Source organism: Streptomyces coelicoflavus (genome assembly GCF_003112555.1).
Classification (GTDB): domain Bacteria; phylum Actinomycetota; class Actinomycetes; order Streptomycetales; family Streptomycetaceae; genus Streptomyces; species Streptomyces coelicoflavus.
In genome coordinates, this window is the sequence record NZ_BEWB01000019.1 from 1 (window position 1) to 113015 (window position 113015).

The 113015-nt window shown below is 71.7% G+C and carries 99 protein-coding genes and 3 pseudogenes (1 of these 102 running past the window's edge); 47 read left to right on the forward strand and 55 right to left on the reverse strand.

Annotation, left to right across the window (positions count from 1 at the left end):
* The first annotated feature begins 14 nt into the window (after window positions 1-14).
* From Sco07f_RS35415 to Sco07f_RS35450, 8 genes are all read left to right on the forward strand, one after another.
* Window positions 15-662, forward strand: a complete 648-nt coding sequence (locus Sco07f_RS35415; RefSeq protein WP_108990296.1) for an HAD family hydrolase — start codon at window positions 15-17, stop codon at window positions 660-662.
* 97 nt (window positions 663-759) lie between these two features.
* Window positions 760-2001, forward strand: a complete 1242-nt coding sequence (locus Sco07f_RS35420) for an MFS transporter (protein WP_108990297.1) — start codon at window positions 760-762, stop codon at window positions 1999-2001.
* The gene (locus Sco07f_RS35425) at window positions 1952-3124 is read left to right on the forward strand and encodes an acetoin utilization protein AcuC (RefSeq protein ID WP_108990298.1); all 1173 of its coding nucleotides are present in this window, start codon (window positions 1952-1954) and stop codon (window positions 3122-3124) included. The genes Sco07f_RS35420 and Sco07f_RS35425 overlap by 50 nt, the downstream gene beginning before the upstream one ends.
* Window positions 3125-3372: 248 nt before the next feature.
* Window positions 3373-4188: a phosphatase gene (locus tag Sco07f_RS35430; RefSeq protein ID WP_108990299.1), complete on the forward strand. Its 816-nt coding sequence runs from the start codon at window positions 3373-3375 to the stop codon at window positions 4186-4188.
* Window positions 4189-4317: 129 nt separating this feature from the next.
* Complete coding sequence (locus Sco07f_RS35435) at window positions 4318-4530, forward strand: helix-turn-helix domain-containing protein (protein WP_007443703.1); 213 nt, start codon at window positions 4318-4320, stop codon at window positions 4528-4530.
* Window positions 4531-4639: 109 nt separating this feature from the next.
* Window positions 4640-4738 carry a 30S ribosomal protein bS22 gene (locus Sco07f_RS35440; protein WP_003948845.1) on the forward strand — a complete coding sequence of 33 codons (99 nt, stop codon included), beginning with the start codon at window positions 4640-4642 and terminating at the stop codon, window positions 4736-4738.
* Window positions 4739-4948: 210 nt separating this feature from the next.
* The gene (locus Sco07f_RS35445) at window positions 4949-6010 is read left to right on the forward strand and encodes an NAD-dependent epimerase/dehydratase family protein (protein WP_042824821.1); all 1062 of its coding nucleotides are present in this window, start codon (window positions 4949-4951) and stop codon (window positions 6008-6010) included.
* A 14-nt stretch (window positions 6011-6024) separates the two neighbouring features.
* Window positions 6025-7101, forward strand: coding sequence for a lysophospholipid acyltransferase family protein (locus tag Sco07f_RS35450; RefSeq protein ID WP_108990300.1), 1077 nt, complete (start codon window positions 6025-6027; stop codon window positions 7099-7101).
* A 43-nt stretch (window positions 7102-7144) separates the two neighbouring features.
* Here the strand turns inward: Sco07f_RS35450 and Sco07f_RS35455 are convergent, their stop codons facing one another.
* The 3 genes from Sco07f_RS35455 to Sco07f_RS35465 all read right to left on the reverse strand — a co-directional run bounded on the left by Sco07f_RS35455 (window position 7145) and on the right by Sco07f_RS35465 (window position 10689).
* The gene (locus Sco07f_RS35455) at window positions 7145-8389 is read right to left on the reverse strand and encodes a DUF5667 domain-containing protein (RefSeq protein WP_167468321.1); all 1245 of its coding nucleotides are present in this window, start codon (window positions 8387-8389) and stop codon (window positions 7145-7147) included.
* A gap of 234 nt (window positions 8390-8623) precedes the next feature.
* A complete protein-coding gene (locus tag Sco07f_RS35460) occupies window positions 8624-9418 on the reverse strand; it encodes an ECF subfamily RNA polymerase sigma factor, BldN family (protein WP_007443701.1) in 795 nt (264 codons plus the stop codon).
* 335 nt (window positions 9419-9753) lie between these two features.
* The gene (locus tag Sco07f_RS35465; protein ID WP_164140446.1) at window positions 9754-10689 is read right to left on the reverse strand and encodes an HAD family hydrolase; all 936 of its coding nucleotides are present in this window, start codon (window positions 10687-10689) and stop codon (window positions 9754-9756) included.
* Between the two features lie 120 nt (window positions 10690-10809).
* Here Sco07f_RS35465 and Sco07f_RS35470 point away from each other — a divergent pair, with 120 nt between their 5' ends.
* The 5 genes from Sco07f_RS35470 (at window position 10810) to Sco07f_RS35490 (ending at window position 16558) form a co-directional block, all read left to right on the forward strand.
* Window positions 10810-11139, forward strand: a complete 330-nt coding sequence (locus Sco07f_RS35470; protein WP_078581544.1) for a glutaredoxin family protein — start codon at window positions 10810-10812, stop codon at window positions 11137-11139.
* Window positions 11140-11413: 274 nt separating this feature from the next.
* Window positions 11414-12193, forward strand: coding sequence for a redox-sensing transcriptional repressor Rex (locus Sco07f_RS35475; RefSeq protein WP_007389918.1), 780 nt, complete (start codon window positions 11414-11416; stop codon window positions 12191-12193).
* Window positions 12190-13908 (forward strand): glutamyl-tRNA reductase, encoded by a 1719-nt coding sequence (locus Sco07f_RS35480; RefSeq protein ID WP_108990302.1) that lies wholly within the window; start codon window positions 12190-12192, stop codon window positions 13906-13908. The genes Sco07f_RS35475 and Sco07f_RS35480 overlap by 4 nt, the downstream gene beginning before the upstream one ends.
* The gene (gene hemC, locus Sco07f_RS35485) at window positions 13905-14864 is read left to right on the forward strand and encodes a hydroxymethylbilane synthase (RefSeq protein ID WP_007443739.1); all 960 of its coding nucleotides are present in this window, start codon (window positions 13905-13907) and stop codon (window positions 14862-14864) included. The genes Sco07f_RS35480 and hemC overlap by 4 nt, the downstream gene beginning before the upstream one ends.
* Entirely contained in the window at window positions 14861-16558 is a 1698-nt protein-coding gene (locus Sco07f_RS35490) for a bifunctional uroporphyrinogen-III C-methyltransferase/uroporphyrinogen-III synthase (RefSeq protein ID WP_108990303.1), read from the forward strand. Before hemC ends, Sco07f_RS35490 begins: the two co-directional genes overlap by 4 nt.
* Window positions 16559-16740: 182 nt before the next feature.
* Here Sco07f_RS35490 and Sco07f_RS35500 read toward each other — a convergent pair whose 3' ends face one another.
* Both Sco07f_RS35500 and Sco07f_RS35505 read right to left on the reverse strand, forming a co-directional pair.
* Complete coding sequence (locus Sco07f_RS35500) at window positions 16741-17265, reverse strand: SMI1/KNR4 family protein (RefSeq protein ID WP_087789999.1); 525 nt, start codon at window positions 17263-17265, stop codon at window positions 16741-16743.
* Window positions 17262-17969 carry a TetR/AcrR family transcriptional regulator gene (locus tag Sco07f_RS35505; protein ID WP_087789998.1) on the reverse strand — a complete coding sequence of 236 codons (708 nt, stop codon included), beginning with the start codon at window positions 17967-17969 and terminating at the stop codon, window positions 17262-17264. The genes Sco07f_RS35500 and Sco07f_RS35505 overlap by 4 nt, the downstream gene beginning before the upstream one ends.
* A 116-nt stretch (window positions 17970-18085) precedes the next feature.
* Between Sco07f_RS35505 and Sco07f_RS35510 the strand changes: the two genes are divergently transcribed.
* Window positions 18086-19042: an NAD(P)-dependent alcohol dehydrogenase gene (locus Sco07f_RS35510; protein WP_108990305.1), complete on the forward strand. Its 957-nt coding sequence runs from the start codon at window positions 18086-18088 to the stop codon at window positions 19040-19042.
* A 28-nt stretch (window positions 19043-19070) separates the two neighbouring features.
* Here Sco07f_RS35510 and Sco07f_RS35515 read toward each other — a convergent pair whose 3' ends face one another.
* On the reverse strand, window positions 19071-19808 hold the full coding sequence (locus Sco07f_RS35515; RefSeq protein WP_054099350.1) for a dienelactone hydrolase family protein: 738 nt from the start codon (window positions 19806-19808) through the stop codon (window positions 19071-19073).
* Between the two features lie 337 nt (window positions 19809-20145).
* On the opposite strand from Sco07f_RS35515, the gene Sco07f_RS35520 reads away from it, so the two are divergent.
* Complete coding sequence (locus Sco07f_RS35520; RefSeq protein ID WP_007443748.1) at window positions 20146-21060, forward strand: nitroreductase/quinone reductase family protein; 915 nt, start codon at window positions 20146-20148, stop codon at window positions 21058-21060.
* On the opposite strand, the gene Sco07f_RS35525 is transcribed toward Sco07f_RS35520, so the two are convergent.
* Together Sco07f_RS35525 and Sco07f_RS35530 are read right to left on the reverse strand one after the other, a co-directional pair.
* A complete protein-coding gene (locus Sco07f_RS35525) occupies window positions 21057-21467 on the reverse strand; it encodes an SRPBCC family protein (protein WP_087789996.1) in 411 nt (136 codons plus the stop codon). The genes Sco07f_RS35520 and Sco07f_RS35525 overlap by 4 nt on opposite strands.
* 73 nt (window positions 21468-21540) lie before the next feature.
* On the reverse strand, window positions 21541-22008 hold the full coding sequence (locus Sco07f_RS35530; RefSeq protein ID WP_007443736.1) for a MarR family winged helix-turn-helix transcriptional regulator: 468 nt from the start codon (window positions 22006-22008) through the stop codon (window positions 21541-21543).
* Between the two features lie 111 nt (window positions 22009-22119).
* Here Sco07f_RS35530 and hemB point away from each other — a divergent pair, with 111 nt between their 5' ends.
* The gene (hemB, locus tag Sco07f_RS35535; protein WP_007443749.1) at window positions 22120-23112 is read left to right on the forward strand and encodes a porphobilinogen synthase; all 993 of its coding nucleotides are present in this window, start codon (window positions 22120-22122) and stop codon (window positions 23110-23112) included.
* 49 nt (window positions 23113-23161) lie between these two features.
* On the opposite strand, the gene Sco07f_RS35540 is transcribed toward hemB, so the two are convergent.
* A complete protein-coding gene (locus Sco07f_RS35540) occupies window positions 23162-23881 on the reverse strand; it encodes a DUF4232 domain-containing protein (protein ID WP_108990306.1) in 720 nt (239 codons plus the stop codon).
* A gap of 211 nt (window positions 23882-24092) precedes the next feature.
* Between Sco07f_RS35540 and Sco07f_RS35545 the strand changes: the two genes are divergently transcribed.
* From Sco07f_RS35545 to Sco07f_RS35555, 3 genes are all read left to right on the forward strand, one after another.
* On the forward strand, window positions 24093-25559 hold the full coding sequence (locus tag Sco07f_RS35545; RefSeq protein WP_108990307.1) for a helix-turn-helix domain-containing protein: 1467 nt from the start codon (window positions 24093-24095) through the stop codon (window positions 25557-25559).
* A gap of 112 nt (window positions 25560-25671) precedes the next feature.
* Window positions 25672-26574, forward strand: a complete 903-nt coding sequence (locus tag Sco07f_RS35550; protein WP_108990308.1) for an SAM-dependent methyltransferase — start codon at window positions 25672-25674, stop codon at window positions 26572-26574.
* Between the two features lie 89 nt (window positions 26575-26663).
* Window positions 26664-27893, forward strand: a complete 1230-nt coding sequence (locus Sco07f_RS35555) for an aminotransferase-like domain-containing protein (protein ID WP_108990309.1) — start codon at window positions 26664-26666, stop codon at window positions 27891-27893.
* A gap of 30 nt (window positions 27894-27923) precedes the next feature.
* Here the strand turns inward: Sco07f_RS35555 and Sco07f_RS35560 are convergent, their stop codons facing one another.
* Window positions 27924-28187 (reverse strand): hypothetical protein, encoded by a 264-nt coding sequence (locus Sco07f_RS35560; protein ID WP_141653006.1) that lies wholly within the window; start codon window positions 28185-28187, stop codon window positions 27924-27926.
* 90 nt (window positions 28188-28277) lie between these two features.
* Window positions 28278-29516, reverse strand: coding sequence for a 3-deoxy-7-phosphoheptulonate synthase (locus Sco07f_RS35565; protein ID WP_007443722.1), 1239 nt, complete (start codon window positions 29514-29516; stop codon window positions 28278-28280).
* 274 nt (window positions 29517-29790) lie between these two features.
* On the opposite strand from Sco07f_RS35565, the gene Sco07f_RS35570 reads away from it, so the two are divergent.
* Both Sco07f_RS35570 and Sco07f_RS35575 read left to right on the forward strand, forming a co-directional pair.
* Entirely contained in the window at window positions 29791-31305 is a 1515-nt protein-coding gene (locus Sco07f_RS35570) for an anthranilate synthase component I family protein (RefSeq protein ID WP_244942219.1), read from the forward strand.
* On the forward strand, window positions 31302-31937 hold the full coding sequence (locus Sco07f_RS35575) for an anthranilate synthase component II (RefSeq protein WP_007387524.1): 636 nt from the start codon (window positions 31302-31304) through the stop codon (window positions 31935-31937). Before Sco07f_RS35570 ends, Sco07f_RS35575 begins: the two co-directional genes overlap by 4 nt.
* Here Sco07f_RS35575 and pdxR read toward each other — a convergent pair.
* Window positions 31924-33300: a MocR-like pyridoxine biosynthesis transcription factor PdxR gene (pdxR, locus tag Sco07f_RS35580; RefSeq protein ID WP_042821620.1), complete on the reverse strand. Its 1377-nt coding sequence runs from the start codon at window positions 33298-33300 to the stop codon at window positions 31924-31926. The genes Sco07f_RS35575 and pdxR overlap by 14 nt on opposite strands.
* Before the next feature lie 147 nt (window positions 33301-33447).
* Here pdxR and trpD point away from each other — a divergent pair, with 147 nt between their 5' ends.
* A complete protein-coding gene (trpD, locus tag Sco07f_RS35585) occupies window positions 33448-34527 on the forward strand; it encodes an anthranilate phosphoribosyltransferase (protein ID WP_167468322.1) in 1080 nt (359 codons plus the stop codon).
* Between the two features lie 9 nt (window positions 34528-34536).
* Here the strand turns inward: trpD and trpC are convergent, their stop codons facing one another.
* From trpC to Sco07f_RS35635, 10 genes are all read right to left on the reverse strand, one after another.
* Window positions 34537-35340 (reverse strand): indole-3-glycerol phosphate synthase TrpC, encoded by an 804-nt coding sequence (gene trpC, locus Sco07f_RS35590; RefSeq protein WP_007387486.1) that lies wholly within the window; start codon window positions 35338-35340, stop codon window positions 34537-34539.
* Window positions 35337-36968, reverse strand: coding sequence for an FAD-binding oxidoreductase (locus tag Sco07f_RS35595; RefSeq protein WP_108990312.1), 1632 nt, complete (start codon window positions 36966-36968; stop codon window positions 35337-35339). Before Sco07f_RS35595 ends, trpC begins: the two co-directional genes overlap by 4 nt.
* Window positions 36965-37660: a DsbA family oxidoreductase gene (locus tag Sco07f_RS35600; protein ID WP_108990313.1), complete on the reverse strand. Its 696-nt coding sequence runs from the start codon at window positions 37658-37660 to the stop codon at window positions 36965-36967. The genes Sco07f_RS35595 and Sco07f_RS35600 overlap by 4 nt, the downstream gene beginning before the upstream one ends.
* Window positions 37657-38946, reverse strand: a complete 1290-nt coding sequence (locus tag Sco07f_RS35605; protein ID WP_054099361.1) for a flavin-dependent oxidoreductase — start codon at window positions 38944-38946, stop codon at window positions 37657-37659. The genes Sco07f_RS35600 and Sco07f_RS35605 overlap by 4 nt, the downstream gene beginning before the upstream one ends.
* The gene (locus Sco07f_RS35610) at window positions 38943-40076 is read right to left on the reverse strand and encodes a monodechloroaminopyrrolnitrin synthase PrnB family protein (protein ID WP_108990314.1); all 1134 of its coding nucleotides are present in this window, start codon (window positions 40074-40076) and stop codon (window positions 38943-38945) included. The genes Sco07f_RS35605 and Sco07f_RS35610 overlap by 4 nt, the downstream gene beginning before the upstream one ends.
* 141 nt (window positions 40077-40217) lie before the next feature.
* Entirely contained in the window at window positions 40218-41945 is a 1728-nt protein-coding gene (locus tag Sco07f_RS35615) for a beta-ketoacyl [acyl carrier protein] synthase domain-containing protein (RefSeq protein ID WP_108990315.1), read from the reverse strand.
* A gap of 127 nt (window positions 41946-42072) precedes the next feature.
* A complete protein-coding gene (locus Sco07f_RS35620; RefSeq protein WP_108990316.1) occupies window positions 42073-42993 on the reverse strand; it encodes an SDR family oxidoreductase in 921 nt (306 codons plus the stop codon).
* Window positions 42994-43039: 46 nt separating this feature from the next.
* A complete protein-coding gene (locus Sco07f_RS35625) occupies window positions 43040-44470 on the reverse strand; it encodes an MFS transporter (protein WP_108990317.1) in 1431 nt (476 codons plus the stop codon).
* Window positions 44457-45956: a 4-hydroxyphenylacetate 3-hydroxylase family protein gene (locus Sco07f_RS35630; protein ID WP_007387496.1), complete on the reverse strand. Its 1500-nt coding sequence runs from the start codon at window positions 45954-45956 to the stop codon at window positions 44457-44459. Before Sco07f_RS35630 ends, Sco07f_RS35625 begins: the two co-directional genes overlap by 14 nt.
* 76 nt (window positions 45957-46032) lie before the next feature.
* Window positions 46033-47331: an FAD-dependent monooxygenase gene (locus tag Sco07f_RS35635; protein WP_108990318.1), complete on the reverse strand. Its 1299-nt coding sequence runs from the start codon at window positions 47329-47331 to the stop codon at window positions 46033-46035.
* A 126-nt stretch (window positions 47332-47457) separates the two neighbouring features.
* Here Sco07f_RS35635 and Sco07f_RS35640 point away from each other — a divergent pair, with 126 nt between their 5' ends.
* From Sco07f_RS35640 to Sco07f_RS35650, 3 genes are all read left to right on the forward strand, one after another.
* Window positions 47458-48447 (forward strand): AraC family transcriptional regulator, encoded by a 990-nt coding sequence (locus tag Sco07f_RS35640; RefSeq protein ID WP_007387526.1) that lies wholly within the window; start codon window positions 47458-47460, stop codon window positions 48445-48447.
* 59 nt (window positions 48448-48506) lie between these two features.
* Window positions 48507-50591, forward strand: a complete 2085-nt coding sequence (locus tag Sco07f_RS35645; protein ID WP_159107022.1) for a cytochrome b5 domain-containing protein — start codon at window positions 48507-48509, stop codon at window positions 50589-50591.
* A 93-nt stretch (window positions 50592-50684) separates the two neighbouring features.
* Window positions 50685-51524, forward strand: coding sequence for an arylamine N-acetyltransferase family protein (locus Sco07f_RS35650; protein ID WP_087789979.1), 840 nt, complete (start codon window positions 50685-50687; stop codon window positions 51522-51524).
* 6 nt (window positions 51525-51530) lie between these two features.
* Here the strand turns inward: Sco07f_RS35650 and argS are convergent, their stop codons facing one another.
* The gene (gene argS / locus Sco07f_RS35655; RefSeq protein ID WP_007387498.1) at window positions 51531-53294 is read right to left on the reverse strand and encodes an arginine--tRNA ligase; all 1764 of its coding nucleotides are present in this window, start codon (window positions 53292-53294) and stop codon (window positions 51531-51533) included.
* A 153-nt stretch (window positions 53295-53447) separates the two neighbouring features.
* Between argS and lysS the strand changes: the two genes are divergently transcribed.
* Window positions 53448-55211 (forward strand): lysine--tRNA ligase, encoded by a 1764-nt coding sequence (gene lysS, locus Sco07f_RS35660; protein ID WP_042821626.1) that lies wholly within the window; start codon window positions 53448-53450, stop codon window positions 55209-55211.
* A 70-nt stretch (window positions 55212-55281) separates the two neighbouring features.
* On the opposite strand, the gene Sco07f_RS35665 is transcribed toward lysS, so the two are convergent.
* From Sco07f_RS35665 to Sco07f_RS35675, 3 genes are all read right to left on the reverse strand, one after another.
* A complete protein-coding gene (locus Sco07f_RS35665; protein ID WP_054099370.1) occupies window positions 55282-56601 on the reverse strand; it encodes a DUF2637 domain-containing protein in 1320 nt (439 codons plus the stop codon).
* An 88-nt stretch (window positions 56602-56689) separates the two neighbouring features.
* The gene (locus tag Sco07f_RS35670) at window positions 56690-57580 is read right to left on the reverse strand and encodes a DUF3558 family protein (protein WP_063789566.1); all 891 of its coding nucleotides are present in this window, start codon (window positions 57578-57580) and stop codon (window positions 56690-56692) included.
* Between the two features lie 117 nt (window positions 57581-57697).
* Complete coding sequence (locus Sco07f_RS35675) at window positions 57698-58582, reverse strand: hypothetical protein (RefSeq protein WP_054099372.1); 885 nt, start codon at window positions 58580-58582, stop codon at window positions 57698-57700.
* A 217-nt stretch (window positions 58583-58799) separates the two neighbouring features.
* Between Sco07f_RS35675 and Sco07f_RS35680 the strand changes: the two genes are divergently transcribed.
* Complete coding sequence (locus Sco07f_RS35680) at window positions 58800-59993, forward strand: RtcB family protein (protein ID WP_108990320.1); 1194 nt, start codon at window positions 58800-58802, stop codon at window positions 59991-59993.
* Between the two features lie 42 nt (window positions 59994-60035).
* Here the strand turns inward: Sco07f_RS35680 and Sco07f_RS35685 are convergent, their stop codons facing one another.
* The 3 genes from Sco07f_RS35685 to Sco07f_RS35695 form a co-directional block, all read right to left on the reverse strand.
* Complete coding sequence (locus tag Sco07f_RS35685; RefSeq protein ID WP_244942220.1) at window positions 60036-60869, reverse strand: LAGLIDADG family homing endonuclease; 834 nt, start codon at window positions 60867-60869, stop codon at window positions 60036-60038.
* Window positions 60870-61027: 158 nt separating this feature from the next.
* A complete protein-coding gene (locus Sco07f_RS35690) occupies window positions 61028-61807 on the reverse strand; it encodes an SDR family NAD(P)-dependent oxidoreductase (protein ID WP_108990321.1) in 780 nt (259 codons plus the stop codon).
* Window positions 61808-61883: 76 nt separating this feature from the next.
* Window positions 61884-62222: a YnfA family protein gene (locus tag Sco07f_RS35695; RefSeq protein WP_030145264.1), complete on the reverse strand. Its 339-nt coding sequence runs from the start codon at window positions 62220-62222 to the stop codon at window positions 61884-61886.
* Window positions 62223-62340: 118 nt separating this feature from the next.
* Between Sco07f_RS35695 and Sco07f_RS35700 the strand changes: the two genes are divergently transcribed.
* The 5 genes from Sco07f_RS35700 to Sco07f_RS35715 all read left to right on the forward strand — a co-directional run bounded on the left by Sco07f_RS35700 (window position 62341) and on the right by Sco07f_RS35715 (window position 71777).
* Complete coding sequence (locus Sco07f_RS35700; RefSeq protein WP_108990322.1) at window positions 62341-63459, forward strand: LLM class flavin-dependent oxidoreductase; 1119 nt, start codon at window positions 62341-62343, stop codon at window positions 63457-63459.
* Complete coding sequence (locus tag Sco07f_RS35705) at window positions 63456-64142, forward strand: CE1759 family FMN reductase (RefSeq protein WP_108990323.1); 687 nt, start codon at window positions 63456-63458, stop codon at window positions 64140-64142. The genes Sco07f_RS35700 and Sco07f_RS35705 overlap by 4 nt, the downstream gene beginning before the upstream one ends.
* Window positions 64143-64338: 196 nt before the next feature.
* The gene (locus tag Sco07f_RS41155) at window positions 64339-64470 is read left to right on the forward strand and encodes a hypothetical protein (RefSeq protein WP_275407740.1); all 132 of its coding nucleotides are present in this window, start codon (window positions 64339-64341) and stop codon (window positions 64468-64470) included.
* A 154-nt stretch (window positions 64471-64624) separates the two neighbouring features.
* On the forward strand, window positions 64625-66658 hold the full coding sequence (locus Sco07f_RS35710) for a flotillin family protein (protein ID WP_007387534.1): 2034 nt from the start codon (window positions 64625-64627) through the stop codon (window positions 66656-66658).
* 100 nt (window positions 66659-66758) lie between these two features.
* On the forward strand, window positions 66759-71777 hold the full coding sequence (locus Sco07f_RS35715; protein ID WP_244942221.1) for a DNA repair ATPase: 5019 nt from the start codon (window positions 66759-66761) through the stop codon (window positions 71775-71777).
* Window positions 71778-71790: 13 nt separating this feature from the next.
* On the opposite strand, the gene Sco07f_RS41160 is transcribed toward Sco07f_RS35715, so the two are convergent.
* The 3 genes and pseudogenes from Sco07f_RS41160 to Sco07f_RS35730 form a co-directional block, all read right to left on the reverse strand.
* Entirely contained in the window at window positions 71791-72261 is a 471-nt protein-coding gene (locus Sco07f_RS41160) for an ATP-binding protein (protein WP_280524578.1), read from the reverse strand.
* Window positions 72256-72585 (reverse strand): annotated as a pseudogene (locus tag Sco07f_RS41165) (PP2C family protein-serine/threonine phosphatase); the annotation flags it as partial. The gene Sco07f_RS41160 and the pseudogene Sco07f_RS41165, both read right to left, overlap by 6 nt.
* A 102-nt stretch (window positions 72586-72687) precedes the next feature.
* Window positions 72688-73827, reverse strand: coding sequence for a PAS domain-containing protein (locus Sco07f_RS35730; protein WP_244942223.1), 1140 nt, complete (start codon window positions 73825-73827; stop codon window positions 72688-72690).
* 150 nt (window positions 73828-73977) lie between these two features.
* On the opposite strand from Sco07f_RS35730, the gene Sco07f_RS35735 reads away from it, so the two are divergent.
* Window positions 73978-74745, forward strand: a complete 768-nt coding sequence (locus Sco07f_RS35735; protein WP_108990324.1) for a cobalt-precorrin-6A reductase — start codon at window positions 73978-73980, stop codon at window positions 74743-74745.
* Window positions 74746-75118: 373 nt separating this feature from the next.
* Here the strand turns inward: Sco07f_RS35735 and Sco07f_RS35740 are convergent, their stop codons facing one another.
* On the reverse strand, window positions 75119-75775 hold the full coding sequence (locus tag Sco07f_RS35740) for a precorrin-8X methylmutase (protein WP_054099379.1): 657 nt from the start codon (window positions 75773-75775) through the stop codon (window positions 75119-75121).
* 152 nt (window positions 75776-75927) lie between these two features.
* On the opposite strand from Sco07f_RS35740, the gene Sco07f_RS35745 reads away from it, so the two are divergent.
* Window positions 75928-76338: a four-helix bundle copper-binding protein gene (locus Sco07f_RS35745; RefSeq protein WP_087789967.1), complete on the forward strand. Its 411-nt coding sequence runs from the start codon at window positions 75928-75930 to the stop codon at window positions 76336-76338.
* Between the two features lie 30 nt (window positions 76339-76368).
* On the opposite strand, the gene Sco07f_RS35750 is transcribed toward Sco07f_RS35745, so the two are convergent.
* From Sco07f_RS35750 to Sco07f_RS35780, 6 genes and pseudogenes are all read right to left on the reverse strand, one after another.
* A complete protein-coding gene (locus tag Sco07f_RS35750) occupies window positions 76369-76845 on the reverse strand; it encodes a DUF4396 domain-containing protein (protein ID WP_108990325.1) in 477 nt (158 codons plus the stop codon).
* Between the two features lie 52 nt (window positions 76846-76897).
* The gene (locus tag Sco07f_RS35755) at window positions 76898-78136 is read right to left on the reverse strand and encodes a cation:proton antiporter (RefSeq protein ID WP_108990326.1); all 1239 of its coding nucleotides are present in this window, start codon (window positions 78134-78136) and stop codon (window positions 76898-76900) included.
* Between the two features lie 280 nt (window positions 78137-78416).
* Window positions 78417-79064 carry a response regulator gene (locus Sco07f_RS35760; protein WP_087789965.1) on the reverse strand — a complete coding sequence of 216 codons (648 nt, stop codon included), beginning with the start codon at window positions 79062-79064 and terminating at the stop codon, window positions 78417-78419.
* A 2-nt stretch (window positions 79065-79066) separates the two neighbouring features.
* Window positions 79067-80254: a sensor histidine kinase gene (locus Sco07f_RS35765; protein ID WP_108990327.1), complete on the reverse strand. Its 1188-nt coding sequence runs from the start codon at window positions 80252-80254 to the stop codon at window positions 79067-79069.
* Window positions 80255-80304: 50 nt separating this feature from the next.
* Window positions 80305-82514: pseudogene (locus tag Sco07f_RS35770) on the reverse strand (MMPL family transporter).
* Between the two features lie 454 nt (window positions 82515-82968).
* Entirely contained in the window at window positions 82969-83391 is a 423-nt protein-coding gene (locus Sco07f_RS35780) for an arsenate reductase ArsC (protein ID WP_087789963.1), read from the reverse strand.
* Between the two features lie 95 nt (window positions 83392-83486).
* Here Sco07f_RS35780 and Sco07f_RS35785 point away from each other — a divergent pair, with 95 nt between their 5' ends.
* The 3 genes from Sco07f_RS35785 to Sco07f_RS35795 are packed head-to-tail and all read left to right on the forward strand — an operon-like array spanning window position 83487 to window position 85962.
* A complete protein-coding gene (locus Sco07f_RS35785) occupies window positions 83487-83795 on the forward strand; it encodes an ArsR/SmtB family transcription factor (RefSeq protein WP_007387538.1) in 309 nt (102 codons plus the stop codon).
* Complete coding sequence (arsB, locus tag Sco07f_RS35790; RefSeq protein WP_108990328.1) at window positions 83792-84901, forward strand: ACR3 family arsenite efflux transporter; 1110 nt, start codon at window positions 83792-83794, stop codon at window positions 84899-84901. Before Sco07f_RS35785 ends, arsB begins: the two co-directional genes overlap by 4 nt.
* A complete protein-coding gene (locus Sco07f_RS35795; RefSeq protein WP_108990329.1) occupies window positions 84898-85962 on the forward strand; it encodes an ArsO family NAD(P)H-dependent flavin-containing monooxygenase in 1065 nt (354 codons plus the stop codon). Before arsB ends, Sco07f_RS35795 begins: the two co-directional genes overlap by 4 nt.
* 121 nt (window positions 85963-86083) lie before the next feature.
* On the opposite strand, the gene Sco07f_RS35800 is transcribed toward Sco07f_RS35795, so the two are convergent.
* Entirely contained in the window at window positions 86084-86449 is a 366-nt protein-coding gene (locus Sco07f_RS35800) for an ArsR/SmtB family transcription factor (RefSeq protein WP_087789960.1), read from the reverse strand.
* A gap of 84 nt (window positions 86450-86533) precedes the next feature.
* Here Sco07f_RS35800 and Sco07f_RS40275 point away from each other — a divergent pair, with 84 nt between their 5' ends.
* From Sco07f_RS40275 to Sco07f_RS35815, 4 genes are all read left to right on the forward strand, one after another.
* Window positions 86534-86704 (forward strand): hypothetical protein, encoded by a 171-nt coding sequence (locus tag Sco07f_RS40275; protein WP_167468323.1) that lies wholly within the window; start codon window positions 86534-86536, stop codon window positions 86702-86704.
* Between the two features lie 31 nt (window positions 86705-86735).
* A complete protein-coding gene (locus Sco07f_RS35805) occupies window positions 86736-88133 on the forward strand; it encodes an NAD(P)-binding domain-containing protein (RefSeq protein WP_108990330.1) in 1398 nt (465 codons plus the stop codon).
* 184 nt (window positions 88134-88317) lie between these two features.
* Window positions 88318-88653, forward strand: a complete 336-nt coding sequence (locus tag Sco07f_RS35810; protein WP_087789957.1) for an ArsR/SmtB family transcription factor — start codon at window positions 88318-88320, stop codon at window positions 88651-88653.
* A 2-nt stretch (window positions 88654-88655) separates the two neighbouring features.
* Window positions 88656-89405: a cation efflux transmembrane domain-containing protein gene (locus Sco07f_RS35815; RefSeq protein WP_167468324.1), complete on the forward strand. Its 750-nt coding sequence runs from the start codon at window positions 88656-88658 to the stop codon at window positions 89403-89405.
* Window positions 89406-90041: 636 nt separating this feature from the next.
* On the opposite strand, the gene Sco07f_RS35820 is transcribed toward Sco07f_RS35815, so the two are convergent.
* The 14 genes and pseudogenes from Sco07f_RS35820 to Sco07f_RS35890 form a co-directional block, all read right to left on the reverse strand.
* On the reverse strand, window positions 90042-93320 hold the full coding sequence (locus tag Sco07f_RS35820) for an SAV_2336 N-terminal domain-related protein (protein WP_159107023.1): 3279 nt from the start codon (window positions 93318-93320) through the stop codon (window positions 90042-90044).
* A gap of 8 nt (window positions 93321-93328) precedes the next feature.
* On the reverse strand, window positions 93329-94366 hold the full coding sequence (locus Sco07f_RS35825; protein ID WP_108990372.1) for an AAA family ATPase: 1038 nt from the start codon (window positions 94364-94366) through the stop codon (window positions 93329-93331).
* Between the two features lie 49 nt (window positions 94367-94415).
* Entirely contained in the window at window positions 94416-96620 is a 2205-nt protein-coding gene (locus tag Sco07f_RS35830) for a VMAP-C domain-containing protein (protein ID WP_108990332.1), read from the reverse strand.
* A gap of 3 nt (window positions 96621-96623) precedes the next feature.
* Window positions 96624-97028 (reverse strand): CU044_2847 family protein, encoded by a 405-nt coding sequence (locus Sco07f_RS35835; RefSeq protein ID WP_108990373.1) that lies wholly within the window; start codon window positions 97026-97028, stop codon window positions 96624-96626.
* Window positions 97029-97196: 168 nt separating this feature from the next.
* Window positions 97197-97477: pseudogene (locus Sco07f_RS40925) on the reverse strand (cysteine hydrolase family protein); the annotation flags it as partial.
* 689 nt (window positions 97478-98166) lie between these two features.
* Window positions 98167-99297, reverse strand: coding sequence for a hypothetical protein (locus Sco07f_RS35850; RefSeq protein ID WP_108990334.1), 1131 nt, complete (start codon window positions 99295-99297; stop codon window positions 98167-98169).
* Window position 99298: 1 nt separating this feature from the next.
* Window positions 99299-99934, reverse strand: coding sequence for a DUF4365 domain-containing protein (locus Sco07f_RS35855; RefSeq protein ID WP_244942224.1), 636 nt, complete (start codon window positions 99932-99934; stop codon window positions 99299-99301).
* Window positions 99935-100002: 68 nt separating this feature from the next.
* A complete protein-coding gene (locus Sco07f_RS35860; protein ID WP_108990336.1) occupies window positions 100003-101046 on the reverse strand; it encodes a serine hydrolase domain-containing protein in 1044 nt (347 codons plus the stop codon).
* 111 nt (window positions 101047-101157) lie between these two features.
* Window positions 101158-102273, reverse strand: a complete 1116-nt coding sequence (locus Sco07f_RS35865; RefSeq protein ID WP_108990337.1) for a glycosyltransferase family 4 protein — start codon at window positions 102271-102273, stop codon at window positions 101158-101160.
* Window positions 102270-102806 (reverse strand): dCTP deaminase, encoded by a 537-nt coding sequence (locus Sco07f_RS35870; RefSeq protein ID WP_108990338.1) that lies wholly within the window; start codon window positions 102804-102806, stop codon window positions 102270-102272. The genes Sco07f_RS35865 and Sco07f_RS35870 overlap by 4 nt, the downstream gene beginning before the upstream one ends.
* Window positions 102803-103342 (reverse strand): dCTP deaminase, encoded by a 540-nt coding sequence (gene dcd / locus Sco07f_RS35875; RefSeq protein ID WP_108990339.1) that lies wholly within the window; start codon window positions 103340-103342, stop codon window positions 102803-102805. Before dcd ends, Sco07f_RS35870 begins: the two co-directional genes overlap by 4 nt.
* On the reverse strand, window positions 103342-104574 hold the full coding sequence (locus tag Sco07f_RS35880) for a bifunctional UDP-sugar hydrolase/5'-nucleotidase (RefSeq protein WP_108990340.1): 1233 nt from the start codon (window positions 104572-104574) through the stop codon (window positions 103342-103344). The genes dcd and Sco07f_RS35880 overlap by 1 nt, the downstream gene beginning before the upstream one ends.
* Window positions 104571-105887 (reverse strand): carboxyvinyltransferase, encoded by a 1317-nt coding sequence (locus Sco07f_RS35885; RefSeq protein WP_174855468.1) that lies wholly within the window; start codon window positions 105885-105887, stop codon window positions 104571-104573. Before Sco07f_RS35885 ends, Sco07f_RS35880 begins: the two co-directional genes overlap by 4 nt.
* On the reverse strand, window positions 105887-106327 hold the full coding sequence (locus tag Sco07f_RS35890) for an ATP-binding protein (protein ID WP_108990341.1): 441 nt from the start codon (window positions 106325-106327) through the stop codon (window positions 105887-105889). Before Sco07f_RS35890 ends, Sco07f_RS35885 begins: the two co-directional genes overlap by 1 nt.
* Window positions 106328-106503: 176 nt before the next feature.
* Between Sco07f_RS35890 and Sco07f_RS35895 the strand changes: the two genes are divergently transcribed.
* Together Sco07f_RS35895 and Sco07f_RS35900 are read left to right on the forward strand one after the other, a co-directional pair.
* Window positions 106504-107775 (forward strand): helix-turn-helix domain-containing protein, encoded by a 1272-nt coding sequence (locus Sco07f_RS35895; protein WP_174855469.1) that lies wholly within the window; start codon window positions 106504-106506, stop codon window positions 107773-107775.
* A complete protein-coding gene (locus Sco07f_RS35900) occupies window positions 107772-108317 on the forward strand; it encodes a flavoprotein (RefSeq protein WP_108990342.1) in 546 nt (181 codons plus the stop codon). Before Sco07f_RS35895 ends, Sco07f_RS35900 begins: the two co-directional genes overlap by 4 nt.
* A 31-nt stretch (window positions 108318-108348) precedes the next feature.
* Here the strand turns inward: Sco07f_RS35900 and Sco07f_RS35905 are convergent, their stop codons facing one another.
* Complete coding sequence (locus Sco07f_RS35905) at window positions 108349-108786, reverse strand: hypothetical protein (protein ID WP_003974483.1); 438 nt, start codon at window positions 108784-108786, stop codon at window positions 108349-108351.
* A 518-nt stretch (window positions 108787-109304) separates the two neighbouring features.
* On the opposite strand from Sco07f_RS35905, the gene hemL reads away from it, so the two are divergent.
* The 4 genes from hemL to Sco07f_RS35930 form a co-directional block, all read left to right on the forward strand.
* On the forward strand, window positions 109305-110621 hold the full coding sequence (gene hemL / locus Sco07f_RS35915; protein WP_108990344.1) for a glutamate-1-semialdehyde 2,1-aminomutase: 1317 nt from the start codon (window positions 109305-109307) through the stop codon (window positions 110619-110621).
* The gene (locus Sco07f_RS35920) at window positions 110618-111316 is read left to right on the forward strand and encodes a histidine phosphatase family protein (protein ID WP_108990345.1); all 699 of its coding nucleotides are present in this window, start codon (window positions 110618-110620) and stop codon (window positions 111314-111316) included. Before hemL ends, Sco07f_RS35920 begins: the two co-directional genes overlap by 4 nt.
* A gap of 147 nt (window positions 111317-111463) precedes the next feature.
* Window positions 111464-112774 carry a polysaccharide deacetylase family protein gene (locus Sco07f_RS35925; RefSeq protein ID WP_087789956.1) on the forward strand — a complete coding sequence of 437 codons (1311 nt, stop codon included), beginning with the start codon at window positions 111464-111466 and terminating at the stop codon, window positions 112772-112774.
* Window positions 112775-112840: 66 nt separating this feature from the next.
* Window positions 112841-113015, forward strand: the 5' end (the start) of a protein-coding gene (locus tag Sco07f_RS35930; RefSeq protein WP_007387548.1) for a TlpA family protein disulfide reductase. Its footprint extends 527 nt past the window's final position; 175 of the gene's 702 nt are visible here — the first part of the coding sequence; the start codon lies at window positions 112841-112843; its stop codon lies off the right edge, out of view.

A 113015-nucleotide genomic window follows, 5' to 3' on the forward strand; every position in this document is an offset into this window, starting at 1 on the left:
TTTAGGGTCGGTGTATGCGCTACGACCTGGTTATCTTCGACAACGACGGTGTTCTCGTCGACAGCGAGCCGATCTCCAACCGCCTGCTCGCCGGCTATCTCACAGAGCTGGGGCACCCGACGTCCTACGAGGACTCGCTGCGAGACTACATGGGTGGTGCCATGCACCGCGTGCACGACCTCGTACTGGAGCGGACGGGGCGGCGGCTGCCCGAGGACTTCGACGACGTCTTCCACGGGCGGGTGTTCGCCGCCTTCGAGCGGGAGCTGGAGCCCGTTCCGGGCGCCGTCGGTGTGCTGGAGAAGCTCACCGCGGACGGGGTGGCGTACTGCGTGGCGTCCTCCGGGAGCCACGAGCGGATCCGGGTGGGGCACCGTAAGGCCGGGCTCGACCGGTGGTTCGACGACCGGCGAATCTTCAGTTCCCAGGACGTGGGGCGGGGCAAGCCCGCACCGGACCTGTTCCTGCACGCGGCCGGACGGATGGGTGTGGCGCCGGAGCGGTGTGCCGTGATCGAGGACAGCCCGCTCGGCGTACAGGCCGCGGTGGCCGCCGGGATGGACGTGTACGGGTTCACCGCGATGACGCCGGCCGCGAAGCTGGCCGGGGCCACCCGGCTCTTCGCGGACATGGGAGAGCTGGCCGACCTGCTCTCGGGCTGACGACCGTCGTCCCGGTCGTCCCGGCGCTGGAAGCTGAGCAGAATTCATCTTTGGCGGGATCTACCCACGGGTAGGCCGGAGCCCTACGCTCGCCGCCATGACTGATGTGCTGCGGCGCGGCAGGGCCTCGCTCGCGTTCGGCTTCTTCGCCCAGGGGGTCGCCTTCGCGCTGCTGGTGACGCGGATCCCGGCCATCCAGGACCGGTACGGCGTCTCCGACGCACTGCTGCCCGTCTTCCTCGCCGCCGTGCCGATTCTGGCCGGGGTCGGGAGTGTGGTGAGCGAGCGTCTGGTGCGGCGGATGCGGCCCAGCCGGCTGCTGCGCTGGTCCCAGCCGGTGGTGCTCCTGGCGCTGCTCGGCGTGGGAGCCGGGGACCGGGTGGCGGTGCTGGCCGTCGCGCTGGCCGTCTTCGGACTGTCCGTCGGTGCGCTGGACGCGTCGATGAACATGCTCGGGGTGAGTCTGCAACGGGCGTACGGGCGCAGCATCATGCTCGGGTTCCACGCGACGTACAGCCTCGGCGGGATTCTGGGGGCCTCGCTGGCGTGGGTGGGGGCGCACTGGGACCTGGCGCTGTGGGTGTCGTATCTGCCCGTGGTCGTCGTGCTGTTGCCGGCCGCGCTGGTCGGGAGCCGGTGGTACGTCGACGGGGACGGCGGTGGTCCGGCTGAGGCGGCGGTGCAGAAGGGGTCGGGCGGGGCCGGGGTCGGCTTCAAGGTGCTGTTGCCGCTGTGCCTGGTGATGACGTTCGCGTACATCGGGGACTCGACCGTCTCCAACTGGAGCGCGAAGTACCTCCAAGACGTGCTGGGGAGTTCGGAGCAGCTGGCCACCGTTCCGTACAACGTCTACATGGTGACCACGCTGGTGGGCCGGGCCCTCGGGGACCTCGGGGTGCGGCGGTTCGGTGCCGTGGCGGTGGTGCGGGGCGGGGCGGTCGTCGCGGCGGGCGGGTTCGCCGTGGTGGCGTCGGCGCCGGGGGCCTGGGTGGGGATGCTCGGGTTCACGCTGCTGGGGCTCGGGCTGTGTGTGCTGGTGCCGCAGACGTTCGCGGCGGCGGGGCGGCTGGCGGCGGAGCGGGACGGCCGTCCGGGTGCGTCCGACGCGGCGGTGGCGCGGCTCAACGTGTTCAACTACGTCGGTTTCCTGATCGGTTCGCCGCTGGTGGGTGCGCTCGGGGACGCCTGGAGCTACCGCGGGGCGATGCTCGTACCGATGGTGTTGGTGCTGGTGACGGTCGTCTACGCCAGGTCGTTCGGGGATCGGCCGGACCGATACGGTGGCGGGCATGAGCGGCCGCGCACAGCTGATGTGGGACGAGGCAGTAACGGGCTATGACTTCGGTCCCGAGCATCCGATGGACCCGGTCCGGCTCGCCCTGACGCGGAGCCTGGTCGGGGCCCTCGGGCTCGACCGGGAGGTGGAGACCGTCGCGGCGCGGCCGGCCGGGGAGTCGACGCTGCGGCTCGTCCACCGGGAGGACTACATCGACGCGGTGAAGGCGGCGTCGGCGGAGCCGGGCGCGGCCGACGGGTCGTACGGGCTCGGGACGGTGGACGATCCGGCCTTCGCGGGGATGCACGAGGTGTCCGCGCTGATCGCCGGGCAGTCGGTGGGGGCGGCGGAGGCGGTCTGGCGCGGGGACGCGCTGCACGCGGTGAACTTCGCGGGCGGGCTGCACCACGCGATGCCGGGTGCGGCGTCCGGGTTCTGCGTGTACAACGACGCGGCGCTGGCGATCGCGCGGTTGCTGGAGCTGGGGGCCGAGCGGGTCGCGTACGTGGACGTCGACGTGCATCACGGTGACGGGGTGCAGGCGGCGTTCTGGGAGGACCCGCGGGTGCTGACGGTGTCGCTGCACGAGCATCCGCGGACGCTGTTCCCGCAGACCGGGTGGCCGGAGGAGACGGGCGCGGACTGTGCCGAGGGGGCGGCGGTGAACGTCGCGCTGCCGGCCGGGACGGGGGACGCGGGGTGGGTGCGGGCGTTCCACGCGGTGGTGCCGGAGCTGCTCGCGGAGTTCCGGCCGCAGGTGCTGGTGACGCAGCACGGTGCCGACACGCACTTCGAGGATCCGCTGGCGCACCTGGCGGTGTCGCTGGACGCGCAGCGGGCGGTGCAGGTGGCGTGTCATGACTTCGCGCACGAGTACGCCGGGGGGCGGTGGGTGGCTCTCGGGGGTGGCGGCTACGCGGTGGTGGAGGTGGTGCCGAGGTCGTGGGCGCATCTGGTGGGGATCGCGGCGGGGCGGCCGGTGGAGCCGGAGACGGTGATTCCGGAGGGGTGGCGGCAGGAGGTGTACGCGCGGACGCGGCAGCTGGGGCCGATGCGGATGACCGATGGGCGGTGGCCGGTGTCGTGGGCCTCGTGGGAGGCGGGGTACGACCCTGCGGACCGGGTGGATCAGGCGGTGCGGGCGGCTCGGCGGGCGGTGTTTCCGTTGCGGGGGTTGTTGCCGTAGGGGTGGCTTTCCAGTTGCCCGGTGCTGCTGCTGGGCGGGGGTCGGTGCGCGGCCCGGCGTTGCGGGGTGCCGCTGCGCCCACCCGTGCCGCCCCAGCGGCACGATTGCCCGCAGTGACGGCGGCCGGCGACTGCCCGCAGCGGCGGCGGCTGGTGACTGCCCGCAGGTGCGGCGCCGGTTAGGCCGACCGTGCGTAGATTCCCCCGTTTCCTCTTCGTCTCGCGGGGAGACCCGGCAGCATCGGACGGGTGCTGACCCGTGGAGCTCTTCGGGCTCATCTTCTTGATGTCCGGCTGGCCGGGGTGGTGGCGACCTCTCGGGAGGTGAGTCTGCGGAGTTACCGGTTGTTCGCCGCGCGGGATCCCCGGGTGCTGATCGGGATCGACCCGGCAGGGGAGTGGCGGCAGCGGGAGCTGATCGGGCTGATGGCGGAGAGGTGCGGGGTTTCGGCCGATCCGCGTGACACCTCCGGTCAGGACGTGATCGACCCCGACCGGACCCTCGCGGCCCTGGACGCCTTCGCCGGCCGGCTCGCGGCGGCCGCCGAACGGCGGGCCCCGGTGCTGTTCGGCACCGGGCACCCGCATCGACTGCTCGGTTTCTACGTCGCCTTGGCCGAGGCGCTGTCGGCGGCGGGATGTGCTGTCCTCACCCCTGCGCAGGGTCGCTCTGTCGACATAACGACCCGGTTCGGTCTACGCACGTACAACCTCGACTACGTTCGCGGAGTCGCGTTGGTGCGGGAGCCCGCCGCCGGGCGCGCCGGTGGTGAGCCCGGCGCACACACCCACTCGCCGCTGCCGGTTCGTACGGCGCTGGCGGCCGCTGCCGAGGCCGGCGGGCCGCTGCCCGAGTTGGTGATCGGGGATCACGGGTGGGTCTGCGGGGCAGGTCAGCTGGGGTTCGAGGCGATCGGCCCGGCGGACACGGACGATCCCGCGCTCTTCGTGGGGGAGGCCGAGGGGGCCGTGTCCGTCGCCGTTCCACTTGATGACGCTGTGCGGTCCGAGTACTACCGACCGCTTACCCGCTACGTACTCAATCGGGCGTGTCTGTCACGTTAGGGATGTGAGGGGTGCACCTCTTCCCCACTCGCATCACCCGCCCCTACATTGGGGAGTGAGCACGCAGCGACGAAGAGTCACCGGAAGGGGAAGCCGGTGGCCGTCGAGTGCGGAAGGTGCAGGTGTGTCATGGCTGCAGCTGGCGAAAGGCCTCTGAACGAGGTTCAGTTCCTTACCGTGGCGGAGGTCGCCGCGGTGATGCGCGTGTCCAAGATGACCGTGTACCGGTTGGTGCACAGCGGTCATCTGCCCGCGATCCGGGTGGGACGGTCGTTCCGCGTCCCGGAGCAAGCGGTTCACGAGTACCTCCGCGAGAGCTACGTGGGGGTGGAAACGGCCTGACGGACCTCGATTACGACCTCAGCGCTCGGACCGGTAGGCTGGCCCCTCGTAGGTCGTGTGGGCCCATGGCGCTCACCAACCGAGTGATGAGAAGTGAGCGAGGATAGTCGTGGGCTCTGTTATCAAGAAGCGGCGCAAGCGGATGGCCAAGAAGAAGCACCGCAAGCTGCTGAAGCGCACGCGCGTTCAGCGTCGCAACAAGAAGTAGGCGACGCCGCGCCGTCGGCGTGGTCTGTGGCCCCCCACCGCATCCGGTGGGGGGCCACAGTCGTACGGTCGCCGGTTCGGCCGTCTCCGCCGGCCGTCCCTTTTTCGTCATCCGCCGTGTCCGTCGGTCATCACCGCGCAACACCTACCGGCTAAGTTGGCCGGAGCAGGGCTGGCACAGGCTGGAGCAGGCGGAAGGAAGGCGCTGATCTTGGGCAAGGTCGTGCTCGTGACCGGAGTGGCCCGGCAACTGGGCGGCCGGTTCGTCCGGCGCGTCCAGCGTGATCCCGACGTGGAGCGGGTCGTCGGTGTGGACGCCGTCGCGCCCGAGCACCATCTGGGCGGCGCGGACTTCGTCCAGGCGGACATCCGGCAGTCGGCCATCGGCCGGGTGCTCGCCGAGACGCGGGCGGACACGGTCGTCCACCTCGACGTGACGGGGACGCCGCTGGGCAGCGGCAGCCGCACGTCGGTGAAGGAGACCAACGTCATCGGCACGATGCAGCTGCTCGGCGCGTGCCAGAAGTCGCCGACGGTGCGGCGGCTGGTGGTGAAGTCCAGCACGAACGTCTACGGCTCGGCGCCGCGCGATCCGGCCGTCTGCACCGAGACCACCGCGCCCAAGTCCCTGCCCAGCGGCGGCTTCGCCAAGGACGCGGTCGAGGTCGAGGGGTACGTGCGGGGCTTCGCGCGCCGCCGGCCGGACGTGTCGGTGACCGTGCTGCGGTTCGCCAACATCCTCGGTCCGGCCGCGGACACGCCGCTCGCCTCCTACCTCGGACTGCCGGTGCTGCCGACGGTGTTCGGCTACGACCCGCGGCTGCAGTTCGTGCACGAGGACGACGTGATCGAGGTGCTGCGGGTCTGCTCGCACGAGCCGCGGCGGGGCACGCTGAACAGCGGGACCTTCAACATCGCCGGTGACGGGGTGCTGCTGCTCTCCCAGTGCTCGCGGCGGCTCGGCCGACCCACGGTGCCGTTGATGCTGCCCGCGGTCACCTGGGCGGGGTCGCTCGTGCGTACGCTGGGGATGACGGACTTCTCCCCCGAGCAGATCCGGCTGCTCACCCACGGTCGGGTGGTGGACACCACGCAGATGCGGGAGACGCTGGGCTTCCGGCCGGCGTACTCGACGGCCGGGGCGTTCGCGGACTTCGCGCGCGGCCGGGGTGCCGGTCTGCTGCCGCCCGAGGCCCTCGCGGGGGCCGTCGACCGGATCGCGGAGCTGTCCCGGCGGGGCAGCGGCCACCTCCCGACGCAGAGCGCCAACTGAGGAGCGCAGCAACGATGGCGGACGCCAAGGTCATTCCGTTCGACGACGACCGTTCGCGGGGGAACCGGCGCAGGGCGAAGGCGGAGTCGGCGCCGGCGGGCGAGGTGCAGCCGCTGCCGCTGCGGGGGGCCGCCGCGCGCGAGGACGACAGCGGGGACGACCCCGTGACGCCGCCCGCGGCGTCCGGAGGGCAGGCGCCGGTGCGCTCGTTGGCGGGGGACGACGGCGGCGGTGAGGACGGTGCCGGGGACGGCAGCCTGGAGCGGCGTGTCGCGGCCGGTCTGTCCTTCCTGCGCCGCCGCCTCACCGGGGACTACGAGGTCGACGACTTCGGCTTCGACGCCGAGCTGACCGACCAGGTGCTGATGTCCCTGCTGCGCCCGGTGTACGAGAAGTACTTCCGGGTCGAGGTGAAGGGCGTGGAGAACATTCCCGCCGAGGGCGGCGCGCTGATCGTCGCCAACCACTCCGGGACGCTGCCGCTGGACGGGCTGATGATGCAGGTCGCCGTACACGACCACCATCCGGCCGACCGGCATCTGCGGCTGCTGGCGGCGGACCTGGTGTTCGTGCTGCCGGTGGTCAACGAGCTGGCGCGCAAGCTCGGGCACACGCTGGCCTGCGCCGAGGACGCCGAACGGCTGCTCGCCCAGGGCGAGCTGGTCGGGGTGATGCCGGAGGGCTTCAAGGGCATCGGGAAGCCGTTCGGGGAGCGCTACAAGCTCCAGCGGTTCGGGCGGGGCGGCTTCGTGTCCACGGCTCTGCGGCAGGGGGCGCCGATCGTTCCGTGCTCGATCGTCGGGGCCGAGGAGATCTACCCGATGATCGGCAACTCCAAGACGCTGGCGCGGCTGCTGGGCTTCCCGTACTTCCCGCTCACGCCGACCTTCCCGTGGCTGGGGCCGCTGGGCGCCGTGCCGTTGCCGACGAAGTGGACCATCCAGTTCGGCGAGCCGATCCCGACGGACGGCTACGCGCCGGAGGCGGCCGAGGACCCGGTCCTGATGTTCAACCTGACCGACCAGGTGAGAGAGCAGATTCAGCACACGCTCTACAAACTGCTGGTGCAGCGGAGGTCGGTGTTCTTCTGAGGCCGGGACGGGGCGCCCCTGGTGACGGGGCGCCCCACCGTGATCAGTCCGCGTCCTCCGCCTCGATGCCCAGGCCGGGCAGGAGGCCCGGGAGCAGGGGCGGGAGGGTGACCTCCGGCTCGGCGGGCGGGGTGTTTCCGCCCGCGGGCGGGGAAGCGGTGCCGCTGTCGTCCTTGGGCGGGTCGAGCAGCCCACCGGTGCCGCCGCCGAGCAGCCCGTCGTTCTCGTCGCCGGAGTCGGCGGACTCGCTGGGCCGGCCGGACTGGGAACGCCCGCGCTCGGACGTGCCGTCGTCACCGGTGCGCGGTGCCGACGAGTGACCGGAGCCGGGGGTGTCGGTGGTCGTCGAGCCGGAACCGCCCGGCCGGCCGCCGCTCCCGCCGTCGTCCTGGGTCTGCGACGGCGGCAGCATGGACTCCAGCGGGGCCACGTCGTCGTCTATGGCGGCGAACACCGACGACACCTGCTCACTGACGTCCCCGAGCTGCACGGGCAGTCGCTCGCGCAATGCTCCCCAGGTCTCCCGGTGGGACTGGGAGAAGGCCGAGAGGGCCTGCATGGGGGCGAGCGAGTCGGGGTCGTGGGCGTAGGCCGCGCTGAGCAGGCGGTGGCCCTCGGAGGCGTCGTGCCGCATGCCGGACAGGGCGCGCCGGACCTCGCCGAGGGACTCGTGGTCGAGGGGACCGCTGCGGCCGCGCTCCATCAGCCGGCGTGCCTCGCTCAGCCGGGTCGAGGCGAGGTCCAGGTAGGCGCGGCCCCGCTCGTCGTTGCCGTCGGCGAGGCCGAGGCGGAAGTCCTCTATGCCGCGCTTGAGGCCGTAGAGCGAGTCGCCGGGCAGGGCGTCCGAACTGGCGGCGGCGACTCCGCCGAAGGCCCCCGCGGCCACGCTCACGCTCAGTCCGCCGGCGGTGAGGCCCTTGGCCAGCCGCGAGCGGGGCCGGAACCTGCTCAGCGGGGCCGCGCGATGGGTGCCGCGCGCCCGGCGCTGCTCCGGTACCGATGTGTCCGCCGCCCCGCCGCCCGCGGTGCCCTCTTGCAGCATGGCCTCGAAGGCGGCCACGAGCTGGGCCCGCTGGACGACCTTGACCTCGGGATCCAGCTCGGGCCGGGGCAGCGTCGCCAGACCGCGCGCGAGGGCCGTCAGACGGCCCTGCTCGGTCGGTTCCGCGGTGGCCCCGGCGGTCGCCGGTCCTCCGGACTGCTCGGCCGCCGCCCCGGGATCGGACTGCTCCTCCAGAGCCTGGGCGAAGGCGTTCGCCCGCCGGTGTGCCGATACGTTCGCGATCACTGGCGGCACCTCCTCTCGTCATCACGGTCGACTCCCCAGGGGGTCCTGAGGGTTGCACGCCCTGATCGAAACCATCCGATCGGGTGATCGGAGTCGGCCAGGGAGTGACCACAGGGAGCCTGCATCCCGCACAACGAGCGGCGCGGCACTTGGGTTACGGACGGCGGATGATCGGACCGCGGACTCAACACGCTCTCACCGATGGTGACTTGGCAGATACGGATAGTGGGCGCCTCAGCGGGCGTCGTCCGGGAGCAGCCGGGCGAGGGTGCGCACGGCCCGGTACTGGAGCGTCTTGATGGCGCCCTCGTTCTTGCCCATGACGCGGGCGGTCTCGGCGACCGAGAGGCCCTGGAGGAAGCGCAGGGTCACGCACTCCTGCTGCTGGGGGTTGAGCCGCCGTACCGCCTCCAGCAGGGCGGCGTTCGAGAGCGATTCGAGGACGGAGTCCTCGGGGGAGCGCTCGACCTCGTTGGCGTCGAGCATCTCGCCGGTGGTGACCTCGAGGCGGAAGCGGCTGGACTTGAAGTGGTCGGCGACCAGGTTGCGGGCGATGGTCACGAGCCAGGCGCCGAAGTCGCGGCCCTGCCAGGTGAAGGTGCCGATGCGCCGCAGGGCCCGCAGGAAGGTCTCGCTGGTGAGGTCCTCGGCGGTGGCCTTGCCGCCCACGCGGTAGTAGATGTAGCGGTACACGGTGTCGCTGTACTGGTCGTAGAGCCGGCCGAAGGCGTCGGCCTCGCCGGCCTGGGCCCGCTCGACCAGCTCCATCATGCGGGCGCTGTCGCTGTCCGCGGCGGGGCGGCGGTGGGTGGTGGCGGCGGCCCCGGACGAGGACGACCGCGCTCGTCTGCCGACGGCGGCGCTTCCTTCGGCCAGTGCGTAGCACGGACCGGCGGGCACGGCGGCCGCGGCGAGGGCGGGGACGGCATACGCGGTGGGGACGAAGCCGCGCAACAGGTCTTGGGCTGATTTGACCGTTGCGCGCAGCGTAGCCAGGCCCGAGGCGTCAACCCCGACGTGTGGGTACACGGGACTCCCAGAGGCAGGACTTCCATCACGTGCAGTACGGAACCATTCACCCGTCGTAGCGAAGGTGGGGTACCGGAATGCGTCTGAGGAGAATAACGCTTCGTGCAGGCACTGCTACGCCCAGTTGCTCAAATCATCGATTACGTCGCTTCCGTGCCCGATTGACGCCCGGTCGGCTGCCGCAGAGTGATCGGTAATTGACCGAAACGGTTCGAAATCCGTGTGACTACAGAGCGTGTTGTGGTCGATGTGCGCAAGGGGGACTGGAGAGCCCGTCCCGCGGGTACGTCATCCCGATTGGGCCGACGGCACGGGACGGCAGGGGCGACGGCGCGTCAACGGCGACGGCGGTGCAGCGCGATGGCCGCCGCGGTGCCGCCCGCCACGGCGCCGACGCCCGCGGCCGCCGGGATGCCGACCTTGGCCGCCTTGCGGCCGGTGCGGTAGTCGCGCAGCCGCCACTCCAGCTCGCGGGCGTGCTTGCGCAGCTTGGAGTCGGGGTTGATCGCGTACGGGTGCCCGACCAGCGACAGCATCGGGATGTCGTTGTGGGAGTCGCTGTAGGCGGCGCAGCGGGACAGGTCCAGGGCCTCGGCCGCGGCCAGCGCCCGGACCGCCTCGGCCTTCGCGGGGCCGTGCAGCGGTTCGCCGACCAGCTTGCCCGTGTAGACGCCGCCGATCGACTCGGCGACCGTGCCGAGCGCACCGGTCAGGCCCAGGCGGCGGGCGATCACCTGGGCGATCTCCACCGGGGCCGCCGTGACCAGCCAGACCTTCTGCCCGGCGTCCAGGTGGGCCTGGGCGAGGGCGCGGGTGCCGGGCCAGATCCGCTCGGCCATGTACTCGTCGTAGATCTCCTCGCCGATCGTCTCCAGCTCGGAGACGCGGTGGCCCTTGACGATGGAGAGCGCGGAGTCGCGGGCGTCCTGCATGTGCTCGGGGTCCTCGAACCCGGCCAGCCGGAACCACGCCTGCTGCCAGGCGAAGCGGGCGAGGTCGCGGGTCTCGAAGAACTTCCGCTTGTACAGGCCCCGGCCGAAGTGGAAGATCGCGGCGCCCTGCATGACGGTGTTGTCGAGGTCGAAGAAGGCGGCGGCCCGGTCGTCGCCGTGCACCGGGAACTCCGGCTCCGCGGTGCCGGAGCCGGTGTCCTGAGGGGTCTCGGCGGCCTCCGCGGACTTGCGCGCCGCCTCCGCCGAGGCCTCGCCTGCCAACACGCTCCGCGCCGTGGCGGAGCGCCTACGGGGAGTGAGCCATCGAAGAGCGGCCATGCCCGTGAGCATAGCCAGTTTGTTCGGATGCTTCGGAGCCGAGAGGTTTGCGGACCGTGAACTCCGGGCGACCTCGCCGCCGGACGGCCGCCCGGCGCGGGGGTGCCCGTGCGCGCGAGAATGGCCGGCATGAGCCCCCTCTTCCGCCGGAAGCCCGCGCAGCCCCAGCCTTCCCAGGCTCCCCAGCCCTCTGAGCACTCCGAGAACCATCTCGTCACCCTCATCCGCAAACCCGGCTGTCATCTGTGTGATGACGCACAGCTCGTCGTCGAGAAGGTCTGCGCCGAACTCGGTGTCCCCTGGGAGGGGAAGGACATCACCGAGGACCGCCAACTCCACGACCAGTACTGGGAGCAGATTCCGGTCGTGCTGGTCGACGGACGGCAGCACACCTTCTGGCGTGTGAACGAGGAACGGCTGCGCAAGGCACTGACCGATCAGTACAAGTAGTCCGTATGGTCGCTTAGGATCGATGGCGACCAGGTCTCGGGGGCGTTGATCGTGAGGAGTGTGTGCGGCTTTGCCCCCGATGAGTGAGGGACGAGGGTCTGTACGCGCCGGTTCCCGTACCGTGCGCCTGGGGCGCGTGACCCCGGTCACGTTGGCCGGGCAAATCGGACACCATCTTTGTGCACGCGTTCACAAAGACATAGCCTGCATTCGACGGGGCGGTCATGTAGGGACGTATGACCGCCTACAGCCCCGCTCTACCCGCAGGAGCACCGTGGCAACTGGCCGAGCACACCGACCGGCGACCCGCAGCCGAGGGATTCCCGAGGCCACCGTCGCCAGGCTTCCGCTGTACCTCCGCGCACTGACGGCGCTCTCCGAGCGCTCGGTGCCCACGGTCTCGTCCGAGGAGCTGGCGGCCGCCGCGGGGGTCAACTCCGCGAAGCTGCGCAAGGACTTCTCCTACCTGGGCTCCTACGGGACGCGCGGTGTCGGCTACGACGTCGAGTATCTCGTCTACCAGATCTCGCGCGAACTCGGCCTCACCCAGGACTGGCCGGTTGTGATCGTAGGAATCGGCAACCTCGGCGCCGCCCTCGCCAACTACGGCGGGTTCGCCTCCCGCGGTTTCCGGGTCGCCGCGCTCATCGACGCCGATCCGGGGATGGCCGGAAAGCCCGTGGCAGGCATTCCGGTGCAGCACACCGACGAGCTGGAGAAGATCATCCAGGACGACGGTGTCTCGATCGGTGTGATCGCGACCCCCGCCGGTGCCGCCCAGCAGGTCTGCGACCGTCTCGTGGCCGCCGGTGTCACCTCCATCCTCAACTTCGCGCCGACCGTGCTGAACGTCCCCGAGGGCGTCGACGTGCGCAAGGTCGACCTCTCCATCGAGCTGCAGATCCTCGCCTTCCACGAGCAGCGCAAGGCGGGCGAGGACGCCGCGGGCGACGCCGGCGTCGTACCGCCCGTCGCCGCCCGCAAGCAGCAGCACTCCACCGGCTCCGCCGACCAGGGACCCGACGGGGACGTACCCGCCGTGATGCCGGCATGAGCCTCCTCGTCGTCGGGCTGAGCCACCGCAGCGCGCCGGTCAGCGTGCTGGAGCGGGCGTCCCTGAACGCGGACGCGCAGCTCAAGCTGCTCCAGGACACGGTCGCCGCCGAACCGGCCGCCGAGGCCGCGGTCCTGGCCACCTGCAACCGCATCGAGCTGTACGCCGACGTGGACAAGTTCCACGCCGGTGTCGCCGAGCTGTCCACGCTGCTCGCCCAGCACAGCGGCGTCGGCCTGGAGGAGCTCACTCCCCACCTCTACGTGCACTACGAGGACCGGGCCGTCCACCACCTGTTCTCGGTGGCCTGCGGACTCGACTCGATGGTGGTGGGCGAGGGCCAGATCCTCGGCCAGATAAAGGACTCCCTGGCCCGCGCCCAGGACCTGCACAGCGCCGGACGGCTGCTGAACGACCTGTTCCAGCAGGCGCTGCGGGTCGGCAAGCGCGCCCACCACGAGACCGGCATCGACCGCGCCGGACAGTCCCTGGTCACCTTCGGCCTGGAGCAGCTGTCCGCCGGGGCCGACGTCCAGAAGTGGGCGCGGGGCAAGAAGGCCCTGGTGATCGGCGCCGGTTCGATGTCCTCGCTGGCCGCCGCGACGCTGGCGCGGTCCGGGGTCGCCGAGATCGTGGTCGCCAACCGCACCTTCGAGCGCGCCGAGCGCCTCGCGCAGATCCTCTCCGAGGGCGACGACACGGACGTGGTGGCCCGCGCGGTACCGATGGACGCGGTGCCGGGCGAGCTGACACGTGCCGACGTGGCCGTCTCCTGCACGGGCGCGACCGGCCTGGTCCTCACGGCGGACGCGGTGGCGGCGGCGGTGGAGGGCCGTACCGGCGCTCCCGCCGGGGCCACCTCCGTCGGCGTACGGGAGGCGGACGAGCGGCGGGCCGCGGAAACGCCACTGCCGAACGCCGGTGCCGGCGCCGACGACAACTGCCCGCTGGACCTGTCCTCCGTCCCCTCCGGCTTCTCCGTCATGGGCGAGGCCGCCGTGGCCGGCATGGACGCGGCGACGCTGGAGCAGCACGGGGCCTGGGCCGCGGGCGGTACCGCGGTGGACCGGCCCCGCGAGACGGGCCGGCCGGGACCGGAGGCGGACGCCGAGCTGATCGGCGCGCTCGCCGCGACCGCGACGCGCGTCGGCCGCATCCCCGAGCGCCGCCGCCCGGAGCCGGTCGCCGAGGTGCCGCGCCCGGAGCCCGTGCTCTTCCTCCTCGACCTGGCGATGCCGCGCGACGTCGACGCCGCCGTGCACCGGCTGGCGGGCGTACGCCTGGTGGACATCGAGTCGCTCGCGGACGCCTCCGCCGACGCGCCGATGGCCGCCGACGTCGACATGGTCCGCCGGATCGTCGCCGACGAGGTCGCGGCCTTCGGCGCCGCCCAGCGCGCCGCGCACATCACGCCCACCGTGGTCGCGCTGCGCAGCATGGCCGCGGACGTCGTGGCCGGCGAGATCGCCCGCCTGGAAGGGCGGCTGCCGGGGCTCGACGACAAGCACCGCGCCGAGATCACCCAGACCGTCAAGCGTGTGGTCGACAAGCTGCTGCACGCGCCGACGGTGCGGGTCAAGCAGCTCGCCGCGGAACCCGGCGGCGCCGGGTACGCGGACGCGCTGCGCACCTTGTTCGACCTCGACCAGGAGACGGTGGCCTCCGTCTCCCGCGCCGAGAACAGCACCACTGAGAAGAACCGAGGGCCGGCATGACTGAGAAGGCACTGAGGCTGGGGACCAGGCGCAGCAAGCTCGCCATGGCGCAGTCCGGGCAGGTGGCGGACGCCGTGAGCCAGGTGACCGGTCGGCCCGTTGAGCTGGTCGAGATCACCACGTACGGCGACACGTCGCGCGAGCACCTGGCGCAGATCGGCGGCACGGGCGTGTTCGTCGCCGCGCTGCGCGACGCACTGCTGCGGGGTGAGGTGGACTTCGCGGTTCACTCGCTCAAGGACCTCCCCACCGCGCAGCACGAGGGCCTGGTCGTGGCCGCCGTGCCGGTGCGTGAGGACCCGCGGGACGTGGTCGTCGCCCGGGACGCGCGCAAGCTGACCGACCTGCCGCGCGGTGCGCGCATCGGTACGGGGGCGCCGCGCCGCATGGCGCAGCTGAACGCGTACGCCCGCACCCACGGCATGGAGATCGAGACGGTCCCGATCCGGGGCAACGTCGACACGCGCATCGGATACGTCCGCAGCGGTGAGCTGGACGCGGTCGTGCTGGCCGCCGCCGGGCTGAACCGGGTGGGACGCATCGACGAGGTGACCGACTTCCTGTCGGTCGACACGGTTTTGCCGGCCCCCGGCCAGGGGGCACTGGCGGTCGAATGTCCCGCGGACAACGCGGACCTGATCGCCGCGCTCGCCGAGCTCGACGACCCGTTCACGCGGGTCGCCGTAACGGCCGAGCGGTCACTGCTCGCCGCCCTGGAGGCCGGCTGCAGCGCACCCGTCGGGGCGCTGGCCGACCTTCTGGCCGACGGGCAGACTGTCAAGGAAATGCGCCTGCGCGGCGTCGTCGGCACGACCGACGGCTCGACGCTGGTGCAGCTGTCCACCACCGGTCCCGTGCCCCAGACGCACGAGGCGGCGATGGCACTCGGTCGCGACATGGCCACCGAGATGCTCGCCCAGGGCGCGGCCGGTCTGATGGGGGAGCGAGCACATTGAGCCCCACCGCCTTTCCCGCCGGTCCGGAACACGGGCACGTCACCTTCCTCGGTGCCGGACCCGGAGATCCGGGACTGCTGACTCTGCGCGCCGTGGAGGCGCTGACCCACGCGGACGTCCTCGTCGCCGAGCACGAGGTGCTCGACGTCGTACGGACGCACGCGAGGCAGGGTGTGTCGGAGGTGCACACGGATGCCGATCCGTCGGATCCGGGCACAGGCACGCCACAGCTGACGGTTGTTGACGGTGCGTCAACGGCCGTCGGTGTCCCCGCTGTGCGGGATGCCGCACATCTTGTCATGGAGGCCGCGCGGGGCGGCAGGCGGGTCGTGCGTGCGGTGACCGGTGACCCCGGGCTCGACGCGTACGCCGCCGAGGAGATGCTGGCCTGCGCCGCGGCCGGGGTGCCCTTCGAGGTCGTCCCCGGCATCGCGAACGCCGTCGGCGTACCCGCGTACGCCGGTGTGCCGCTGCGGGACGCGGAGGGCGCGGACGTGCGCTTCCTGGACGCCCGTACGGCGTCGGACCGCTGCTGGACCGAGGTGGGCGCCTCCGACGGCACGGTGGTCGTGTCGACGACGCTCGACTCGGTCGCCGCGGCGGCCGGCGAGCTGGTGTCGGCGGGCCGCAAGCCGGACACCCCGCTGACGGTGACGATCGCCGGTACGACGACGCGGCAGCGCACCTGGACGGCGACGCTCGGCACGGTCGCCCAGACCCTGAAGCAGGCGAAGGTGCTGCCGTCCCCGGACGGCGGCCGCCCGGTGATAGCCGTGGTCGGCGAGCGCAGCGCATCCGCCCGGCGCGACCAGCTCTCGTGGTTCGAGTCCAAGCCGCTGTTCGGCTGGAAGGTCCTCGTCCCGCGCACGAAGGAGCAGGCGGCGTCGCTCTCCGACCAGCTTCGGTCCTACGGCGCGGTCCCGCACGAGGTGCCGACCATCGCCGTCGAACCGCCGCGCACCCCGCAGCAGATGGAGCGGGCGGTCAAGGGCCTGGTCACGGGCCGCTACGAGTGGATCGCGTTCACGTCGGTCAACGCGGTGAAGGCGGTCCGCGAGAAGTTCGAGGAGTACGGCCTGGACGCCCGCGCCTTCGCCGGCATCAAGGTCGCGGCGGTCGGCGAGCAGACGGCCAACGCCCTCATCGCCTTCGGCGTGAAGCCGGACCTGGTGCCGAGCGGCGAGCAGTCGGCCGCCGGTCTCCTGGAGGACTGGCCGCCCTACGACCCGGTCTTCGACCCGATCGACCGCGTCTTCCTCCCTCGCGCCGACATCGCCACGGAGACCCTGGTCGCCGGTCTGATCGAGTTGGGCTGGGAGGTCGACGACGTCACCGCGTACCGCACGGTGCGCGCCTCGCCGCCCCCGGCCACGACCCGGGAGGCCATCAAGGGCGGCGGCTTCGACGCGGTGCTCTTCACCTCGTCGTCCACGGTCCGCAACCTGGTCGGCATCGCGGGCAAGCCGCACAACGTCACGGTGATCGCCTGCATCGGCCCGGCGACGGCCAAGACGGCGGAGGAACACGGCCTGCGCGTCGACGTCATGTCCCCCGAGCCGTCCGTCACCAAGCTGGCGGAGGCCCTGGCCGACTTCGGCCTGCGGCGCCGGGCGGCGGCCCTGGAGGCCGGGGATCCGGTGACCCGGCCGAGCGAACGGCGGCCGGGGTCGCGGAGACGGCGGTCCTCGACCTGAGGTGTATGCGGGGCGTCCCTGGTTTCAGGGGCGCCCCGTTGTCGTTCCCAGGGACGCCGTCCAGGCGGCGGGGGTGAGGGACAGCCGGGGGCCGGTGGGGTTGTCGGAGCCGCGGACGGGTGTCGGCGAAGCCGGGCGGGCGGCCTGAACCGCTGGTTGGACGGCCGCGCCCGGGACGCCGCTCACCGGCAGCGGCCCCAGAGCTCCTCTGCGAAGGCCGGGAAGGCGGCGCGGGCCTCCTTGACGATGTCCGCGGCCGGGCGGCGTGGGGTGGTGGCGTGGCGTTCGGCGAGGGCGGTGAGTGCCGGGTCGGGGCGTGACACGGGGCCGAAGAGGACCGCCTCTGCCGGGCCGGTGCCGTCGGCCAGCAACCACAGGAAGTCGGACAGGTTCCCGGCGACCACGTCGCATTCGCCCTCCGACCCCACGAACACCACGGGCTGCTCGGTGAGAGGGCGGCCGGGGCGTCCGTGCCAGAGGGCCGCGAGGCCGCCGCTGCCGTCCTGGCCGAACACGCGGTAGGCGGAGCCGTCGGCTTCGGGGTTTCCCGTCCACTGGCGCAGCCAGTGCGTGGTCTCCTCGGCGGAGTCGAAGGCCGCGTAGGGCTCGAAGTCGATGCCGTCGCCGTCGGCGTAGTCGAACTCGAAACGGGCCACGTCGGCCAGGGCGGGGGGAAGGCGGCAGTCGTCACCGGGTGTCTCGCTCATGGGCGCACAGTAGACGGCTGCGCCGACAACGGCCGGTGCAGCCCGCTCAGGTCCAGTGCCGGGGCGGGTGGCAGGGGGGCCGGACGGGGCGGCGGGTCGGCCTGGAAGGACTGGAAGAGGTAGGTCAGGAGGCGGTGGGCGGCGGGGACGGCGGTTTCGGGGGGCTGGGAGGCCAGGCCGCTCACGGCCAGCAGGAGCAGGGGGATGTCGGCGGGGGAGAAGTCCTCGCGGAGCCGGCCGGCGTCGCGGGCGCGCCGGACCAGGTGGGTCAGGCGCTCCTCGGCGCAGGCGCGCTCCCGGTCGTAGTCCAGGGACGCCGGGAAACCGGCCATGAACACCGTCTCGAAGCCGCGGTCGGTGACCAGCGTGGTGCACACCTTGCGCAGGAGCGTGTACAGGCCGTGTCCCGGGTCGGGGTCGGCCAGGGCCTCCTCGAACGCGGTCGCGCACACGGCGAGCTGGTCGTCGAAGGCGGCGGTGACGAGGGCGGACCGGGTGGGGAAGCGGCGGTAGAGGGTGGCCACGCCGACGCCGGCCCGGCGGGCGACCGCGCTCATCGGGGCGTCCACGCCTTGGGCGGCGAAGACCTCGCGCGCGGCCTCCAGGACCCGTTCGCGGTTGCGGCGGGCGTCGGCGCGCAGAGCGTCCGGCGGTGGGGTTCCGGGGGTGTGCTCCGGGGGGTTGTGAGAGGGCTGGGCAGGCATGTTTCTCACTTCCGAGGTAAGTGGAGGGGGTCGTCCACTTATGGGTCTAGCGTGAGATTAGCAGCGGAGGCGGGCCTCGTCTCCGTGCTTTCCGAACGCGAAGTGGATGTTGGGTCATGGGTGAGATGAAGGCGGTCCTCTTCGACCGTTTCGGGCCTCCGGAGGTGCTCTACGTCGGGCGGCGGCCGGTGCCGGCCATCGGGCCCGACGAGGTGCTGGTGCGTGTGCGTGCCGCCGCGGTCAACGGGGGCGACCTGCACGACCGGACGGGGAAGGTGCGCCTGGTGACCGGGCGGACCTTTCCCAAGGGGTGCGGCCTCGACTTCGCGGGGGAGGTGGCCGAGGTCGGGGCCTCGGTGCGCGGGGTCCGGGAGGGCCAGCGGGTGTGGGGGCTGCTGGGGCGCCGGACCGGCAGCATGGCCGAGTACGTCGCCGTCAGCCCGCGGCGGATCGCGCCCGCACCGGAGAACCTCACGCCGGAGGAGGCCGTCTCGCTGCTCGCGGGCGCGACCACGGCGGTGACCGCGCTGCGCGACAAGGCCGCCCTCCAGCCCGGTGAGCGGCTGCTCGTGCGGGGCGGGAGCGGCGGCGTGGGCAGTGTCGCCGTGCAGGTGGGAAAGGTGCTCGGGGCGCGTGTCGTCGCGCTCGCGGGCGGGCGGAACCTCGACTTCGTGCGGGGGCTGGGCGCCGAGGAGGCGCTGGACCACCGGACGACCGCGCTGTCCGCGCTCGGCCGCTTCGACGTCGTCCTCGACACCGTCGGCACCGAGCAGGCCCGGGTACGGCGGTTGCTGGCGCCGGGCGGGCGCATGGTCGCCGTCGCCGCCGACCTCGACCGGCCGCTCGCGTGGCTGGGTACCGTGCTCGGTTCCGCCGTCCACGGCAAGGGGCGCATCCGCTTCTTCAGCGGCAACCCCGACGGCGCACTGCTCGCCGAGGCCGCCCGGCTCGCCGAGCGCGGTGACATCGTCCCCGTCGTCGACACCGTCCATCCGCTCGACGGGGTCGCCGACGCCCAACGCGCCCTGGCGGCCGGTGGCGTGCGGGGCAAGCACGTCGTGCGGGTCGCATAGGGGGCTGGTGCCGGCACGCCCACCCGGGTCATGCCCCCGGATCCTCCGTCACGGGCAGGCACTCGCCGAGCAGGTCGACGACGTCGCGCCAGGCGCGCTGCGCGTGTCGTGGGTGGTGGCCGACGCCGGGGACCGTGGGATGGTCGACCGGCGGGTGGTGGAAGGCGTGCAAGGCGCCGCCGTAGACCGTGAGGCGCCAGTCGACGCCCGCGGCCTGCATCTCGGCGGTGAACGCGTCCCGTTGCGCGGGCGGCATGATCGGGTCTTCGGACCCGACCCCGGCCCACACCGGGCAGCGGATGCGCGCCGCCTCGCCCGGCCGGCCCGTGGTCAGTGCGTTGACCGTCCCGATCGCGCGCAGGCCGACGCCCTCACGCCCGAGTTCCAGCGCGATGGCGCCCCCGGTGCCGTAACCGACAGCGGCGATCCGGTCGGGGTCGGTCCGCGGTTCGGCGCACAGCACGTCGAGCGCCGCACGGCCGATGCCCCGCATCCGGTCGGCATCAGCGAGCAGCGGCATGCAACGGGCCAGCATCTCCTCGGGATCACCCAGATAGCGCCCGCCGTGAAGGTCGAAGGCCAGCGCTACGTATCCCAGCTCGGCGAGAGCATCGGCCCGGCGGCGTTCGACGTCGCTGAGCCCCATGCCCTCCGGTCCGAGCAGCACCGCGGGCCGGCGGCCGGCACCGGCCGGGAGCGCGAGGTGCCCGATCATCGTCAAACCGTCGGCCGGGTACTCGACCGTACGCGTCGTGGTCGTCGTCATGAGACTGGACCGTAGCGATCATGGATCCCGGTCCGGCCGGTGTTCTGCCGCCGGCAGAGCGGCGCGGGTGCCGTGCGTTGACAGTCCGGCGGGCCGGTGCGTGTAATGACGGTGGTGCCGCGTGGCGCCGGTCAAAGAGCAGTGGGCCGGCCGGCGACCGGGCGAGCGCCCTTCATGCAAGGGGTCCGTGATGCGTTCATACTCCGCGCCCTGATTCCGAGTCGCCCGACGCGGCGTTTCCGCGCGTCGGCTCTCGTGCTCGTCCCTCGTTCCCCGCACGCCGCGGCACGTGTCGTCGCCGTCGCCGTGGCCTGCCGTTCCGGAGAAACAGAAACGTATGCCCACATCGTTCCACCAGTCCGTCATCGACGAGTTCCGCGCCAACGGGGGGAAGGTCGGCGGTCCCTTCGCAGGCGGTGACCTGCTGCTGCTGACCACCACCGGCGCCAGATCGGGCGCCTCGCGGACCACTCCGCTCGGGTACGTCCGCCACCACGACCGCCTTCTCGTCGTCGGGTCCAATCTCGGCGGCCCCCGGCATCCCGGCTGGTACCACAACCTGCTCGCCCACCCCGTGGTCCGGGTGGAGGTGGGCACCGAGAGCTTCGAGGCGCTGGCGGTGCCTGCCGAGGGTGCCCGGCGCGAGGAACTGTTCGCGCACGTGGTGCGGGCCTCGCCCGGCTACGGCGACTACCAGGCCCGTACCGCTCGGCTGCTGCCGGTCGTGGTGCTGGAGCGGGCCGAGCCCGAGGAGTGGGAAGGGCGGCCCCGGGAAGTGCGTACCCTCGCCGACAAGGTGCTGGAGGTGCACACCTGGCTGCGGGGGCAGGTGCGGCAGGTGCGGGCCGAGACCGAGGCGTACTTCGCTGCGCCGGGGGCGGACGGAGCGCCGCCGAGCCTCGGGTTGCAGATCCGGCAGCGGTGCCTGGCGTTCTGCCAGGCACTGGAGTTCCACCATGTGAGCGAGGACGGGCACCTGTTTCCGGGGATCGCCCGGCACCACCCCCATCTGACCGACGTCTTCGACCGGCTCGCCGACGAGCACCGCACGGTCGCCCGCGTCCAGGGGGAGCTGGCCGCCCTGCTGGACGGTCTCGCCATCGCCGATCCGGCGTGTTTCCGGGCCGAGTTGGACGAGATGTCCGCGCAGCTCAACGCGCATCTCGACTACGAGGAGGAGGTGTTGCTGCCGCTGCTGGCCGACGTGCCGTGGCCCCCGGCCGGGGCGACCGGGCCGGCGGCCACGCCTTAGGCGGACTCCAGCAGTTCCTTGAGCCGGGCCAGGTCGGCGGTGACCATGGCGGCGTCACGCTCGAAGTCGGCGTCGGTCGTCCCGGGCTGCCGGCGGAGGGTGAACACGACCTCGCTCCCGGTGTCGTCGGCGATGACGCGGACCGGGTTGCAGACGGTCTCCCCGGAGGGGAGCGTGACGTGGTGGTCGAGTACGCCCAGGTCGTTGCGCGGGGTGAAGGCGACCTTGACCCGGCCCAGGGGGGAGGAGTCCGCGATCCATTCGCCCGCGACCTTCTCGATGGTTCCGCCGAGGCCGTGGGCCCACGCGGGCAGGTTGGCCGGGTCCGAGGCGTAGGCGTAGACGTCGGTCGCGGTGCGGTCGATGTGGATGCCGAGGTGGCGGGACTCCGTGCCGGTGCTGTTCATGGCAGCGACGGTAGCGGGGCGCCGTCGCCGCTCTCTTGAACGAATCGGACATCGCGTGTCCGCCCGGCGCCCCCTAGTGGTGCCAGGCGCGGCCGCCCGTGTTGTGGATGACGCGCTGGAGCACCTTCATCGTGGTCAGGTACTCCTCGTCGGAGATTCCGGCGTGGCGTTCCGTCCACAGGTCGTCCTGGAGGGCGGCGGCCTTCTCGAAGAACGCCCGGCCCTCCGGGGTCAGGGAGAGGCGGCCGTCCGAGGTCTCCGCGTCCTGCACGATCCAGCCCGCCGTGACCGTCGCGTCGATCTCCGACTCCATCGCCTCCGGGCCCGTGTCGAGGTAGTTCCGCAGGAGCTCGGAGACCTCGGCGCGGGTCTTCGGGGTGTCCGCGCGGGCCACCTGGGCGAGGACCCACCACTGGGGCTGGGTCGTGCCGAGTTCGGCGAGGGCCGCCCGGGTGCGGGTGACGACGGCCTTGTACGCCGCCCAGGTCCAGTAACCGATGGGCTGGCGGACGAGTTCCGTGTCGGTGTGTGAGTAGTCCATGGCGTCGAACGTAGAAGCTGAAGTTTGGTTGAGGTCAAACGTTGCCCGGGCCGGACCGGGCCGACTCCCCGTCGGCAAAGGCACGGGTGGGACGGGCGTAGCGTGGGTGGTATGACGACGTACGGATCCTTTCCCGGCGCCCGGCCCCGGCGGCTGCGGACCACCCCCGTGATGCGTCGGATGGTCGCCGAGACCCGGCTGCACCCCGCCGACTTCATCCTCCCCGCCTTCGTCCGCGAGGGCGTGAGCGAGCCGGTGCCGATCGCGGCGATGCCCGGGGTCGTGCAGCACACGCGGGACACGCTCAGGAAGGCGGCCGCCGAGGCGGTCGAGGCCGGGGTCTCCGGGATCATGCTCTTCGGGGTGCCGGAGGACGGGAAGAAGGACGCCGCGGGGACGGCGGGGACGGATCCCGACGGGATCCTCCAGGTCGCGCTGCGGGACGTACGGGCCGAGGTGGGGGACGAGCTGCTCGTCATGTCCGACCTCTGTCTCGACGAGTTCACCGATCACGGGCACTGCGGGGTCCTCGACGACCAGGGGCGGGTCGACAACGACGCCACCCTCGAGCGGTACGCCGAGATGGCGCAGGTCCAGGCCGACGCGGGCGCCCACGTCGTCGGGCCCAGCGGAATGATGGACGGGCAGATCGGGGTCATCCGCGATGCCCTCGACCAGATCGGGCGGGAGGACGTCGCGATCCTGGCGTACACCGCCAAGTACGCCTCCGCCTTCTACGGGCCCTTCCGCGAGGCCGTCGGCTCCTCGCTCAAGGGCGACCGCAAGACCTACCAGCAGGACGCCGCCAACGCGCGGGACGCGATGCGCGAGCTGGCGCTGGACCTGGAGGAGGGCGCCGACATGGTGATGGTCAAGCCGGCCGGTCCCTACCTCGACATCCTCGCCAAGGTCGCCGAGGCCTCGGACGTGCCCGTCGCCGCCTACCAGATCTCCGGCGAGTACTCGATGATCGAGGCCGCCGCCGAGAAGGGCTGGATCGACCGCGACCGGGCCATCCTGGAGAGCCTCACCGGGATCAAGCGGGCGGGTGCGCGCAACATCCTGACGTACTGGGCGACCGAGGTCGCCCGCACGCTGCGCTGAGCGACCTGTGCCGGCCCTTCCGGCAGGACGTGCGGGTGCGCTCACCCCTTCAGTACTCGAGGGCGTTCGACGCGCTCGTCTGCCAGTAGGTGACCGTGAGCGCGGTGTCGACGTACACGCCGCCGGAGGGCAGCTTGACCCGGGCGATGGAGCCGTCCTGGAAGGGGACGGTGAGGGTGGTCGTCTCGTAGCCGTTCTCGCCGCTGCCGTCACCTGACGACAGGCGGACGCCGGCGTAGCCGGACTCGCCGGGGGCCAGCGTCGTCAGCGACTGCGGCTTGCTGGACTCCGCGACCGGCGGCACCGCCTGGGCCTCGCCGAACCGCGCCGCCGGGTACGGCGGCAGCGCGCAGGTCTTCGAGCCGGTGTTGGTGGCGGTCAGCAGCAGGTGGTTGATCGGGCGGGGCGCGTTCGCCGCGGTGATCCGTACGTCGGAGGCGGAGCACTTCCCGGGGAGGTCCGAGTCGGAACCGGAACCGGAACCGGAGCCCGAGCCGGACGCGTTGTCGTTTCCGGCGGAGCCCGTCGAGCCCGTCGAGCCCGTGGAGCCCGTCGAACCTGTCGAGGCCTTGTCGCCCTTCGTGCCGCCCGCCGGCCCGGTGTCGTTGCCGTCCGCCGACGCGGAGGCGGGGGCGGAGGCGGAGGCGGAGGGGTCGGGTGCCGGGGAGCCCGTGAGCTCGTCGCCCTCGCAGGCCGTCAGGGAGAGCGCGGCCAGCGCGACCGTGGTGGCGGCGAAGAGGCGGGTACGGGTGATGCGGCGTGCGGACATGGAAGTTCTCCTTCGGAAGTGGGAGTCGGGGCGAGCCGCTCGACCGTTCACCGGGAGCGGCTGCTTTGATGACCACAGCTTGCGGCCGTGCTCGTCCCGGCCGCCAGCACCGGGGGAACATGCGGGACGCTGGGACGCCGGGAACGCTCTGACCTGCGGGAACAATGTCCTTCTGGGATGCGGTACGGGGATGCGAGAAGTGGGAGGAACGGTGGCGGGGGACGACTTCGCGGGACTGCTTCGGGAGCTGAAGGAGCGGTCCGGACTCAGCTACGGGGCACTCGGCAAGCGGCTGCACATGAGCGGCTCGACCCTGCACCGGTACGTCAGCGGGGAGGTGGTGCCGGTCGAGTTCGCGCCCGTCGAACGCTTCGCCCGCGTGTGCCGGGCGACGCCCGCGGAACTGCTCGAACTCCATCGCCGCTGGATCCGCGCGGACGCGCTGCGCGGCGTGAAGAAGGAGGAGACCGAGGGCGGCGGTGAGGCTCCCGAGGACGTCGGGGGTGCGGAGGGCGCGAAGGGCGCCGAGGGCGTCAGCGGCGCCGAGGACGTCAGGAGTGCGGACGGCGCGGAGGGCTCCCAGGGTGCCGAGGGCGCCGATGAGTCCAACGGCGCCGATGAGTCCGACGGCGCCGAGAGTCCGGCGGCCCCGGACAACGCCCCGGCCGCCCCGCCGGTTTCCGCGGTGTCCCCCGCCCCGTCCGCGCCCGCGCCCGAGGCCCGGATCGTGTCGGACGCCGAGCCCGTCCGCGACGCGCCCGCCCCGTCCCGCCGCCGCGTCCCGCGCGCCGCGCTCTACGCCGCGGCCGGCGTCGTCGCCGTCAGTGCCGCCGTGGCGCTCGTGGCGAACCTCGTGTCGTCCCCGGACTCCACCGCCGGGAGCCGCGGTCCCGCCGGGGCCGTCGCGCCGTCCTCCGTGTCGCTGTCCGCGTCCGCCACCGCATCGGCGTCCCCGCGTACGAGCGCGTCCGTGTCGTCCTCCCCGTCCGTCTCGGTCTCCGCCTCCCCGTCCGGGCCGCCGTCCGCGTCACCGTCGCGGCCGGGTGCCGCCGCGCCGGACCGTCAGGCGCCGCCCACCGGGACCCCGTTCACCGTGTCGACCAACCCCTACTACTGGTACCTGCCCTGCGACCACGCCTTCCTGGTCGACCGCAGCCCGGAGAACGTGCCGAAGCCGCCGCCGCAGCAGGGCGCCGTCGGCTGGGCCGTCCCCCTCAAGGCGGTCTCCGCGAACCACCAGGAGGCCGTCCTCACCGTGCAGGGCACCGGCCCCGAGACGGTGATCCTGGAGGACCTGCACGTCCGGGTGGTGAGCAGCGGGCCGGCGCTGGACTGGAACCAGTACGTGATGGGCAACGGCTGCGGCGGCCAGGTGGACACCACGTCCTTCGACGTCTCGCTCGACCTGGGCACCCCGACGGCGACGCCCATCGGGGGACAGCGGGACTTCCCGTACAGCGTCAGCGAGTCCGACGCGGAGGTCTTCCACGTCACCGCGCACACCAGCGAGCACGACGTCAGCTGGTACCTGGAACTGGAGTGGTCCAGCGGCGGACGGCACGGCATCACGCGCGTCGACGACCACGGCAAGCCGTTCCGCACCAGCGCCTCCCGGGACGCCTCCCCCTACGCCTACCCGCTCGGCGGTAAGGGCTGGGAGGCGGTCGAGGGCGGCTGAGGGGGAGAGGGTGCGCCGGACTGGTGCCAAGTCGGCGCGTCGGCCGGGTTGTTGGACGTAGTTTGAGCTTCTGGTTCGCTTCGTCAGGTGACAATCGAAAGGTGGGACGCCCGTGTCCGGTGACGCCCTCAGCCAGGACCCCGCGGAGCTGCGGCGGAGGATCGACAGCAGCAAGGCGCATCCGGCGCGCGTCTACGACGTCTTCCTCGGCGGCAAGGACCACTACCCCGCCGACCTCGACGCGGCGGCCGCCGGGCTCGCCGCCAACCCGCGCGGGTACCTCGACGTACGGCACAACCGCGACTTCCTGCGGCGCGCGGTGACCGCGCTCGCCCGCGAGGACGGCATCCGGCAGTTCCTCGACATCGGGACCGGGCTGCCGACCGCCGAGAACGTGCACCAGATCGCCCAGCGCATCGCCCCCGAGTCGCGGGTCGTCTACGTCGACAACGACCCGGTCGTCCTCGCCCACGCCCGCGCCCTGCTCACCAGCAGCCCCGAGGGACGTACGGACTACATCGACGCCGATCTCAAGAGTCCGGCGCGGATCCTCGAACAGGCCGCGCGGACCCTCGACTTCGACCGGCCCGTGGCGCTCTGCCTCGTCGCCGTCCTGCACTTCGTGGAGGACGGGGAGGCCTACCCGATCGTCCGCGAACTGGTCGACGCGCTGCCCGCCGGGAGCAGGCTCGTGCTCAGCCACCTCACGGAGGACCTCAACCCGGAGAGCATCCGCGCGGTCCAGCGGACGTACACCGAGCGGGGCTTCACCTTCGTGCTGCGCTCCCGCGACGACGTCGGGCGCTTCTTCACCGAGTCCGGTCTCGAGCTCGCCGGGCCGGGGGTCGTGCCGGCGCACCACTGGCGTCCGGACCACGCGGCGCCGGTGCCGGAGCAGCCGGAGGAGTCGTACCTCGCCGGCCTCGACGACATCGAGAAGGTCCGGTACAAGGACATCAACGACGTCACGGACGCCGACATCAACGTGTACGGCGGGCTGGGCGCCAAGGGCTGACACCCGGCGGCCGCGTCACGCGAGTCGCACGGGTGTCCGGATCGCGGAAAGGCGCCTGTAGACGGCACGTACTTCTTTACGCTGCGCGCATGACCGTGACCGAGAACGCGCCCGCCGCAACCGCCACCGTGACCGCTTCACCGCCGCCGCTGGCCGCGCGGGCCCGCTCGATCGGGGGTTCGCCCGTACGGGACATCCTCGCCGTCACCGCCCGCCCCGAGGTGATCAACTTCGCGGGCGGGCTGCCGGCCCCCGAACTGTTCGACGCCGACGGCATCGCCGCCGCCTACCGGGACGTCCTCGCCGAGACGCCCGCACGGGCCCTCCAGTACTCCACGACCGAGGGCGAGCCCACGCTGCGGGCCGCGCTCGCCGCCCGCACCTCGGCACGCGGACTGGCCACCGGCGCCGACGACCTCCTCGTCACCACCGGCTCCCAGCAGGCGCTGTCGCTGCTCGCCACCGCGCTGCTCGAACCCGGCGACACCGTCCTCGTCGAGCGCCCCTGCTACCTGGCCGCGCTCCAGGCCTTCGGCCTCGCGGGCGCCCGGGTGGTGGCCGTGCCCGGGGACGAGGACGGGATGGACCCCGGGGCACTGGAGGAGCTGGTGGTGCGCGAGCGCCCCAAACTGCTCTACACGGTCCCCACCTTCTCCAACCCCACCGGCCGCACCCTGCCCGCCGCCCGCCGCGCCGCCGTCGCCGAGGTCGCCGGACGGTGCGGCCTGTGGATCGTCGAGGACGACCCGTACGGCGAACTGCGCTTCGAGGGTGAGCGGGTGCCGTGGATCGCCTCCTACGAGGGCGCCCGCGACCGGACGGTGCTGCTGGGCTCCTTCTCCAAGGTCATGGCGCCCGGCCTGCGCCTGGGCTGGCTGCGGGCGCCCGACGGGCTGCGCCGGGCCTGCGCGGTCGCCAAGCAGGCCGCCGACCTGCACACCCCCACCGTCAACCAGCTCGCCGCCGCCCGCTACCTCGCCGACCGGGACCTGGACGCCCACGTCGCCCGCGTCGCCGCCGCCTACGGCGCACGCCGGGACGCCATGCTCGCGGGCCTGGCGGACGCCCTCCCGGCCGGGTCGGCGTGGACCCGTCCCGAGGGCGGCATGTTCCTGTGGGCCCGGTTGCCGGACGGGTACGACACCACCGCCCTGCTCCCCGAAGTGGTCCGGCACGACGTGGCGTACGTCCCCGGCGCCCCCTTCCACGCCGGTGAGCCCGACCGCGCCACGCTGCGGCTCTGCTTCGTGACGCAGACGCCGGACGAGATCGCGGAGGGGCTGCGGCGGCTCGGGGACGGGCTGCGGACCGCGCGCTAGACCGACACCGGCCGGGTCACTCCGGCCGGGTCACTCCCTGGCCGTCGCGACCGTCACCGCCCGGACCCGCAGCGCCACCCGGCCGGGCAGGGCGGTCGCGACGAGGGTGAGGAGACCGGCCCCGGCGAGTCCCGCCTCCGATCGTCTCCTGGCCTGCGCGCCGACCATGCCGAAAGTGGTGCTGTCACCCAGTACCTGGTCGGGGCTCCGGCCCCACTGGAGCGTTGTCGCACCGCGGAGGTCGGAGCGCGGGCGCTGATCGAGGCTGCCATGGACGCGCGTCGCCTCGGCCACGGTCCGGCCCTGCCGCTGGCTTTCCCTGAAGCGGCCTCCGACAGCCAGGTGGGCAGGGGACATCCCCGCCCACCGAGGTTTGCCCGGCGGTCAGGCGCCCCGGTACAGCTCGGCCACGCGGGAGGCGAGGTCGAGTGCCTGGCGCCGGTTCAGCCGGGGGTCGCAGGCGGTGGTGTAGCGCTGCGGGAGGTCGTCGGTGTGCACCGGGTCGGCCCCGCCGACGCATTCCGTGACGTCCTCGCCGGTGAGTTCCAGGTGGATGCCTCCCGGGTGGGTGCCCAGCGCGCGGTGCACCTCGACGAAGCCGCGGATCTCGTCCAGGATCACGTCGAAACCGCGCGTCTTGTGGCCGCTGGGGGCGGTGAAGGTGTTGCCGTGCATGGGGTCGGTGACCCAGCCGACCGCGGCGCCCTCGGCGAGGGCCTTCTCGACCAGTGCGGGCAGGACGTCCCTGATCCGGTCGGCTCCGGCACGTACGACGAAGGTGAGGCGGCCGGCCTCCCGGTCGGGGTCGAGGCGTTCGATGTAGCGCAGGACCTCGTCGGTCTCCGTCGTCGGGCCGAGCTTGACGGCGACCGGGTTGCGGATCCCCGCCAGGAAGTCGAGGTGCGCGCCCTCGGGGGCGCGGGTGCGCTCGCCGACCCACAGGAGGTGGCCGCTGGTCCCGTACCGGGCTCCGGTCGTGTCGTCGGTGCGGGTCAGGGCGTGCTCGTAGTCGAGGAGCAGGGCCTCGTGGCTGACGAAGAACTCCGGGGGGCCGTCCACCGCCCCGGGTATGTCCGCGCCCGCCTGCCCCTCCGGCGCCCCGTGCGCGTACGTACGCAGCAGGTCCAGGGTGGTCGCGGACGCCTCGTACATGCGCTCCATGCGCTGCGGGTCGGGACGGCGTCCCGCCGCGGTGAACTCCAGGCTGTTGACCGCGTCCCCCCGGTAGGAGGGCAGGGCGCTCCCATCCCGGTGCTCGACGGCGCTGGACCGCGGCTTCGCGAACTGGCCCGCCATCCGGCCGACCCGCACCACCGGCAGGGCGGCCCCCCGGCCCAGCACGCCGGCCATGCCCCGCAGCAGCTCCAGCTTGCCGTGCACCGCCTGCGGGGTGACGCCCGCGAAGGTCTCCGCGCAGTCGCCGCCCTGGAGGAGCAGCGCCTCGCCGCGCGCCACCGCCGCGAGCCTCCCGCGCAGCCGGTCGCACGCCTCGGCGTGTACCAGGGGCGGCGCCTTCGCGAGCCGTCCTGTCACCGCGCGCAGTTCCTGCGGTTCGGGCCAGTCGGGCTGCTGGGCCGCCCGCTGCCCCGCTTCCGTACCGATACCGCCCATGACGCCGACCATTGCGTGCCCCCTCCTCGTTCGGTTTCCGGCTTCACCCCAATTCACGGCGCGGGGGCCGGTCAAGCAAACCGCAATTGGTCCGCACGGCGGGCCGGGAAATGGACTGGTTGTCCGTGGACGGCAGTTGGTTCTATTGCCGGGCCGAAACCGCTCGAGAAGGCGGCGGAAGCGCGCCGCATCACGTCCGACGGGAAAGTCCAGTGCCCGTTCAACGATCACAGAGAGATCATCCATGCCAGGAAAGCCATCGGGAACGCGACCGATACCCGTGCGGGTGACGGTCGACGACCTCCCCGCGCACGACCCGCTCGGGCTCCTCACGCACCTCCAGGAATCGGCCGACACCCAGGACGCCTTCCTGCTGGAGGGCTACGACGGTTCCCAGGAGCACCGGACGTCCGCCGTCGTCGGCAGCGGCCGGCTCTGCGAGATCCGCGTCTTCGGGAGCACGGGAGGCAGCACGGGCGGCAAAAGCGTGGAGGGCGGTGCCCCGGGGCGCGTCGAGATCGAGGGCACCCCGCTCCTCGCCGAGGCGCTGGCCGGGGAAGCCGTACGCGTGGGCCTCGTACGGCAGGAGACGGCCGGGGGCTTCACCTTCTCCGCAGCCCGGCAGATGTGGGACCTGCTGGAGGCCGCCCAGCGGCTCTTCGCGGTGGAGACGCAGGTTCCGCTGTCCGCCTTCGCCTTCGGCTTCCTGACGTCGCTGTCGTACGAGTCGACCTGGCTGATGGAGGACCTGCCGCCGCGCCCCGGTCACCCCGAGGGCCCGGACGTGGTGCTCACCCTGTTCCGCGAGACCGTCTGGTACGACGGCCCGGCCGGCACCGTCCGCCGTCTGCGCGCCGAGAGCGAGGCCTTCCCGGCGGCGCAGGGGCCCGACCCCCTGGCGGCGGCGCGCGCGGCAGCCGCGGTCGGCGCGGTCGGCGCGCAGCCCGTGCCGGAGGCCCCCGCCCCGCTGTCCGTGAAGGACAGCGTCGACAAGGCGACCTTCCTGGGGTGGGCGGAGCGCTGCCTGGAGCACATCAGGGTCGGTGACATCTACCAGATCCAGATCGGGCACCGGGTCGACGTCCGTACCTTGCTCACCCCCGGCGACGTCTACCGCCGGCTGCGTCGGCGCAACCCCTCGCCGCACATGTACCTGGCTCCGCGCGCCGGGAGCCTCCTGATCGGTGCGAGCCCCGAGCTGTTCCTGAAGATCTCCGACGGGGAGATCATGATGCGGCCCATCGCGGGCACCACCCGCCGCGGGCCGGACGAGGAGGAGAACGAGCGCCGCATCAAGGAGATGACGGCGAGCACCAAGGAGCGCGCCGAGCACATCATGCTCGTCGACCTGTGCCGCAACGACATCGGCCGGGTCAGCCTGCCGAGCACCCGGCCGGTGGACGACCTGATGTCGGTCCAGGCGTTCTCGCACGTCTTCCACCTGGTGTCGACCGTCTGCGGGCGGCTCGCGGAGGGCGTCGGGGTGTGGGACGCGGTGCGGGCGGCCTTCCCCGCCGGGACGATGACCGGCGCGCCCAAGATCCGCGCCATGGAGATCATCAACGAGCTGGAGGCCGAGCCCCGGGGCAGCTACGCGGGCGCCGTCGGCCTCGTGGACGCGCGCGGCGCCTGGAGCGAGCTCGCGCTGTGCATCCGTACCGTCACCTACGACGGAAGCACCTACTCCACGCAGACCTCGGCCGGGATGGTCGCACAGTCGGACCCCGAGGCGGAGTGGCAGGAGACCCTGACGAAGATGGGCGCGTCCTACTGGGCGCTGACCGGCAAGGAGCTGTGGTGACGCGTCCGAAGAGGGTCCTGCTGATCGACGCGTACGACAGCTTCGTGCACATCATCGACCAGTACCTGCGCACGCTGGGGGCGCACACCGAGGTCGTACGGTCCGGCACGCGCAGCCCGGACCGGCTGGCGGGGCTGGAGCCGGACGCGGTGGTGCTGGGTCCGGGCCCCGGCCACCCGGCGGACTCGGGGCACGTGGAGCTGGTGCACCGGTTCGCCGGGGAGGTGCCGCTGCTCGGCGTCTGCCTGGGGCACCAGGCGATCGGGCTGGCGTACGGAGGTCGGATCGAGGTGGCGGACCAGGTGATGCACGGCCGCACCAGCACGGTGCGGCACGACGGCGCCGGGGTGTTCCAGGGGCTCGGCAACACCCTGGAGGCCACCCGGTACCACTCGCTCGTCGTCGCGGAGCCGCTGCCGGTGGAGCTGGTGACGACCGCGGTCTCCACCGACCACGCGTACGTGATGGGGCTGCGCCACCGTACGCTGCCCGTCGAAGGGGTGCAGTTCCACCCGGAGAGCATCATGACCCCCGGGGGTCTGGAGATCATGCGGAACTTCCTTGCCCTGGGTGGTAGTCGCGAGGACGGTGCAGTCCACGACGAGCGGGCCGGGCAGCTCAGCGTGCGGTGACCGCGGCGGCGATCTCCTCGGTCGCCTGGGCGACCCCGACGCGGGGCAGATGCGCGTGCCCCACCACCAGGGCGGGGGCGTCCCGGGTCGGCCCGGAGTGGAAGCCGGCGCCGCCGCGCACGAGCACCGAGCGGCGCAGGGCTCCCGCCACGACGGCCGCCTCGTCGACCTTGCGGGGCAGCCGCACGTAGGCGTGCAGTCCTGCGGCGGCTCCGAGGACCTCGGCCCCCGGGAGGTGGCGGCGCACCGCGTCCTCCAGGACCTCGCGGCGGCTGCTCGCCGTCTTCGCCAGGCGCCGTACATGCCGGTCGAACAGCCCGCTGCGGAGCAGTTCCGCGAAGGCGAGCTGGGTGAAGGACTCGGTGCCGAGGTCCTGGCGGACCTTGGCGTGCAGGATCCCGTCGAGGAGTTCGTCGGGGGCGGCCAGCCAGCCCAGCCGCAGTCCGGGGCCCAGGAGTTTGCTGGCCGTTCCCGCGTAAACCACCCGCTCGGGGGCCAGCCGCTGGAGGGCCAGCGGGCGCGGGGTCCGTGCGTACCAGAGCCCTCCGTCGTAGTCGTCCTCGACGATCCACGAGTCCGTGTCGCGGGCCCACTCGACCAGTTCCTGCCTGCGCCGCTCCGACAGGGTGACACCGAGGGGGAACTGGTGGGCGGGCGTGACCAGGACGACGCGCGCGGAGGTCGCCGCCAGCGCGCCGACGTCCAGCCCCTCCTCGTCCACCGGCACCGCGACCGTGCGCATGCCGCTGTCCGTGATGAACCGGCGCTGCCCCGGATGGCCCGGGTCCTCCACGGCCACCTCCTCCAGACCGGCCTCCCGCAGTGCGGTGCACAGCAGGCCGAGCCCTTGGGCGAACCCGCCCACGACCACGATCCTCCCCGGCGCGGCGCGTACCCCGTGCCACCGGCCGAGGAGTCTCGCGAGTTCGCCCCGCAGCACCGCCTCGCCGGCCAGTGGCGGGTAGTCGTGGCCCCGGCCGGAGTCCTGCAGCGCGCGCTGGTAGGCGGTGAGCCAGACGGTGTGCGGGAAGGGCAGTGTGTTGGCGCCGCCGGTGCGCAGGTCCCAGCGCACCGCGGGTTCCCGGCCGTTGTCGAGCAGCACCGGCACGACGGACTGCTGAGGCAGGTGGTGCACCACGCGGGTTCCGGCGCCCTGCCGGGACTCCAGGTAGCCCTCGGCGGTGAGCTGACCGTACGCGTCGACCACCACGCTGCGGGCGACCGAAAGGTCCTCGGCGAGCCTGCGGGAGGCGGGCAGGCGTGTTCCGGGGCGCAGAATCCCCGTCTCTATCTCCTCCCGGATGAACTTCTGGATCTGCGAAGTCAGAGATTCACCGGATGTACGGGAAACGGAAACAGACATGTGCAGAGGCACGGGGCTTCTCCCTCCCAATGGGGTGTTCTCACAAGGTGGACTGCAACTCTCACCGGGAAATGGTCTGGTGCCGGTCCGCCCGCTTTCCGAACAATCGATGCACCGCACTGCGAACTTCTGCGAGGGGAAACCGTGATGACCCGGAATGTCGATGTGCCCGTACCCGCCGACCGGCTCTGGTCCGGCCTGCTGAACTCCTTGCTGGAGGCACGGCATCTCTCCGCCGACGAGACCGACTGGGTCATGGAGGAGGTGATGTGCGGCCGTGCCGCGCCCTCGCGGCTCGCCGCGCTCCTGGTCGCGCTGCGGGCGAAGGGCGAGACGACCGACGAGATCGAGGGGCTGACCCGGGCCATGCGCCGGCACGCCGTTCCGCTGCGGGTGGAGGGGCCGGCCGTCGACATCGTCGGTACCGGCGGTGACGGTTCCGACAGCGTCAACATCTCCACGATGTCCGCCGTCGTCGCCGCGGGCGCCGGAGCCCGGGTGGTCAAGCACGGCAACCGGTCGGCCTCCTCGCGGTGCGGTTCCGCGGACGTGCTGGAGGAGTTGGGCGTCGTACTGGACCTGCCGTCCGCCGAACTCGCGGAGGTGGCACAGGAGGTGGGGATCACCTTCTGTTTCGCCCCGCTGTTCCACCCCTCGCTGCGGCACGCCGCGCCGACCCGGCGCGAACTCGGCATCCGTACGGTCTTCAACCTGCTCGGCCCGCTCACCAATCCCGCCCGTCCCTCCGCTTCGGCGGTCGGCGTCGCCGACGCCCGTGCGGCCGCGCCGATGGCGGGCGTCCTTGCCCGCCAAGGCGTCTCGGCCCTGGTCTTCCGCGGTGACGACGGGATGGACGAACTGACCGTCACCACCACGTCCACCGTCTGGTCGATACAGAACGGGGAGGTGCGCGAGGAGACCTTCGACCCCAGGAGCATCGGCATCCCTCTGGCCTCCCCCGCCGACCTGCTCGGCGGCGACCGCGCGCACAACGCCCGCATCGCCCACGACCTGCTGGACGGCGCCCCGGTGCACCGGGGGGTGCGGGACGCGGTGCTGCTGTCCGCGGCGGCCGGACTCGCCGCCCTGGACCCCTCGGACGCACCCGTCGCCCAGCGGCTGGGCGCGGCCGTGGACCGGGCCGCCGCCGCCCTCGATTCGGGGGCGGCGGCAGCGGTCCTGGAGCACTGGGCGGCAGCCACGGGCAAGCGGTCCGGGAGCCTGTGACACCCGGCGTCAGGCCGGGCGCCCCGCGGCCACCAGGGCGGCGACCGCACCCGCGGGGTCGTCCCCGGTGACGAGCGAGGACCCGACCAGGACGGCGTCGGCGCCCAGCCGGGCGTACCGGGCCGCGTCCTCGGGATCCCGCACCCCCGATTCGGCGATACGTACCAGGCCTGCGGGGATCCGGTCGGCGACCCGGGCGAAGGTGTCCGGGTCGACGTTCAGAGTTCGCAGGTCGCGGGCGTTGACCCCGATGACCTCGGCGCCCGCGTCGACGGCCCGTGCGGCCTCCTGCTCGTCGTGCACCTCCACCAGCGGGACGAGGCCGAGCTTCCTGGCCAGCGCGATCAGGTCGGCGAGTTCCCGCCGGCCGAGCGCCGCGACGATGAGCAGAACCAGATCCGCACCGTGGGCGCGCGCTTCGACGACCTGGTAGGCGTCCACGACGAAGTCCTTGCGCAGCAACGGCAGCCGGACCTCGGAACGTACGGTCTCCAGGTCCTCCAGCGAACCGTGAAACCGGCGCGGTTCGGTGAGCACGCTGATCGCGGCCGCCCCGCCCGCCGCGTACCGGGCGGCGAGCGCGGCCGGGTCCGCGATGTCGGCGAGCGGCCCGCGCGCCGGACTGGTGCGCTTGATCTCGGCGATGACCCGGAGCCCGTCGGTGCCGCGCAGACCGTCGATCACCTCGGCGGCGGCGGGGGCCCGCTGTCCGTACTCCCGTGCCCTCTCCCACAGCCGGTCCTCGGGCACGACGGCACGCCGGGCCTCCAGGTCCTCCCTGGCTCCTGCGACGATCCCGTCCAGCACGCTCATCGGGTGGCCCTCGCGGCCGACGGGAGTTCGATCGACAGCCGGTGACGGAAGACGTTCCGGGGGTCCCACGCCTTCTTGATCCGCTGGAGTTCGGGGTAGTTGGGGCCGTAGTACAGCTCGTACCAGGGGACGCCGCTGCGGTTGCGCCGCGCGTCGCGCACGTCGGCGTCCGGGTAGTTGATGTACGCGCCGGCCTCGGGCACGCCGCCGTTCCTCGCGTACGTGCTCTCGTACAGCTCGCGCAGGAAGCCGACGTGGAGGTCGTCCTCCGCCTGGTCGGTCCACTCGCTGACGTACATCAGCATCAGCGCGCTGTCCCGGTGCGGCAGCGCGGTCGCGGCGCTGCGGACGCTGTTGACCTGCCCGCCGTAGGGGGCGATGAGGACGCCGCTGCCGGGGTGGCGGTAGTCGGCGCGGGTCAGCCCGCGGTAGAGGGCCTCGGCCTGCGCGTCGTCGAACGGCTCCTTGTGGTAGGCCGACTTGCCCTTGATGCGCTTGCCGGACGGGCGGTCGGCGAACCCGGACCACTGGGTGGACAGCAGCCAGGGCAGCCTGCTGCGCGCCACCGTCGTGCCGCGCGCGCCCACTCCGGCTCCGACGGCCGCGACGAAGGCGTCCAGCCGCTCCTCCGGGGAAGGCCCCCCTGCTGCGGAACGGGCCGCGGAGAGCTGGATGTTGAGCGCCACCGCTCCACCGGACCGGTGGAAGGCGGCCAGGTGGCTGTAGAGGTCGGCCTGCGCGTCGCCCGGCGCGTTGTGGGCGACGTGCCAGGCGGCGTAGTTCTTCAGGAGCCGGGTGAAGGACCGCTCGTCCAGGTCCGCCCACTGCCACAGCACGGTGCCGACCAGGACCTCCCTCGGCGGCGTGGGCAGGGTCTCCTGGGGGGTGCGGCCGGTCAGGCCGCGCGAACGGAACCAGTAGCGCGTGACGATGCCGAAGTTGCCGCCGCCTCCGCCGGTGTGCGCCCACCACAGATCGCGCCTGCGGGGGTCGGCGGAGTCGCGTGCGGCCACCACCGCGCGGGGGCGGCCCGCCTCGTCGGCGACGACGACCTCGACCGCGTACAGGTGGTCGACGATCAGCCCGAGGGTGCGGTTGAGCGGCCCGTACCCGCCGCCGGTCACATGTCCGCCGAGGCCGACGGTGGGGCAGGAACCGCCGGGGAGCGCTATGCCCCAGCGCTTGAAGAGCTGCTCGTTGACCTCGCCGAGCGTGGCGCCCGCACCGATGCGGATCGCGCGCCGCTCGGCGTCGTACCTGATGTCGTCCATGGCCGACAGATCGATCAGCCGTCGTACGTCACGGTGCGCGCTGAAGTCCTCGAAGCAGTGCCCGCCGCCGCGCACCGCGAGCCGCTCCCCCGCGTCGAGGGCCCGGCGCAGGGCGGTGACGACCTGCTCGGTGGTGTGCGGGACGACGACGCGGTCCGGGGTGCCGATCCAGCGCTGGTTGACGCCGCGCACGAGGTCGCCGTACTGGGGGCCGCCCGGCAGGACCTCGCTCGCGGCGTCGGCCGCGGTGCGCCCGAGCGCCTGGGCCGAGGGCGCCGTGAGACCGGTCGCCGCCACGGCCGCGCCGGTGGCGGCGGTGGCGCCGAGGAAGGCGCGTCGTCGTGTGGTGCGGGTCATCGGAGGGTCTCCTCGGGCAAGGGGTGTGGGTCGGGCTCATGGCGTACGTCGGGCTCATCGCGTACGGCCGGGGGGCCGGCCAGTGCGGCCAGGAAGACCGCCGGGTCCTCCTGCGCCCCTTCGACGACCTGACCGTGGTCGAAGGCGAAGCGGGGAACGGTGGTGATGCCGGCGGCGCGGGCCGCGCGGACCTCGGCGCGCACGTCCTCGTAGCCGTCCGTGGAGCGCAGGTACGCCTCGGCGGCCTCGCGGTCCATTCCGGAGCGCTCCGCCCGGTCGGCGAGCACGCCGACGTCGGAGATGTCCTCGTGCTCGGTGAACATGGCGGCGAAGACCAGCTCCTCCAGCCGGCTCTGGACCGGTCGGCCGTGGACCCGGTGCGCTTGCCCCAGCAGCCGGTGGGCGTTGAGGGTGTTCGCGTTGAACCCGGCGGCGTTGCGGAAAGCGATGCCGTGGCGGGGGCCGGCCGCGGTGACCTGCTCGTCCATGAAGCGGGCGCGGTCTGCGCCGTACTTGCCGGCGAGCCATTCGAGCAGCGGGGTGGCGTGCTCGGGCTGCTCGCCGTCGATCTGGAACGGGTGCAGGACGACCTCGACGTCCGTGCGCCCGGAGCGCTCCAGTGCCTGCTCGAAGGTCCGCTTGGTGATGTAGCACCAGGGACAGTTCACGTCGGACCAGACGTCGACCCTCATGCCAGGGCCTCCGTCCGGGCTCCGGCGGGGACGCCGAGGGACGCACGGTGGTTGACCAGGTCCGGGTCGAAGCCGCCCAAACGCGCGAAGTCCTCGGAGATGTCCCGGAGCTCGGTGCCGGGGAACACCTCCTGAACCGTGCGGAAGCCCTCCGGGGCCCGCTGGTGGGCCAGGTCGATCACGACCTCGGGACCGCGGCGGCGGGTGCTCTTGTGGAGCTCCGTCAGCGGGGTCAGCCGGGCCGCCTCGTAGCCGGCCAGCGCGGCCCTCGGGTCGGACCCCAGGGCCAGTTCGCGGGCCAGGACACGGGCGTCCATGATCGACTGGGTGGCGCCGTTGGAGCCCATCGGGTACATGGCGTGTGCCGCGTCGCCGAGCAGGGTGACCGGGCCGTGCGTCCAGCGGGGCAGCGGGTCGCGGTCGACCATCGGGTAGATGAAGGCCTCGTCGGAGGTCCTGATCAGTGCGGGGACGTCCAGCCAGTCGAAGTCCAGGTCCGCGAAGTCGCCGAGGAACTCGTCGGGTTGCACGGACCGGTTCCAGTCGGCGGCCTCGATGGTCTCGCCGGGCCGCGCGGCCCGGGCCACCGCCCAGTTGAGCAGGACCGCGCCGTCCTCGGGCCGCGGGTCGGACATGGGGTAGACCACGGCCCGGCGCCGGTCGTCCCCGGCGATGATCATGGTGTGGCCGTCCAGGAACGGCGGCGCCCAGGTCGTGCCGCGCCAGACGACCAGCCCGTTCCACGGCGGCGGCCCCTCGGCCGGGTGGAGGGCGGCCCGCACTGCGGAGCGGATGCCGTCCGCCCCGATCAGCGCATCCGCGTCGGTGTGGGAGGCGCCCCCTGCGGCGGTGTGGCGCACCTGCACCCGTACCCGCCCGTCGGGAAGCTCCTCGAAGCCCGCCACCCGGGAGTCGGCCACGATCGTGTCCGGGCCGAGCCGTTCGCGCACGGCATCGGCCAGGACCGCCTGGAGCCGGCCCCGGTGGATGGAGAGCTGGGGCCAGCGGTATCCGGCGGCGCGTCCGCGCGGCTCGTGCCAGATCAGCTGACCGTGCCGGTTGTAGTAGCCCAGGCTGCCGGTCGGCACGGACGCCTTCGACAGCTCGTCGAGGAGACCGATCTCGTCCAGCTCCCGTACGGCGTTGGGCAGGATGTTCAGGCCGACCCCCAGCGGCCGGAAGGCGGCGGCCGCTTCGAGGACCGTCACGTCCGTGACCCCGGCGGCGTGCAGGCTCAGAGCGGTGGTGAGTCCGCCGATGCCCGCTCCGGCGACGACGATGCTCACGCGGACCTCCGCTCGCCGCCGTGGGCGGCGCCGTGTCCATGGCCGCGCGCACCCGGTCGGGTGAGCTGGGAGGTGGCCCGGGTGAGGTCGACGATCTGCTTGAGCAGTTCGACGCTGGCGCCGCCGCTGCCCAGCGGGTAGAGCCGCAGGTCTGCGTCGTACGCCTTCTTGGCGATGCCGAGGTGGCGGCCGCGGAAGACCACGATCACCCGCAGCAGCCGGGCCAGCGCCTCCGCGCTGGCGCGCAGCGCCGGAGCCCTGCGGACGGCTTCCTCGGCGTCGGCGCCGAAGGAGTCGACGAGCCGGGAGACCACGGAGGGGATCCTGTCCCAGTGCGCGTACAGCTCCCGCCAGCGGCGCAGGCTGTAGGGGATGGAGTCCCGCAGGAATTCGGAGTACTCCGGTTCGCTGCGGTCCGAGGCCCAGATCGCCTGGTCGATCAGCCAGAGCGGGACCTGCGCCGCGGCGGGGCCGAGGAGCACGCGCCCGTCGACGGTGATCTCCTCGAAGTAGGGGCGCAGCGTCCGGGCGAAGAACTCCGGGCTCACATGGCTGACCACCATGTCGATGGACTGCACCATCGTCTCGGTGTGCCCGGTCAGCTCGTCGGTGAGCTGCGCGAACTTGGCGTCCTCCAGCGCCAGGTCGCTGAGCCGGGAGGCCAGTTCGAGCCCCTCGCGCAGGTGCGGGAAGACCATCCGGACGGATTCCTGGAGGTACGCCTCCTGGACGTCGCCGGTGTACATGCGCTGGCGGTCGCCGACCGGGTTCCAGGTGCAGTAGTGATGCACGGTGTCGCGGGGCACCATGTCGGTGCGGCGGCCGAGTTCGTGGAGCACGGGAGTCGCGGCGGGGACGAGTTCCAGGGGTTCCGCCCCGTGCCGCCTGATCGATCCGAGGAACATCCCGAGGTCGCGCATCGCCGCCACGCACTCCTCCGTGGAGAACGTGTCGACGCGCTCCACCGTCGGGGTGAGGGCGCGCAGGGCGCCGGTCATGGCGGGCAGGTCCACGTCCGCGTTCTGCCGGCGCAGCGTGAAGCAGGCGAGGTCGGCGGCCAACGGGTCGAGTTCCCGGATGGCCGCCGTACGTATCGGGTTGCCGAGGTCGAGGTCGGTCGGTGACTTCATCGGTCGCTCCAGGAGGAAGTGCAGCCCGTGGCAGGGCTGGAGGGAAGAAGAGGGCAGGTCGGACGCGCGCCTGGCGGTCCGGGGGAAAGGCACGTCGTTCAGCGGCGGGGCCGCGTCGGGAACGGGGCGGCGCTCCTTCGGTCAGAGAGGGCGGGCCGCCCCCGCGTCCCAGGGGTGCCGGGGAAGCGGGGCCACCGTGCCGGGGCCCGCCGGGAAGCATCGGTCCGTGTCGGCGGGTGCGCCGGGACACGCGCCGTCGAGGGGCGCCGGATCCGTGCCGGCGCCGTCGGCGGGGTGCGCCGCTTCCGTACCCGCGCCACCGGCGAGGGTCGCCGTCATTGCGCGGTGGAGTTCGTCGTGGGTGCTGCCGTGCACGATGAGCCGGTGGGCGTGCGCGGTGCGCCGCGCCCAGGAGGTCCAGCACATGTCCCGTGCCGCATGGGCGCGTCCCGGGCCGTCCGGGGCGAGGTGGTCGACGTACGCGCCGAGGAGGGTGGCGAGTCCGCGTGCCGTGGGTGCGGACAGGTGCAGGGGCCAGGGGCCGTCGTCGGCGGGAGCGCCGGAGGCCGCGGGCGGGGCCTCGGCGAGGATCACGTGGGCGTTGGCCCCGGAGATGCTCTGGCCGTTGACCGCGACGACGGCGGGCCGCCCGTACGCGGGGAGCGGTTCGTTCGCGGTGGGGACGACCAGGGGGATGCGCTCCCAGTGGACCTTGGGGGAAGGCGTCTCGATGTGCAGGCTCGGTGGCACCGTGCGGTGCTCCAGGCACAGGACGGCCTTGATGAGTCCGGCCACTCCGGCGGCCGCCTCGCAGTGCCCGATGTTCGTCTTGACCGAACCGACGAGCAGGCGGCGTCCCGCAGAACGCCCCTCTCCGTACACGTCGTTGAGGGCCGCCAGTTCCACCGCGTCGATACGGGTGCCGGTGCCGTGGGCCTCCACGTAGTCGACGTCGTGCGGGGAGGTGCCCGCGTCCTCGTGAGCCCAGCGCATGGCCAGCCGCTGGCCGGTCGCCGACGGGTCGGTCACCTGTTCCTTGGTGGCCCCGTCATTGCTGAGGGCGCTGCCGCGCAGGACGGCCCGGATGCGGTCGCCGTCGGCCAGTGCCCGCTCCAGCGGTTTCAGTACGACGATGCCCGCGCCGTCGGAGCGTACGAAGCCGTTCGCCCGGGCGTCGCCGAACCGGCAGGCCCCGTCCGGCGACAGCACGCCTGCCTGCGCGAACAGACCGGTGACGGCCGGGGAGAGCGCGGCGTTGACGCCGCCCGCCAGGGCCAGCGTCGCCTCGCCGCTGCGCAGGCTCGCGCAGGCCAGGTGGACCGCCGCGAGCGAGGAGGCCTGTCCGGTGTCCACGGTCAGGCTGGTGCCGTGCCAGCCGAAGAAGTGCGAGAGCCGTCCCGAGAGCAGTGCACGCTGCTCGGTACCGGCCAGGCGGGCCAGTGCGCCGGACGCCTGCGGGCCGGGCTGCGCGGCGCGCAGCACCTCCCAGTGGTCGGCGTGGCTCTGGCCCAGGAAGACGCTCGTCCGGGTGCCGGAGAGGGCGGCCGGAAGGAGACCGGCGTCCTCCAGGGCCTCCCAGGCGACGGTGAGTGCCAGTCGCTGCTGGGGGTCCGTCGCCGGTACGTCCTCGCGGCGGACCCCGAAGAAGCCGGCGTCGAACGCGTCGGGGTCCTGGAGTCCTTCGAGGAATCCTCCCCGTGTCTGCGCATTCCCGGCGCGATCCTTCGTGAGCGCGGTCGTGGCATCGCCCCCGCGATCCTCGGGCAGCGCCGTCGTGACGTCGATGCCGCCGGTCAGCAGGTCCCAGAGTTCCTCGGGCCCCCTTGCTCCCGGAAGCCTGCACCCGATGCCCACCACGGCGATCGGCATCACCGATCTGTGACGGGCCCTACCGTCTCCGTCCCGGATGTCTTCCACTTGTCTCCCCCGTCTTCTGCATGCGTGCGGTGCGTACGCCGGGAAGCCGCCCTCCCCGGAGCGGCTCCCCGACGGCCCGTCAGCCGGCTGCCTTGGCCCAGTGGTCCCAGGGCTGCGCCTTGACCCACTCGACGGCCGGGGTGAGCTTGACGCCCAGCTCCCGCTCGGTCTGCGCCGGGTCGGCGGCCAGCAGACCCGGGGCCTCGCCGGTGCTCACGTGGTGGTAGATCCCGGCGACGCCCGCGGCGGCCGACGCACCCACGGCGTGCGCGAGCCCGTCCTCGAACTGCTGGACGTCCAGCGGCAGGTAGCTCACGTCCCGGCCCAGCCCCTCGGCGAACACCCGCGCCAGCTCGGGTCCGGTGAACACGTCCGCGCCGCCGACGTCCAGCACCCGGCCCACCACCGCGTCGTTCTCCAGAGCTGCGGCCACGATGTGCGCGAGGTCGTCGTGCGAGATCCAGGCGACCCGCTGGTCGGCGGGGAGCGGGTAGGCGAGCACGCCGTCGTTGACGAGGGCGGGCCCGTTCCACGGGCTGAAGAGGTTGTCGAGGTAGACCGGCGGACGCACGATCACCGTCGGCACGCCACTGGCCGAGACGACGCCCTCGGCGGCCCGCCGGGTCTCGAAGGCGGCGTACCGGGTCGTCTCCTGGGGCAGCGCGGTGTTCGTGTTGAACACGAGGCGCTGCACACCGACGGCGCGGGCCGCGTCGGCGACGTTGCGCGCGTAGGAGAGCACGGTGTCCGTGTCGTACTCCAGCGGGATCGTCACCACGGCGTGGGTGACGCCGTCGAAGGCCTTGCGGACCTCCTCGGCGTTGCCCAGGTCGGCGCCCACCAGGGTCACTCCCGCGGGCACGGGGCGGTCGGCCTTCGCGGGGTTGCGGACCAGTCCGCGCACCTCGAATCCCCGGGAGGCGAGGTGCCGGGCGATCGCCCCGCCCTGGAAGCCGGTGGCTCCGGTCACCAGGTAGCGCCGGACGGTGTTGTCGGTCATGCGGTTTTCCCTTTCGGTTGTACGAGTGCTCGGTGGCACGGGGGGCTCAGTGGGTGGCCGGGGCGGTGTCCGCACGGGTGCTGCCGGTCTCCGCGGGAGGTGCGGGGGTACGGAGCCGGGCCGCGACCAGTGCCGCGATCACGGCGATCACCGCACCGGCGAGGAACGCCGCGCCGATGCCTTCGGTGAGGGCCGCGGCGCTCTCCTTCCCGGCCGCGCCCGTGCGGGCGGCCGCGATCCCGGAGAGGGCCGCGAGGCCGATCACGGAGCCGAACTGCAGGCTGGTGTTGACCAGTCCCGAGGCGAGCCCGGACTCCTCGTCGCCGGTGCCCGCGGTGGCGGCCACCTGGGTGGTGATGGACGCCAGCGGCAGCGCGACACCCAGCACCAGGCTGGGGAAGAGCACCTCGCTGACGAACGAGCCGTCCGCCGAGAGCCGCGACATCCACGCCATGCCGACGGCGATCAGCACGAACCCGGCGCACATCACGGTGCGCAGCCCGAACCGGCCGATCAGCCGGTCCGCGGAGCCCGCGACCAGGACCACGGTGATGGACAGCGGCAGCAGTCCGAGGCCGCCGCCCACCGCGTCGTACCCCAGGACGTTCTGGAGGTAGAGGCTCACCAGGAAGAACATCGGGAACAGCGACATCTGCCACATCGCGGCCAGGATGTTCGCCGAGCGCAGCGTGTGGCGCTTGAAGACGTCCAGCGGCACCAGGGGTGCTGCCGCCCTGCGCTCGATCAGGACGAAGGCGGTCAGCAGCAGCACGGCCCCGGCGGCCGTGCCGAGGGTCTGCGGCGCGTCCCAGCCGGCTTCCCCTGCGCTGACGACGGCGTAGGCGAGCAGCGCGAGCCCCGTGGTGACCGTCACCGCGCCGGGCAGGTCGATGCCGCGCCCGTCGCGTTCGGCGCGTCCCTCGGGCAGCAGCCTGAACGCCGGGACCATCAGGACCAGTCCGGCGACGACGTTCATGGCGAAGGTGGACTCCCAGCCGAACCAGCTGGTCAGCACGCCGCCCAGGACGGTGCCCGCAGCGCCTCCGGCGCCGGCCATCGCCGCGAAGACGCCGAGGGCCCGGTGCCGTCCCGGCCCGTCCTCGAACAGCATCAGCAGCAGGGCCAGTGCGGAGGCCGCCGCCATCGCCGCTCCCACGCCCTGCAGCGTGCGCGCCGCGATGAGCAGGGCGGCGCTGTTGGCGAAGGTGCCGAAGAGGGAGGCGAGGATCAGGACCGCGAGGCCCGACACGAACACCCTGCGCCGCCCGAGGAGGTCGGCCGCCCGCCCGCTGAGCAGCAGCAGCCCGCCGAAGGAGACCAGGTAGGCGTTGGCCACCCAGGACAGGGCCGCCGGTGAGATGTCGAGCTCCCGGCCCATGGAGGGGGCCGCGACGTTGATCACCGAGGTGTCCAGGATCAGTACGAACTGGGTGCCCGCGAGCAGTGCGAGCGCCCAGCCGCTCTTAGCGGCCGCCATGGGAACCCGCCCCGGTCCCCGGGCCCTCGCCCAGCTCGTACCCGTCGAGGCAGGACTGGGTGAACGCCTCCAGGAGGTCCGGGCGGCCGTCCCGGAGGATGCCGGGAAGATAGACGTGCGGGGCGCCGTGATAGAAGCGCTCGTACTGCTCGTGGCGGCTGGCGAACTCCGAACCGAGCGCGTCCCAGGCGAGCTTGAGGAGCTTGATCCGCTGCTCGGCAGGGGTGCCGGGGGAGCGGACGTACTTGGCGACCAGGCGGCCCAGTTCCGGGTGGTCGAGGTCGTAGCCGGAGGCCGGGAGCTGGATCAGGCCGCCGCCGGCCAGCATCTTCAGCTCGGCGAGGACCTTGGGGTAGAGGTCGCCGGCCATGGCCCGGTGCGCGGAGGCGATCTCCCGGCTGATGTGGACGGGGCCGCCCGCCCCGCCGATCTGTTCGTACTCGGTCTCGGCCGCGAGCACCATCGACTTGGCGATGTTGAGCCAGCCGATCAGCCGTCCGAGCTGCATCTGGACCGGCGGCAGGTGGTAGGTGTTGTTCGACTTGGCCAGCAGGATCGCGAGCCCGGTGAGGAATTCCAGCTTGGTCCAGTAGCGGACGGACGCCTGGTGGACGAAGTTGGTGTACGCGGGGGTGCCCCACCACATCTGGAAGGTGGCGTCCACGTTGCGGTAGGTGAGGACGTTCTCCCACGGCACGAACACGTCGTCGCACACCAGCAGCGCGTCGTTCTCGTCGAAGCGCGAGGAGAGCGGGTTGTCGAACACGCTGCGCGCCCCGGCCTCGTAGGAGGTGCGGGAGATGAACTTCAGGCCCGGGGTGTCGATGGGCACGGAGAAGCACAGGGCGTAGTCGACGTCCTGCGGGGCGAGCGGTTCGATGGTGCCGACGATGATCTCGTCGCCGAAGACCGCCGCGGTGCCGATCATCTTGGCGCCGCGCACCACGATGCCGTCGTCACGCTCCTTGACGACGCGCACGTACAGGTCGTCCTCCTCCTGCTCGGAGGCGGACTTCGTGCGGTCGATCTGCGGATTGGTGATGGTGAACGCCTGGTACAGGCTGCCCTCCGTCATCCGCCGGTGGTAGGCGGCCAGGTTGTCCCGCCCGTCGAACTCGGCGCCCGCGAACACCTCGGGGGCGGACACGAACCCTGCGATGCCGGTGGCCATGTAGTCGGGCGAGCGGCCGAGGAAGCCGTAGCTGGCCTCGGACCAGGTCTTGAACGCCGCCCGGCGCTCCACCAGTTCCGAGTGGGTGCGCGGCACGTGATAGGCGCGCAGGATCCGCTGTTCAGTGCCCTCCGGCTGCACGGTGAGCACGTCGCGGGCCGGTCCGTCGGCGGCGAGGTCGTAGAGGTCCGCGATGGAGCGGGCGGTGTTGCGGAACGCGTGGTGCTCGGTGATGTCCTTGACCAGCTCTCCGTCGAGCCAGACGGCACGGCCGTCACGCAAGGAGGCGAGGTAGTCCTGGCCGGTGCGGGGCATTTCTCTCCTGAATCACGGTGGGTGAGGGTGGTGGGGTGCAGGAAGAAGCTGCGGGTGTCCGCGGGTGCGGGCCGGGTCAGCGGGCCGCCCCGGCCCGGGCCGGGTGCGCAGGGCCCTCCGGGCTCCCGTACGGGGAGGGGAAGTTGGAGGAGTCCGGGTCGGTGCCGGCAGCCGTCGCGTAGGCGTGCGCGATCGCCGCCAGTTCGCGGTGCGGCAGCACGTCGTCGGCGTCGCCGGTGCCGGTGCCGGTGAATCCCTCGGGCGCCCGCGCGCAGGCGAGGTCGATGACGACTTCCGGGCCTTTCGCCCGGTTCATCAGCTGCAGCCGGTTCATGGCGGGCCGCCGCTCGCGGTCGTACTCGCGCAGTGCGTGCACCGGGTCCGCGTGCAGGGACACCGCGTGGGCCAGGGCGCGGGCGTCGACCACCGCCTGGGTGGTGGCGTTGGAGCCCATGGGCGCCATGGCGTGGGCGGCGTCTCCGAGCAGGGTGACCGGGCCGAAGGACCAGCGTGGCAAGGGGTCGCGGTCCATCATGGGGAACTCCTGCGCGGGTTCCGCGCCGCCCAGGACGTCGCGCACTACGAGGTCCTCGCAGCGCCAGTCGGCGAACCGGGGCAGGAACCTGTCGCGGACCTCGGCGGGCCGGACGTCGAGGTCGCCCGTGTACGAGGCCGCCCAGTTGACCGGCACGTCGCCCGAGGCGTCGGGGATGTCGGCGAGCGGGTAGACGACGACCTTCCAGTGGCCGTCGCCCATCACGACCATGGACCGCCCGCCCATGAACGGGCGGCTGCGGGTCACACCGCGCCACACCACCACGCCCTGGGAGCGGGGCGATCCCTCCTGCGGGTAAAGGGTGCCGCGCACCGCGGAGCGGATGCCGTCCGCGCCGACCAGGACGTCGGTCTCGACGGTGCTCGCCGTGCCGCCCCGGGACCGGTGGCCCAGGTCCACTTGGACGCGACCGGAGTCGGCCACGGTGAATCCGGTGAGCCGCGCGTCGGTGCGGACGGCGTCGGGGCCCAGCCGTTCGGCGACCCGGTCGGCGAGGAGCTCCTGCAAGGAGCCGCGAAACACGGCCAGTTGGGGCCAGCGGTGTCCGGCGCCGTGGCCGCGCCGCTCGCTCCACACGGTCTGACCATGGTGGTTGAAGTAGCCGAGCCGCTCCAACGGGACGGACCGGCGCAGCAGTTCCTCGTACAGGCCGAGCGCCGCGAGTTCGCGCACGGCGTTCGGCAGGAGGTTGATGCCGGCTCCCAACGGGCGGATCTCCGGCGCGGCCTCGACCACGCATACGTCCTCACACCCTGCGGCATGCAGGCTCAGCGCAGCGGTCAGCCCACCGATGCCGGCCCCTGCGATCAGGATGTTCATCTCCTGTTCCCCCCGTGGCTCAATCACAGGGGATGCCCCCCGTTGGCCAGCCCCTCTCCCTCTAGAGTTCTCAGGCCAGGAGGTAAAATCAATTAACCGGAGACTCAAACCGTTTAAGGATTGTCCATGCCGCAGGTCGACGTTCTCAGTGAGCTGCTCAAGCCTTTACGGCTGGCTGACACCTACTACAGCAAGTGGCTGGCCGGCGGGAGCTGGGGAATCGTCGGAGAGGACGACAGCCACGCGATACTCCATTACATGGTGCGCAACGGGTGCTACATATCCTTCGGCGACGAAGAGCCGATACGGCTGCACGAGGGCGACCTCGCGGTGTTTCCGCACGGGTCGGCCCATTCCTTCTCCTCCGATACCCGGCGGGCGACGACTCCGTTGCATTCCGTCCTTCCGGACCTCTCCCCCGGGGGTTCCGCTTCAGTCTTCGTCGGAAATGCCGCACCGGACACCGAAATACTCTGCGCCAGCCTGCATTACGACCCAGTGACGGAACCCGCGCTGTATCGGGCGCTGCCCCGCATCATCGTGCTGCGCCGGGACCTGCTCCGCGACGAGCCGCTGCTGCACTACACGCTCGAATGCCTGACCCGGGAAAGCACCCGGATGGCGCCGGGGGCCCAGTTGGTCTCGTTGCGCGCCTTCGAGATGGTCTTCGTCCTGGCGCTGCGTACGGCGATGGAGCGGCTGACCGAGGCGTCTCCCGCGCTCAAGGCGCTGCGCCACGAGGGGGTCAGTCGGGCGCTGACGGCCATCTACGCCTCGTACGCCAGTCCCTGGACGGTCGAATCCCTGGCCAGGGAGGCGGGAATGTCACGTGCCGTATTCTCCCGGATGTTCCGCGAACTCGTCGGTGAACCGCCGGCCCGGCACCTGCTGTTCCGCAGGCTCCAGGAGGCCCGCAGGATGCTGGCCGATCCGTCGATTCCGCAGCAGGAAATCCACCGGATCATCGGGTACGGGAGTCATGTGGGGTTCCATCTGGCGTTCCGCAAGGAGTTCGGCATGACGCCAGGGGAGTACCGTGCGCAGCGACTCGACCAGGCGCCGCCCGGAACTATTCCGCAGACGAACGTTAACCAGAACCAGACAGTTCAGCATTGAACCCCTCCATCGGGTCGGCCAAGAGTTGAAGGCCGGCCCGACGAGTGGAGGAGCTCACCATGCCTGGACAGTTTGACGGAACACAAGGAGTGTTTACCGGGGAGAACAGCCCCGGGGAAATCCTTCGGTCCGCGGAAATCCTGAACAGGGAACGGGGGCACGAAAATTTCGGCCCGCTGTCATTGACCCACGGATTCACCCCCGGACCGGACCCGCTGGCCGCCCTCCCCTCCTCCCACGCTGCCTGGGACGAACTCGCACGCGACCTGCCCGAGCTGTACGCGAGCCTCGAACTGCGCCGCCGACTGGAGCGGGCGGAGCCGTTCGACGCGTCCGAGTCGGCGCTCCCGGACCGCTACCTCCAGCGTGCGGCGACCGTCCTCGGCATCCTCGTGCACGCCTACCATCGGGTCTCCCCCCGGCACGACACCCCGACCCCGGACGCGATCCTCGTGCCGTGGCACGAGGTGTGCGCCCGGCTGGGCAGGGAGACCCCCTTCCTGTCCTATCTGGACCTCATCGTGTGCAACTGGCGGTTCCGGGACCCGGCAGGCACGGGGCCGCGCACGGTGGAGAACCTGCGGCTCCTGGTCCCGACCGTGGGAACCGACGAGGAGCAGTTCTTCTATCTGACCCAGTTGGAAATGCTGCACCGGGGCAGCCCGCTGGTGGGCTCCTCGATACGCGCGTGCGCGGCCGTGGAGTTCGACGACGCCCCTTCCCTGGCGGCGGAAATGACCGCGATGGCGGACTGCGTCGCGGACATCACCCGATACGGCCTGCCGAAGATCGACCCGCGCGCGGGTCGCGCATTCCACGTCGACCCCGTCGTCTGGGCCAAAACCGTGGCGCCGCTCGCCGTGCCGCTGGTCGAGCACGGTCTCGGGCCGAGCGGTACCGCCTCCCCCATGTTCCATCTGCTGGATTCGGTGATCGGCCGGGCCGGTTACCGCTCCTTCATCGGCAACGAGGCGTCCCGCCTGCGCGAGAACTTTCCCGTTGCCTGGCGGTCCTTTATCCAGTCCGTGGGTTGCCGTTCCCTGCCCGATTACGTCGCGACCGGCGGCCATCCCGAACTCGAAGCCGCGCTGGCGGGCCTCAGGAAGGCGTATTCCGGAGAGGGCGGCCTGCTCTCCCGGCACCGGCTCAAGGTGTCCGGCTATCTGAACACCTCTTACCGGGTGGGCCGGGACGTGACGATATCCGGATTCCCGGCGGCGGTCCGGGTCGGCAACGAACTGGCCGCGTCCCGCGCGGAACGCCATTCCGGCACCGGCACGGAGGAAAAATCACCCCTTCCCGCCATCCAGCCCGCCCCCGAACCCGAGCAAAGAATCATCTTCCCCTCCGAACTCCTCCGGCACGACCACCGCGCCTCCCGCCAATGGATCTGCTTCGAAAACCAGGTGTACGACGTCACCAGATTTCTGCGCCGGCACCCGGGCGGGGCGACCCCTCTGACAAATTACCTGGGTACCGACGTCACCGAAATATTCGAGCACATCGGTCACGACCGGGACGACGGCGTGACGGCAAGTCTGCGCAGAATGCGGATCGGCGTCGCCAGGCGCCCCGCACTCCTCCTCACGGACAAGACCCGTTCCACTCCCCTGGCCTGCACATACGAAACCTGGCTCGGCTGGGCAGCGGAACTGACCCAGCGCTCGAACGCCTTGGCCGCCGACCTCTCCATCCGAGACGCCCGCACGAGCGCGGCGACCGAACGGGGCGAATTGACGCGCTACACCCTGCAGTTCGCGGTGGAGGTGCACGAGAGGTTCGTGGCCCGCACCCGTCTCGACATCGCGACGACGATCACCGAGGAACTCCGCGGGGGGATCGAAAGCTCCGCCCTTCCGCTGTACCGGGCGGACCACCTTGTCTCGGCCGTCACACAGCTCTACGACGCCCTGGAATCGGCGGACGAGATGCAACTGAAGCTCTTGGAAGAGGAATGGCGCGAAGTGACGGAACGCGATCTCACCTATCTGCGTTCCGTGAAATCAATTCTCGTCCACGGCCTCCACGACATGGAAACCCGGCACGCGAACACGCCGGACGACCTCCCGCAACTGCTCGGCCACCGTATCGACGCGATCCACGAGGCCACCGCTTCATATCATCGAGCAGACAACGACGCGTGACACCCTGCCAGGGACAGCGGCCTGCGGGGGTTGTCCCCACCCCGGCGCCCAAATACCGGGCCGTCTGCGGGCGGGCGCCCGTACGGTGTGGTCATGTCTGACAGCGCATCGGCACCTCGGTTCGACCTCGACGCCTACTTCGGGCGCATCGGCTGGGCGGGCGGGCGGCGGCCCGACGCGGCCACCCTCCGGGGCGTGCAACTCGCCCACCTGCGCGCCATCCCCTTCGAGAACCTGGACGCGCTCGGCGGCCGGGCCCCCTCCCTCGACCTCGCCGACTTGATGGCCAAGCTGGTCCACGGCCGCCGGCGTGGCGGGTACTGCTACGAGCACAACACCCTGTTCGCCGCGGCCCTGGAGGCGCTCGGCGTCCGGGTGACCCTGCTGACCGCGCGGGTCGTCCTCGGCGCCGACCGCTTCGCGGACCGGCCGCGCACCCACATGGCCCTGCTCGCCGAGCTGCCCGGCGACCCGCGGCCGTACCTGGCCGACGTCGGCTTCGGGGCTCTCGGCTCGCTCCTCGAACCGGTGCCGCTGATCGCGGACACCGAGTTCCACGATGCCGGACGCCGGCACCGGCTGGTGCACGCGCCGGGCCGGGGGCCGCTGGAGACCTGGGTGCTCCAGGCGCACCGCGCGGGTGACTGGCAGGCGCAGTACGCCTTCACCGTGGAGCCGTTCGAGCCGTCCGACTACGAGGTGATCAACTGGCACGTCGCCACGAACCCGCGTTCCCCGTTCGCCCGGCGCCCCTACGTCCAGCGCCTCACCCCGGACGCGCACCTGCTCCTCGACGGCGACCGCCTCACCGTCACCCGCACCGACGACGGCACGGTCACCGAACGGAAGCTGCCCGGCGAGACGGAGGCCCGCCGGGCACTGGCGGAGGAGTTCGGCATCGACGCCCCCGAGGGGCTGACGCTGCTGCGGTGAGGGTGCTCAGAGGCGCTCGGGCGTCCGGATGCCCAGCAGGGCCATGCCCCGGTGCAGGGTGCGGGCCGTGAGGTCGCACAGGAACAGGCGGTTCTCCGCGATGTCCTGCGGCGGCTGCGGCTTGATCACCGGGCACTTGTCGTAGAACGTCGTGTACAGCGACGCCAGCTGGTACAGGTACGCGGCGAGCTTGTGCGGGGCGTACTCCGCGGCCGCCTCGAAGACCGTGTCCCCGAACGCGTCCAGGTGCAGGCCCAGCGCGCGCTCCGCCTCGTGCAGCGCCAGCTCCGGGTGGGCGGCGGGGCGGACCTCGCCGGCCTTGCGGAGGATGGACCGGATCCGGGCGTAGGCGTACTGGAGGTACACGCTGGTGTCGCCGTTGAGCGAGACCATCTGGTCCAGGTCGAACTTGTAGTCGCGGCTCGGCGAGGTCGACAGGTCCGCGTACTTCACGGCCCCGATGCCGACCTGCGCGGCCCGCTCCTGGATCTCGTCCTCGGTGAGGTCCCGCGCCTTCTCCCGCACGACCTCCGCGGCCCGCTGCACGGCCTCGTCCAGCAGGTCCTCGAGCCGCACGGTTTCGCCCGCACGCGTCTTGAAGGGCTTGCCGTCCGCGCCGAGCACCGTGCCGTAGGCCATGTTGTGCGCGGTGACCTCGTCACCGAGCCAGCCGGCCCGGCGGGCGGTCTCGAAGACCATCCTGAAGTGCAGCGACTGGCGCACGTCCACGACGTACAGCAGCGTGGAGGCGTGCAGGTCCTGGACGCGGTTGCGGATCGCGGTCAGGTCGGAGGCCGCGTAGCCGAAGCCGCCGTCGGCCTTCTGCACGATCAGCGGGACGGGCTGGTCGTCCTTGCCGCGGATCTCGTCGAAGAAGACGACGAGAGCTCCCTCGGAGCGCACCGCTACGCCCATCTCCTCCAGGAGGCGGGCGGTCTCCGGCATGCCCTCGTTGTACGCGGACTCGCCGACGATCTCGTCGTCGCGGATCTCCATGTCGAGCTTCTCGAAGACGGAGTAGAAGTAGACCTTCGACTCGTCGACGAACTGCTGCCACAGCTCGAGCGTCTCCTTGTCGCCGGACTGGAGGGCGACGACCCGCTTGCGGGCCCGCTCCTTGAACTCCTCGTCCGCGTCGAAGACCGCCCGCGACGCCTTGTACACCCGGTTCAGGTTCGACATGGCCTGCTCGCCGTCGACGTCCTCGGCCGGGGCCAGCTCGCCGGGGTGCTCGAACAGGTATTGGATGAGCATGCCGAACTGGGTGCCCCAGTCGCCGATGTGGTGCCGGCCGATCGTCTTCTCGCCGGTGAAGTCGAGCATGCCGCGCAGGGCGTCGCCGATGACCGCGGAGCGCAGGTGGCCGACGTGCATCTCCTTCGCCACGTTCGGCTGGGCGTAGTCGACGACCGTGACGCCCGCGTCCGTCTTCGGGGGCACGCCGAGACGCTCGCCGTCCGCGAGGCGCGCGGCGAGGTTCGCGGTGATCGCCCGGTCGGCCACGGTGATGTTCAGGAAGCCGGGGCCGGAGACCTCGACGTCCTTGATCAGCTCGTCGCCGGTGGTGATGTGCGCGACGACCTCGGCCGCCAGCTCCCGCGGGTTGGCCTTCGCCTTCTTGGCCAGGGCCAGGATGCCGTTGGCCTGGTAGTCCGCCCGGTCACTGCGTCGCAGCAGCGGGTCGGCGCCGGCGGCCTCCGGCCGGGTGGCCGTGAGGGCGGACGCGAGCTGCTGCTGGACGGAGTCGGTGAGGGACGTGACCGAGGCCATGGAGTGGCTGCCGTTCTGCTCGGGTTCGTGGAAGTAGTACGGAAACCGAGTATCCCATGCGGTGAAAAGCGGTTTTCGCGGATGCGGGGCGGGCTGGGAGAATGGACCGGTCAGCCGTGCGACCGTACCGGCTGCCCGAGCAGAAAGAAGGACGTGCCGATCGTGGCTCAGAGCACAGAGACCACCGACTGGGTCTCCCGTTTCGCGGACGAGGTCATCGCCGAGTCGGAGCGTCGTGCCCCGGGCGCGAAAACGTCACCCGCCACCGGTCCGGGTGTGGTCGTCGCGTCCGGGCTGTCGCCCTCCGGCCCGATCCACCTGGGCAACCTCCGCGAGGTCATGACCCCCCACCTGGTGGCCGACGAGGTCCGCCGGCGCGGCCACCAGGTACGGCACCTGATCTCCTGGGACGACTACGACCGCTACCGCAAGGTCCCGGCCGGCGTCCCCGGCGTGGACGAGACCTGGGCCGAGCACATCGGCAAGCCCCTGACCTCCGTCCCGGCCCCGAAGGGCTCCCCGCACCCGAACTGGGCGGAGCACTTCAAGGCCGCGATGACCGCCTCGCTCGCCGAGATGGGCGTCGAGTTCGACGGCATCAGCCAGACCGCGCAGTACACCTCCGGCGTCTACCGCGAGCAGATCCTGCACGCCATGAGGCACCGGCGCGACATCGACGCGATCCTCGACCAGTACCGGACGAAGAAGGCGCCCGCGAAGAAGTCGCAGAAGCCCGTCGACGAGGCCGAGCTGGAGGCCGCCGAGGGCTCCGGCGCCGCCGCCGAGGACGACGGCAGCTCCGGCTCCGCCGGGTACTTCCCGTACAAGCCGTACTGCGGCAACTGCGAGAAGGACCTGACCACGGTCACCGCCTACGACGACGACTCGACCGAGCTGACCTACGCCTGCACGGCCTGCGGCTTCTCCGAGACCGTGCGGCTGAGCGAGTTCAACCGCGGCAAGCTGGTCTGGAAGGTCGACTGGCCGATGCGCTGGGCCTACGAGGGCGTGGTCTTCGAGCCCAGCGGCGTCGACCACTCCTCGCCCGGGTCGTCGTTCCAGGTCGGCGGGCAGATCGTCGGGATCTTCGGCGGCAAGCAGCCGATCGGCCCGATGTACGCCTTCGTCGGCATCAGCGGCATGGCCAAGATGTCGTCGTCCAAGGGCGGCGTGCCCACCCCGGCCGACGCGCTCCGGATCATGGAGCCGCAGCTGCTGCGCTGGCTCTACGCCCGCCGCCGCCCCAACCAGTCCTTCAAGATCGCCTTCGACCAGGAGATCCAGCGGCTGTACGACGAGTGGGACCGCCTCGACGCCAAGGTCGCCGACGGTTCGGCCCTCCCGGCCGACGCGGCCGCCCACGCGCGCGCCGTCGGCACGGCCGCCGGTGAGCTGCCGCGCACGCCCAGGCCGCTGCCGTACCGCACGCTGGCCTCCGTGGCCGACATCACCGCCGGGCACGAGGACCAGGCGCTGCGGATCCTGGGCGAGCTGGACCCGGCCAACCCGATCGCGTCGCTGGACGAGGCCCGGCCGCGCTACGACAAGGCCGAGGCGTGGATCAACACCCACGTCCCCGCCGACCAGCGCACCATCGTCCGCCAGGAGCCCGACGCCGAGCTGCTGAAGTCCCTCGACGAGCCGAGCCGCCAGTCCCTGCGGCTGCTGCTCGACGGGCTGGCCGACCACTGGTCCCTGGACGGGCTCACCCACCACGTCTACGGCGTCCCCAAGGTCCAGGCGGGCTTCCCCGCCGACGCCACGCCCAAGGAACTGCCGCCGGAGATCAAGACCGCCCAGCGGACGTTCTTCGCGCTGCTGTACCACCTGCTCGTCGGCCGCGACACCGGCCCGCGCCTGCCCACGCTGCTGCTCGCGGTGGGACAGGACCGGGTGCGGGCCCTGCTCGGGGAGTAGCGGTACGCGAAGGGGGCGCCCGGTGTCCGCCGGGCGCCCCCTTCGTCGTTGATTCCGCCGTTGACCGCCCCTACGCGATGTGCTCCTCCTGGAGCTCCCGCATGTGGCGCTCGCTGAACGCCTTCACCATGCGATCGGCCTCACGCGCCGCCAGCGGCACCCCGAAGGTCGCCTCCACGTCGCCCCGGAACTGGGCGACCGTGGGGTAGCTGCCGTCGATCGACTTACGGAACACCGTGTAGTAGTCCTCCTCCGTCGGGGCCGGCTCGTCCGTGCCGCCGCCCTCGCCCAGCTCGCGGGTGCGGCCCGGGGCGACCGGGATCGGGAAGCTGCCCGTCTCCTCCGGCGAGGGCTCCTGCAGCGGGGGCTCCTCCTCGTACTGGTCCCGGTACTGGTCGGCCTGCTGCTGCTCCTCGTACCACTGGGCGTACTGCTCGGCCGGGTCGTAGGCGGGGTCGTAACCGCCCTGGTAGGCGACCTGGCGGGTGTTGAACCAGGGGCTCTGCTCGGGGCCGTCCGGGGCGGGCTGCTCCTCGACGGGCCGCTCTTCGACGGGCCGCTGCCCGGCCTTCTGCTGCCGGGCTTCGAGCTCCGGGCGCTGCTCGGCGGGAGGTGCCCCGGCGCCCACCTGCGCCGCCGCTCCGGCGGCACGACCGTCCTTGACCAGGTCCGCTTCGGGCGCCGGCGGCAGCAGGGCCGGTTCGATGCCCGCCGCCGCCAGGCCCGACGGGGCGGTCTGCGCCAGCGGGACGCCGTAGCGGGCCAGCCGCAGCGGCATCAGGGACTCGACGGGCGCCTTGCGCCGCCAGGAGCGGCCGAAGCGGGACCGCAGCCGGGCCTGGTAGACCAGCCGCTCCTGCTCCAGCTTGATCACCTGCTCGTAGGAGCGCAGCTCCCACAGCTTCATACGGCGCCACAGCAGGAACGTCGGCACCGGCGAGAGCAGCCAGCGGGTGAGGCGGACGCCCTCCATGTGCTTGTCGGCGGTGATGTCGGCGATCCGGCCGATCGCGTGCCGGGCGGCCTCCACCGACACCACGAACAGGATCGGGATCACGCCGTGCATGCCCACGCCCAGCGGGTCCGGCCACGCCGCCGCGCCGTTGAACGCGATCGTCGCCGCCGTCAGCAGCCACGCCGTCTGCCGCAGCAGCGGGAACGGGATGCGGATCCAGGTCAGCAGCAGGTCCAGCGCCAGCAGCACGCAGATGCCGGCGTCGATGCCGATCGGGAAGACGTAGCTGAAGTTCCCGAAGCCCTTCTGCAGGGCCAGCTCCCGCACCGCCGCATAGGAACCCGCGAAGCCGATCCCGGCGATGATGACGGCGCCGAAGACGACCAGGCCGATGAGAACGCGATGCGTCCGTGTCAGCTGAAGTGGCGCGGCCACCCGTACTCCCCTCCCAGTGCCTGTTGTTGCGCGCAACAGAGTGGCACATGTGTACGGGGAACGGGTGGCCGGTAGGCCGAAGAGACCGTCAGCCCGACTTCGCGGGCGACGCCGAGGCCGACTGGGACGCCGCGTCGGAGGGGGTCTTCGAAGCCGACGGCGAACCGCTCGACTTGCCACCCGGCTTGTCGCCCGGCTTCTCGGAGCCCGTGCCGCCGTTGGCCTTCGTCACCGCGGCCACCGCCTCCTTGGCCGCCTTCTGCGCGTCCTTCACCAGGTCGTCGGCGTCCGGGGTCTTGTCGCCCGCCAGGCCCGCGCCGTTGTAGTCGACGGTGACGACGACGTTCTCGACCCGCGCCACGACCGTCTGCTGCTTGAAGGTGCCTTCCTTCTTCTTCAGGTCGTAGCGCACCACCGACGCCTCGTCGCCCGTCCCGCTCACCGGCGCCGTCTTGACGCTCTTCGCGCCCTCGACACCCTGCGCGTCCTTGAGCTGCTTCTGGTAGTAGTCACGCGCCAGCTTGTCGCCCTCGCCGCGCGCCACGTCCGACTCGAAGCGCAGCATCGACACGCTCAGCCAGCGGAACTGAGAGCCCTTCACGCCGTTGTCGTCGAGGCTGTCCCAGGAGCAACTGGCCCGCAGCGCCGTGTCGTTGGACGAACCCTCCTTGCCGGAGTCGCCCTTGGGCACCAGGTCGTCCAGCGTCTTCTTCGTCACCACCGAGCAGGCCTCGGGAAGCTTGCGGAACGCCGCCGCCTGCACCGTCGGGGACGGGCTCGCGGACTTGGACGCGGCGGACTCCTCCGCGGCCTTGTCCTTGCCGTCGCCCGAGCCGGAGTCCGAGGAGCAGCCGGCCGCCACCAGCATCACGGGTACGGCGGCCGCGCCGACAAGGACGCGGGTGAGTCGCTTCGCTCGCTTCGCTTGCGGGTCTCGCTGGTCACGCTGGGCTCGTAGCTGCATGGTTCCTTCACTCATGGCACTCGTGGTTCCTGCGTTCGGAACGGGTCCGAGGGGCCACGGTACGCGGTGAAGAAATCGTGCGGTCCCGGTTCCGGTCCCCCGCGCGGGGGACCGGAGAGGCCCGGGGCGGGCTCAGCCGCTCAGCGAATCCGCCAGCTGGGACGCCAGTTTCCGCGCCTTGTCCTGCATTTCCTCGCTGTCCGGCACGACTCCGAGCGTCGCCGACTGCTCCGCGTACTCGATGGTCACCATGACGTTCGACGTGCGGAACGCCACAGTCACGGTGCGTCGCGTCGCCGTCGGGCCGGAGTTGCCGGGCTCGTCGTCCACGAACGCCTCGTCGCCCAGGTCGTCCAGGAGCCGGGGCTGGACCTCGGCGGGCGTCGCGTCGGGGGACGCGCCGGTCGAGGACGAGGCGGAGGCCGAGGAGGAGGGCGTGCCGCCCGCGCCGGTGGGCGGCTCCCCGGACGGTCCGGCGTCCGCGGATTCACCGGCTTCCCCCGCGGACAGGGAAGAGCTCCCGGACGGGGAGTCCGAGGCGGCGGACCCGGAGCCCGAGACGACCGGCTCGGGCAGGTCGGCCGCCTCCACCTGCCGCGCGAACAGCCGCTCGGCCTCGCTGTCGTCGCTCACGGCGCCGTCGTAGGACACCACCCGCTCGAAGTCGACGAAGAGGTGGTCGGTGGCCTCGGCGGACTCCACCTTCCAGCGGCAGCCCACCTTGCGGTCGGTGTCGTACGCGAGCGTCGGCTCACCCGCGTACGCCTTCTCGCGCTGCTCCTCGTCGGCGATCTCCTCGATGCCGGGCAGGAGCGCGTCGAGCATCTTGTCGCCGACCGCGCCGCACGGCTCCGGAAGGGTGCGGTACTTGCCGGGCTCGACCGTCTCGGTGGCCACGCCGGGCTGCCCGGGGTTCGAGTCGTCCGCCGTCGCACCGCCCTCCGAGCCGCCGGTGCAGCCGGCCAGCAACGCCGCCAGGAGGGCGGCGACGCCGGGTACGTAGGCCTTCCGCTGCACGGTGCGGCTCCTCTCGCCGGGGTGGCTTGTGGTTTCGGGAGGGTACGGGACTCCAGTGTCCCCGCCGGTTATTCGGTTGCCGCACGGGGGCGCTCCCTGGAGACAATGTGTATCGCACGCGCTGCCGTGAACGCCGGTCGATCGTCCTTTTAGCCGACCTTGGCGCCGGTTCTGCGCTTCGATACTTCTGTATGTTTTCCGGGGGAATGAGGGCGATATGTCGTACGTGGAGATGCCGGGCGCGAGGGTGCCGATCCGGATGTGGACCGACCCGGCGACGGTCGAGGAGGGCGCGCTCCAGCAGCTGCGCAACGTCGCGACCCTGCCGTGGATCAAGGGCCTCGCGGTCATGCCGGACGTCCACTACGGCAAGGGGGCGACGGTCGGCTCCGTGATCGCGATGCGCGGCGCGGTGTGTCCGGCGGCGGTGGGCGTCGACATCGGCTGCGGCATGTCGGCGGTGAAGACGTCCCTGACGGCGAACGACCTCCCGGGCGACCTGTCCCGGCTGCGCTCGAAGATCGAGGAGGCGATTCCGGTGGGGCGGGGGATGCACGACAGTCCCGTCGAGCCGGGGCGCTTCCACGGGCTGGCCACGGCCGGGTGGGACGACTTCTGGGGGCGGTTCGACGGGGTGGCCGAAGCGGTCAAGTTCCGGCTGGAGCGGGCCGGGAAGCAGATGGGGACACTTGGTGGGGGCAACCACTATCTCGAACTGTTGTTCGATGATGGGGGAGCTGTGTGGATCACGCTGCACTCCGGATCCCGAAACATCGGCAAGGAACTGGCCGAGTACCACATCGGCGTGGCACAGAAGCTCCCGCACAACCAGGGCCTGGTCGACCGCGACCTCGCGGTGTTCGTCGCGGACACCCCGCAGATGGCGGCGTACCGCAACGACCTGTTCTGGGCGCAGGAGTACGCGAAGTACAACCGCACGCTCATGATGGCGCTCCTCAAGGACGTGGTCCGCAAGGAGTTCAGGAAGGCCAAGCCGGTTTTCGAGCCGGAGATCTCCTGTCACCACAACTACGTGGCGGAGGAGCGGTACGAAGGGGTGGACCTCCTGGTAACCCGTAAGGGCGCCATTCGGGCGGGCTCGGGTGAGTACGGGATCATCCCAGGCTCCATGGGGACCAGCTCGTACATCGTGAAGGGGCTCGGTAACAAGAAGGCCTTCAACTCTGCCTCGCACGGGGCGGGGCGGCGCATGAGCCGGAATGCCGCGAAGCGACGGTTCACCGTGCGGGATCTGGAAGCGCAGACCAGCGGTGTGGAGTGCCGCAAGGACTCCGGTGTGCTGGATGAGATCCCCGGGGCATACAAGAACATCGATCAGGTGATGGGGCAGCAGCGTGACCTGGTCGAGGTCGTGGCCAAGCTGAAGCAGTTTGTTTGCGTCAAGGGGTGACAGAGGAAGCCCCCGGTTGAGTCGGGGGCCTCACTCAGTGAATTATTGCTTGGCCGGTGTCAGAATCCGGCCTTTGCTGAGCCGCCATCGGCGCATGAGGCAACTCTGCTCGCTGCGCCCCAACGCCGCGGCCGCGGCTGTGATCTCGTCTTCCTGGAGCAGTAGTTGGTCTTCCTGTGCTGTCCAGGGGCGCCTTGAGCGCACCACACGCATGTCGAGTGGGCGAGTCCAGGAGGCAATTGCGTCTGCTTTGACTTGTTTCCGCCCGAGTGACAAGCAGCCCGGGTAGTACAGGTCTGCTACCAGCATCTGGGCGGCTTCCTTTTCGTACGTGATGTTGTAGACACCGTCGCGTGCGTTTCGGTTAGTCGCACGCTCGACCTCTGTGATGCGCATCGCGTACGAGCGTAGGAAGAGGGCGACGGCAGTGCTGGACGTGGTCAGGGCCACGAAGGGGAGCCCCTGGGCAGCATGGCCGACCGACCCGTCGGCATCGATGAGGCCCCGAAGGTAGTCGCGACAGGAAAATTCGACGCTCGGTGGGCGGATGTCTCGTGACTTGCGGCCGTAAGGCAGACCCAGGCTGTTCAGCTTGGTCCTCGCCTCAAGGGAACACAGTGTCCAGACAGCTGAATGGTGGTTCTCGACGAAGTTCGTGGATCGCGTTCGCTCGACGACGCTGCTGTTGTACGGCGTCAGGTTCTTGAACCGGTAGAGCAGGTCAACGTCGCGGACGCTGAGCTCGACGGTCAGGCGGCCCTTCTGCCCTGTTCCTTGATACAGGTGTCCGTCCGCCTGCAAGAAGCCGAACATGTACGCATACTCGGGGATCGCCAGGTCCATGAACTGATGACCGCTAGGCTCGCGTTCAGCCACAGGGAAGCTCCACTTCCGTGTTGGTCAGGCTCTCGGTCGGGACCGGCATCCCGGCCGAGGGCCGTCACGTTGGATGTTGTGGCGCGAGCCTAGATCGTCAGTTCAACAGCCGTTCCGGTAATCGGATTCGCTTCACTCCTGTGAGTTACCCACTGGCGTCAGCCCTCCCGGTGCACCTTCGTGTTCGACGCCTGGGCGCGGGGGCGGACGACCAGGAGGTCGATGTTGACGTGGGCGGGGCGGGTGACCGCCCAGGTGATGGTGTCGGCGACGTCGTCGGCGGTGAGGGGGGCGGCGACGCCCTGGTAGACCTTGGCCGCCCTGTCCTGGTCGCCGGCGAAGCGGGTCAGGGCGAACTCGTCGGTCTTGACCATGCCCGGCGCGACTTCGACGACGCGGACCGGGCGGCCGACGATCTCCAGGCGCAGGGTCTCGGCGAGGACGTGCTCGCCGTGCTTGGCGGCGACGTAGCCCGCGCCGCCCTCGTAGGTGGACAGGCCCGCGGTGGAGGAGACGACCACGACCGTGCCGTCGCCGCTCGCCTCCAGCTTGGGGAGCAGGGCCTGGGTGAGGTTGAGGGTGCCGATGACGTTCGTCTCGTACATGCGGCGCCAGTCGTCCGGGTCGCCGGTGGCCACCGGGTCGGCGCCGAGCGCGCCGCCCGCGTTGTTGACCAGGACGCCGATGGTCCTGAACGCGGTCGCGAACTCGTCGACCGCCTCGCGGTCGGTGACGTCCAGGGGGTACGCCGTCGCCTTGTGGCCGGCCGCCTCGATCTCCTCGGCCAGCGCCTCGATGCGGTCCTTGCGGCGGGCGGTGAGGACCACGCGGTAACCGGCCGCGGCCAGCTGCCGGGCCGTGGCGGCGCCGATTCCGCTGCTCGCACCGGTGACGACGGCGATGCGGGAGGGCGCGGGCGGTGCGGCTGCGGTGGCCATGGGCTGCTCCTGGTGCGTACGAGGGCGGTGCGACGGTCGCCGTCCAGGGTAGTCAGCGCCGTGGCCGGCCCCGTGGTCAGCCGCCGTTGCGCGGTGCCCACATGATCAGGGCCATTCCGGCGAGGCAGACCAGCGCCCCCGCGATGTCCCAGCGGTCGGGGCGGTAGCCGTCGGCGACCACGCCCCACAGGATCGAGCCGGCCACGAAGATCCCGCCGTACGCGGCGAGGATGCGGCCGAAGTGGGCGTCGGGCTGGAAGGTGGCGACGAAGCCGTAGGCGCCGAGGGCCAGGACCCCGCCCGCGGCCCACAACCAGCCGCGCTGCTCGCGCACCCCCTGCCACACCAGCCAGGCGCCGCCGATCTCGAACAGGGCGGCGACGACGAAGAGGGCGGCGGAGCGGAGCACGAGCATGCGGGCAGCTTCGCACGCACCGCCCCTGTGCCGGGCGGCGGACCTGCGGAATAACGGCCGGGAGCGCTCCGTTCCACGGGTATAGTTGAAGCGTCAACAACCTGGAGGTTGAGCGATCATGCAGTTCGGCATCTTCACCGTCGGCGACGTCACGCCCGACCCGACCACGGGCCGTACGCCGACCGAGCGTGAGCGCATCAAGGCCATGGTCGCCATCGCGCTCAAGGCCGAGGAGGTCGGGCTCGACGTCTTCGCCACCGGCGAGCACCACAACCCGCCCTTCGTGCCCTCGTCGCCGACGACCATGCTCGGCTACGTCGCGGCCCGCACCGAGCGGCTGATCCTGTCCACCTCCACCACCCTGATCACCACGAACGACCCGGTGAAGATCGCCGAGGACTTCGCGATGCTCCAGCACCTGGCCGACGGCCGGGTGGACCTGATGATGGGGCGCGGCAACACCGGCCCGGTCTACCCCTGGTTCGGCAAGGACATCCGCGAGGGCATCAACCTCGCCGTCGAGAACTACAACCTGCTGCACCGCCTGTGGCGCGAGGACGTGGTGAACTGGGAGGGCAAGTTCCGCACGCCGCTCCAGGGCTTCACGTCCACCCCGCGTCCGCTGGACGGGGTCGCGCCCTTCGTGTGGCACGGGTCGATCCGCTCGCCGGAGATCGCCGAGCAGGCGGCCTACTACGGCGACGGCTTCTTCCACAACAACATCTTCTGGCCCGCCGACCACACCAAGCGCATGATCGAGCTGTACCGGGCCCGCTACGCCCACTACGGGCACGGCACGCCCGAGCAGGCGATCGTCGGCCTCGGCGGCCAGGTGTTCATGCGGAGGAACAGCCAGGACGCGGTCCGCGAGTTCCGGCCGTACTTCGACGAGGCGCCGGTCTACGGGCACGGGCCGTCGCTGGAGGACTTCACCGCGCAGACGCCGCTCACCGTCGGCTCGCCGCAGCAGGTGATCGAGAAGACGCTCGCCTTCCGCGACTACGCCGGTGACTACCAGCGCCAGCTGTTCCTGATGGACCACGCCGGGCTGCCCCTGAAGACCGTCCTGGAGCAGCTCGACCTGCTCGGCGAGGAGGTCGTCCCGGTGCTGCGCGAGGAGTTCGCCAAGAACCGTCCGGCGAACGTGCCGGACGCGCCGACCCACGCGTCCCTGCTGGCCGCCCGGAAGGACGCCCCGGTCCAGCAGGCCGAGGAAGAGGAAGGAGCGCGCGCATGAAGCTCGTCGTCGTCTCCGCGGGGCTGAGCGTCCCGTCGTCCACCCGGCTGCTCGGCGACCGGCTGGCCGCGGTCGCCGCCCCGGCCGCCACCGCGCCCGAGCCCGCCCCGGCCGACGTCCAGGTGATCGAGCTGCGCGACCTCGCCGTGCAGATCGCGCACACCTTCACCAACGGGTTCCCGGCACCGGCGCTCGCGGACGCGTTCGCCGAGGTCGCGGCGGCCGACGGGCTGATCGTCGTCACGCCGGTGTTCTCGGCGTCGTACAGCGGGCTGTTCAAGTCGTTCTTCGACGCGCTGAGCGTCACCGACGAGTACGCCCTCACCGGGAAGCCGGTGCTGATCGCCGCGACCGGCGGCACCGGCCGGCACTCCCTGGTGCTCGACCACGCTCCCCCACGCTCGAACGCGCTCGCGCGGGGGGACCCCCACCGGCCGCTCTTCGCCTACCTGAAGGCGGTCGTCGTCCCCACCGGGGTGTACGCCGCCTCCGAGGACTGGGGCGCGGAGGGGCTCGACGCCCGGATCGGGCGCGCCGGGACCGAGCTGGCCGCGCTCATGGCGGGGCTGTCGGGGTCCTCCACGGTCCGCCGGCCGCCCCGGCGGGACTCCTTCGAGGAGGTCACGCCCTTCGAGCAGCGGCTCGCCGCGCTGAGCGTTCCGGGGCCGAGCCCGGCCCCCTGAGCACGGGACCGCCGCACCGCCGCACCGCCGTATCCGCCGCACCGCCCCCTGAGCCGCCGACCGGGTTTCCCCCAACCCGTCGGCGGCTCACCGGCATTCAAGCCCCCGCGAACGCTTCCGGAAACCGGCAATGCGCATAGGTGGCACGCTCACGCATCATGAGCGCAACGGGGAGCACTGCGGAAGGGGGCGGACGATGACGACAACGGTGACGACGAACAGTCCCTACGTCCGTCCGCTCCACCCGCTGCACCGCCTTCGACCCGACGAACCCGGCGCCGCCTCCCGCGGCACCGGTGCCGCGGCACCGCACCGCCGCGCCGTCTGACATCTGCCTCTTCGCCCCCTGCCGGGGCCCGGCGCAGGCGCGTCGAAGGACTGCCGCCGCCCGGAACCGCGCCTGTCCGCACGGGCGTCACCACACCAACAGTCGCAGCGGCCGGCCGCCGTGACAGCCGTCTCTTGCCGTAAGGACGTGTCCCATGGAAGTCATCGGTGTCCTCGCCGTCGTCGGCGTGCTCCTGGTCGTCATCGTGTTGTTCGGCGTCTCGCGGCTCTTCCGGAAGGTCGAGCAGGGCAAGGCGCTGATCGTCTCCAAGATGCGCAAGGTGGACGTGACCTTCACGGGTCAGGTGGTGCTGCCGGTGCTGCACAAGGCCGAGGTGATGGACATCTCGGTGAAGACGATCGAGATCACCAGGGCCGGCAAGGAAGGCCTGATCTGCCGGGACAACATCCGCGCGGACATCCGCATCACGTTCTTCGTCAAGGTCAACAAGACCATCGAGGACGTCGTCAAGGTCGCCCAGGCGGTCGGCACCGCCCGTGCCAGCGACCGGGACACGCTGCAGGAGCTGTTCCACGCGAAGTTCTCCGAGGCGCTCAAGACCGTCGGCAAGCAGATGGACTTCACCGACCTCTACACCAAGCGCGAGGAGCTGCGGTACCGGATCATCGAGGTCATCGGCGTCGACCTCAGCGGGTACCACCTCGAGGACGCGGCGATCGACTTCCTGGAGCAGACGCCGCTGACCCAGCTGGACCCGGCGAACGTCCTCGACGCCCAGGGCATCCGGAAGATCACCGAGCTGACGGCCGTGGAGCACGTGCGCACGAACGAGGCGCGGCGCACGGAGGAGAAGGAGATCACCCGGCAGAACGTCGACGCGCGCGAGGCCGTACTGGAGCTGGAGCGCCGGCAGGCGGACGCCGAGATCAAGCAGAAGCGCGAGATCGACACCACCCGGGCCCGCGAGGAGGCCGAGACGGCGCGAGTGGTGGAGGAGGAGCGGCTGCGCGCGCAGACGGCCTTCCTGCGCACCGAGGAGCAGCTCGGCGTGCAGCGCGAGAACCAGGCCCGTGAGGTCGCGGTCGCCGCGAAGAACCGCGAGCGGGTCATCGCCGTCGAGAACGAGCGCATCGAGAAGGACCGCATGCTCGAGGCCATCGGCCGCGAGCGGGAGACCGAACTGACCCGGATCGCCGCCGAGAAGGAGGTCGAGGCCGAGAAGCGGGACATCGCCGAGGTCATCCGCGAGCGGGTCGCCGTGGACCGTACGGTCGCCGAGCAGGAGGAGTCCATCAAGAAGCTGCGCGCCGTGGAGGAGGCGGAGCGGGACCGGCAGACCGTGATCATCGCCGCCGAGGCCCAGGCGCAGGAGCGGCTGGTCAAGGACATCAAGGCCGCCGAGGCCGCGGAGGCGGCGGCCGCCCACCGCGCCGCCGAGGAACTCACCATGGCCGAGGCCCGGTTGAAGAGCGCCGACCTGGAGGCGCAGGCCAAGCTGCGGATGGCCGAGGGCATCCAGGCCGAGGCGGCCGCGGCGGGCCTCGCGGCGGTCCAGGTCCGCGACAAGGAGGCCGAGGTCATCGAGAAGGCCGGCCGCGCGGAGGCCGAGGCGACCGAGGCCCGGATGCGTGCCGAGGCCGAGGGCGCGCGGGCCAAGGCGCTCGCCGAGGCCGAGGCCATCGGCGGCAAGCTGAAGGCCGAGGCCGCCGGACTCACCGAGAAGGCCGCGGCGATGGCCGCCCTGGACGACGCCTCGCGCGGCCACGAGGAGTACCGGCTGCGCCTGGAGGCGGAGAAGGACATCCGGCTGGCCGGGCTCGACGTGCAGCGGCAGGTCGCCGAGGCCCAGGCCACGGTGCTCGCCACCGGTCTGGAGAACGCGGACATCGACATCGTGGGCGGCGACTCGGTCTTCTTCGACCGCCTGGTGTCCTCGGTCTCGCTCGGCAAGGGAGTCGACGGGTTCGTCAAGCACTCCGAGACGGCGCAGGCCCTCGCCGGGCCCTGGCTGGACGGCTCGTCGAACTTCACCGACGACCTGACCCGGGTGCTGGGCTCGTTCTCCACGGGCGACGTGCAGAACCTGACGGTGTCCGCGCTGCTGATGAAGCTGATGAAGTCGGGCGGCACGGACGCGGGGCAGATGCAGCGCCTCCTGGACCGCGCCGGTGAACTGGGCCTCGCCGACACGCCGCTCACCGCGCTGAACGGCAAGACCAGGGTCTGACCGGCCACCACGACCGGCCACCACAGACCGGGTGCCGAGGCCGCCGTACGGGGGTCGGCGGCTTCGGCACCCCTCGCTTCCTGGAAGGGACCAACCGCTCATGGCCACCGCTCCGGAGACGGCTACGACGGACACGACGGGCGCGACGGACGCGACGGGCGGGTCGGAAGCCACGGCCACCACGGCCACGACTGCCACCACGCGGGTGGACGCCGGCGCCTACGAGGTGCTGCGCGACCGCCTCGCCGCGCAGAGTGCCGACCTCGCCCACCGCGCCGGACTCCTCAACACCCGCCGTATCGAGGAGTTCGGGTCGGCCCGGCTCGAACTGGCCTCCACGGAGCGGCTGCGCACGGAGCACCCGGTCGTGCCCCGCGACGTCGCCGTCGTCGGCGACGCCCTGCTGCTCGGCTCCACCGGCCGCCCCGGCCACCGCGACCGGACCACCGTGGCCGACGTCTTCACCCTGTACGACCGCGACCTGAACCCGCTGCCCGAGTCGGCCGTGCCCGGCCTGCTCGACGACCCGGCCTTCGTGCGGGAGTTCGCCGACCTGCACCGCTACTACCGGCAGGCCCGGCTGCTGCGGCTGCGCCCCGTCGACGGCAGGCTGCTGGCCGTCTTCCGCACCGGCGAGAAGGCCGACGACATCCGCGTACTGCGCTGGGAGCTGACCGAGGACGGGCGGGCCGCCTTCCTGGACGCGCGGGGCGAACGCGACGACGTGTTCCCCGCGCCGTACGACTTCGAGTGGACCGAGGCCACCCGCGAGGACCACGTCCTGGGCCGCCACCCGCACGTGTCCGTGCGCGGCGCGTTCCACGTCAGCGCGGTCGGCGGCGCCCTCACCGTCAAGCTGGAGGACGACACCGAGACCGCCGAGGGCATTCACTCCGAGCCCGTCGACGAGCCCCTCCAGTCCCTGGCCGACGCCGACATCGCGCACGCCCGGGTCGGCGCCCTGATCCTGCTGCGCGTACGGCCCTACAAGGAGGACACCGACCGCCACCTGGTGTTCAACACCCTCACCAAGTCGGTGGTCCGCCTGGACGGCATCGGGCTCGCCTGCCGCCGCCTCCCCGACGACCAGGGCATCGTCTTCCCCGGCGGCTACTGCCTGGCCACGGGCGCCCACAAGGCGTACGAACTCGACGCGGACAGCCTGGAGTTCGAGCGGGAGGTGCGGTCGCCCAACGGCGAGGACGTGCTGTACGCCTTCCACGCGCGCGGTGCGAGCCGGCGCCTGCTGCTGTCGTACAACACCATCCGCAAGGAGGTCGCCAACCCGCTGCCCTGCCGGGGCTGGGCCCTGGCGGAGGACGGCACCTTCACCGTGCTGCGCGCGGACGGCGACGAACCCGCCCAGGTGCACCCCGTGCAGCTGTGGCACTCGCCGTACGTCTCCGACACCCACGCCGCCGCCGCGCCCGCCGGGAGCGGACCGCTGGCCCGCGTGGGCAACGCCGACCTCGTGCGCGGCATCTCCGCCTGCCTGTCCGTCGCCGGGGCCGTCGGCGAGGGCATCACCACCGCCGAGGGCTACCGGGCGCTCGCCGCGTCCTGCGTGCGCGCGGCCGACGGCCACCACTGGCTCGACGAGGAGGAACTGGGCGACCTGGCGGGCGCGCTGGCCGCCGTACGGGAGACGGCCGAGCAGGTGCTGGCCGAGTTCGAGACCGTACGGGACCTGACCCGGCGGGCGGCCGACGCCCGGGACGAGGCCGCCGAGCGGATCGCGGCGGTGGTGCGGCGGCTGCGCGGCGAGGCGCCCAAGGAGGCCGCCGCCTGGGTGCGCGGCCTGACCGAACTGCGGCACGCCCACGGGCACCTGCTGAACGTCAAGGAGATGCGGTACGCCGACGTCCCCGGCATCGACGCCCTGGCCGCGGAGGCCGAGGCGTCCCTCGCCGAACTCGGTCGGCGGGCCGTGGCCTTCCTCGCCCGCGAGGACGCCTTCGACGCCCAGCGCGCGGACGTCGAGGCGCTCGTCGCCGACGCGGAGGCCGTCGCCACCGTCGCCGAGGCCGGTCCGGTCGCGGCCCGGCTCGACGAACTCGCCGACGGGCTGCGCACGGTCACCGACGTCGTCGCCGAACTCGACATGGGCGACGCCACCGTCCGCACCGCCCTGCTGGAGCGCGTCGCCGGTGTCCTGGGCGGCGTCAACCGCGCCCGCGCCACCCTGGACGCCCGCCGCCGCGCCCTGGCCGACCGCGAGGGCCGCGCCGAGTTCACCGCCGAGACGGCCCTGCTCGGCCAGGCCGTCACCGCCGCGCTCGCCGCCGCCGACACCCCCGAGCACTGCGACGACCAGCTCGCGCGGCTGCTGGCCCGCCTGGAGGACCTGGAGTCCCGCTTCGCGGAGTTCGACGGCTTCCTGACCGAACTCGCCGACAAGCGCACCGAGATCTACGACGCGCTCGCCGCCCGCAAGCAGTCCCTCTCCGACACCCGCGCCCGCCGCGCCGAACAGCTCGCCGCGTCCGCCGCCCGCATCCTGGAGACGATCACCCGGCGGTGCGCGACCCTCGCCGACGCCGACGCGGTCAGCACGTACTTCGCCTCCGACCCGATGCCGGCCAAGGTCCGCCGCACCGCCGACGAACTGCGCGCCCTCGGCGACAGCGTCCGCGCGGAGGAACTGGACGGGCGCCTCAAGTCGGCCCGCCAGGAGGCCGCCCGCGCCCTGCGCGACCGCACCGACCTGTACGCCGACGACGGCCGCACCCTGCGCCTGGGCGCCCACCGCTTCGCCGTCAACACCCAGCCCCTGGACCTCACCCTCGTCCCCGACGGCGACGGACTCGCCTTCGCCCTCACCGGCACCGACTACCGCTCACCGGTCACCGACCCGGACTTCGCGGCCACCCGCGCCCACTGGGACCGCACCCTCCCCTCGGAGTCCCCCGGCGTCTACCGCGCCGAACACCTCGCCGCCCGTCTGCTCCGGGAGCACGGCGCGAGCGCCCTCGCCGAGGCCGACGACCTGCCCGCCCTCGTCCGCGAGGCCGCGCGGGAGGCGTACGACGAGGGCTACGAGCGGGGCGTGCACGACCACGACGCGACGGTCGTCCTGACGGCGCTGCTGCCCCTGTACGAGCGGGCCGGGACCCTCGTCCACGAGCCGGCCGCCCGTGCCGCCGCCCAGCTCTTCTGGGCCCACGGCACCACACCGGAGGCCCGCGGCACGTGGACCCGGCGCGCCCGCTCCCTGGCCCGCGCCCGGGACACCTTCGGCCTCTCGGGTGCGATCGGCGACCTGGAGGAGGAACTGGCGGGGGCCGTCGCCGCGTGGCCGGGGACGGGCGGGGAGACCGGTGGGGACACCGCCCGCGAAACCGGTGCGGACACCGCCCGCGCCGCCGCCTCCTACCTCTTCCACGAACTGACCACCACCCCCGACGGCTTCGTCCTCGGCGCGGGCACGCGCACGCTCCTGGAGAAGTTCCGCCGCACGGTGGGCAATCCGGCCTACGACGAGGACCTGGCCGCGCTCGGCGACCTGGCCGCCCGCGGGCAGCTCGCCGAGGCGTGGATCACGTCGTACGCCGCCGCCACCGGCACCGACCTCACCCCCGGCGACCTGGCCGAGGCGGTCGCCGCCGAGCTCTGCCCCGACCTGACCCGCTACGACGGCGACACCCCGCCGACGGCCACCGCGGAGGGCCTGCTGGGCACCCACCCGCGCGTCACGGGCGGCCGGCTGCCGCTGCGCCTGGACGAGTTCCTCGCCCGCACCGCGCGCTTCGCGGCCGAGGACGTCCCCGCGTTCCGCGCCTACCAGCGCCGCCGCACCGCCCTGGTGGGCGCCGAGCGCGAGCGCCTGCGCCTGGACGACCACCGCCCGCGCGTCATGTCCGCCTTCGTCCGCAACCGGCTCGTGGACGAGGTGTACCTCCCGCTCGTCGGGGACAGCCTGGCCAAGCAGCTCGGCACCACCGGCGACGGCAAGCGCACCGACACCGGCGGGCTCCTGCTGCTGCTCTCCCCGCCCGGCTACGGCAAGACCACCCTGGTCGAGTACGTCGCCGAGCGCCTCGGCCTGATGCTGGTGAAGATCAGCGGCCCCGCGCTCGGCCACTCCGTCACCTCGCTCGACCCGGCCGACGCGCCCAACGCCACCGCGCGCCAGGAGATCGAGAAGATCAACTTCGCGCTGGCGTCCGCGAACAACACGCTGCTCTACCTGGACGACATCCAGCACACGTCGCCCGAGCTGCTCCAGAGGTTCATCCCGCTGTGCGACGCCACCCGCCGCGTGGACGGCGTGCGGGACGGCCGCCCCCGCACCTACGACCTGCGCGGCAAGCGCTTCGCCGTCTGCATGGCAGGCAACCCCTACACCGAGTCCGGCGCCCGCTTCCAGGTCCCCGACATGCTCGCCAACCGGGCCGACGTCTGGAACCTGGGCGACGTCCTGACCGGCAAGGAGGAGGCCTTCGCGCTGAGCTTCCTGGAGAACGCGCTCACCGCGAACCCGGTCCTCGCCCCGCTCGCCGGCCGCGACCGGGCCGACCTGGAGCTGCTCGTCCGCCTCGCCGCCGGGGACCCCACCGCCCGCGCCGACCGGCTCACCCACGCCTACCCGCCGGCCGAGCTGGAGCGCGTCCTGTCCGTCCTGCGCCACCTGGTGGCCGCCCGCGAGACGGTCCTGGCCGTCAACACCGCCTACATCGCCTCCGCCGCCCAGTCGGACGACGCCCGGACGGAGCCCGCGTTCCGGCTCCAGGGCTCCTACCGCAACATGAACAAGATCGCCCAGCGCATCCGCCCCGCCATGAACGACGCCGAGCGCGCCGCCGTCCTCGACGACCACTACACGGCGGAGGCGCAGACCCTCACCCACGGGGCGGAGGCCAACCTCCTCAAGCTCGCCGAGCTGCGCGGCACGCTCACCCCGGAGGAGGCCGCCCGCTGGGCCGAGGTGCGCACCGCCCACGTCCGCGCCCGCACCCTCGGCGGCCCCGACGACGACCCCGTGGTGCGTGCCGTCGCCGCCCTGGGCCTCCTCGCGGACCGGGTCGCCGCCGTCGAGTCCGCCATCACCCGCGCCGCCGACCCCCGCCACCTCCTGGCCAACCCGCACGCCCGGCACGCCGCCGACGCAACGGAGCGGTGAGGCGCCGGGGGCCTCACAGCTCCCCGGTGTCCGGCACGTCGAAGGCGTCCATCAGGTCCGCCGCGTCCGGTGCCGACCCCGCGTCGAGCCGCTGCTCGGACCAGATGGTCTTGTCGTGGCGGCTGTGCCGGACACCCCAGTGCGTGCTGAGCCGCATCACGATGAACAGCCCGCGGCCGCCCTCGTCGCTCTCCCGCGCGCGGCGCAGGTGGGGGCTGGCGCTGCTGGCGTCCGTGACCTCGGTCAGCAGCCGTCCCCGGTCGCGGATGAGCCGCAGCCGCACCGGGCCCTTGCCGTAGCGGATGGCGTTGGTGACGAGTTCGCTGACGACGAGTCCGGTGGTGTACGCCGCGTCGTCGAGGTCCCAGGCGGCGAGCTGCCGGTCGACGAGCCGCCGCGCGGTGCCCACCACGGACGCGTCGGCGGGCAGCGTCCAGTCCGCGACGTGCTCCGGGGGCAGGGCGCGGGTGCGCGCGAGCAGCAGGACGGCATCGTCGTGGCGGGAGGGCGCCATGTGGTAGACGGCGGTGTCGCACAGCTCCTGGAGCGGCCGCGTGGTGGAGGCCAGGATGTGCTCGAGACGTCGCCGGGCGGCGTCCCCCTCCTCGCCGTTGCCCCGGGTGAGGCCGTTGGTGTGGAGGGCCAGCAGGGTGCCCGGCGCCAGTTCGAGCACCGCCGGGGTGAAGACGTGGCCGCCGCCGGTCCCGAGGGGCGGCCCCTGCGGGACCTCCACGGCGCGGGGGGCGCCGTCGGGGTCGATGACGACGGGTGCGGGGTGCCCCGCGCGGACCATGGTGCAGTGCCGGGAGACGGGGTGGGCGGCTGCTCACCGGGGAGTGTGTACGAGGTCGAGTTAGCTCGATCGTGTGATGGTCCGGGTGCCGGCTTGCGTTGCTCTGGGCTGATCGGGTTACCGTGATCGTGCGATCTGGATCGCCGGGAACGGAGCCAGCGTGCGGAGCCCCCTCTCCTCCGGAGAGAAGGTTTGGGGCCTCTCCGTCGCCCTCTGTCCGTACCCACTTGGCCAGGTCGTGAGGGAGCTGGCCTCCCTGGATCGGATCACGCACGCGATGCGTGTCGCCGCCCAGGGGTTGAGTACGCCGGGGACCAGTGCACTCAAGACCGTTTGGAGTGTGCGGCTGAGCAGGCTCACTTCTGCTCGGTCTCCAGGAACGGTTGTAGACGGTGACCGCATCACCGGAGCGTTGGACTGGGCTCGGGTCAGCAGCCCGAGCACGGTGTTCCGGGCCGTCAACGGGACGACGATCATGGCGTGCACGCCCGCCCTGACCAGCGGTGCGAAGCCCTCCGGGTCGGTGGACAGCCACGGGTCGTCGGAGGAGACCCGGACCAGACGGGCCCGCAGGTCGTTGAGGACCTGCGTGTACGGCGTGGGGAAGGGCATCGGGCGGCTGTCGCCCTCCCGTCGGCTCACCTCCGTGGTCGGCGGGGCGAAGGACACCCGGCGCAGCGGAACCTCCGTCGGCGGGGGACCGGCCGGGCGTTCGGCGGCGGCGACACCGTCGTCCAGCAGGTCGACGGTGGCCGCGTCGGCGAAGGCCGGCACCAGGGCCCGTACCAGCTCGCCGGCCGTCGTCCGCGCGTCCAGTGTGGAGCCGACGGCCGCGTGCACCTCGCTGAGTACGGCGAGCCGGTCCGCGGCGGCCTGCCGCTCGGTCACGTCCTCGGCCACGCCCACGAGGCCGGGTCTGCCGTCGCCGAGGTCGTGCAGCGGGAAGAGGGACACCTCCACGGCGAGCGTGCGGTGCGGGTCGGACGGGGACCTGCCGCGGACCAGGCGGCCCCGCAACGGCTCGCCGGTCGCCAGTACCTCGTCGATCAGGCGCTGGAGTTCGCCCGCCTCGAAGCCGGGGGCGAGCTCCTCGACGCGCCGGCCGACGACGTCCTCGGCGGACAGCCCCCGGACTCCCCGCCCGGCCGGGTTGTAGCGGGCGATCCGCTGCTCGGAGTCGAAGACGAACAGCCCCTGGGGCGAGTTGGCGAACAGCGCGTTGAGCACCGCGGTGTCGCCGATGGGATCGCCGGTCACCACTCGCTCCCTTCGCGGCCCGGTCTTCCCCCTCACCTTCTCGCATCGGCTCCGCGCGGCAACTCGGCCGACGGGTGTGCTTGAGTCTGGGGCGGAGGGCAGAGAGCGCCCGGACGACCGCGGAGAGCGCGTGAAGGGAGGGTGCGCGTCGTGCACGTGCTGATCCTCGGCGGGACCACGGAGGCCCGCCGTCTCGCCGAACTGCTGGCGGCCGGACCGCTTCCGGTACCGCGTGTGACGACCTCCCTGGCGGGGCGGGTCTCCGCCCCCAGGACACCGCCCGGTGAGGTGCGCGTCGGCGGCTTCGGCGGCGCCGGAGGACTCGCCGCCTGGCTCCGCGAGCACACGGTGGACCTCCTCGTCGACGCCACGCACCCCTTCGCCGGCACCATCACCGGCAACGCGGCCCACGCCGCCGCCACCGCCGGGGTCCCCCTCCTCGTGGTGCGCCGCCCCGGCTGGCGGCGGGCCGAGGGGGACCTCTGGCACGACGCCGGTTCGCTGGCGGAAGCCGCCGCGCTGCTGCCCGCCCTGGCCGCCCGGCGGGTCTTCCTGACCACCGGCCGCATGGGCCTGGCCGCCTTCGCCCCGCTGACCGACCCGTGGTTCCTGGTCCGGTCCGTCGACGCGCCCGGGGAACCGGCCCCGCCCCGCATGGAGGTGCTGCTGGACCGCGGCCCCTTCACCCTCGCCGGGGAGCGCGAACTGCTGCGCCGGCACCGCATCGACGTCCTGGTCACCAAGGACAGCGGGGGAGCGGCCACCGCTCCGAAACTGACGGCCGCACGGGAGGCGGGGCTGCCCGTGATCGTGGTGCGCAGGCCGCCGGTGCCCGGGGGAGTGCCGGTCGTGACCGAGCCCGAAGCGGCGGCGCGGTGGGTCACGGAGACACCGGCGGGGGGCCGGCCGCACCGCTAGACCACGCCTGGTCGCAGGGTCCGGCCGCTCGGACCTGGGCGCAGGACCCGGCCGCTCACGTCCGAGCCGCGGTGCCGCTTCTCGCGTCCGAGCCGCGGTGCCGCTTCTCGCGTCCGAGCCGCGGTGCCGCTTCTCGCGTCCGAGCGCATGATCCGGCCGCTGACCGTCCCAGCCGCGGTGCCGCCGCTCACGTCCCTGCCGCGGTGCCGCCGCTCACGTCCAGGCGCACGGTCCGGCCGCTCACGTAAGGACGGCGGTCCCGCCGCTCACGTCCAGGCGCACGGTCCGGCCGCTCACGTACGGACCGCGGTCCCGCCGCTCACGTCCAGGCGCACGGTCCGGCCGCTCACGTACGGACCGCGGTCCCGCCCCCTCACTCCTCCTCGCTGGCGAGGGCGTTGATCGCGGCGGCGGCCATGGCGCTGCCCCCGCGACGTCCCCGCACGACGAGGTGCTCCACGCCCGAGGGGTGGGCGGCCAGCGCGTCCTTGGACTCGGCGGCACCGACGAAGCCGACGGGGACACCGATGACGGCGGCCGGGCGGGGCGCCCCCGCGTCGATCATCTCCAGGAGCCGGAAGAGCGCGGTGGGCGCGTTGCCGACGGCGACGACGGCGCCCTCCAGCCGGTCGCGCCACAGCTCCAGCGCGGCGGCGCTGCGCGTGGTGCCGAGCCTGGCCGCCAGCTCGGGGACGGCCGGGTCGGACAGGGTGCACAGCACGTCGTTGTCCGCGGGCAGCCGCTTGCGCGTCACGCCGCTGGCCACCATCCGCACGTCGCACAGGACGGGCGCACCGGCCCGCAGGGCCTCGCGGGCGCGGGAGACGACGCCGGGCGTCCAGGACAGGTCCCGGACGAGGTCGACCATCCCGCAGGCGTGGATCATCCGGACCGCGACCCGGCCGACGTCCGCGGGCAGCCCGGAGAGGTCGGCCTCCGCGCGGATGGTCGCGAAGGACTGGCGGTAGATGGCCGCGCCGTCCTTCTCGTAGTCGTACTCGTACTCGTTCTGTGAGTCGTACGGGGTCACGGTGCTCTTCTCGCTGCTCTCGGTCGGCTGACGGCCACGGCGGGGAGCTTACCGACAGGGCGCCGGCGGCGGTTTGTGGTGTGCCGCACGGTGAAACCCGGCAGACACCGACGACGTACGAAGCACGGGGAAGAGAAAGGGGAACGGTCACCATGACGACCACCGTGAGCGACCTGCTCCGTACCTACCCGGCCGACCTGGGCGGCGTGGACCGGGATGCCATGGCCCGGTGCATCGAGGAGTGCCTCAGGTGCGCCCAGGCGTGCACCGCGTGCGCCGACGCCTGCCTGTCGGAGCCCACGGTCGCCGATCTGACCAAGTGCATCCGCACCGACATGGACTGCGCCGACGTCTGCACCGCCACGGCCGCGGTCCTGTCCCGGCACACGGGCTACGACGCCAACGTCACCCGGGCCGTGCTCCAGGCCTGCGCGGCCGTCTGCGCGGCGTGCGGCGACGAGTGCGCCCGGCACGCCGACATGCACGAGCACTGCCGGGTCTGCGCCGAGGCGTGCCGCAGCTGCGAGCAGGCGTGCGGCGAACTGCTCGCCGGCCTGGGCTGAGACCGGCGGGCAGCAGCGTGTCGCGGTCGCTCAGTGGTAGGCGTGGACGACGGCGTGGCCCTTGCCGCGGCCGATCATCCACTTGTTGACCGGCGTGGTGATCACGAACGCGACGGCGAAGCCGCCGAGCAGGGCGTACCAGAACAGCCCGTCGGACAGGTGCGCGTCCATCGCGCCGGGGACGAGGGCGATGATGCCGTTGTCGATCAGCTCCATCACGGCGATGGAGACGGTGTCGGCGGCCAGTGCCACCCTGACCGCGGCCTTCATGGACACCCCGGCGCGCACGACCGCGAAGAGGGTGAAGGAGTAGCCGAAGACGAAGGCCAGGGCGATGGCCAGCACCATGGTCGGCGCGTTGCCCCACATCAGTGCGGTGCCGATGACCATGCCGAGGATCTCGCCGATGGCGCACCCGGTGAGGCAGTGCAGCGTCGCCCGCATCGCGGTCGTCCAGGTGGCGCCGTGTCCGTGCGCGGTTCCGGAGTGGTGCGTGCTGTGGTCCATGAGCCGGAGTATACCCCCAGGGGGTATCAGTCGGAAGGGGTCTGGCGCGACGTCACCACGCTTCCGAGTCCGCGGCCCCGCCGGCCCCGGCGGCCCCGCCGGCTCCTTCCGTCGCCGGGGCCGACGGGGCCGACGCCCGTACCCGCGCGGCGAGCAGCGGGAAGACGAGCACGGAGACCATCGCGGCGCCGACCAGTGACGCCGCCAGGCCCGCGTCGACGAGCTTCTGGTCGATCCCGATGGTCGTGATGGCGACGACCAGCGGCAGGCACGTCGAGGTGAACAGCGCGAGCGCCACCCGGTCCCCGCGGCCGAGGTCCCGGGGCGCGAGGAGGTACACGGGGAGGCCGTGCACCAGCAGGAAGAGCAGCAGGAACCCCGGCACCAGCAGCAGGGCGACCGGGTCGTGCAGCAGCGCGTCCAGATCGAACTCGATGCCGGTGACCACGTAGAAGAGGGGCACGAGGAAGCCGAAGCCCATGGCCTCCACCTTCCCGAGCACCTCCCCGCTGCTCGCGGGCGCGGCCCGGTGCAGGACGAGCCGGGCCAGGACACCGGCGGCGAACGCGCCCAGCAGCACGTCGAGGCCGAAGACCTCGGCGAGGCCCAGCATGCAGGCGAGCAGCAGCATCACGAACCGGACCGCGAACTGGCCGCTGCCGTGCAGGGTCAGCTCGGTCAGCCGGGCGAACCAGGGCGGCCTCGGGCGCAGCGCCCAGAACACCGCGGCGGCCGTGATCGCCCCGAACGCCGCCAGCAGCGCCGCCGACTCGGCCGGCCGGCGTCCGCTGAGCAGCAGTGCCACGGCGATCACGGGCCCGAACTCGCCGACCGCGCCGAACGCCGAGATCACCGTGCCGAACCGGCCGCGCAGCTCTCCGCGGTCCCGCAGCATCGGCAGTACGGTGCCGAGCGTGGTGCTGGTGAGCGCGGTACCGACGACGAACGCCTCGAACACGTCCCCGCCGCTGACGAGCAGTGCCACCGCGATGCCCGCGACGAGGGCGATCGGCCAGGACCACAGGGCGCGGCGCAGGGTGTCGCCGCGGGCGGCGGCGAAGTCGATCTCGTAGCCGGCCAGGAAGATCAGCATGGACAGACCGAGGTCGGCCAGCGTGTCGACGACGTCACCGGGACGGGCCCAGCCGAGCACGTCGGGACCCAGCAGGATGCCGAGGACGATCTCGAAGACGACCAGGGGGATGCGGAGCCGGCGCCCGGTGGCGTGGACGAGCAGCGGCGCCAGGACCGCGGCGGCCATGATCAGGACGAGGGTTCCCGGGTGACTCACGCGGCCGCGCCCCGCCGTCGGCCCACGGAGCGCCGCGCACGTCGCGAACCCGTGTTCCGTGACATCGACGCTCCCTCGCCAACGACGTGCCGGGCCGACGACGACACCACCCGGCCGCTGCCACTGTGGCCCCGGCGGTCGGACGGGACCACCCGGCGTACGCCGGACGTGGTTCGGCACGGCGGCGTGACGCGTCGTCCGGGGCGCCGTGCCGTGACCGGGTTCAGGTGGGTGCCGCGTTGCTGCCGGGCGCCCGGGGCTCCGGGGCGCCCCGGGTCGCTCAGGAGTGTGCGAGGAGTCCGCGTTCCAGGGCGACGACGACGGCGCGTGTGCGGTCGCTGACGTCGAGTTTCGCGAAGACCCGCAGGAGATGCGTCTTCACCGTGGCCTCGCCGATGACCAGCCGACGGCCGATCTCGGCATTGGACAGACCGTCCGCGACGGCGCGCAGCACGTCCCGTTCGCGGGCGGTGAGCGCGACCGGCTCCGGGCGGCGCATCCGGGCCACGAGGCGCTCCGCGACCTTGGGCGCGAGCACCGTCTCGCCGCGCGCCGCCGAGTGGACGGCGCCGGCGAGCTGCTCGCGGGTGGTGTCCTTGAGGAGGTAGCCGACGGCGCCGGCTTCCACGGCTCGTTCGATCTCGGCGTCCGTGTCGTAGGTGGTGAGGATCAGCACCCGGGTGGCCACCGGCAGGGCGACGATCTCGGTGGTGGCGGCCACGCCGTCGAGCACCGGCATGCGCAGATCGACCAGGGCCACGTCGGGGACGAGCCGCTCCACGAGGCCGACACCCTCGCGGCCGTCGCTCGCCTCGCCGACGATCTCGATGGTGGGCTCGTCGGCCAGCAGGGCGACGACTCCGGCGCGCATCACGGCGTGGTCGTCGACCACGACCACCCGGATCCGGCCGGGAACGGTGTCGGTCATGGTCAGTCCTGACTGTGCGTGGGAAGTCTGGCGAAGACGCGGGTGCCGTCTCCGAGGGAGCTGGTGACGGCAAGATCGCCACCGAGTTCGGCCAGCCGTCGACGCATGCCGTCGAGGCCGAAACCGCGGGACTCCTCGACGACGAAGCCGTGGCCGTCGTCGGTGATCTCCAGCTCGACGACGCCCGCGTGTTCGGTGAGGACGACGCCGACGGTGGAAGCGTCCGCGTGCTTGCGCACGTTGGCGAGGGATTCCTGCGTGCAGCGCAACAGGGCGACGCGGGTGCGCTGGTCCAGCTCGACGTCGGCCAGTTCGGCGGTGACGGTGAGGCCGGTGTCCTGGACGAAACGGTCCAGGGTCCTGCGCAGGGTGGTGGCCGGCGATCCGGGTGCGACGCCGCTCTCGGGGGCGGAGCCGACGAGCACCCGGGCTTCGGCCAGGTTCTCACGCGCGGTCTGCTCGATGGAGGTGAGCTGCTCGGCGCAGCGCCCGGGGTCACTGACGGCGGCGGCGCGGGCGGCCTCCGCGAGCACCACGATGGAGGCGAAGCCCTGGGCGAGGGTGTCGTGGATCTCCCGGGCGATGCGCTCACGCTCCTCGGCCGCGCCCCGCTCCTGGTAGGCGACCATCAACTCCTCCTGTGCGGTGCTGAGTTCGTTCGTCAGCTGTTGCTGACGCTCGTTGCTCCGGCCGACGAAGCGGTGCACCCACAGCCCCAGCCCCGTCCCCGCGCCGTAGGCGGCGGCGGTGAACACCACGTTGCCGGTGAGGAACTGGGGGCTCCAGCCCTGGCCGAGCGTGCTGCCGAGCACGGTGAGGGCCGCGGCGGCCCCGCTGAGCGCGACCGCGTCCCGCGGGGCGCGGGCGAGGAGCCAGAACTGCGGCAGGGACACCGCGTAGAAGGCGGCCCCGCCGTTCAGGAGCCAGGACGCCGCGCCGAGGACGAGGGCGAGGACGACGAGGTAGGCATGGGGTCGCAGGACACGGTTGTCCGGCCGGACGAGAACGGCGGTGTGGCACAGCGCGACCGCGGCGAGCAGGGCGAGCATCCAGTGCCTTCGGGCCGGTGACGCGTCGAGCACGGCGACGGCCGGGGGCAGCAGGCCGAACAGGGTCCAGCCCGCCGCGTTCCACCGCAGGACACGCTCCGGCACGAGCCGGTCGCCCGGCTGCCGCTGCCGCTCAGTCACGGTGATTCCCCTCGCGCGTACGGGAGTTGCGGGGCCGACGGTCGAGTCGATCAGCTTACCGATTCCAGGGGCCGCGGGGCCGGTTCGGTGCCCTGGAGAGCTCGGCGCACCGCGCGGGAGGGCCACCAGTTGGCCTCGCCCAGCAGGAGCATCACGGACGGCAGGACCAGCAGCCGGATGACGAAGGCGTCCAGGAGGACGGCGACCGCGAGGCTGAAGCCGATCTGCTTCATCTCGATGATGTGCAGGGCCGCGAAGCTGGCGAAGACCGTGACCATGACCACCGCGGCGCTGGTCACCACGCTCGCCGAGCTGCCGATGCCCTCGATCACGGCCTGCCGGGTCGGGACTCCGCGCAGGGCGGCCTCCCGGATCCGGCTGATGACGAAGACCTGGTAGTCCATCGACAGGCCGAACAGGATCACGAAGAGGAACAGCGGAACGCGGGCACCGATCGAACCGGTGGAGGTGAAGTCGACCAGGTCCTCGGCCCAGGTGTGCTGGAAGACCATGACGAGGACGCCGAGCGCGGCGGCGGCGGAGAGGAGGTTGAGGACGATGCCGATCAGGCCGAGGACCACGGAGCGGAACGCCCACACGGTCATGGCGAAGGTCACCAGGAGCAGTGCCCCGAGGATGAGCGGCAGCTTCTGCTCCTGGTGGACCGGATAGTCGGCGTAGCGGGCGACGTCACCGGTCACCGCGGTCTCGGCACCCTTCACCCGGCCGACGGTCCGCGGGACGTACGTGTCGCGGATGTCCTGGAGCGAGGACTGCGCCTCGTCGCTGCTGACGTAGTGCGGGACCTGCAGTTGCAGCATGCTGATCCGCCGGTCGGGCGACGAGGTCACCCGGGAGGTGCCGCTCAGTCGCGGGTCGTCCTCGACGTCGGCGGCGAGTTCGCGCAGGGCGGCGGTCACCTCGGGCGCACGGTCGGCGTCGGCGCGGACGACGACCTGGTGCATGGACTTCAGCTCCGGGAAGGCGGCGTTCGCCCGGTCGTAGACCTGCATGGCGGCGATGGAGCGGGAGTGCGTCTCGCGGCCCATGTCGGTGAGGTTGATGCCGAGGACCGGGGCGGCGAGGGCGACCAGTGCGAGGACGGCGACGACGAGCGTGGCGAGGGGGCGTCGGGCGACGGGACGCAGCGCGGCGGCGGTCAGGCGGCCGGGGCCGGCCACGCCCGTCCGCTTCCCCTTCTTCCGGGGAGCGAGCCCCCGGGCCGCCCGGCGCTCGGCGCGGCGCTCGGCCCGCATGCCCAGCGTGGCGAGCAGGGCGGGCAGCGCGGTCAGGGAGCTGACGACGGCGACGAGGGTGACGACGATCGCGCCGGTGGCGATGGACGAGAAGATGACGTCGTCGGCGAGGTAGAGGGTGGCGCTGGAGACGGCGACGGCGAGACCTGAGACGACGACGGCCCGTCCGGACGTGGCGGCGGCGAGTTCGACGGCGGCCCGCGGGCTCAGCCTGCCGCCCGCGCGGGCCCGTCCTCGCGCTCGCGCTTGAGGTAGAAGAGCGTGTAGTCGACGCCGACGGCGAGGCCGATGAGCAGGATGATGTTGATACCGATGCCGTTGTCGGGGAAGACGTGCGAGGCCACCATCGACAGCCCGACGGCCGCGGCGATCGAGGACAGGGCGAGCAGCAGCGGCACGAGGGCCATGGCCACGGAGCTGAAGACCACCAGCAGGGTGACGAGGGTGACCGGCAGGGCGATCATCTCGGTGCGCGCGAGGTCGTCGCCGCGCAGCTTGTCGACGCCCTTGCTGATGGACGGCGATCCGGTCTCCTCGACGCGCAGCGAGGGGTTGGCCTCCTGTACGGCCGCGGTCTGCTCGAGCAGCGCGTCGACGTGCTCCTTGCCCTCCCGCTCCGGGGCCTTCATGGTGACCGTGACCCGCACCGCCGTGTCGCCCGCGGCGCGTACCGGGTCCTCGACGGAGAGCACCTCGGGCAGCTCGGCCATCCGGGCGGCGACGTCGGCGGCGGCCGAGTCCGCGGCGGCGATGTCGAGCTTTCCGGTGCCCGGTTGGGCGGTGATCAGGACGTGTTCGACGGGGCGCTGCTGCAACCCGCCCTCCGCGGCGATCGCTTCGCCGCGTCCCGCCTCTCCGATACGGAAGTCCTCGGTGGTCGCCTCGTTGGTACCGACGGAGATGCCGACACCGAGGCACAGGACGACGAACACGAACCAGCCGACGATGCCCCGCCACGGACGGGCGGCGCTCCAACGTGCCATGCGTACAGGAAGGTTTCTCATGGCATCGATGCTCTTCGCCGGGGGCGTGCCGCCGACAGCGGCGACCGGTTGAACTTGGGGTCCACCGACTGGTGGACCCCCGGCCACGGTCGGTCCCCGGTGTTCACACCACGGGGCCCGTGCCCGCGAAGACCGCTTCGAGGATGCGATCGATGTAGGCGGGGGTGATCGGCTCCTGGGTGACCAGAAGCCTTGAACACCGCCGGCTGCCCGACGTCCCGCTCTGGCTCCTGCTCGCCCTCGTCGCCGTCGCGGCGGCAGCGACCCTGGGCGCCGCACTGGGCACCGCGCGCCGGATGCTCCGCACCCCGGCGGTCAGCGCGGTGGCACCCTCACCGCAAGCGACCCGTACGGCAGCGACCCGGCCCGCCGCGCCCGGTCGCTGCCGACGCCCGTGGCCCTGCCGGCCCCGGCTCGGGGCCACACAGCGTCGCGAGAGCCCGGGCGTTCCCGCTCACGCCGTCGCCTCCGGCTTCTCCGGGGCGATCTCGGCGATCAGTCCCTCGACCAGGGTCTTGATCTCGTCGCGGATCGGGCGCACGGCCTGGACGCCCTGGCCGGCCGGGTCGTCGAGCTTCCAGTCGAGGTACCGCTTGCCGGGGAAGACCGGGCAGGTGTCGCCGCAGCCCATGGTGATGCAGACGTCCGACTCGCGGACCGCGTCGACGGTGAGGATCTTCGGCGTCTCCTCGGAGATGTCGATGCCGACCTCGGCCATGGCCTCGACGGCCGCCGGGTTGACCCGGTCGCCGGGGGCGGAGCCGGCGGAGCGGACCTCGACGCGGTCGCCGGCCAGGTGGGCCAGCCACGCGGCGGCCATCTGGGAGCGGCCGGCGTTGTGGACGCAGACGAACAGGACGGACGGCTTGTCGGCCATGGTGATCGTTCTTTCTCGTCGCGCGGTGGTACCCGGCCACCGATGACTTCAGCTACCGCTGATATCAGCAAGTGGTGATGTGAGAGTATCAGTGCATGCTGACTTCAGTCGACCCTGATGTGATCCGGGCGCTCGGTGATCCGCTGCGCCTGAGGATCGTGACCCTCCTGGCGCGCGAGACGCTCTGCACGACGCACCTGGTCGAGGAGACCGGAGCCAAGCAGACCAACCTCTCCAACCACATGAAGGTGCTGCGCGAGGCCGGGATCGTGGAGACCGAGCCCTGCGGCCGCTACACCTACTACCGGCTCAAGTCCGAGGTCCTGGCCGGCCTGTCCGGGCAGTTCGCCGAACTCGCCGCCGCCGCCCGCACCGCCGCCGAGAACAAGAGGGCCTGCCCGTGACCTCCACCGAGCCCACCACCTCCGCTCCGGCCGGAGTCGGGGACGACTCGATCGTCAAGAAGCTTTCCACCCTCGACCGCTACCTCGCGGTGTGGATCCTCATCGCCATGGCCGTCGGCCTGGGGCTCGGGCGAGTGATCCCCGGACTGAACGACGCGCTGGCGAAGGTGGAGGTCGGCGGGATCTCCCTGCCGATCGCCCTGGGCCTGCTGATCATGATGTATCCGGTCCTGGCCAAGGTCCGCTACGACAGGCTGGACGCGGTCACCGGTGACCGCAAGCTGATGATCTCCTCCCTGGTCATCAACTGGGTCCTCGGACCCGCGGTCATGTTCGCCCTGGCGTGGATCTTCCTGCCGGACCTGCCCGAGTACCGCACCGGTCTGATCATCGTCGGCCTGGCCCGCTGCATCGCCATGGTCATCATCTGGAACGACCTCGCCTGCGGCGACCGCGAGGCCGCGGCCGTGCTCGTCGCGCTGAACTCGGTCTTCCAGGTCCTGGCGTTCGGCCTGCTGGGCTGGTTCTACCTCGACCTGCTGCCCGGATGGCTGGGCCTGGGCGGCGGGGAGCACCTGGACATCTCGATGTGGGAGATCGCCTTCAACGTGGTCGTCTTCCTGGGCGTCCCACTGCTGGCCGGCTTCCTGACCCGCCGGATCGGCGAGAAGAGGATGGGCCGCGAGAGCTACGAGTCCCGCTTCCTGCCGAAGATCGGCCCCTGGGCGCTGTACGGGCTGCTGTTCACGATCGTGATCCTCTTCGCCCTGCAGGGCAGGACCATCACCTCCCAGCCCCTGGACGTCGCCCGGATCGCGCTGCCGCTGCTGGTCTACTTCGCGGTCATGTTCTTCGGCAGCTTCGTTCTCGGCAAGGGTCTCGGCCTGGCCTACGACCGGACCACGACCCTGGCGTTCACCGCGGCGGGCAACAACTTCGAGCTGGCCATCGCGGTCGCCATCGCCACCTTCGGCGTCACCTCGGGTCAGGCCCTGTCCGGCGTCGTCGGACCGCTCATCGAAGTCCCGGTGCTGATCGGCCTCGTCTACGTCGCGCTCGCCTGGCGCAGGAAGTTCGCCGCCGACGCGGTGACCACGGCCCCGTGACGCGGCACGTGGACGTGGTGGTGGCCGGCGGTGGCCAAGCAGGGCTCGCCGCCGGCTGTCACCTGCGTCGTCTGGGTGTCGACTTCACCGTCCTCGACGCCGGACCGGCGCCGGGCGGGGCCTGGCAGCACATGTGGGACTCGCTGCACCTGTTCTCCCCGGCCGACCACTCCTCCCTGCCCGGCCGGCTCATGCCCGCACAGCCCGGCGAGACCTACCCCGACGCCGGTCACGTGGTGGACTACCTGACCGACTACGAGAAGCGCTACGGCCTGCCCGTCCAGCACGGCACCCGAGTGGACGCCGTGCACCGCGACGGCGACCGGCTCCTGGTGGAGGCCGACTCCGGTCCCTGGCGGGCCCGGGCAGTCATCAGCGCCACCGGCACCTGGTCGCGGCCCTTCGTCCCCACCGTCCCCGGCCGCGGCGACTTCACCGGCCGGCAGGTGCACACCGTGGACTACCGCCGCCCGGGCGACTTCGCCGGGCAGCACGTTCTCGTGGTCGGCGGAGGAAACTCCGGTGCCCAGATCGCGGCCGACCTCGCCCTGGACGCCCGCGTCGAGACGACGTGGGTCACCCGGCGTCCACCCCGCCTCCTGCCCGACGACGTCGACGGCCGCGTCCTGTTCGACGTCGCCACCGCCCGCCGCCGCGCTCTCGACGCCGGCCGTACCGACACGGGCGGGGTCGCCTCGCTCGGGGACGTCGTCGCCGTCCCGCCCGTCCGTGCCGCCCGTGACGCCGGACTCCTGCGGGCCCGCCCGATGTTCCGCCGGCTCACCGCCACCGGCGTCCAGTGGGACGACGGCAGTCGGTCGGAGGCGGACGCGATCATCTGGTGCACCGGCTTCCGGCCCGCCCTGGCCCACCTCGCCCCGCTCGGACTGCGCGGCCCGCGCGGCCGCATCGAGACCGCCGGTACCCGAGCCGTCGGCGAACCCCGCCTGCACCTGCTCGGTTACGGCGACTGGACCGGCCCCGCCTCCGCCACTCTGATCGGCGTGGGCCGCCCTGCCCGCGAGGCCGCCCGTCAGATCGCGCGCCGACTGGACCTCTGAACTCGCGACCCGGCCCGTGCGGCTGCCCGGGACCGGCCGCTGGGCCCGCGGCCGCAGTCAGCGGAACAGTGGTGAATCCGCCCCGCCACCAGGTCACCGCGGAGCCGGCTCATGGCGCCGGTCAGGCGCGCAGGTCGAGCATGGCCGCCATGGCCGCCACCACGGACGGGGCGACCCGGTAGTAGACCCAGGTGCCGCGCCGCTCGGAGGTCAGCAGGCCGGCCTCGCGCAGCTTCTTGAGGTGGTGGGAGACGGTCGGCTGGGAGACGCCGACGTCGGCGATGTCGCACACGCACGCCTCGCCGCCCGGGTGGGAGGCGACCTTGGAGAACAGCCGCAGGCGCACCGGGTCCGAGAGCGCCTTGAACATGGCGGCCATCTTCTCCGCGTCCGCCCGGGACAGCTCCCCGGCGGTGATCGGCGGGCAGCACGGCACGACGTCGCCGTCCCGCAGGACGGGCAGTTCCGCGACCTCTGAATTCGACATGTGTCTATGTTGACACTCGTCGATACGAGTGGCAAGCTCCGGGTTGTGGAGAGACATCGACAGATATCGAAGCAAGGAGCCGTCGTGACCACCAACCTCCGTGCCGTTCTCACCGCGGCCCGGGTCCGCCGCACCACCCGCCACCTGGCCGGCGTCAGCTTCTGCGACAGCTGCGCCCAGGTCGGTGACAGCGCCTCCCGAGCGGCCGAACGCCGGCGGCACGCCCAGACGACCGCCTTCACCCACGCGCGCTGACCCCCTTCACCCCCAGAGGAGACCGAGCATCATGAGCACCCAGCAGCTCCCCGTCATCGTCGTCGGTGCGGGCCCCGCCGGACTGGCCGCAGCCGCCCACCTCGTCGAGCGCGGCATCGAGCCCCTCGTGCTGGAGGCGGGCGACGAGGCCGGCGCGGCCGTGCGTGAGTGGAGCCACGTGCGGCTGTTCTCCACCTGGGGCGAGGTCGTCGACCCGGCCGCCGAGAAGCTCCTGGCCTCCACCGGCTGGACCCGGCCCGACCCGGCGACGTATCCCTCCGGCGGAGAGTGGGCCGAGCAGTACCTGCGGCCGCTCGCGGACGCCCTCGGCGACAAGGTCCGCACCGGGGCCGCCGTCACCGGTGTCTCTCGCGCCGGCCGCGACCGGATCGTCGACGCCGACCGGGAGCAGCAGCCGTTCGTCGTGCACGTCGAGTACGCCGACGGCCGTGAGGAGCGTGTCCTCGCCCGCGCCGTGATCGACGCCTCCGGCACCTGGACCACGCCCTCTCCGGCCGGCGGCAGCGGCCTGCCCGCCCTCGGTGAGAGGGCGGCGGCCGACCGGATCACCTACCGCGTACCGGACCTGAACGACCCGGCCGTACGCGCCCGTTACGCGGGCAGGCGCACGGCCGTCATCGGTTCGGGTGCCTCCGCCTTCACCGCGCTCGCGTACCTCGCCGAGCTGGCGGAGTCCGCCGACGGCGCGGGGACGAGGGGCATGTGGATCCTGCGCCGGGGGATCTCCGCGTCCACCTTCGGCGGGGGCACCGCCGACCAGCTCCCCGCCCGCGGCGCCCTCGGCCTCGCGGCGAAGGCCGCCGTCGACAAGGGGCACGCCGACGCGGTCACCGGCTTCCGCACCGAGGCGTTCGAACGCGACGCCGACGGACGTCTGGTCCTGGTGGGCGAGGACGGCCGACGCCTGGAGCCCGTGGACGAGGTGATCGTGCTGACCGGCTTCCGCCCCGACCTGTCCTTCCTGGACGAGCTGCGCCTGGGCCTGGACGAACGCCTCCAGGCGCCGGTCGTCCTGGCCCCGCTGATCGACCCGAACCAGCACTCCTGCGGCACCGTCTACCCGCACGGTCACCGCGAGCTCTCCCACCCCGAGCAGGGCGTCTACCTGGTCGGCATGAAGTCCTACGGCCGCGCCCCCACCTTCCTGGCCATGACCGGCTACGAGCAGGTCCGCTCCGTCGCCGCCGCCATCGCAGGCGACCTCGACGCCGCCGACCGCGTCGAACTCACCCTTCCCGAGACCGGAGTCTGCGGCGGCGCGGGCCTGTTCGACACCCCCGACGCCCAGTCGGCCGACGCCGGCGGCTGCTGCGCCGCACCGGAACCGCAGGTCGTGCAGCTCGTCCCGCCCACGGCAGTGGGCGCCGCCGCCGAGGACGCTCCGGCGGGCGGCTGCTGCGGCTCGTGACCGGCCTCAACACCCGCGACAGCGGGGCCGCGACCGGAGCAGGGGACCGGTCGCGGCCCGCGCCGCCCCGCCTGCCCCCTGCCCGGCACGGACCGTGAGCCGGGGCATCACCCGCGGCTCTTGCCCGCGATCCACCTTTCGGTACACGGTTTCCTGAATTCATGATTCCCTGTACCGTCATCGTGTGCTGACTGTTGCCCCCGAGATCGAGGTGCTGGTCCGGTTCGGCCGCGCGCTGGCCGACCCGATCCGCTGCCGCATCCTGCTCGCCCTGCGCGAGGCCCCCGCCTATCCGGCCGACCTCGCCGACGCGCTCGGCGTCTCCCGGACCCGGTTGTCGAACCACCTGGCGTGCCTGCGTGACTGCGGCCTGGTCGTCACGGTCCCCGACGGCCGCCGCACCCGCTATGAGTTGGCCGACGAGCGACTCGGCCACGCGCTGGACGACCTGCGCACCGCGGTGGTGGCCGTGGAGAGCGACCGCACGTGCGCCGAAGCCGACGACAAGGGGTGCTGCTGACTGTGAGCGCTGAGATCCCCACAACCCGCGGCCCTTCCCCGGCCCGCCGAGAAGTGCTGGCGACGCGGATACGACTGCTGGTCGCCGCGACGATCACCTACAACGTCGTCGAGGCGGTCGTCGCCATCACCGCCGGCACGGTCGCCTCGTCCACCGCACTGATCGGCTTCGGCCTGGACTCCGTCGTCGAGGTGTCCTCCGCGGCCGCGGTCGCCTGGCAGTTCCGCGCAGCCGATCACGCGGTGCGGGAGGCCCGGGAGAGGACGGCGCTGAGGATCATCGCGGTGTCGTTCTTCGCGCTCGCCGCGTACGTCACGGTCGACGCGGTCCGGGTGCTGACCGGAACCGGCGAGGCCGAGCGTTCCGTCCCCGGCATCGTGCTCGCCGCGCTCTCTCTCGCGATCATGCCGTTCCTGTCCGCCGCTCAGCGCCGGGCCGGGCACGAGCTCGGCTCCGCCTCGGCAGTGGCGGACTCCAAGCAGACGTTGCTGTGCACGTACCTCTCGGCGGTGTTGTTGGCGGGCCTCGTCCTCAACGCCACCCTCGGCTGGTCCTGGGCCGACCCGATCACCGCGCTGGCCATCGCCGGCATCGCGGTCAGGGAAGGACGTGACGCCTGGCGCGGCGAGGGCTGCTGCGCGCCCACCCCTCCGGTCGCGGCGGGGACCGTCGCGGCCGACGCCGAGGAGGACGCGTGCGGCTGCCGTCCGGGCTGCACCTGCTGCACCACGGGCGCGAAGGCCGGCCGGTGACCTCTCAGGGCGCCGGTCGGGCCGTGACCGACCCCTACGGCGTTCCGTTCAGGGCCACACCAGGCAGTACGGCTGATGCCCCGCCTCGTGCAGCCGGTGGCTGAAGTCCTGCCACTCGTGCAGCGATTGAACGAGGCGGGGCACTGACCTGGTACCTCTCGGCGAAGCGTGCGGTGACCTGCGGAAACTGCTTCCGGTAGTTCTCACGGGTCAACGCCGTTTCCCGGGCTCATGTGCCCTGGATGTGCCCTCTAGGGCGCCTACTGGATTGAAAGGATTTCGCACAGAGCCTCGGCATCGTCCATTCGACGTCTGCTTCGATCAGCAGCTCGTTGGGGCGATGCCCGGCATTGTTGGCCAGGCCCGTAGCGGAACCGAGCTTCTGTCCGGCCACGTCGGACGGCTGGTCGACACCGTCTCGTCCACGGTGTCGACACGGACGGTCAGGTACCTGCGCCCGGCGGCGAGGACAGCGGTGGCGGCCTTCTCGGCGGCCGCGTCATGCGAGCGGTACCCCACGATGTCACGGCCGTCGGCTGCGAGAGGTGCGCAGACCGCAGTACCGGTGCCCCAGCTGCCACTGCCGCATGCGGAACCTCCGGAGTATCGCGTTGATCGATCAGCTTGTGTTCGGCATCAGTTCCCTGGCAGCGGTTTGAAGGTGTCTTCCACTCCCGCGGGGAAGGACACATGGCCGTCCACCGACGGAACCTGCAGGGTCGCCTCCGCCGTTAGGGGTGCGGTCGGGTCGTCGTCCCGCCACCCCTGGCCCCGCAGATCGATGCGCGCCGGCTTCCGCCCCTTGAATACCCGCGCGATCGTGGCTTCGTTCGTGTCGTCGGTGCTGACGATGAGATGTATGCCGAATCGTGGCCCTTCCATCGCAACCTGTCTCAGCGCCGTGACCACTTCCGGCGCCAGCAGCAGCACCTTCTGGAAGTCGTCCACAACGACCATGAGGCGCCGCATACGGTGCGGGATGTCGTAGTCGGCCCCGTTGTATGTGAGCGACCCGAAGTCTGAGTCGTCGATGCTCCTGCCCAGTATGTTCCCGCGCTTTGTGACTTCCTGTCGGAGCTTCTCGCAGAACGAGAGGACGTGCGCTTGGTGGGCGCTCAGGTTAAGGAACGAGGCACCGCGCACGACGTCTTCGAAGCGGGCGAGCCCGCTGCGTCCGTTGTAGTCAGCGCGAACCAGTTCGAGACCTGTCGGGTTCTGTTGCGTTAGCTGGTCCAGCACGCGGCGCAGGACGCTCCTGCGGATTGCGGCCGGAAGCCCGCGGAGTAGGAGGTGGGGGCCTTGGCCACCGCGGTGTTCGCTCTCCAGGTCCAGTTCCACCGGATCTAGACCGGCATCCAGCCCGAGGGAGACCTGCATGGGCTGGCTGCCCCCGGGTCTCTGAAGCGCGAGGGAGTCGAGAGCGCGCCGCAGCCTGGCCGCAGACGGCCGGTGGGCGGGGTTCCTCCGCGTGCATGCCTCCAGAATCGCCGTCCAGTCGGGGGAGAGCAGACCGGCGGGCAGCGCCAATGGGGCTTCGGAGAGAGACTCCCCATGTCCCTCGCCCGTCGCCGCATCCATGAGGATGGCACCGAGCGCGTACACGTCGGACTCGCGGGTCGGTTCGCCGCCGGGCGTTTCCTGCTCCGGGGCACGGTACCGAGGGCGTGGCGCGTACGCGTCCAAGTGTGGGCTGGCCCTGCCGTCCACGGAAGCGGTCATCCACCCGGTGATCTGCATTTTCCGCCCCGCCACCAGTACGCAACGGGGGGTGAGCGAGCCGTGGACCAGGCCGTTCTCGTGGGCGTTGGCGAGGCTCGCCGCGAGCTGGCGGGCGACCTCCAGCAGGCCGGCCCGGTGCAGAGCGCCCTCGTGCCCTACAAAATCATGCAGGTTCGGTGCCGGTTCCGAGGCGCCGTCCAGTGCGCATTCGACGGCGAGCCAGGGCCGAAGGCGGTGGGCGTCCCAGGCCAGGAGGCGCGGCGCGAGGAAGCCGTCCAGCCGCTTCAGCGCCGTCACCTCGGTCGTCACGAGATCGGTGGCGTGCCGGGGGTTGTGCACCTCGGGTGTGCGGATGACGAGCACGCGGCCCTCGCCGTCGTGGGCCAGGAGCAGTCCGATATCCGCCCAGCCTCCCTCGTGCTCGGCGAACACCTCGTATGGCAGGCCGTCTGGGCCCTCGAAGCGACGGTCGGCGACGGACAGCCGGCACCATCCTGTCAGCTGCTCGTCGAGGACGAACCCATCCGGGAGCTCCCGCAGCTCGATGTGCGGGCTGAGCGGTTCGGGTGAGAATTCCGGTTCCGGCGGGGTGATACCGAGCCTGCGCCGGAGGGTCTCGTCGACCCAGCCGAAGGGCCTATGGTTGCCCGACCTGACCCTCTCCGGGCCCTCGGAGTGGGGAAGCCAGGCAGGGAATCCCGTCGACGCGTTCGGGAGTCCGCTGAGGTGGGCCGTGACCTCCCGAGCCGTCCGGACCAGTTCGGAGGGCGGCACCGTGCCCAGCAGAACCGTGCGGATGTCCTCGGTGAAGTCGAAGGTCCTCTGGTGCGGGAGGTCGGCGGAGCCCTCGACACCGTGCATGAGGCCGCCGAGGAAGACCTCCGCCAGGTGGGCCGTGTCGACGGACGGCTGCAGGGCATGCTGGACGAGCCGCATCACCGGGACGGGGAGTGGTGCCACGGCCGCCAGGTGCGCCGCCAGGCGGTACGCCTCCGAGGACGCCGAAGTTTTGAACCGCAGCACGGTCTCCTCCGCCGCTACGGACCCGGCGGGCCGGGTGAACACTCGTGCGCCGACGGCGGGAACAGGCGTGTCTGGACCCGTCAGGAGCGGAAGCACCGCGGTCTCTCCGGGGGAGCCGATGAGCTGTGCCCAGGTGCCGATGTCGCTTCGCTCCGCGGAGAGCACCGGGACCGGGACGCCGTTGTAGGGGGCCATTTCCGGCGGCAGGACGGGGTCCTCGACGTGCCAGGACCGGTTGGCCGCTCCCCGGCGGCGGGTCGTCACGCGCCAGGGCCGCGCGTCGATGCCCGAGCCCGCCCAGAGCCGTGGCGGGAGCGCGTGGAGGAGGGCCACTGGCCCCGTCGATGCGGCGCGGTCGAGCTCTCGGTGCATCGTCCCGTCCCGCCAGGCCCGTCCGACGCCATCGCTCACGACGAGAAGCAGGGTGTTGCCGGAGGGGTCGAGGACCGTGGACATCGGTCGCGCCCGGTCGCGCCCCCCGTATGGGCGGCCGGTCAGCCGGGGACCGCCGGGAGTGCGGCTGTCGAGGCCGTGGAGGCGGACGTCCCGGAAGGCTCCGCACCGCTCCATCAGAGCACGGACCTCGCCCGCAAGTCGCTGCCACAGGAGCATCGAAACGCCGTCGTCGACGAGAACCACCAGGTCGAGCCAGCGGGTCCGTGTGGGGCGGAGCACGGCGTCGGGGAGACCGGTCTCGGCCATGGCGGAGACTGTCGCGTCGACGTCGAGTTCGTTGCGCAGCGGGTCGGGACGGAGCTGTCGCAGGGGGCGCAGGGCGCGACCGATTCGGAGCTCCGTACCGTCGAGCGCCTTCATTCCCTGGGCGCGTACGGCCATCGCGGACCGGTCGGAGGAGACGGCCTGACTCGGCGGCACGGGGGCTGCGTGCAGTCCGTCCTCTTGCGAGGGGCGCGCTCCGCCGGTCGGCGGGGTGCCGAAGGCCGTCGTTCCGTCTCGATGCTCGTCCCGGCCCTCGAAGGGCGGCTCGGTGGCGGGCTCGGCCGGGGCCGGGGACGCTGCCTTAGCGGCGGGCTCCGCGGCCTGGGCCAGCCGTGCCAGTGTCGTGGCCGCCGCCGGGGGCAACCGTGCCGCGAGCCACAGCGCGTCGCGGAGCTCCTCGGCGTCGAGGAGTTCGCCGTCGCCGGACAGGGCGTCGCGCACCCGGTGCAGCATGGCCCTGGTCACAGGGTACGCGCGAGCCGGTGTAGGACGGCGTCCAGCAGTCCGTCCGCGTCGAGTTCGACGCCGCCACGCCGGAGGAACACGGCGTTGAGGAGCTGGTCCGTCGCGAGCTCACCGCGCGCTCTACGGGCGAGGAATGCACGCATCAGGTCGTCGATCTCGAGCGTGCCGTGGGCTCCGGAGCCGTCTTTCGGGTCAAGGTGGGCGGAGATGATGGCGCGCAGTCGGTTTTCGTCCGGTTCTGGGAGGTCGAGGCGGACGCAGCGGCGCAGGAAGGCCGGCGGAAAGTCCCGTTCGCCGTTGCTGGTGATGATGACGACGGGGAACTCGGAGCAGCGGACGCGGCCACGGACGACCTCGGTCCACTTGCCGGTGTCGGCGGTCATCACGCGTACCGAGGACTGTTCCTCTGGGAGACGGGCGAGCTCGGGAATCTCAAACTCGCCTTCCTCGAAGACGTTCAGGAGGTCGTTCGGCAGGTCGACGTCGCCCTTGTCGAGTTCGTCAACGAGGAGCACGCGCGGCGACTCCGATGCCACCAGAGCGGTGCCGAGCGGGCCGAGCCGCAAGTACGAGCCGATGCCCGGGTCCAGCGGCGTGGAGCCGTCACCGCCGTGGGGTTCACGGCTCATGTTGGTCTCGCGTAGCCTGCCGATGGCGTCGTAGCGGTACAGCGCGTCCTGGAGTGTGGTGCGGCTGTTGACCGGCCAGTGCAGGACGGGACCGAGGGACAACTCGTGGGCCACGGCGTACGCCAGGGACGACTTGCCCGTCCCGGGGTGTCCGGTGACAAGAAGCGGTCGGCGGAGCAGCAGTGCGGCGTTGACAACGTCCGCTTCCTGAGGGCCGATCAGATAGGGCCGGTTTCGGTGGGAGGTGTCCGTCTCCCCGTCCGTGTCGCCGCCGAACCGCCGCCAGGGCGGTGCCTCGGGGAAGGTGATGGTCTTGGCGCGGCCGTCGCCCTTGAACAGCCGCCAGTCGGCGTCCTGCCCGTCGTCGGCCGTGTCCTGCTGCCCGTGGGGTTCGTGGGCCGTCATCGAGTGTCCGTCCTTCTCCATGGTGCGGGGGTCCGGTGGGTGTGGTGCGTCATGACGGGTCGGCCAGCTGCAGCGGTCCTGGCAGCGCCAGTTCGCCTTCCTCCCAGATGAGGGCCGGTCGCGCCACCCCGTCCGAGGCCGAGGCGGCGTACTGCGACTTTCGGAACTCCTGAAGTCGTCGAGGGAGCTTGTCGAGGGGGCCGGTGGGGTCGAGGGCGTCCATTCGGGGCGCGTCCTCGTGCGAGTCGGCGTCTCGGTCCCACAGCACGACGGGTACCCCCATGGCCAGACACACGTGGAGGAGCTGCTGTCGTCGCTCCGGCGGCCCGTGGAGGACGACCCGCGCGGTGTCGCGGTGGGGTTCGTCCAGGAGTTTATGCAGGCTCATGATGTCGTGGCACGACTCGTCGACGACGAGTGTCCCGTCGCCCCCGACCGCCCAGCGTCTGCGCATCTCGCTCGCCGCCGTGGGGACGCTGCCGGTCAAGTCGGGGCAGCGCAGCGTGACCTGATAGCGGCCGCCCAGCGGCGTGCTCAGTTCGGCGAGGTCGGGGAAGAGGTCCCCCAGTACACTGCCCGCGTCCCACTCGTCGACGGGGATGTCCAGTCCGTCGGCCTTCACCACTACGTCGACGCGCGTCGGAGCGTGACCGTTCGCCGCCTCGTTGCCGTCCACCGTCTGGCGTATCAGCCGCCCGATCTCCCCGGGCTCCACGGGGTCTTCCGGGGTGGCCACCGTCGTGCGCCCGCCGTCCTTGTGACTGAGCCAGATCTCGCACAGGAAGCGGTCCGGATCGGCGGCTCCCGCCCGGTGGAGCCGTACGATGACCTGCGTGACGGGCGCGGGGACGCGGGCGGCCCATGCTTCGGCGTCCGCGCGGCGTTCCGCGAGCGCGGCGACGCTGATGCCCAGGCGTCCGGTGACACGTTCGCACCAGGCGCGCAGCCACCACCGTCGGTCTGGGTCGGCGACGGCGGCAGCCACGAACTCCGCTAGCCGGAGCAGCGCGGGGACGGGCAGGGAGCCGGTCGTGGCGCCGCGCCCGTCCGGGTACTCCTCCAGCGCCCGTACGACGGCGTCGACGGCCTTCTCCTCCAAGCGGGGAGAGCGCGTCAGCGCTTCCGGGAGCTCCAGGAGCCGCAGGGCCTCATGCGCCGCGCGCGGGATCAGCTCCGGCTCGTCCAAGGCGACCTTGAGCAGGGCGGTGTGCAGCTGCTCGTGTTCGGTGACAGAGAGCAGCCTGACGGCGGGCTCGACGCGGCCGAGCGCCAGCAGGCCGTTCAGCGTTGTGCGGTCGTCTTCGTGGCCGCCGACCACGGGAGTCAGCGACTCCGTCAGGGTGGCCAGTGCCCGTTCCTCAGTGAGCAGCAGCGTGGCCAGCTCATCCAGGGTGGGCGCTGACTGCTCGCCAGCCGAGGGTGCCTCCAAGCCGAGGCCGGCGGCGAGGTGCCTGCAGTGGTCGGCACGGCGCGCCGTGTCGTCCAGCAGGGCCCGCAGCAGCGGGACCATCTGGCGTACGGAGTCCTCGGCCGGTCCCGTACAGGCGAGGTGATCCGGTGCGACGACCTCGCATCCGGCGAGGATGTCGTGTGCGCCCGCGCGGGTCAGGCGCTCCCGTACCGTCTGCCAGGGCATGGCCCAGCTGCGCCGGACGGTCTCCTGCGCTCGCAAGGGGTCCTGGCCGGGAACCACCTGGGCGATGACGAGTCCGGCGACGGTGCGGTCGGACTTTACCCTCAGGGGGCCGCCGCTGTAGCCGGGTCCGATGGCGGCGCCGGTCAGGGAGCCGTCGAGGTAGCAACCGGGGCCGTCCCGGAAGCCGGCCACGGTGTCGGCGTAGGTGATGCCGACACCGCCGCCGTGCCAGGCGCGGAGTTCCAGCCCCTCGGTCATGTCTCGCCAGACCACGGGGGTGGCCCACTCGGGGGCCGTCTCCTCCAGCTCGAGCACCGCCAGATCGCCGTCCCACACGACGTCGCCCGACCGTGGCTCGGGCGCCACCCAGACCGACAGCCGGGCCCAGCTGTACCGAGAGGTCCTGCCGGAGCCGTGGAAGGCAATTCTCAAATACTCCTCGCCGGTGGGGCGTTCGGCGCAGAGCAGATCCCGCCCCACCGCGTCGTTGACGACGTGTGCGCAGGTCAGCAGGTGGTTCGGCGAAAGCAGAGCGGCTGCTCCGGCCGCCTTTTTGTCGCTCTCTCGCAGCAGTGCGGCGTAGGAGACCGGCGCTGCCGGTCGGCTGAACCAGCCCATCGGCTACGTCGGGGAGGCGTCGTCGGTGCCCTGGTTCTGCCAGGTGGCGCTGACGGTCATGGTCGCCTGGCCGTTGGCGCCGACGATCCCGAGCTTGAGGTCTTGGCCGATCTGGATACCGAACTCGACCGTCAGCTCCTGGGGTGGGTGCGCGGTGGCGGATACCGCGGTGTGGACCTCTTCGAGCAGCGGGCCGAGCGGCCGCAGAGCGGACTGGAGCACGTCCTGGGCGAGCACGGTGACCCGTCGACCGCGGGCGACCGGGATGACGGCACCGAAGCCTTCCGGCAGGTCGGCGGTGTCTGCGGAGGGGGCGGCGGGCGCGAGTGCGGAGACCGGTTCTCCGACACCGGCGAGTTCCACGCGGATCGCGGCACCGGCGAGTTCGACTTCGAGGTGGTCGGGCATGCGCCACATTGTGCCCGAGCGACGCGGCCGCACCGAACTTCCTCCGGAATCCGTCCACAGCCCGTCAGAACGAGGGCCTCCAGACGTAAATGACGGTCTCCGTCAAGGCGTCAGAACCGGCTGGTCCTCTTCCTGAACGTACCTGTTCAGCGGCGGCTCCTGGGCGAGGACGGCGCCGATGATGACTCCGGGGAGGAACTCTCGGTGGAAGTCGGAGCCGCGTGCCGGTCAACGCAGTGCCTTGGCCAGGAGGTCTTGCGGTCGGGAGTCTCGGAGAAAGGGTCCCCGGGGTCGATGTGGTGGTCGCGGGTGGACACGACGACGTGCTGGTACCCGGCCTCCGCGGCGCGTCCGACCAGGTCGCGCACCTTTACGGCGATTTCGGGTCCACCTGCCACAGCGACACTGCCGCCCTCGCAGAAGTCGTTCTGCACGTCCACCCGAGAAATGCCTAGGGCATCGCTACCGCCTTGGGCAGCTCCTCCCTTTCCCGCAGCATTTCTTGCACAGAGGGTCGACAATATCGACGGCCCCGACGAGAAGGGCACTGCCAGCGGATGGCTACCGGAGTCGGTCACAACTACTCCAGGGACATGCGGGAGAGGTCGCCGGAACGGGTAGGGCGTCCGCAGGTCGGGTCCGGCTGGTAGGTCATGCGTACAGTGCTCTCGGTCTTCCCTACTGCGTTGCGTCGCAGGTCATGCAGCGGCTCACGGCCGCTCGCTCGGTGTTGCCCTGCGTGGCATGTAGCGGGTTGGAAGGTGCGAGACGGCGCCATGCTCCCGGTGAGGGAGTGAGCACCCATCCGTAGAGGGGTGGTCGAATGTCGGCCGGATCGATGTGCCCGCAGCCGGGGAGGTGGGCCTTGCCACTGGCGTGAATGATGATCGCAGTCGCCGGCCACTCGCCCCATTCGCTGGCGGGCACGCCGCTGCGTGGTGTGAATGGAGCGCAGTCCGCACAGTTGTGCATTTCGTGGCGTTCGCAGTACTGCATCGTCCTCTTCCCGTGAGGTCCGGCAAACAGCCTACGTGTCTAGAGCTTGCCGCCAGGCCAATGCCCGGTGTGCCTGTCGTCATGAAGAGGTCGACCGGGAGGGCACTGACCGGGCGCGCCTCGCGTCAGCAGGGGCGAGCGGCTACCGCCCCAGGGACGGATCCGGTCCGAAGTCGGCAACCTGCATGGTGGCTGATGCTCCGGGCGGGCTGTTGAGCACCCCGCGGACGCGCACGGGGATGCCGGAGTCATGGCAGCGGACTGCTTCGTGGTAGTCGGCGTCGTGGAGGTCCATCCACACCGTGCGGCTGCGTCGCTGGATGAGGGCTTGGACGCCCACCCTGCCTGTCTCGTCACCAGGATGCCGGTTCAGGTGAGTGACCAGGCCGAAAAGCACGTTCTCGCGGCTGTAGACACTCGTTTTCAGCTGGTTTGACACTCGCTCCACGATGGCGATGGCATCGTGGTTGAACTCCACCTCGCGTGGTGTGCCGGGTGGAGCTGCAGCCACGCGGGACCAGTTGAAGGTGACGTCCAGGGTGTCTACCGCGTCGCTGTTCACGACCTTGGACAGGGCTTGGCACAGCTCGTACGAGACGCCCTCTCCGATGGAATCCGTGATTTCGCTGGGAGTAGGGACCCGCTCGGCACCGGCCATTTCCCCCAACACGCCCAGAGCACGTGACATGGTCGCGGTGACGCGTCGATCGAAGAGCGTCTCCTCGACCTCGACGTCGATCTGTTCCTGTCCCCGCTCGTACACGTCCAGCGGCGACCGAGCCTGGCTGATGATGGGCACGATGTAGGAGCCTTTGCGGGTCTGCCCGAGGCGGACATCGCGGGCCTGCTCCCGAGCACGGGTGGGGAAATTCCGAAAGTGTCCCTGGCGGCGGATGGTGGCTGCCGCCGATGCCACGCGGAGGCGCTTGGCGGACTGGAACAGCTCGAATCCGGCGTCCAGGGGAATTGATCCGTCGCGGATGGTGGGGTGGGAGGCCCTGAGGTCCGTGACGTCGTGGAACACGGACGCGATGGCGGCCTGCACTGTCCGTGTGTCCTCCGCGCTGACACGCGCCAAATCTTCGACGAGCATACGTGCGCGCTTGCCGAAGTCCGGTGCTCCTTGCTTCATAGGGACGAGCACGACTTCCTCGGTCGGTCCCGGCAGACGCCAGAGCTCGGCCACATCGCTGCCGGACACGGTGGACCAGCCTGTGACCTTGAGATAGCTCCGGATCTCGTCGGGCCCGAAGGGAAGCGTGTCAGTAGCCATGTCAGTGCACCCCCGCGCTGCCGGACAGGAGAATGCTGCGTGCCATGTCGAACATGCCGCGCATGGATTTCACGGAGAGTTGTTGCTCCTCCGGGAGACTGATCGCGGTCGTGGCACGACTGGCCACCGAGTCGCGGCCGTGCAAGCAGGCCCAATATCCGTGGCAGGCGAGCACGACGGAATCGGAGTGCTGGGTGACCCAGAGTTCGAGGTTGGGCGGAACCACCAAGAGCACCAAGTGCCCAGGCGCTGAGCGCTCCGTGCTGCGCAACTTGTCGTAGGTCTCGATATCCAGATCGAAGCTGTACCCGCCTCGGATGACCCGAGGGCTCTGGGTGCACTTGAGCTGGAAGTCGACCATCAAACCGCGATCCCGGAGCGTGACGTCCACACCGTCCTTGTCGACGTTCCACTCGCCCACGGTGTAACCGCCTTGGGAAGCGAGAGCGTGTACGTACGCGCGACTGATCTGTTCCTTCTGCCAGCTTGTCGCTTCGCCTGCCACGCGCCCTCCCCCTCGCCGCTTAATCGCGAGAATAGGCGCGGGCGAAGCATGTGGGAACAGGGCCTCGACGTCTGCATATTCGGCAGGAGGCGTCGACGCCTCCTTTGCGCCAGGCGTGTCGAGCAGGGCCACGGGTCCTCGTCCTTGAAGCCGTTCGTGGTCAATGGCATCGGCGTTTCGCTCTGGGCCGCATGGAGAGGTCAGGCGAACGCTTCCTGGCGGAAGGCGTTGCGGATGTCGGTCAGCGGCTGGCGATCGCGGGTGTAGTAGAGCTTGTTGGTCAGCAGTACTGCCCACCGGTCCTGGGTGGGGGAGACCCACATCCCGGTGCCGGTGAAGCCGTAATGGACCCAGACGTCCTCCTCGTCGGTGGTGTCGGCGGCAGGGTGCCAGAACAGGCCGCGCTCGGGCTGGAGCCCACCGGTCTGCACGGTGAGGGAGTGGGTGCACCACTCGGCGCCGAAGCCAGCCTCGACGGGGGCTGTGGTGTGGTCAAGCATGTAGCGCAGGAACACGGTCAGGTCCTTGAGGACGGTGAAGGTGCCGGCGATGCCGCAGACTCCGCCGAGGAGTCGGGCGGAGAAGTCGTGGGCGGTGCCCTTGAGGTGGGTGCCGGTGTCCTGGTCCAGTTCGGTGGGGGCGCATCGGTGCGCAATGTCGGCGGGCAGTGGACCGAAGCGGGTGGAGTCCATGCCCAGCGGGCGCCAGGTCCTCGTCTCGCAGAGCTGGTCGAGAGGTCGGCCGGACAGGTGTTCGGCAAGGTAGCCGAGGATGAGGGCGGCCCGGTCGGTGTACTCGACTGCTTCGCCGGGCGACCGGTTGAGGGCTTCGTGCAGGACCCCGCGGCGGATGCTGGCGGGGCCGGTGCCGTAGAGGTTCTTCAGCTGGGCCCGGAGGGGGAGGCCGGCGGTGTGGGCCAGGAGCTGGCGGGCGGTCACAGCACCGAGGGGGTGGCCGGTGACCTCGCCCCAGAAAGTACCTAGTGGGGCATCCAGGTCTAGGACGCTGTCCTCCCATAGGGCTCCGATGGAGGCCCACACTGCAAGGATCTTGGTGAGGCTGGCGGCGTCGAAGACGGTGTCCGGCCGCATCCTCACATCAGGTTCGTCGGGGTCCAGGACCCCGGTCGTGCCCGTTGCCCGGACTCCGCCGGAGTCGCCGACAGCCCACACTGCGCCCGGATAGACCTTGTCACGGACGCCTTCGCTCAGCAGATTCTCGATGCGCTCGATGCGGTACGGCATGGTCTCCCTCTTCGTGCGGGCATCCCAGCCGCCAGCGTAGTGACGTGGGCCGGGCGGGCCGGGCACCGGCGTGCCGGTGGTCGCGGGGGCATTGCCCGGCCCGGCTGGTTCTTAGACGAGATGGCGGCCGAGGTCGGACAGTTCTCGGGCGGTCTTCGATAGTGGGTACCGGGCAGCGTTGGCGAATCCGGCCTGCCTGAGGGCGGCAAGGAGGCCGGGTTCGGTTCGCAGACGGCCCAGGTCCTGGGTGAGCGTGGAGGGGTGCGTGAAGTCGGTGGCCATGCCGGAGCGGGCGAGGGATTCGCTGAGGCCGGGGACGGGCTGGTAAAGCACGGGAAGGCCGCAGGCTTGGGCTTCCAGGGCGACCAGGCCCATGGCCTCCAGGGTCGTGGAGGGCATGACGAGCACGTCATGCTCGGCGAACGCTGTCCACAGCCGGGAACGGCGCAGCCAGCCGAGATAGCGGGCCCTCACTCCGGCCCGTTTCAGCCGTGGGGCCAGCGCGCGGAACTCGGCGCTCGGGGCAGCGATCGACAGCTCGACGCCTTGGAGCGTGGCCACGCTCCGGATCAGGGCTTCGACGCCCTTCTCTGCGGTGAGCCGGCCCGCGTACAGCAGGCGGAGATGACTGTTGGACGTGTGGGCGGTGCAGGTGGGCGGGTGGACGAGTAGGCGGTCGGGGATGCCCCAGGGAATGTGGGTGATCTTGCGGCGGTCGGTCTGCGGGGCGAGCTTGAGGAGGTGGTCGGCCATGGCGCCAGTGGGGACGACGATGGCGTCGGCGGCTCGGGCGGTCGCCCGCAGGACCTGGAGCTGGTCGCGGTGGGCTTCGGCGAAGATCAGGTCGGTGCCGTGGACCAGGGCGATGCGGGGGTGCGCTGGCAGGGCCCTCATCAGGGCGGGGGTGGCGCCGAAGGCGAGGTGGTGCAGGTGGAGGACACCGATCTCAGAGGGCTTGAGCGCGGTCGTCAGGGCTCTGCGCAGGTGGGCGACGTACCGGTTGAAGGCCGACCCCTCCAGGCACTTGCCGCCAGCGCTGAGCAGGTCGAGGCCGTCCGGCGTCTGGGGACGGGACCCGGCCGGGGCGAGCATGAAGGCCCTCGCGGGGATGAAGGGCTTCTCGCCGGTGTAGAGGTCGAGGAAGAGTTCGACGCTGCCGCCGGGGCTTCCAACGGGCAGGTCAAGAAAAGTGGCTGCCAGCGGTCCGGCGGCCTCTCGGGGGTTCACAGGACTCCTCCATGGATCTCTTCGTAGAGGCGGGAGATGTCGATGCCGTCCGTCGCCGCGTACTTGGCGGGTTGCTGCTGGTAGCTGGCCGGGGCGCCGAAGGCGCTGAGGAACACGAGCTTGCCGAAGGTCATCCCTGGATAGACACGCACGGATCTGGCGGCGCGGATTTCCAAGGTCCAGCGGATGGCGTGGCCCTGGTGGCCGAGTGGGGCCGATACGTGAACCCAGATACCGAGGGCACCAGTGGTGCGGTCGCCGTTCAGTAACTGGGCGTACGCCTCCGAGCCGGTCCTCTCCAACGTGACGCCGAGGTAGAGCGTCCGTGGCTGTAATACCAGGCCGGTCGCGGGGATAGGTCGCTCCATGAAGGCGGTGGGAGTAGCGGCATCGAGGTCACCGTCGCAGATGCGGATCCTGTTGCCGAGCCGCCAGTCGTAGGCGTTCGGGGAGAGACGGGAGGGATCGTACGGATCGATGGTGATCTCGCCGGCCTGGACGGCGGCGGCGATGCCGGGTCCGGTGAGGATCACGAAGCCACCGCCCGAAGTTTTGTAACGTCGCGCCAGTAGGCCGACGGCTGAGGCCCGATGGCGGCCTGGTACTTACCCCGGTAGAGGTCGATGGGGCCGCTGGAGACGAAGAACATGACCTGTCCGATCTTCATGCCCGAGTACACCCGCAGCGGTCGAGTCGGAGTGAGCATGAGGGTCCACTGGCCGTGGAAGCCGATGTCACCGATGGGCGCGGTGATCTCGACGAACAGGCCGAGTCGGCCGACGGAGGAGCGGCCGAAGAGCAGGGGGACGAAGGTGTCTGAGCCGACCTCTTCGAGGGTGTGGCCGAGGTAGAGCTCGTCGGGTTGGAGGACGTGCCCGTCCGGGCCGATGGTGATCTCGCGGGTGGGATTGGGGCGGTGGGCGTCCAGTACCTCGTCGGTGTAGGTGATCAGGGTGGGACCGAGTCGGACGTTGTAGCTGTTGGGGTTGACCTGGTCGGCGGCGAAGGGGGTGATGCAGATCCGGCCGTCGTGGGCGGCTGTGGTGATCTCGGGACCGGTGAGGATCATCACTTGCCTCCGGCCGAGGGGTTGGGCGTAGTGAGGACGTGCTGGATGGCCTGGTCCAGGCGCAGGCTGGCTTCGTTCGTGCGTCCGCCGAGGTGGTTGTCGGCGATGTAGCTGGTGGTCAGGACGGTGGTGATGGCGTCCGGCAGGGGTTCGGGGGCAGTGACGAGGGGGCCGTCCTGAGCGGTCAGGCGTGCGAGTAGGCCGCAGGGGTCGCGGCGGTCAGGTTCCGGTACGTGGGCGTACACCAACTGGTTGGCGAACGGCTCGATGGAGAGTAGGTCGCCCATGGTGAGGGTGTCGCCGAGTGGTACGGAGCGCAGCGCGGTCTCGTTGAGGAGGACCACTTCTGCACCGAGTGCTGTGCGCAGGCGAGCGGTGAGGTCGAGGAGTACGCCGCGTCGGTCGAGGGACTGGCGGCGGAAGACCGTCCGTACCTGTCCCAGGACCTCGTACAACTGCTCCTCGACTTCGCCGATATGCGCTGTCACGTCTGCGAACTCAGCGGGAACGGGGCCCGGCGGGTGGTCCGGGAAGCGAGTGGTACCGGCACCCCAGCCCGCGCCCACGGAAGTGGCGATCGCATAACCGTCGGCGAGTTCGCGGCCCTTGACGACAAGGGTGTCTCCCACGCGTATGGGTCCGTACTGGTTGCTGTGGCAGTGCCCCGCGAAGATCACGTTGAGGAACGGGCAGACCGACGCAAGTTCGACGTCCTCCTCGAACCCGGAATGGCTGAGGAGGACCCAGCCGTCCACCTCGTGATGGTGGGCAAGCATCAGCTCATGCAGGGATTGAACGGGATCGGTGACGCGGTGGCCGGCTCGCTGAGCAAAGGGGATCGAGTGGAAAGCCTGCCGTCCGATCACGGCGGTTACACCGACGCGCCGACCACCGATATCGGCGATGCGCAGGCGCCGGAAGAGCGCGTTGCCGGTCTCTGCGTCGATGACGTTGGCGCAGACGGAGAGCTGGTGGATCTCGGGTTCGAAGTGGTGGGGCCAGCCGTGGTTGCCGGGGGCCAGCACGTCGTACAGCTTGAGCAGGATTTCACGCTCGATCGAGCCGTGAGCGAGGCGGTAGTAACCGGAGCCTTCGAAGAAGTCGCCGCAGTCCACGACGAGCGAGGTGGGGCGGAGGTGGTGGAGGTGAGTCAGGAAGGATGCGGCGTTGCCCAGCGTGGAGTGGACGTCGGTGGTGGCCACGATCTGGCGCAGGGAGCGGATATCGGTCATGGGGTGACCTCGCAGATGTCGGCGCCCAGGGTGTGGAGCTTGCCGGGTAGGTCGGCGTGGCCGCGGCGGAGCTGGTCGAGACCGCCAAGGGTGGTGACGCCCTGGGCGGTGAGGCCGGCGACCATGAGGGCGGATCCGGTTCGGATGTCGGTGGCCTCCACGCCCGTCCCGGTCAGCCGTTGAGGACCGGTAAGGCGGCACGCGGTGGAGGAGATCTCCTCGATGAACGCCCCGAGGCGGGCCAACTGCGGCAGAAGATTGCCATGGCGGCCCGGGTTGATGGCGTCGGCGAACAGGTGGGTACCGGGCAGGCCGAGGGCCAGTGCCATGAGTGGTGGTTCGAAGTCGGCGTCCAAGCCGCCCGGGCTGAGTGAGGCGGTGGCCCGTAAGGGGTGGCTGGCCAAGCGGCCGTCCTGGGCGTTCACGGTGAGAGTGTCCGCCTCGCTGACGGCGGAGATTCCCAGTCGGTGCAGGGCGGCTACGAGGGGGGCCAGGTCGTCAGCTCGCGCGCCTCGGATGCGCGCGCTTCCGCCGGTGGCGGCGACTGCGCAGGCGAGTGTCCCTGCCTCCACCTTGTCTCCCGGTACCACCCATGCGGCGTCGCTCGGTGCCGAGGGCGGCGGCGAGAGGGTGAGCAGGCGTTCGCTGGCCCGGGTTTCCCAGCCCGCCGCCCGCAGGGCCTCCAGCACATACAGCACTTCCGGCGAGAGATTGGGCTCGCCCAGCCGCAGAGGTCGGCCGGTAGTGACGGCCCGGAGCAGGGCGGCCACCGTCGCCCCGCGCGAGCGGAACGGCAGCATCAGGGACACGGTGCCGTTGCGGCGTCTGGCGGCCTCGACGCGATATCCGGAATCATCCAAGACACTCCGGTCGCCGAACGCCTCGTACACCTTGAAGTGCAGATCCATCCCGCGTGCGCCGATCCGGCAGCCTCCCGGCCACGGCAGCCGTGCCTCTCCGTGCCGGGCGAGCAGGGCCGGCACCAGGTAGTACGAGGCGCGGATACGCGCGGCCTGGGGCAGGTGGGGGCGCACGGGCTGGATTTCAGTCGGCAGAATCACCGCCGCGGTCGGCTTCCCGACCGGCTGCGCAACGTGCCAGCCCGACTCTTGGAGCAGCGCGAGCATGGTCTGAACGTCCGTGTTGGCAGGGATGTTGCTCAGCCTCACCGGACGGCCGAGGGCAGCCGCGGCGGCCACCAGCGGGAGCGCTGCATTCTTGGAGCCGTCGACGGTCACGACGCCATTGAGCGGCGGGCCCGGACGTACGGCGATCACCTCGGCGGCCACGCCGGGGATGCGAGTGGTCGTCATCAGCGACTCCTCTGCGAAACAAGGGGGGACACGATCGGCTGGTCTGTGTTGGCTGGCAGTGAGATCTCGGCCCAGCAGCACTTCCCGACCGCCGTCGGCTCGACGCCGTATCGATCCGCGAGCGCGGCCACGAGGAACAGACCTCGGCCGCTCTCGCTACACGGATCCGGGAGACCCGGCCGGGGCAGCTCCGAGCAGTCGTCGCAGACTTCGATCCGCAGTGACTGCTCGTCGAGACGGACGGAGAGGGAGACCGGGCCGGCTTCGGCATGCCGAACCGCATTGGTGACGAACTCACTGATCACTAGCTCGGCGGTGTGCACCACCTCGTCGTCCAGCACCGTGTCCCAACCCTCTATCGCGTCCACGGCCCGGTGCCGGGCGGCGGTGACCGCGGTCGGTGTGGCGGATACGGAGAGTGCGAACTGGTGCGCTTTCACGAGCTGCCTCCAGGGTCGGTGCGGCTGCTCCAGGCAACCGCTCCGGAGGCAAGCAGGACCATGCCGTGTGCCGGGGCCGCATCGCTTATGCAGGAGCTGCATCGCGGCCAATCGATGCTCGGTTACGCTCGGTTGAGCAGGCAGGATCGGCGACGGCAGAAGGGGCCGTGGCACAGATGGCCGACGCACAGAGTGAAGCCGGACGGATCGGCGAAGTCATCCGTCGGGCACGCGTATTACAGCGGCGCTCGCAGAAGGACGTTGCCACCGCACTGGGCTACCACCAGTCGAAGGTGAGCCGCCTGGAGAACGGCAGGGGCACGGAGGACGTGCGTGTGCTGCGCGAGATCGCGAAGGTACTGGACATCCCACCGCAACGCCTCGGCCTCGCCGCCGCCCCCGACGCCAGCCCCAGCGACCCCGGAACCGAGGACATGCACCGCCGCACCTTCCTTGCCGCGAGCGTCGCCGCGCTCGCGGCAACGCCGACGCCAACCGTGGCGCACCACGACCTGATCCAGGTCCTGCTGCCGGGACCGAGCCCCGCCGCCACCGATGACTCCTCCGGTATCGACGAGCTGCGGGAGCGAGCGCGGACCGTGCGCCGGCTGTTCTGCACGTGCGACTACGCGAAACTGGAGCAGGCACTGCCGAGCCTGATCGCCGATCTGCGCCAGGTCGCCGACGGCTCCTCCGGTTCCGCGGAGGCGTCCGGGTTGCTCGCGACCGCCTACCAGACGTCGGTGAGCCTGTTGTTGAAGCGAGCCGACCAGGGCAACGCCTGGCTCGCGGCCGGCCGGGCCATGGCCGAGGCGGAAAGGTCCGGGGACCCTGTCGTCCTCGCCGCCAGCGTCCGCGTTCACGCTCACGTGCTCGTACGAGAGAAGCACACAGCCCAAGCCGTGAACGTGGTGCACCACACCGTCGACCAGCTCAGCGGCTCCTACGACCAACGCTCGCCCCGTCACCTGGCAGCGGTCGGCCTGCTGCTGCTCCGCGGAGCTACCGCCGCCAGCAGAAACGGCGACCGAGACACCACCCAGGACTTCCTCACCGAGGCCAAAGAGGTGGCCCGCTACGTCGCATTCGACAGGCCGGACGCCTGGGCGAACTTCAGCCCGACCAACGTAGACCTGCACGAGATCAGCGCGGCTGTTTCCTTCGGCGACGCCGGAATCGCCCTCCAAACAGCGCGACCCCTCATGCGGCGGCACATCCCCGTCCCCGAGCGACGGGCCGCGCTCTGGGTGGAGGCCGCTCGGGCCTACAGTCAGCAGGGCAGACTCGCCGACGGCTACCAGGCCCTGCGCATCGCCGAGACTTGCGCGGCACAGGACGTCCGCCGCCCGGCCGTACGCGAACTGGTCGCCGACATGGCAGCCCGTGACCGTCGCCGGGCGCTGCCCGAGCTCCACCACTTCAGCCGCCAACTGGGAGTGCCCGCGTGAGTGACCAGCACGACAAGCCGTTCCTCCAGATCGTGGTCTGCTCGGCCGGGGTCGCTGCTGACGTCGGCCGGCTGATCACGGCAGCACAGGAACGGCACTGGGACGTCGGTGTCGTTGCCACCCCGCAGGGGCTCGGCTTCCTGGACGCGGAGGCGGTCGGGGCCCAGACCGGCCGTCCCGTCCGCTCGGCCTGGCGGTCGCCGGGGGAGCCGCGCCCGAGTCGACCCGCAGACGCGATCGCGGTCGCCCCGGCCACCTTCAACACGGTCAACAAGTGGGCCGCCGGGATCTCCGACAATCTCGCCCTGGGCATCCTGTGCGAGGCGCCCGCCATGGGCGTCCCGGTCGCCGTGCTGCCGTACCTGAACTCCGCCCAGGCCGCCCATCCCGCATACCGCCGGAGTCTGGCGGTGCTGCGCGAGATGGGTGTCCTGATCGGCTCCTACGAGCCTCACCGACCGAAGGCTGGCGGCGGGGCCGACCGCTACCGCTGGGAGGAAGTACTGGAGCTGCTGGCCCCCAGAGTGCCGGACAGGCCATGATCAATCCGCCCGCCCCTCACGAAACCCCAGCTCAGGGCCACACCAGGCAGTACGGCTGATGCCCCGCCTCGTGCAGCCGGTGGCTGAAGTCCTGCCACTCGTGCAGCAGCTGGTAGACGTTGAACGCGTCCCGCGGGCCGCCCCGGTCCGGGACCGTCGACCAGATGAAGGCCGCCGCGCCGACCGCCTCCTCGCCGATGCCGCGCAGGGGGTCGACGACGGTCATCGGGAGCTTCACGACCGCGTAGTCGGGGTGCAGGACGACCAGTTCCAGCGGGGGCACCTTGTGCAGGGGGACGCCCTCGATGCCGGTGAGGACCATGGCGGCCATGGTCTCCGGCTTGATCTTGGTGAACATGCCGTTCATCCCGAGCTCGTCGCCGCCCAGTTCCTCGGGGCGCATCGAGATCGGGACGCGGGCCGCGGTCGCGCCGTCGGGCGCGCCGAAGTACTTGTAGGTCACCCCCACCCGACCACCATTCCTGCTCCCCGCCCCCAGCCGGTCGGCCCGCCCGTCGAGCCGGTCGGGCTCGCCCTGGTTGCCGTGTGTCTGACGTGCTTCGGACGCTTCCTCCGCCTCGCGTCGGTGCCTTCCCCGCCGGGCACGTCGAGGACCCAGGTCGTCGGTCCCCTCGCCCAGTCCGCCACCGCGATGCATATCTCCACCCGACTGCTTTTCTAGGACGCGTGGCCCCCGCCGCGCAACCCGATCATCGTGTCAGTGACCTCCCCCACGGCCGCTCGCCGAAACGTGCGGTGAAACATATGTACGTCATATGTCCGTCGTGCGTTCGCGGGACGGTCGTCGGCCGCGCCCGCGTCCTTCCGGTGAGCTGCGTGGATGGGTTCCAGTCTGGCAGACGGCACGGCGTTCGGGGCGGTTGTCTACCCTTGACCGAGTCACCCTGGGCAACCAGCGGCCGAGCGGGACCCGCGCAGGGTCCGATACGTCGGAGAAGGTCGAGAAGGTCGGAGAAGTCGCAGGTCATGAGCGAACTGGCATATCCATACGAAGCACCGGCCTCGCAGGCTCTGTTCGACCGCGCGGCGGCCGTCACGCCCGGCGGTGTGAACTCCCCGGTGCGCGCCTTCGGCGCCGTCGGCGGCACGCCCCGGTTCATGGTGTCCGGCTCCGGGCCGTACCTGACCGACGCCGACGGGCGCGAGTACGTCGACCTCGTCTGCTCCTGGGGGCCGATGATCCTCGGGCACGCGCACCCCGAGGTGATCGCCGCCGTGCAGGAGGCGGTCGCCCGCGGGACGTCCTTCGGCACGCCCGCCGAGGGCGAGGTCGCGCTCGCCGAGGCGATGGTCGAGCGCGTCGCGCCGCTGGAGGAGGTGCGGCTGGTGTCGAGCGGGACCGAGGCGACCATGTCCGCCATCCGGCTCGCCCGCGGATTCACCCGCCGCACCAAGGTGATCAAGTTCGCCGGGTGCTACCACGGCCACGTCGACTCGCTGCTCGCCGCGGCCGGCTCCGGCGTCGCCACCTTCGCGCTGCCCGACACGCCGGGCGTCACCGGCGCCCAGGCGAGCGACACGATCGTGCTGCCGTACAACGACCTGGAGGCCGTGCACGCGGCCTTCGCCGCCCACCTGGGCGAGATCGCCTGCGTGATCACGGAGGCGTCGCCCGGCAACATGGGCGTCGTTCCGCCGCTGCCCGGGTTCAACCAGGGGCTCAAGGACGCCTGCGCGGCCAACGGCGCGCTGTTCGTGTCCGACGAGGTCATGACCGGGTTCCGGACCAGCCGCGCCGGGTGGTACGGGGTGGAGGGGGTCGTGCCCGACCTCATGACCTTCGGGAAGGTGATGGGGGGCGGGTTCCCCGCCGCCGCGTTCGGCGGACGGGCCGACGTCATGGCGCACCTCGCGCCGGCCGGGCCCGTCTACCAGGCCGGCACCCTCTCCGGGAACCCGGTCGCCACCGCCGCCGGGCTCGCCCAGCTGCGGCTCCTCGACGACGCCGCGTACGAGAAGGTCAACGCCGTGTCCGCGCGGATCCAGGGGCTCGTGACCGAGGCGCTCACCAAGGAGGGCGTCGCGCACACGGTGCAGACCGCCTCCAACATGTTCTCCGTGTTCTTCACCGACCGGCCGGTCCACCGCTACGAGGACGCCAAGGCGCAGGACTCCTTCCGGTTCACCGCCTTCTTCCACTCCCTCCTCTCGAACGGCGTCTACCTGCCGCCGTCCTCCTTCGAGTCCTGGTTCGTGTCCACCGCCCACGACGACCGGGCCGTCGACCGCATCGCCGACGCCCTCCCGGCGGCGGCCCGAGCTGCCGCGGAGGCCACGGCATGAGCAACGGCGACCAGGAACGCGACGAAGAGCTGACCGTCGTCCACGTCGTGCGGCACGGCGAGGTCGAGAACCCCACCGGCGTCCTGTACGGGCGGCTGCCCGGCTACCACCTCTCCGAGCTGGGCCGGCGCATGGCCGAGCGGGTCGCCGAGCACCTCGGGCCCCGCGACGTGACGTACGTCGTGGCCTCCCCGCTGGAGCGGGCGCAGGAGACCGCGACGCCGATCGCCAAGGCGCACGGGCTCGACCTCGGCACCGACGCCCGCCTCATCGAGGCCGACAACGTCTTCCAGGGCAAGACCTTCGGCATCGGGGACGGCGCACTGCGGCGGCCCGCCAACTGGAAGCACGTGGTCAATCCGTTCAAGCCGTCCTGGGGCGAGCCGTACGTCGACCAGGTCGTGCGGATGAAGGGCGCGATCGACGCCGCACGGGACCGGGCGCGCGGCCACGAGGCCGTGGTCGTCAGCCACCAGCTGCCGATCTGGATCCTGCGGTCCTACGTCGAGCGGCGGCGCCTGTGGCACGACCCGCGCAAGCGGCAGTGCACGCTGGCGTCCCTGACGACGTTCACGTACCGCGGCGACAAGATCGTCTCCGTCGGCTACACCGAGCCCGCCCGCGACCTCGTCCCGGCCCACCTCCTCGCGGGGGCCAAGCCGGTGAAGGGGCAGGGGAAGGCGTACGGGGCCTGACGGTCGCCCCGGCCCCGGCCCCGGCCCCCGGGGCCCTGCCCCTTTCTGTGGGTCCGCTGTTACCCAACCCGCACAAATTTCCGGAACCCGCTCGTTCGTCGCGTCCTCTCACCTAGTGACCACAAGGACGCGACGAACGAGGTTGCGATGCGCACTACCAACCGCACTCTCACCCGCAGGGGGATGCTCGGACTCGGCGCGGGGGCCGCGGCGGCGGTCGGACTCGCGGGCTGCGGCACCGGCTCCCACTCCTCGTCGGAGGGCTCGCACCAGGCCGGCGGCTCCGGCGACTCCGGGAAGCCGTCGCCCTCCGGCAGCAGCAAGGCCCCGGCGAAGCCCATCGGCGACGGCTCCACGTCGTACACCGGCAAGCAGCCGCACCAGCCGGACGCACCCGTGCCGCTGGAACCCGGCCAGACGCCGCCGCAGTTCGTCGTCTTCTCCTGGGACGGGGCCGGCGAGGTCGGCAACGGGCTCTTCCCGCGCTTCCTGGACCTCGCCCAGGAGCACGGCGCGCACATGACGTTCTTCCTCTCGGGCCTGTACCTGCTGCCCGAGTCGAAGAAGCGCCTCTACGACCCGCCGAACAACCCGCGCGGCGCCTCCGACATCGGCTACCTCACCGACGAGCACATCAAGGCGACCCTGAAGAACGTGCACCGGGCCTGGCTGGACGGGCACGAGATCGGCACCCACTTCAACGGCCACTTCTGCGGGGGCGGCGGCAGCGTCGGCAACTGGACGTCCGCGCAGTGGCGCAGCGAGATCGACCAGGCGAAGTCCTTCGTCAAGGAGTGGCGGACCAACAGCGGCTGGACCGACCTGCCGTCCCTGCCCTTCGACTACGACAAGGAACTCGTCGGCGGCCGTACGCCCTGTCTGCTCGGCCAGGACAAACTGCTGCCCACCGCCCGCGAACTGGGCTGGCGCTACGACGCCTCCTCGCCCGGCGGCCGCCAGGTGTGGCCGGTGAAGAAGGACGGGATCTGGGACCTGCCGCTCCAGCAGATACCGTTCCCCGGGCACTCCTTCGAGGTCCTCTCGATGGACTACAACATCCTCGCCAACCAGTCGGTCAACTCGACCAAGGCCCCGGCCCACAACTACCCGGGCTGGCGCGAACAGGCCACGAACTCGTACATATCCGGCTTCAAGCGCGCGTACGAGACGAACCGGGCGCCCTTCTTCATAGGCAACCACTTCGAGGAGTGGAACGGCGGCATCTACATGGACGCCGTGGAGAACGTCCTCAAGCACATCGCCCGGGAGAAGGAGAAGGGCGAGGACATCCGGCTCGTCTCCTTCCGGCAGTTCACCGACTGGCTGGACGTGCAGAAGCCGGAGGTGCTCGCCAAGCTGCGGACCGTCGAGGTGGGACAGCGGCCGGCCGGCGGCTGGAACGCCTTCCTCAAGGACACCTCCGCCGCGAGCTCGACACCCACCGGGAACGCCGCCTGAAATGCGGGTTTCCGCCCGCGAGGGGGGTGCGCAAGATCCTCGGAACGGACATGCGAAACTTTTCACATGAGTGCCGCCAGCCGCGCCCCCCTGCGCTCGAACCGCTCGACCCGCACCGCCGCCCGCACGTCCGACCGCGGCCGGACCCGCGCCCGTAGCCGGGCCGTCCTCGCCGTCGGCGCAGCCGCCGCGGCGCTGCTCGTGTCCGCGTGCAGCTCCGGCGGCACCTCGGGCGGCGGCG

What these genes read in the sequence shown, in the direction of transcription:
- Sco07f_RS35510 (WP_108990305.1), top strand. Translation starts at nt 18,086, where the DNA reads ATGGGTGAGATGAAGGCGGTCCTCTTCGACCGTTTCGGGCCTCCGGAG.
- hemL (WP_108990344.1), top strand. Translation starts at nt 109,305, where the DNA reads ATGAGCGAACTGGCATATCCATACGAAGCACCGGCCTCGCAGGCTCTG.
- argS (WP_007387498.1), bottom strand. Translation starts at nt 53,294, where the DNA reads ATGGCCTCGGTCACGTCCCTCACCGACTCCGTCCAGCAGCAGCTCGCG.
- Sco07f_RS35520 (WP_007443748.1), top strand. Translation starts at nt 20,146, where the DNA reads ATGCCCACATCGTTCCACCAGTCCGTCATCGACGAGTTCCGCGCCAAC.
- Sco07f_RS35625 (WP_108990317.1), bottom strand. Translation starts at nt 44,470, where the DNA reads ATGGCGGCCGCTAAGAGCGGCTGGGCGCTCGCACTGCTCGCGGGCACC.
- Sco07f_RS35635 (WP_108990318.1), bottom strand. Translation starts at nt 47,331, where the DNA reads ATGAACATCCTGATCGCAGGGGCCGGCATCGGTGGGCTGACCGCTGCG.
- Sco07f_RS35860 (WP_108990336.1), bottom strand. Translation starts at nt 101,046, where the DNA reads ATGCCGTACCGCATCGAGCGCATCGAGAATCTGCTGAGCGAAGGCGTC.
- trpC (WP_007387486.1), bottom strand. Translation starts at nt 35,340, where the DNA reads ATGAGCGTGCTGGACGGGATCGTCGCAGGAGCCAGGGAGGACCTGGAG.
- Sco07f_RS35925 (WP_087789956.1), top strand. Translation starts at nt 111,464, where the DNA reads ATGCGCACTACCAACCGCACTCTCACCCGCAGGGGGATGCTCGGACTC.
- Sco07f_RS35630 (WP_007387496.1), bottom strand. Translation starts at nt 45,956, where the DNA reads ATGCCCCGCACCGGCCAGGACTACCTCGCCTCCTTGCGTGACGGCCGT.
- Sco07f_RS35645 (WP_159107022.1), top strand. Translation starts at nt 48,507, where the DNA reads ATGCCTGGACAGTTTGACGGAACACAAGGAGTGTTTACCGGGGAGAAC.
- Sco07f_RS35695 (WP_030145264.1), bottom strand. Translation starts at nt 62,222, where the DNA reads ATGCTCGTGCTCCGCTCCGCCGCCCTCTTCGTCGTCGCCGCCCTGTTC.
- Sco07f_RS35825 (WP_108990372.1), bottom strand. Translation starts at nt 94,366, where the DNA reads ATGACGGCCCACGAACCCCACGGGCAGCAGGACACGGCCGACGACGGG.
- Sco07f_RS35500 (WP_087789999.1), bottom strand. Translation starts at nt 17,265, where the DNA reads ATGAGCGAGACACCCGGTGACGACTGCCGCCTTCCCCCCGCCCTGGCC.
- Sco07f_RS35640 (WP_007387526.1), top strand. Translation starts at nt 47,458, where the DNA reads ATGCCGCAGGTCGACGTTCTCAGTGAGCTGCTCAAGCCTTTACGGCTG.
- trpD (WP_167468322.1), top strand. Translation starts at nt 33,448, where the DNA reads ATGACCCGGAATGTCGATGTGCCCGTACCCGCCGACCGGCTCTGGTCC.
- Sco07f_RS35415 (WP_108990296.1), top strand. Translation starts at nt 15, where the DNA reads ATGCGCTACGACCTGGTTATCTTCGACAACGACGGTGTTCTCGTCGAC.
- pdxR (WP_042821620.1), bottom strand. Translation starts at nt 33,300, where the DNA reads ATGTCTGTTTCCGTTTCCCGTACATCCGGTGAATCTCTGACTTCGCAG.
- Sco07f_RS35895 (WP_174855469.1), top strand. Translation starts at nt 106,504, where the DNA reads ATGGCCGACGCACAGAGTGAAGCCGGACGGATCGGCGAAGTCATCCGT.
- dcd (WP_108990339.1), bottom strand. Translation starts at nt 103,342, where the DNA reads ATGATCCTCACCGGTCCCGAGATCACCACAGCCGCCCACGACGGCCGG.
- Sco07f_RS35850 (WP_108990334.1), bottom strand. Translation starts at nt 99,297, where the DNA reads ATGGCTACTGACACGCTTCCCTTCGGGCCCGACGAGATCCGGAGCTAT.
- Sco07f_RS35880 (WP_108990340.1), bottom strand. Translation starts at nt 104,574, where the DNA reads ATGACCGATATCCGCTCCCTGCGCCAGATCGTGGCCACCACCGACGTC.
- hemB (WP_007443749.1), top strand. Translation starts at nt 22,120, where the DNA reads ATGACGACGTACGGATCCTTTCCCGGCGCCCGGCCCCGGCGGCTGCGG.
- Sco07f_RS35530 (WP_007443736.1), bottom strand. Translation starts at nt 22,008, where the DNA reads ATGGACTACTCACACACCGACACGGAACTCGTCCGCCAGCCCATCGGT.
- Sco07f_RS35425 (WP_108990298.1), top strand. Translation starts at nt 1,952, where the DNA reads ATGAGCGGCCGCGCACAGCTGATGTGGGACGAGGCAGTAACGGGCTAT.
- Sco07f_RS35830 (WP_108990332.1), bottom strand. Translation starts at nt 96,620, where the DNA reads ATGGGCTGGTTCAGCCGACCGGCAGCGCCGGTCTCCTACGCCGCACTG.
- Sco07f_RS35800 (WP_087789960.1), bottom strand. Translation starts at nt 86,449, where the DNA reads ATGTCGAATTCAGAGGTCGCGGAACTGCCCGTCCTGCGGGACGGCGAC.
- Sco07f_RS35710 (WP_007387534.1), top strand. Translation starts at nt 64,625, where the DNA reads ATGGAAGTCATCGGTGTCCTCGCCGTCGTCGGCGTGCTCCTGGTCGTC.
- Sco07f_RS35745 (WP_087789967.1), top strand. Translation starts at nt 75,928, where the DNA reads ATGACGACCACCGTGAGCGACCTGCTCCGTACCTACCCGGCCGACCTG.
- Sco07f_RS35715 (WP_244942221.1), top strand. Translation starts at nt 66,759, where the DNA reads ATGGCCACCGCTCCGGAGACGGCTACGACGGACACGACGGGCGCGACG.
- Sco07f_RS35420 (WP_108990297.1), top strand. Translation starts at nt 760, where the DNA reads ATGACTGATGTGCTGCGGCGCGGCAGGGCCTCGCTCGCGTTCGGCTTC.
- Sco07f_RS35600 (WP_108990313.1), bottom strand. Translation starts at nt 37,660, where the DNA reads ATGAGGGTCGACGTCTGGTCCGACGTGAACTGTCCCTGGTGCTACATC.
- Sco07f_RS35540 (WP_108990306.1), bottom strand. Translation starts at nt 23,881, where the DNA reads ATGTCCGCACGCCGCATCACCCGTACCCGCCTCTTCGCCGCCACCACG.
- Sco07f_RS35760 (WP_087789965.1), bottom strand. Translation starts at nt 79,064, where the DNA reads ATGACCGACACCGTTCCCGGCCGGATCCGGGTGGTCGTGGTCGACGAC.
- Sco07f_RS35470 (WP_078581544.1), top strand. Translation starts at nt 10,810, where the DNA reads ATGGCCGGCATGAGCCCCCTCTTCCGCCGGAAGCCCGCGCAGCCCCAG.
- Sco07f_RS35920 (WP_108990345.1), top strand. Translation starts at nt 110,618, where the DNA reads ATGAGCAACGGCGACCAGGAACGCGACGAAGAGCTGACCGTCGTCCAC.
- Sco07f_RS35835 (WP_108990373.1), bottom strand. Translation starts at nt 97,028, where the DNA reads ATGCCCGACCACCTCGAAGTCGAACTCGCCGGTGCCGCGATCCGCGTG.
- Sco07f_RS35670 (WP_063789566.1), bottom strand. Translation starts at nt 57,580, where the DNA reads ATGAGTGAAGGAACCATGCAGCTACGAGCCCAGCGTGACCAGCGAGAC.
- Sco07f_RS35525 (WP_087789996.1), bottom strand. Translation starts at nt 21,467, where the DNA reads ATGAACAGCACCGGCACGGAGTCCCGCCACCTCGGCATCCACATCGAC.
- Sco07f_RS35465 (WP_164140446.1), bottom strand. Translation starts at nt 10,689, where the DNA reads ATGGCCGCTCTTCGATGGCTCACTCCCCGTAGGCGCTCCGCCACGGCG.
- Sco07f_RS35750 (WP_108990325.1), bottom strand. Translation starts at nt 76,845, where the DNA reads ATGGACCACAGCACGCACCACTCCGGAACCGCGCACGGACACGGCGCC.
- Sco07f_RS35480 (WP_108990302.1), top strand. Translation starts at nt 12,190, where the DNA reads ATGAGCCTCCTCGTCGTCGGGCTGAGCCACCGCAGCGCGCCGGTCAGC.
- Sco07f_RS35595 (WP_108990312.1), bottom strand. Translation starts at nt 36,968, where the DNA reads ATGACCCGCACCACACGACGACGCGCCTTCCTCGGCGCCACCGCCGCC.
- Sco07f_RS35885 (WP_174855468.1), bottom strand. Translation starts at nt 105,887, where the DNA reads ATGACGACCACTCGCATCCCCGGCGTGGCCGCCGAGGTGATCGCCGTA.
- Sco07f_RS35820 (WP_159107023.1), bottom strand. Translation starts at nt 93,320, where the DNA reads ATGCTGCACCGGGTGCGCGACGCCCTGTCCGGCGACGGCGAACTCCTC.
- Sco07f_RS35650 (WP_087789979.1), top strand. Translation starts at nt 50,685, where the DNA reads ATGTCTGACAGCGCATCGGCACCTCGGTTCGACCTCGACGCCTACTTC.
- Sco07f_RS35615 (WP_108990315.1), bottom strand. Translation starts at nt 41,945, where the DNA reads ATGCCGATCGCCGTGGTGGGCATCGGGTGCAGGCTTCCGGGAGCAAGG.
- Sco07f_RS41155 (WP_275407740.1), top strand. Translation starts at nt 64,339, where the DNA reads ATGACGACAACGGTGACGACGAACAGTCCCTACGTCCGTCCGCTCCAC.
- Sco07f_RS35705 (WP_108990323.1), top strand. Translation starts at nt 63,456, where the DNA reads ATGAAGCTCGTCGTCGTCTCCGCGGGGCTGAGCGTCCCGTCGTCCACC.
- Sco07f_RS35610 (WP_108990314.1), bottom strand. Translation starts at nt 40,076, where the DNA reads ATGAAGTCACCGACCGACCTCGACCTCGGCAACCCGATACGTACGGCG.
- Sco07f_RS35620 (WP_108990316.1), bottom strand. Translation starts at nt 42,993, where the DNA reads ATGACCGACAACACCGTCCGGCGCTACCTGGTGACCGGAGCCACCGGC.
- Sco07f_RS35565 (WP_007443722.1), bottom strand. Translation starts at nt 29,516, where the DNA reads ATGGTCGGCGTCATGGGCGGTATCGGTACGGAAGCGGGGCAGCGGGCG.
- Sco07f_RS35680 (WP_108990320.1), top strand. Translation starts at nt 58,800, where the DNA reads ATGTCGTACGTGGAGATGCCGGGCGCGAGGGTGCCGATCCGGATGTGG.
- Sco07f_RS35805 (WP_108990330.1), top strand. Translation starts at nt 86,736, where the DNA reads ATGAGCACCCAGCAGCTCCCCGTCATCGTCGTCGGTGCGGGCCCCGCC.
- Sco07f_RS35785 (WP_007387538.1), top strand. Translation starts at nt 83,487, where the DNA reads ATGCTGACTTCAGTCGACCCTGATGTGATCCGGGCGCTCGGTGATCCG.
- hemC (WP_007443739.1), top strand. Translation starts at nt 13,905, where the DNA reads ATGACTGAGAAGGCACTGAGGCTGGGGACCAGGCGCAGCAAGCTCGCC.
- Sco07f_RS35780 (WP_087789963.1), bottom strand. Translation starts at nt 83,391, where the DNA reads ATGGCCGACAAGCCGTCCGTCCTGTTCGTCTGCGTCCACAACGCCGGC.
- Sco07f_RS35515 (WP_054099350.1), bottom strand. Translation starts at nt 19,808, where the DNA reads ATGACGACGACCACGACGCGTACGGTCGAGTACCCGGCCGACGGTTTG.
- Sco07f_RS35435 (WP_007443703.1), top strand. Translation starts at nt 4,318, where the DNA reads ATGGCTGCAGCTGGCGAAAGGCCTCTGAACGAGGTTCAGTTCCTTACC.
- Sco07f_RS35690 (WP_108990321.1), bottom strand. Translation starts at nt 61,807, where the DNA reads ATGGCCACCGCAGCCGCACCGCCCGCGCCCTCCCGCATCGCCGTCGTC.
- Sco07f_RS35700 (WP_108990322.1), top strand. Translation starts at nt 62,341, where the DNA reads ATGCAGTTCGGCATCTTCACCGTCGGCGACGTCACGCCCGACCCGACC.
- Sco07f_RS35450 (WP_108990300.1), top strand. Translation starts at nt 6,025, where the DNA reads ATGGCGGACGCCAAGGTCATTCCGTTCGACGACGACCGTTCGCGGGGG.
- Sco07f_RS35555 (WP_108990309.1), top strand. Translation starts at nt 26,664, where the DNA reads ATGACCGTGACCGAGAACGCGCCCGCCGCAACCGCCACCGTGACCGCT.
- Sco07f_RS35505 (WP_087789998.1), bottom strand. Translation starts at nt 17,969, where the DNA reads ATGCCTGCCCAGCCCTCTCACAACCCCCCGGAGCACACCCCCGGAACC.